Source organism: Stenotrophomonas sp. PE591 (assembly GCF_018320795.1).
GTDB classification, from domain to species: Bacteria; Pseudomonadota; Gammaproteobacteria; order Xanthomonadales; family Xanthomonadaceae; genus Stenotrophomonas; species Stenotrophomonas maltophilia.
This window is the reverse complement of sequence record NZ_JAAOKO010000006.1, coordinates 1-111,521: the sequence shown is the minus strand read 5'-3', so window position 1 is coordinate 111,521 and position 111,521 is coordinate 1. Positions and strand designations below refer to the sequence as shown.

At 66.2% G+C, this 111,521-nt stretch carries 106 protein-coding genes, 1 tRNA gene and 2 pseudogenes (1 of these 109 running past the window's edge); 68 read left to right on the top strand and 41 right to left on the bottom strand.

The genetic code is table 11. The features are described 5' to 3' along the window. On the top strand, window positions 1-28 hold the final stretch of the coding sequence (guaA, locus tag JLDANKMP_RS15340) for a glutamine-hydrolyzing GMP synthase (protein WP_212561571.1). It extends 1,538 nt beyond the left edge of the window; only the last 28 of its 1,566 coding nucleotides appear in the window; its start codon lies beyond the left edge, outside the window; the stop codon is at window positions 26-28. Between the two features lie 153 nt (window positions 29-181). Here guaA and JLDANKMP_RS15335 read toward each other — a convergent pair whose 3' ends face one another. From JLDANKMP_RS15335 to JLDANKMP_RS15320, 4 genes are all read right to left on the bottom strand, one after another. Then, window positions 182-1,021, bottom strand: coding sequence for a Dam family site-specific DNA-(adenine-N6)-methyltransferase (locus tag JLDANKMP_RS15335; RefSeq protein WP_212561570.1), 840 nt, complete (start codon window positions 1,019-1,021; stop codon window positions 182-184). After that, window positions 996-3,326 (bottom strand): DGQHR domain-containing protein, encoded by a 2,331-nt coding sequence (locus tag JLDANKMP_RS15330; protein WP_212561569.1) that lies wholly within the window; start codon window positions 3,324-3,326, stop codon window positions 996-998. The genes JLDANKMP_RS15335 and JLDANKMP_RS15330 overlap by 26 nt, the downstream gene beginning before the upstream one ends. A gap of 251 nt (window positions 3,327-3,577) precedes the next feature. Continuing rightward, window positions 3,578-3,961 carry a hypothetical protein gene (locus JLDANKMP_RS15325; protein WP_212561568.1) on the bottom strand — a complete coding sequence of 128 codons (384 nt, stop codon included), beginning with the start codon at window positions 3,959-3,961 and terminating at the stop codon, window positions 3,578-3,580. Between the two features lie 552 nt (window positions 3,962-4,513). Then, window positions 4,514-5,431 carry a LysR family transcriptional regulator gene (locus tag JLDANKMP_RS15320; protein WP_212561567.1) on the bottom strand — a complete coding sequence of 306 codons (918 nt, stop codon included), beginning with the start codon at window positions 5,429-5,431 and terminating at the stop codon, window positions 4,514-4,516. 96 nt (window positions 5,432-5,527) lie between these two features. On the opposite strand from JLDANKMP_RS15320, the gene JLDANKMP_RS15315 reads away from it, so the two are divergent. From JLDANKMP_RS15315 to JLDANKMP_RS15300, 4 genes are all read left to right on the top strand, one after another. Further along, window positions 5,528-6,367: a type 1 glutamine amidotransferase domain-containing protein gene (locus tag JLDANKMP_RS15315; protein ID WP_212561566.1), complete on the top strand. Its 840-nt coding sequence runs from the start codon at window positions 5,528-5,530 to the stop codon at window positions 6,365-6,367. Window positions 6,368-6,465: 98 nt separating this feature from the next. Continuing rightward, window positions 6,466-7,197: a hypothetical protein gene (locus JLDANKMP_RS15310; protein ID WP_197567578.1), complete on the top strand. Its 732-nt coding sequence runs from the start codon at window positions 6,466-6,468 to the stop codon at window positions 7,195-7,197. Between the two features lie 74 nt (window positions 7,198-7,271). Continuing rightward, window positions 7,272-7,751 (top strand): hypothetical protein, encoded by a 480-nt coding sequence (locus JLDANKMP_RS15305; RefSeq protein ID WP_343237744.1) that lies wholly within the window; start codon window positions 7,272-7,274, stop codon window positions 7,749-7,751. 83 nt (window positions 7,752-7,834) lie between these two features. After that, window positions 7,835-8,617: a 3-hydroxybutyrate dehydrogenase gene (locus tag JLDANKMP_RS15300; protein ID WP_212561565.1), complete on the top strand. Its 783-nt coding sequence runs from the start codon at window positions 7,835-7,837 to the stop codon at window positions 8,615-8,617. On the opposite strand, the gene JLDANKMP_RS15295 is transcribed toward JLDANKMP_RS15300, so the two are convergent. Further along, complete coding sequence (locus JLDANKMP_RS15295; protein WP_212561564.1) at window positions 8,614-9,378, bottom strand: hypothetical protein; 765 nt, start codon at window positions 9,376-9,378, stop codon at window positions 8,614-8,616. The two genes, JLDANKMP_RS15300 and JLDANKMP_RS15295, sit on opposite strands and share 4 nt — an antisense overlap. 97 nt (window positions 9,379-9,475) lie before the next feature. Beyond that, window positions 9,476-9,853 (bottom strand): DUF4180 domain-containing protein, encoded by a 378-nt coding sequence (locus tag JLDANKMP_RS15290; RefSeq protein WP_154267844.1) that lies wholly within the window; start codon window positions 9,851-9,853, stop codon window positions 9,476-9,478. 181 nt (window positions 9,854-10,034) lie between these two features. On the opposite strand from JLDANKMP_RS15290, the gene JLDANKMP_RS15285 reads away from it, so the two are divergent. Further along, window positions 10,035-11,285, top strand: coding sequence for an alpha/beta hydrolase (locus JLDANKMP_RS15285; RefSeq protein WP_343237746.1), 1,251 nt, complete (start codon window positions 10,035-10,037; stop codon window positions 11,283-11,285). 54 nt (window positions 11,286-11,339) lie between these two features. Here JLDANKMP_RS15285 and JLDANKMP_RS15280 read toward each other — a convergent pair whose 3' ends face one another. Genes JLDANKMP_RS15280 through JLDANKMP_RS15270 form a run of 3 tightly spaced genes read right to left on the bottom strand, consistent with a single transcriptional unit; the run spans window position 11,340 to window position 12,599 of the window. Next, complete coding sequence (locus JLDANKMP_RS15280; protein WP_005409329.1) at window positions 11,340-11,798, bottom strand: SRPBCC family protein; 459 nt, start codon at window positions 11,796-11,798, stop codon at window positions 11,340-11,342. Between the two features lie 2 nt (window positions 11,799-11,800). Then, window positions 11,801-12,133, bottom strand: a complete 333-nt coding sequence (locus JLDANKMP_RS15275; protein ID WP_099529753.1) for a metalloregulator ArsR/SmtB family transcription factor — start codon at window positions 12,131-12,133, stop codon at window positions 11,801-11,803. A 10-nt stretch (window positions 12,134-12,143) separates the two neighbouring features. Further along, window positions 12,144-12,599 (bottom strand): SRPBCC domain-containing protein, encoded by a 456-nt coding sequence (locus tag JLDANKMP_RS15270; protein ID WP_111189644.1) that lies wholly within the window; start codon window positions 12,597-12,599, stop codon window positions 12,144-12,146. A 234-nt stretch (window positions 12,600-12,833) separates the two neighbouring features. Between JLDANKMP_RS15270 and JLDANKMP_RS15265 the strand changes: the two genes are divergently transcribed. Both JLDANKMP_RS15265 and JLDANKMP_RS15260 read left to right on the top strand, forming a co-directional pair. Then, the gene (locus JLDANKMP_RS15265; RefSeq protein WP_212561562.1) at window positions 12,834-13,421 is read left to right on the top strand and encodes a TetR/AcrR family transcriptional regulator; all 588 of its coding nucleotides are present in this window, start codon (window positions 12,834-12,836) and stop codon (window positions 13,419-13,421) included. 92 nt (window positions 13,422-13,513) lie between these two features. After that, a complete protein-coding gene (locus JLDANKMP_RS15260; protein WP_212561561.1) occupies window positions 13,514-14,014 on the top strand; it encodes a hypothetical protein in 501 nt (166 codons plus the stop codon). An 11-nt stretch (window positions 14,015-14,025) separates the two neighbouring features. Here the strand turns inward: JLDANKMP_RS15260 and JLDANKMP_RS15255 are convergent, their stop codons facing one another. The 3 genes from JLDANKMP_RS15255 to ftrA all read right to left on the bottom strand — a co-directional run bounded on the left by JLDANKMP_RS15255 (window position 14,026) and on the right by ftrA (window position 16,131). Continuing rightward, window positions 14,026-14,493, bottom strand: a complete 468-nt coding sequence (locus tag JLDANKMP_RS15255; RefSeq protein ID WP_212561560.1) for a chemotaxis protein CheW — start codon at window positions 14,491-14,493, stop codon at window positions 14,026-14,028. A gap of 107 nt (window positions 14,494-14,600) precedes the next feature. Continuing rightward, a complete protein-coding gene (locus JLDANKMP_RS15250; protein ID WP_032966646.1) occupies window positions 14,601-15,035 on the bottom strand; it encodes a BLUF domain-containing protein in 435 nt (144 codons plus the stop codon). A gap of 94 nt (window positions 15,036-15,129) precedes the next feature. After that, a complete protein-coding gene (gene ftrA, locus JLDANKMP_RS15245) occupies window positions 15,130-16,131 on the bottom strand; it encodes a transcriptional regulator FtrA (RefSeq protein ID WP_043035134.1) in 1,002 nt (333 codons plus the stop codon). Window positions 16,132-16,526: 395 nt separating this feature from the next. On the opposite strand from ftrA, the gene JLDANKMP_RS15240 reads away from it, so the two are divergent. The 9 genes from JLDANKMP_RS15240 to JLDANKMP_RS15200 all read left to right on the top strand — a co-directional run bounded on the left by JLDANKMP_RS15240 (window position 16,527) and on the right by JLDANKMP_RS15200 (window position 27,119). Then, window positions 16,527-19,103: a TonB-dependent receptor gene (locus JLDANKMP_RS15240; RefSeq protein WP_212561559.1), complete on the top strand. Its 2,577-nt coding sequence runs from the start codon at window positions 16,527-16,529 to the stop codon at window positions 19,101-19,103. Between the two features lie 52 nt (window positions 19,104-19,155). Further along, window positions 19,156-19,737 (top strand): FMN reductase, encoded by a 582-nt coding sequence (msuE, locus tag JLDANKMP_RS15235; RefSeq protein WP_111189359.1) that lies wholly within the window; start codon window positions 19,156-19,158, stop codon window positions 19,735-19,737. A 157-nt stretch (window positions 19,738-19,894) separates the two neighbouring features. Then, a complete protein-coding gene (locus tag JLDANKMP_RS15230; protein WP_005409341.1) occupies window positions 19,895-20,257 on the top strand; it encodes a DUF3088 family protein in 363 nt (120 codons plus the stop codon). A gap of 14 nt (window positions 20,258-20,271) precedes the next feature. Further along, window positions 20,272-21,249 (top strand): MsnO8 family LLM class oxidoreductase, encoded by a 978-nt coding sequence (locus tag JLDANKMP_RS15225; RefSeq protein WP_212561558.1) that lies wholly within the window; start codon window positions 20,272-20,274, stop codon window positions 21,247-21,249. Between the two features lie 18 nt (window positions 21,250-21,267). Continuing rightward, window positions 21,268-22,611 carry an LLM class flavin-dependent oxidoreductase gene (locus tag JLDANKMP_RS15220; protein WP_212561557.1) on the top strand — a complete coding sequence of 448 codons (1,344 nt, stop codon included), beginning with the start codon at window positions 21,268-21,270 and terminating at the stop codon, window positions 22,609-22,611. 4 nt (window positions 22,612-22,615) lie between these two features. After that, window positions 22,616-23,836 (top strand): M20 aminoacylase family protein, encoded by a 1,221-nt coding sequence (locus JLDANKMP_RS15215; RefSeq protein ID WP_212561556.1) that lies wholly within the window; start codon window positions 22,616-22,618, stop codon window positions 23,834-23,836. Further along, window positions 23,833-24,384 carry a GNAT family N-acetyltransferase gene (locus tag JLDANKMP_RS15210; RefSeq protein ID WP_043035039.1) on the top strand — a complete coding sequence of 184 codons (552 nt, stop codon included), beginning with the start codon at window positions 23,833-23,835 and terminating at the stop codon, window positions 24,382-24,384. The genes JLDANKMP_RS15215 and JLDANKMP_RS15210 overlap by 4 nt, the downstream gene beginning before the upstream one ends. Next, window positions 24,381-26,126, top strand: a complete 1,746-nt coding sequence (locus tag JLDANKMP_RS22415; RefSeq protein ID WP_212561555.1) for an amino acid ABC transporter permease/ATP-binding protein — start codon at window positions 24,381-24,383, stop codon at window positions 26,124-26,126. The genes JLDANKMP_RS15210 and JLDANKMP_RS22415 overlap by 4 nt, the downstream gene beginning before the upstream one ends. 15 nt (window positions 26,127-26,141) lie before the next feature. After that, a complete protein-coding gene (locus tag JLDANKMP_RS15200; protein WP_024956912.1) occupies window positions 26,142-27,119 on the top strand; it encodes an ABC transporter substrate-binding protein in 978 nt (325 codons plus the stop codon). A gap of 56 nt (window positions 27,120-27,175) precedes the next feature. On the opposite strand, the gene JLDANKMP_RS15195 is transcribed toward JLDANKMP_RS15200, so the two are convergent. Further along, window positions 27,176-30,295, bottom strand: a complete 3,120-nt coding sequence (locus JLDANKMP_RS15195; protein ID WP_212561554.1) for a discoidin domain-containing protein — start codon at window positions 30,293-30,295, stop codon at window positions 27,176-27,178. Between the two features lie 168 nt (window positions 30,296-30,463). After that, window positions 30,464-31,540 (bottom strand): MBL fold metallo-hydrolase, encoded by a 1,077-nt coding sequence (locus JLDANKMP_RS15190; RefSeq protein WP_212561553.1) that lies wholly within the window; start codon window positions 31,538-31,540, stop codon window positions 30,464-30,466. Between the two features lie 104 nt (window positions 31,541-31,644). Here JLDANKMP_RS15190 and JLDANKMP_RS15185 point away from each other — a divergent pair, with 104 nt between their 5' ends. Further along, the gene (locus JLDANKMP_RS15185) at window positions 31,645-32,256 is read left to right on the top strand and encodes a TetR/AcrR family transcriptional regulator (protein WP_005409350.1); all 612 of its coding nucleotides are present in this window, start codon (window positions 31,645-31,647) and stop codon (window positions 32,254-32,256) included. On the opposite strand, the gene JLDANKMP_RS15180 is transcribed toward JLDANKMP_RS15185, so the two are convergent. From JLDANKMP_RS15180 to JLDANKMP_RS15165, 4 genes are all read right to left on the bottom strand, one after another. Then, the gene (locus JLDANKMP_RS15180) at window positions 32,253-34,199 is read right to left on the bottom strand and encodes an EAL domain-containing protein (RefSeq protein WP_212561552.1); all 1,947 of its coding nucleotides are present in this window, start codon (window positions 34,197-34,199) and stop codon (window positions 32,253-32,255) included. The genes JLDANKMP_RS15185 and JLDANKMP_RS15180 overlap by 4 nt on opposite strands. Before the next feature lie 94 nt (window positions 34,200-34,293). Next, window positions 34,294-35,010, bottom strand: a complete 717-nt coding sequence (locus tag JLDANKMP_RS15175) for an SDR family oxidoreductase (RefSeq protein ID WP_212561551.1) — start codon at window positions 35,008-35,010, stop codon at window positions 34,294-34,296. Window positions 35,011-35,038: 28 nt separating this feature from the next. Beyond that, window positions 35,039-35,767, bottom strand: coding sequence for a GNAT family N-acetyltransferase (locus JLDANKMP_RS15170; RefSeq protein WP_212561550.1), 729 nt, complete (start codon window positions 35,765-35,767; stop codon window positions 35,039-35,041). 14 nt (window positions 35,768-35,781) lie between these two features. After that, the gene (locus JLDANKMP_RS15165; protein WP_212561549.1) at window positions 35,782-36,447 is read right to left on the bottom strand and encodes a metalloregulator ArsR/SmtB family transcription factor; all 666 of its coding nucleotides are present in this window, start codon (window positions 36,445-36,447) and stop codon (window positions 35,782-35,784) included. Window positions 36,448-36,502: 55 nt separating this feature from the next. On the opposite strand from JLDANKMP_RS15165, the gene JLDANKMP_RS15160 reads away from it, so the two are divergent. Further along, a complete protein-coding gene (locus tag JLDANKMP_RS15160; protein WP_212561548.1) occupies window positions 36,503-37,006 on the top strand; it encodes a DUF2938 domain-containing protein in 504 nt (167 codons plus the stop codon). A 41-nt stretch (window positions 37,007-37,047) separates the two neighbouring features. Further along, window positions 37,048-37,857 carry an APH(3')-II family aminoglycoside O-phosphotransferase gene (locus JLDANKMP_RS15155; RefSeq protein WP_212561547.1) on the top strand — a complete coding sequence of 270 codons (810 nt, stop codon included), beginning with the start codon at window positions 37,048-37,050 and terminating at the stop codon, window positions 37,855-37,857. On the opposite strand, the gene JLDANKMP_RS15150 is transcribed toward JLDANKMP_RS15155, so the two are convergent. Then, window positions 37,830-38,255 carry a DoxX family protein gene (locus JLDANKMP_RS15150; RefSeq protein ID WP_099497622.1) on the bottom strand — a complete coding sequence of 142 codons (426 nt, stop codon included), beginning with the start codon at window positions 38,253-38,255 and terminating at the stop codon, window positions 37,830-37,832. The genes JLDANKMP_RS15155 and JLDANKMP_RS15150 overlap by 28 nt on opposite strands. Window positions 38,256-38,400: 145 nt before the next feature. Between JLDANKMP_RS15150 and JLDANKMP_RS15145 the strand changes: the two genes are divergently transcribed. The 3 genes from JLDANKMP_RS15145 (at window position 38,401) to JLDANKMP_RS15135 (ending at window position 41,162) form a co-directional block, all read left to right on the top strand. Next, on the top strand, window positions 38,401-38,991 hold the full coding sequence (locus tag JLDANKMP_RS15145) for a TetR/AcrR family transcriptional regulator (RefSeq protein ID WP_212561546.1): 591 nt from the start codon (window positions 38,401-38,403) through the stop codon (window positions 38,989-38,991). Continuing rightward, window positions 38,988-40,022, top strand: coding sequence for a DUF418 domain-containing protein (locus JLDANKMP_RS15140; RefSeq protein WP_212561545.1), 1,035 nt, complete (start codon window positions 38,988-38,990; stop codon window positions 40,020-40,022). Before JLDANKMP_RS15145 ends, JLDANKMP_RS15140 begins: the two co-directional genes overlap by 4 nt. A 99-nt stretch (window positions 40,023-40,121) precedes the next feature. Beyond that, window positions 40,122-41,162: an aminoglycoside phosphotransferase family protein gene (locus JLDANKMP_RS15135; protein WP_212561544.1), complete on the top strand. Its 1,041-nt coding sequence runs from the start codon at window positions 40,122-40,124 to the stop codon at window positions 41,160-41,162. A 142-nt stretch (window positions 41,163-41,304) separates the two neighbouring features. On the opposite strand, the gene JLDANKMP_RS15130 is transcribed toward JLDANKMP_RS15135, so the two are convergent. The 7 genes from JLDANKMP_RS15130 to JLDANKMP_RS15100 form a co-directional block, all read right to left on the bottom strand. Then, complete coding sequence (locus JLDANKMP_RS15130; protein WP_032966688.1) at window positions 41,305-42,192, bottom strand: DMT family transporter; 888 nt, start codon at window positions 42,190-42,192, stop codon at window positions 41,305-41,307. A gap of 32 nt (window positions 42,193-42,224) precedes the next feature. Continuing rightward, on the bottom strand, window positions 42,225-43,286 hold the full coding sequence (gene murB, locus JLDANKMP_RS15125) for a UDP-N-acetylmuramate dehydrogenase (RefSeq protein WP_005409364.1): 1,062 nt from the start codon (window positions 43,284-43,286) through the stop codon (window positions 42,225-42,227). 8 nt (window positions 43,287-43,294) lie between these two features. Beyond that, window positions 43,295-44,350, bottom strand: coding sequence for a quinone-dependent dihydroorotate dehydrogenase (locus tag JLDANKMP_RS15120; protein ID WP_212561543.1), 1,056 nt, complete (start codon window positions 44,348-44,350; stop codon window positions 43,295-43,297). 8 nt (window positions 44,351-44,358) lie between these two features. Continuing rightward, window positions 44,359-45,129 (bottom strand): class I SAM-dependent methyltransferase, encoded by a 771-nt coding sequence (locus tag JLDANKMP_RS15115; protein ID WP_005413143.1) that lies wholly within the window; start codon window positions 45,127-45,129, stop codon window positions 44,359-44,361. A 4-nt stretch (window positions 45,130-45,133) separates the two neighbouring features. Continuing rightward, window positions 45,134-45,418, bottom strand: a complete 285-nt coding sequence (locus JLDANKMP_RS15110) for a DUF4190 domain-containing protein (protein WP_005413144.1) — start codon at window positions 45,416-45,418, stop codon at window positions 45,134-45,136. Between the two features lie 179 nt (window positions 45,419-45,597). Continuing rightward, complete coding sequence (locus JLDANKMP_RS15105; RefSeq protein WP_212561542.1) at window positions 45,598-46,437, bottom strand: SDR family oxidoreductase; 840 nt, start codon at window positions 46,435-46,437, stop codon at window positions 45,598-45,600. Next, the gene (locus tag JLDANKMP_RS15100; protein ID WP_012480007.1) at window positions 46,437-47,969 is read right to left on the bottom strand and encodes an aldehyde dehydrogenase family protein; all 1,533 of its coding nucleotides are present in this window, start codon (window positions 47,967-47,969) and stop codon (window positions 46,437-46,439) included. Before JLDANKMP_RS15100 ends, JLDANKMP_RS15105 begins: the two co-directional genes overlap by 1 nt. Window positions 47,970-48,152: 183 nt before the next feature. On the opposite strand from JLDANKMP_RS15100, the gene JLDANKMP_RS15095 reads away from it, so the two are divergent. The 3 genes from JLDANKMP_RS15095 (at window position 48,153) to JLDANKMP_RS15085 (ending at window position 49,603) form a co-directional block, all read left to right on the top strand. Further along, window positions 48,153-48,229: transfer RNA gene (locus JLDANKMP_RS15095), tRNA-Arg, on the top strand. A gap of 253 nt (window positions 48,230-48,482) precedes the next feature. Beyond that, entirely contained in the window at window positions 48,483-48,965 is a 483-nt protein-coding gene (locus tag JLDANKMP_RS15090; protein ID WP_005409399.1) for a hypothetical protein, read from the top strand. 173 nt (window positions 48,966-49,138) lie between these two features. Next, a complete protein-coding gene (locus tag JLDANKMP_RS15085; RefSeq protein ID WP_212561541.1) occupies window positions 49,139-49,603 on the top strand; it encodes a GNAT family N-acetyltransferase in 465 nt (154 codons plus the stop codon). 7 nt (window positions 49,604-49,610) lie between these two features. Here JLDANKMP_RS15085 and JLDANKMP_RS15080 read toward each other — a convergent pair whose 3' ends face one another. Further along, window positions 49,611-50,171 carry a GNAT family N-acetyltransferase gene (locus tag JLDANKMP_RS15080; RefSeq protein ID WP_099485195.1) on the bottom strand — a complete coding sequence of 187 codons (561 nt, stop codon included), beginning with the start codon at window positions 50,169-50,171 and terminating at the stop codon, window positions 49,611-49,613. A 146-nt stretch (window positions 50,172-50,317) separates the two neighbouring features. Between JLDANKMP_RS15080 and JLDANKMP_RS15075 the strand changes: the two genes are divergently transcribed. Then, window positions 50,318-51,211 carry a helix-turn-helix domain-containing protein gene (locus JLDANKMP_RS15075; RefSeq protein ID WP_212561540.1) on the top strand — a complete coding sequence of 298 codons (894 nt, stop codon included), beginning with the start codon at window positions 50,318-50,320 and terminating at the stop codon, window positions 51,209-51,211. On the opposite strand, the gene JLDANKMP_RS15070 is transcribed toward JLDANKMP_RS15075, so the two are convergent. Continuing rightward, the gene (locus tag JLDANKMP_RS15070; RefSeq protein WP_172711732.1) at window positions 51,159-51,989 is read right to left on the bottom strand and encodes a universal stress protein; all 831 of its coding nucleotides are present in this window, start codon (window positions 51,987-51,989) and stop codon (window positions 51,159-51,161) included. The genes JLDANKMP_RS15075 and JLDANKMP_RS15070 overlap by 53 nt on opposite strands. 172 nt (window positions 51,990-52,161) lie before the next feature. On the opposite strand from JLDANKMP_RS15070, the gene JLDANKMP_RS15065 reads away from it, so the two are divergent. Next, window positions 52,162-52,728, top strand: coding sequence for a hypothetical protein (locus JLDANKMP_RS15065; protein ID WP_005409404.1), 567 nt, complete (start codon window positions 52,162-52,164; stop codon window positions 52,726-52,728). Between the two features lie 30 nt (window positions 52,729-52,758). Here JLDANKMP_RS15065 and JLDANKMP_RS15060 read toward each other — a convergent pair whose 3' ends face one another. Further along, complete coding sequence (locus tag JLDANKMP_RS15060; protein WP_005409405.1) at window positions 52,759-53,118, bottom strand: response regulator; 360 nt, start codon at window positions 53,116-53,118, stop codon at window positions 52,759-52,761. Beyond that, the gene (locus JLDANKMP_RS15055; protein WP_212561539.1) at window positions 53,108-54,244 is read right to left on the bottom strand and encodes a PAS domain-containing sensor histidine kinase; all 1,137 of its coding nucleotides are present in this window, start codon (window positions 54,242-54,244) and stop codon (window positions 53,108-53,110) included. The genes JLDANKMP_RS15060 and JLDANKMP_RS15055 overlap by 11 nt, the downstream gene beginning before the upstream one ends. Window positions 54,245-54,422: 178 nt before the next feature. Here JLDANKMP_RS15055 and JLDANKMP_RS15050 point away from each other — a divergent pair, with 178 nt between their 5' ends. The 5 genes and pseudogenes from JLDANKMP_RS15050 (at window position 54,423) to JLDANKMP_RS15030 (ending at window position 60,556) form a co-directional block, all read left to right on the top strand. After that, window positions 54,423-57,524: a response regulator gene (locus JLDANKMP_RS15050; protein ID WP_212561538.1), complete on the top strand. Its 3,102-nt coding sequence runs from the start codon at window positions 54,423-54,425 to the stop codon at window positions 57,522-57,524. Continuing rightward, the gene (locus JLDANKMP_RS15045) at window positions 57,521-58,345 is read left to right on the top strand and encodes a CheR family methyltransferase (protein ID WP_005409408.1); all 825 of its coding nucleotides are present in this window, start codon (window positions 57,521-57,523) and stop codon (window positions 58,343-58,345) included. The genes JLDANKMP_RS15050 and JLDANKMP_RS15045 overlap by 4 nt, the downstream gene beginning before the upstream one ends. After that, on the top strand, window positions 58,345-58,920 hold the full coding sequence (locus JLDANKMP_RS15040; protein WP_005409409.1) for a chemotaxis protein CheB: 576 nt from the start codon (window positions 58,345-58,347) through the stop codon (window positions 58,918-58,920). The genes JLDANKMP_RS15045 and JLDANKMP_RS15040 overlap by 1 nt, the downstream gene beginning before the upstream one ends. Further along, window positions 58,917-60,050 carry a hybrid sensor histidine kinase/response regulator gene (locus tag JLDANKMP_RS15035; RefSeq protein WP_212561537.1) on the top strand — a complete coding sequence of 378 codons (1,134 nt, stop codon included), beginning with the start codon at window positions 58,917-58,919 and terminating at the stop codon, window positions 60,048-60,050. Before JLDANKMP_RS15040 ends, JLDANKMP_RS15035 begins: the two co-directional genes overlap by 4 nt. Window positions 60,051-60,133: 83 nt before the next feature. After that, window positions 60,134-60,556 (top strand): annotated as a pseudogene (locus tag JLDANKMP_RS15030) (BLUF domain-containing protein). A gap of 15 nt (window positions 60,557-60,571) precedes the next feature. Here JLDANKMP_RS15030 and JLDANKMP_RS15025 read toward each other — a convergent pair. Continuing rightward, on the bottom strand, window positions 60,572-60,892 hold the full coding sequence (locus tag JLDANKMP_RS15025; protein ID WP_012480019.1) for a metalloregulator ArsR/SmtB family transcription factor: 321 nt from the start codon (window positions 60,890-60,892) through the stop codon (window positions 60,572-60,574). An 86-nt stretch (window positions 60,893-60,978) separates the two neighbouring features. Here JLDANKMP_RS15025 and JLDANKMP_RS15020 point away from each other — a divergent pair, with 86 nt between their 5' ends. The 3 genes from JLDANKMP_RS15020 to JLDANKMP_RS15010 all read left to right on the top strand — a co-directional run bounded on the left by JLDANKMP_RS15020 (window position 60,979) and on the right by JLDANKMP_RS15010 (window position 62,948). Beyond that, the gene (locus JLDANKMP_RS15020) at window positions 60,979-61,416 is read left to right on the top strand and encodes a YeeE/YedE family protein (RefSeq protein ID WP_212561536.1); all 438 of its coding nucleotides are present in this window, start codon (window positions 60,979-60,981) and stop codon (window positions 61,414-61,416) included. Beyond that, a complete protein-coding gene (locus JLDANKMP_RS15015) occupies window positions 61,413-61,826 on the top strand; it encodes a DUF6691 family protein (RefSeq protein ID WP_005409414.1) in 414 nt (137 codons plus the stop codon). Before JLDANKMP_RS15020 ends, JLDANKMP_RS15015 begins: the two co-directional genes overlap by 4 nt. Before the next feature lie 69 nt (window positions 61,827-61,895). Then, on the top strand, window positions 61,896-62,948 hold the full coding sequence (locus tag JLDANKMP_RS15010) for a linear amide C-N hydrolase (RefSeq protein WP_212561535.1): 1,053 nt from the start codon (window positions 61,896-61,898) through the stop codon (window positions 62,946-62,948). On the opposite strand, the gene JLDANKMP_RS15005 is transcribed toward JLDANKMP_RS15010, so the two are convergent. Further along, entirely contained in the window at window positions 62,945-63,724 is a 780-nt protein-coding gene (locus JLDANKMP_RS15005) for a DUF6491 family protein (protein WP_212561534.1), read from the bottom strand. The genes JLDANKMP_RS15010 and JLDANKMP_RS15005 overlap by 4 nt on opposite strands. Before the next feature lie 81 nt (window positions 63,725-63,805). Between JLDANKMP_RS15005 and JLDANKMP_RS15000 the strand changes: the two genes are divergently transcribed. Both JLDANKMP_RS15000 and JLDANKMP_RS14995 read left to right on the top strand, forming a co-directional pair. After that, the gene (locus tag JLDANKMP_RS15000; RefSeq protein WP_033833287.1) at window positions 63,806-64,504 is read left to right on the top strand and encodes an AraC family transcriptional regulator; all 699 of its coding nucleotides are present in this window, start codon (window positions 63,806-63,808) and stop codon (window positions 64,502-64,504) included. 119 nt (window positions 64,505-64,623) lie between these two features. Continuing rightward, on the top strand, window positions 64,624-65,574 hold the full coding sequence (locus JLDANKMP_RS14995) for a DMT family transporter (protein ID WP_065183930.1): 951 nt from the start codon (window positions 64,624-64,626) through the stop codon (window positions 65,572-65,574). Between the two features lie 9 nt (window positions 65,575-65,583). Here JLDANKMP_RS14995 and JLDANKMP_RS14990 read toward each other — a convergent pair whose 3' ends face one another. Then, window positions 65,584-65,904: a hypothetical protein gene (locus JLDANKMP_RS14990; RefSeq protein WP_212561533.1), complete on the bottom strand. Its 321-nt coding sequence runs from the start codon at window positions 65,902-65,904 to the stop codon at window positions 65,584-65,586. A 27-nt stretch (window positions 65,905-65,931) separates the two neighbouring features. On the opposite strand from JLDANKMP_RS14990, the gene thrA reads away from it, so the two are divergent. Genes thrA through thrC form a run of 3 tightly spaced genes read left to right on the top strand, consistent with a single transcriptional unit; the run spans window position 65,932 to window position 70,663 of the window. After that, entirely contained in the window at window positions 65,932-68,436 is a 2,505-nt protein-coding gene (gene thrA / locus JLDANKMP_RS14985; RefSeq protein WP_212561532.1) for a bifunctional aspartate kinase/homoserine dehydrogenase I, read from the top strand. Beyond that, on the top strand, window positions 68,433-69,347 hold the full coding sequence (locus JLDANKMP_RS14980) for a homoserine kinase (RefSeq protein WP_212561531.1): 915 nt from the start codon (window positions 68,433-68,435) through the stop codon (window positions 69,345-69,347). Before thrA ends, JLDANKMP_RS14980 begins: the two co-directional genes overlap by 4 nt. Window positions 69,348-69,376: 29 nt before the next feature. Further along, window positions 69,377-70,663 (top strand): threonine synthase, encoded by a 1,287-nt coding sequence (gene thrC / locus JLDANKMP_RS14975; protein ID WP_212561530.1) that lies wholly within the window; start codon window positions 69,377-69,379, stop codon window positions 70,661-70,663. Between the two features lie 102 nt (window positions 70,664-70,765). Here thrC and JLDANKMP_RS14970 read toward each other — a convergent pair whose 3' ends face one another. Then, window positions 70,766-71,518, bottom strand: a complete 753-nt coding sequence (locus JLDANKMP_RS14970; RefSeq protein WP_005409422.1) for a helix-turn-helix domain-containing protein — start codon at window positions 71,516-71,518, stop codon at window positions 70,766-70,768. Window positions 71,519-71,644: 126 nt separating this feature from the next. On the opposite strand from JLDANKMP_RS14970, the gene hisS reads away from it, so the two are divergent. The 19 genes from hisS to cueR all read left to right on the top strand — a co-directional run bounded on the left by hisS (window position 71,645) and on the right by cueR (window position 92,612). Further along, window positions 71,645-73,042 carry a histidine--tRNA ligase gene (gene hisS / locus JLDANKMP_RS14965; protein ID WP_212561529.1) on the top strand — a complete coding sequence of 466 codons (1,398 nt, stop codon included), beginning with the start codon at window positions 71,645-71,647 and terminating at the stop codon, window positions 73,040-73,042. A gap of 119 nt (window positions 73,043-73,161) precedes the next feature. Further along, complete coding sequence (locus tag JLDANKMP_RS22305) at window positions 73,162-73,335, top strand: hypothetical protein (RefSeq protein WP_249336952.1); 174 nt, start codon at window positions 73,162-73,164, stop codon at window positions 73,333-73,335. A 410-nt stretch (window positions 73,336-73,745) separates the two neighbouring features. Further along, window positions 73,746-74,054 (top strand): YerC/YecD family TrpR-related protein, encoded by a 309-nt coding sequence (locus JLDANKMP_RS14955; RefSeq protein ID WP_005416326.1) that lies wholly within the window; start codon window positions 73,746-73,748, stop codon window positions 74,052-74,054. 34 nt (window positions 74,055-74,088) lie between these two features. Then, entirely contained in the window at window positions 74,089-75,000 is a 912-nt protein-coding gene (gene hisG / locus JLDANKMP_RS14950; RefSeq protein ID WP_012480030.1) for an ATP phosphoribosyltransferase, read from the top strand. Then, entirely contained in the window at window positions 74,997-76,292 is a 1,296-nt protein-coding gene (hisD, locus tag JLDANKMP_RS14945) for a histidinol dehydrogenase (protein WP_212561528.1), read from the top strand. The genes hisG and hisD overlap by 4 nt, the downstream gene beginning before the upstream one ends. After that, a complete protein-coding gene (gene hisC / locus JLDANKMP_RS14940) occupies window positions 76,289-77,383 on the top strand; it encodes a histidinol-phosphate transaminase (RefSeq protein WP_099479038.1) in 1,095 nt (364 codons plus the stop codon). Before hisD ends, hisC begins: the two co-directional genes overlap by 4 nt. Continuing rightward, a complete protein-coding gene (gene hisB, locus JLDANKMP_RS14935; RefSeq protein WP_111687211.1) occupies window positions 77,380-78,453 on the top strand; it encodes a bifunctional histidinol-phosphatase/imidazoleglycerol-phosphate dehydratase HisB in 1,074 nt (357 codons plus the stop codon). Before hisC ends, hisB begins: the two co-directional genes overlap by 4 nt. Then, entirely contained in the window at window positions 78,450-79,052 is a 603-nt protein-coding gene (hisH, locus tag JLDANKMP_RS14930) for an imidazole glycerol phosphate synthase subunit HisH (RefSeq protein ID WP_005409429.1), read from the top strand. The genes hisB and hisH overlap by 4 nt, the downstream gene beginning before the upstream one ends. Further along, complete coding sequence (hisA, locus tag JLDANKMP_RS14925; protein WP_005409430.1) at window positions 79,049-79,783, top strand: 1-(5-phosphoribosyl)-5-[(5-phosphoribosylamino)methylideneamino]imidazole-4-carboxamide isomerase; 735 nt, start codon at window positions 79,049-79,051, stop codon at window positions 79,781-79,783. Before hisH ends, hisA begins: the two co-directional genes overlap by 4 nt. Continuing rightward, window positions 79,777-80,553, top strand: a complete 777-nt coding sequence (gene hisF, locus JLDANKMP_RS14920) for an imidazole glycerol phosphate synthase subunit HisF (RefSeq protein ID WP_212561527.1) — start codon at window positions 79,777-79,779, stop codon at window positions 80,551-80,553. The genes hisA and hisF overlap by 7 nt, the downstream gene beginning before the upstream one ends. Then, a complete protein-coding gene (gene hisIE, locus JLDANKMP_RS14915; protein ID WP_012480037.1) occupies window positions 80,543-81,163 on the top strand; it encodes a bifunctional phosphoribosyl-AMP cyclohydrolase/phosphoribosyl-ATP diphosphatase HisIE in 621 nt (206 codons plus the stop codon). The genes hisF and hisIE overlap by 11 nt, the downstream gene beginning before the upstream one ends. A gap of 154 nt (window positions 81,164-81,317) precedes the next feature. Beyond that, a complete protein-coding gene (locus JLDANKMP_RS14910; protein WP_212561526.1) occupies window positions 81,318-82,907 on the top strand; it encodes a calcineurin-like phosphoesterase family protein in 1,590 nt (529 codons plus the stop codon). A 36-nt stretch (window positions 82,908-82,943) separates the two neighbouring features. Continuing rightward, entirely contained in the window at window positions 82,944-83,228 is a 285-nt protein-coding gene (locus JLDANKMP_RS14905; protein WP_012480039.1) for a hypothetical protein, read from the top strand. An 84-nt stretch (window positions 83,229-83,312) separates the two neighbouring features. Continuing rightward, window positions 83,313-84,335, top strand: a complete 1,023-nt coding sequence (locus JLDANKMP_RS14900) for a glucokinase (protein WP_212561525.1) — start codon at window positions 83,313-83,315, stop codon at window positions 84,333-84,335. Window positions 84,336-84,386: 51 nt separating this feature from the next. Further along, complete coding sequence (locus JLDANKMP_RS14895) at window positions 84,387-85,385, top strand: N(4)-(beta-N-acetylglucosaminyl)-L-asparaginase (protein ID WP_212561524.1); 999 nt, start codon at window positions 84,387-84,389, stop codon at window positions 85,383-85,385. Further along, entirely contained in the window at window positions 85,382-86,113 is a 732-nt protein-coding gene (locus JLDANKMP_RS14890) for a copper homeostasis protein CutC (RefSeq protein WP_012480042.1), read from the top strand. The genes JLDANKMP_RS14895 and JLDANKMP_RS14890 overlap by 4 nt, the downstream gene beginning before the upstream one ends. Before the next feature lie 399 nt (window positions 86,114-86,512). Further along, complete coding sequence (locus JLDANKMP_RS14885) at window positions 86,513-89,470, top strand: TonB-dependent receptor (protein ID WP_212561523.1); 2,958 nt, start codon at window positions 86,513-86,515, stop codon at window positions 89,468-89,470. A 173-nt stretch (window positions 89,471-89,643) separates the two neighbouring features. Continuing rightward, on the top strand, window positions 89,644-92,145 hold the full coding sequence (locus tag JLDANKMP_RS14880) for a heavy metal translocating P-type ATPase (RefSeq protein ID WP_212561522.1): 2,502 nt from the start codon (window positions 89,644-89,646) through the stop codon (window positions 92,143-92,145). Between the two features lie 11 nt (window positions 92,146-92,156). Next, window positions 92,157-92,612, top strand: coding sequence for a Cu(I)-responsive transcriptional regulator (gene cueR / locus JLDANKMP_RS14875; RefSeq protein ID WP_005409440.1), 456 nt, complete (start codon window positions 92,157-92,159; stop codon window positions 92,610-92,612). A 79-nt stretch (window positions 92,613-92,691) separates the two neighbouring features. Here the strand turns inward: cueR and JLDANKMP_RS14870 are convergent, their stop codons facing one another. Beyond that, window positions 92,692-92,886, bottom strand: a complete 195-nt coding sequence (locus tag JLDANKMP_RS14870; protein WP_005409441.1) for a heavy-metal-associated domain-containing protein — start codon at window positions 92,884-92,886, stop codon at window positions 92,692-92,694. A 203-nt stretch (window positions 92,887-93,089) separates the two neighbouring features. Then, window positions 93,090-96,167, bottom strand: a complete 3,078-nt coding sequence (locus JLDANKMP_RS14865) for a TonB-dependent receptor (protein WP_212561521.1) — start codon at window positions 96,165-96,167, stop codon at window positions 93,090-93,092. Between the two features lie 1,025 nt (window positions 96,168-97,192). Between JLDANKMP_RS14865 and JLDANKMP_RS14860 the strand changes: the two genes are divergently transcribed. The 6 genes from JLDANKMP_RS14860 to JLDANKMP_RS14835 all read left to right on the top strand — a co-directional run bounded on the left by JLDANKMP_RS14860 (window position 97,193) and on the right by JLDANKMP_RS14835 (window position 107,114). Further along, window positions 97,193-99,658, top strand: a complete 2,466-nt coding sequence (locus JLDANKMP_RS14860) for a GH92 family glycosyl hydrolase (RefSeq protein WP_212561520.1) — start codon at window positions 97,193-97,195, stop codon at window positions 99,656-99,658. 96 nt (window positions 99,659-99,754) lie between these two features. Next, entirely contained in the window at window positions 99,755-100,804 is a 1,050-nt protein-coding gene (locus JLDANKMP_RS14855) for a LacI family DNA-binding transcriptional regulator (RefSeq protein WP_049447170.1), read from the top strand. Between the two features lie 60 nt (window positions 100,805-100,864). Then, window positions 100,865-102,178 carry an L-fucose:H+ symporter permease gene (gene fucP / locus JLDANKMP_RS14850; protein WP_212561519.1) on the top strand — a complete coding sequence of 438 codons (1,314 nt, stop codon included), beginning with the start codon at window positions 100,865-100,867 and terminating at the stop codon, window positions 102,176-102,178. A gap of 7 nt (window positions 102,179-102,185) precedes the next feature. Beyond that, window positions 102,186-103,181: a carbohydrate kinase gene (locus tag JLDANKMP_RS14845; RefSeq protein WP_212561518.1), complete on the top strand. Its 996-nt coding sequence runs from the start codon at window positions 102,186-102,188 to the stop codon at window positions 103,179-103,181. Then, window positions 103,178-104,404: an AGE family epimerase/isomerase gene (locus tag JLDANKMP_RS14840; protein WP_212561517.1), complete on the top strand. Its 1,227-nt coding sequence runs from the start codon at window positions 103,178-103,180 to the stop codon at window positions 104,402-104,404. Before JLDANKMP_RS14845 ends, JLDANKMP_RS14840 begins: the two co-directional genes overlap by 4 nt. A 91-nt stretch (window positions 104,405-104,495) precedes the next feature. Next, window positions 104,496-107,114 carry a glycoside hydrolase family 2 protein gene (locus JLDANKMP_RS14835; protein WP_212561516.1) on the top strand — a complete coding sequence of 873 codons (2,619 nt, stop codon included), beginning with the start codon at window positions 104,496-104,498 and terminating at the stop codon, window positions 107,112-107,114. A 99-nt stretch (window positions 107,115-107,213) separates the two neighbouring features. On the opposite strand, the gene mtnC is transcribed toward JLDANKMP_RS14835, so the two are convergent. The 3 genes from mtnC to JLDANKMP_RS14820 form a co-directional block, all read right to left on the bottom strand. Then, window positions 107,214-107,909, bottom strand: a complete 696-nt coding sequence (mtnC, locus tag JLDANKMP_RS14830; protein WP_012480050.1) for an acireductone synthase — start codon at window positions 107,907-107,909, stop codon at window positions 107,214-107,216. 3 nt (window positions 107,910-107,912) lie between these two features. Further along, entirely contained in the window at window positions 107,913-108,470 is a 558-nt protein-coding gene (locus JLDANKMP_RS14825; RefSeq protein WP_005409451.1) for an acireductone dioxygenase, read from the bottom strand. Window positions 108,471-108,563: 93 nt separating this feature from the next. Beyond that, window positions 108,564-109,205 carry a methylthioribulose 1-phosphate dehydratase gene (locus tag JLDANKMP_RS14820; protein ID WP_212561515.1) on the bottom strand — a complete coding sequence of 214 codons (642 nt, stop codon included), beginning with the start codon at window positions 109,203-109,205 and terminating at the stop codon, window positions 108,564-108,566. Window positions 109,206-109,457: 252 nt separating this feature from the next. Between JLDANKMP_RS14820 and JLDANKMP_RS14815 the strand changes: the two genes are divergently transcribed. Together JLDANKMP_RS14815 and JLDANKMP_RS14810 are read left to right on the top strand one after the other, a co-directional pair. Continuing rightward, window positions 109,458-109,832 carry a hypothetical protein gene (locus JLDANKMP_RS14815; protein ID WP_032957971.1) on the top strand — a complete coding sequence of 125 codons (375 nt, stop codon included), beginning with the start codon at window positions 109,458-109,460 and terminating at the stop codon, window positions 109,830-109,832. Window positions 109,833-110,058: 226 nt separating this feature from the next. Then, the gene (locus tag JLDANKMP_RS14810) at window positions 110,059-110,412 is read left to right on the top strand and encodes a hypothetical protein (RefSeq protein WP_249336950.1); all 354 of its coding nucleotides are present in this window, start codon (window positions 110,059-110,061) and stop codon (window positions 110,410-110,412) included. Window positions 110,413-110,564: 152 nt separating this feature from the next. On the opposite strand, the pseudogene JLDANKMP_RS14805 reads toward JLDANKMP_RS14810, so the two are convergent. After that, window positions 110,565-110,822: pseudogene (locus JLDANKMP_RS14805) on the bottom strand (integrase core domain-containing protein); the annotation flags it as partial. Between the two features lie 42 nt (window positions 110,823-110,864). Then, window positions 110,865-111,521: IS3 family transposase (locus JLDANKMP_RS14800; protein WP_212561514.1), on the bottom strand; the 657-nt coding region annotated here is incomplete at its 5' end.

Below are 111,521 nucleotides of genomic sequence, written 5' to 3'. Positions count from 1 at the left end.
GCCGCCGGCGACTATTGAGTGGGAATGAGTTGAAAGCACGAGGGCGCCGAGAGGCGCCCTTGTTGTTTCTGGTCAGTATAGAGGTGGCTTGCTGAAAAGTTCTATGTTCCCTCACTCAGCGTGGTGCGAAGGCCGAAGAACGCGAAGCCCGTAGCTTGTTCCACCGGTCTCTCCTACGCGGCTATAGATTCAATGAGATGACCACTTCGGTGGTCTTCTTTCGTCGAGTGGCGATAGACGACATCACACTTGATCGCTCAACTACTGAAATGTCAAAGTCTGAGTAGAGCTCGTGGATGGAAGGGTGGTCGGCATTGGTTGCCATCACAGATGCGCCCCGCGAAGCAGCTGCCGCGAGTTCATCTCTAAGCCTGACCTGATCCGCCCACGAGAATAACTGTTCGTTGTAAAGAATAAATCCGTTGTGATTGTGTTTGACGGTGTAGGGTGGGTCGCAAAATATAAAATCACCCTGTCCACATTCTTTTATTACTTTTCCGAAATCGCCGTGTGTTAGAGTGGCGCCTACTAACATCTTGCTGATCGATTCAAAGTCATCAGTGGGCATGACTACTGCATCTTTCGTGCCGCGGGGAACGTTGAACTGTCCTTTGCGATTTACGCGATACAGGCCGTTAAAGCAAGTTCTGTTTAGATATATAAAACGCGCGGCCCTAGCCGCCGATTCATTTGGCGTGGAGCTGCGCACTGAGTAATAGTAACTGTCGTCCTTCAGATGCTTTCGTTGGTGAGCTTGCAGCAGAGTGAAGACGCTTTCCCAGTCATCCTTGATGGCTTGATACGTGGCGATTAGGTCCGCATTGAAGTCATTAAGGAGCGCGCACGTCGGGCGCGAATGGAAGAACATCGCAGCGCTTCCAAGGAAAGGTTCAACGTACCGAGCGTTCAGCGGGATCATTTGCATGACCTTGGACTCTCGCGTCAACCAGCGCTTGCCGCCGGCCCACTTCAGAAAGGGCGGCACTATCGGTCCTTCAGTCTTCTGGCTGGATTTGATCATAGTCGTATGCGCTAATCCGAGACTGAAGGGTATTTGCCACAAGCTCTAAAAGGTCGAGGTCGTCCAAGCTGTAGCCGCGGCCTGGTGCTGCATGAGCGGGGATTCGCCGAATCTCGTTGAATCTATCCATCCACTTTACGTTCTTGGCGTTACCCTTTTGGCCGTCAAGTGGTATATCCATGACGTCCTTAAAAAGTGGCCATCGTGTTTTCTCTTCAATAATTTGCTTTAGATCGATAAAGTCGAGATAGGCTTCGAGAGGAAGTCGGGCGCCAACTTCAACATCCTGCGACTTGCTATACGCTGAGGTCTTTATCTTTCCTTGAACAATTCCCTTTTCCCAATAGTTGTTATTTTCCTCGCCAAACTTGGCTCGGAAAACTTTAAATATATGATCGATTGCTAGAATATTGATCTGCTGAACCTGTTGATCCGCAGTGTTCTTCAGCTCCTCCGATTGGGTCTTCTCCCAATCTTCCAAGCCGTCAGGACAGAAGGAATGATGCTTCTGGCGAAGGATTTGAGAAAAACGCAAGAACAATGTTCTGGGTGCGCCGCTCCCATATCCAGCGGAGAGTGTGGCGTCGACCTTGTCTGGAGCGCTATCCTTTATATAGTCTAGGAGGGGCGCGGCAAAGTCTGTCACCTTCTCCAAGAGATCTGTATCACTAGCTTTAACTTTTAATTGGCCGGATTTCTGCAAATGCCGTGTAATTTCACCGAGCAACAAACTTAGTGCCTGAATGGAGTCATTTGTGCACAATTTTCCAGTTCGGCCGATTTCCCATCGTGCCACGTCCGCCTCTTGGAACTGGCGCAAAAATCCGTTAAGGACCTTGGTGCCCCGTTGGAGAGTGGCGTTGTCAGTGCCGGTGCCTAGTGGTCCAGGCAAATAGTCTCCCTTCTGGGCAGTCCCAAATATTCCGGAACGCTTGAGGCCAATCTTTACTTGAGGAACGGTCAGGCAGGCACGATTGCTTCCTTTGATGCCTTCCGCAGAGAAGCGCGCATGAAGGGGGCTAGAAGGATCCTTATTCATGGTTTGAATCGCGCGTGCCGCCAGAGCCCCAATGCGCTCTCCCGGGTTATCCGATCCCCATTTTAGCTGGCCTTCCAAGTCATCAAGCAAGTTTTTGGGGACGGACTTCTGCTCATGATTGATGGTCACGAACATTTCAGCCTCTTCTTCCTTGGATATTCCCTCGAAGGCGACTACTACAAGTCGTTGGTCGAGGTAAGGGTCTGGTAAGGAAGCGTAGCCGTAAAGTCGATGCTGACCGTCAATAATCCATGCGGATTTGTAGGTGTTTGGCAGATAGAGTGTCCCGAAATGAACTTCGGTTCCGGTGTCCTTATTGGTGATATCAAAGCGCGGCGGTTTGCTAAAATTAATTAGCAAATTGTTGGGAAATATTCCGCCGTTCAGAATGTAAGATGCAATTGACTTTAGCCTGCTCTTCTGAACAAGGCGCTGGTAGGTTGGGTGGCCTTCCGGATCGTCGAGCGTTCGGTGATTGACGAAGGATATTTTTAGAAGCTGTCTCGGAGTTGATACGAAGGAGTAAAAGTATCTCCCGCCCAACTTTGATCGCGTGGCAGAGACTGTCACCCCGGTCATCTCTGGGATGGGCTGATCCTTCAGGAACTCCGCTAGGAACTGGAACCTAGCCGCCTTACCCAGAAGCTCTGCAATCTGGGTGAAGTAAGGGAGCTCTTGCTCTGTGACTCTCTTAATATTTTGCTTTGCGGCAAATTCAATGTCGGATTCAGACCAGACAATGTTCTCGGTTAGATAGAACCAAAGAATCTTAGGTTTGAATCCGCTATAAAAATTCTTTACCGCTGTGGCGACTTCTCCCTTGCAGGACGCAAAGTCTGCCAACTCCTTCGAGACGCTGGCTCTTTTGAGGCGCTCAGAGGTCTTGACGCGGGTTACAATAACGGTTTCATCATCCGCCGCGAACACGGAAAAGGGGCGCTCGACGACCTCTTCTTTCCGCTTCTTTGTCAGAATTCTGAAATTGCGCCCGGAGTTCAGCTCTCGATAGCCCATCTTATATAGAAGGGTCCACCAAATGTTCTCTACTCTCTCGTCAAGGCATTTGTCCTTGCGCAGAGATGCCTTGCCTTTTTCTTTCTTGTGGATGATCCATCCATTATCAAGGTTATGAGCGATCTCATCACTGATCACCCTCTTCTGATCAAATTTCTTCGACCTAAGTCTGAACTCTTTTCGAAGATCTACATCCTTGTCTAGCAACGGCCAGATTGCTGCGTCTGATGGTTGCTTGGCTCCCTTAGCCACATCTCTTCCCCTGATAGCAGACGTGGAACAGTAGCGCATTGTTAGGCAAACGTGAAGGGTGTGGTCGTGCTTGCGAGCATCGATTGTGGCTAGCAACTATTCGGCGGAGGCAGCGGTAGATGCAGGACGTACAGTCCAACCTCCTCTTCCGTCGCCTCTGGGCATTGCAAATGTGACCAGAACACTTTCCGGAACACACTGCACGAAGGTTTCGGGGCTGACCCTATTGGGGCAGTCGGAGTGCTCGACTCTTAACCTTTAGATGGGCTTTGGGCTAGTGATTCCGGCCTCACCTCATGACAGCCCCACTCAACCAACCCCCTACAAGCCAGAAACAACCCATCAACAACCCCCTCATCCAAATGCCGCTCCGGCTCCGCTGCCACCCGGCAGCGGTCTGCCGCGTGCAGTAACTCCAGCACCGTGAGCGCCCCAACCATCGCGCGCTCGCTCCTGGCCAGGCTCACGCGACGACCAGGTGACACATCGGTTTCTGGCCAGGGGTGCCCATCTGCTCCCTCGCAGCCGCGCATGCGCTTGAGAATGCCGAGCAGGGAGTTCAGGTCGGGCAGGGGAGTGTCGTCGTTGATGGGCTCAACAACGGTGTACGAAGAGAAGGTGTCGGATTCGTTCATGGCGTCGGCTTCCGTGGCTGTGCTTAACAGCGCCACCGAGAAGAGGGTGGCGGACGATGCGTGGCTGCAAACCGGGACGAAGTAGTGCCATGACCGGTGGGTCCGAGGACCCCCACGCACCGCCCGCCATACAGGCCGACGGATTGCCCGCCGGCACCGGTTAAGGACGGTGCCGACGGGCAAGCGTAAACAACAGGCACAACAATCGTCGCGGGTTTGCAGACCCGGAGCCACCCGTTGTCGGTGGCACGTCATGTTGGTTACGCAGTCGCTTCGAATGCCAATAGAAATTCGCGAAGGAATCGCGGAATCCGAGAGCGAAGAACTATTGTTGCATGCAGCATTCGTGCAGCACGCGACGCCAGCAGGCGCATTCGCGCATCTGCTCTGCTGATAGCGAATCAACGTGGCGCAATCGCCCACGCCAAAAGCGAATAGCGCGACAGCCTTCTTTGCAACAGTTCTTAGTCCGCCTCGCCAAGCAGCGGCACGCGATCAGCCGCACATCCCGAAAAGCGGTTCAAACCCGACACTGTTAACAAGCTCGCAGCTTCAAACAACGCCAGCCTCCGCCGCATTCCCCACCAACAACTCAATCATCGCCCGCGCCGCCGTCGACTGCCGCCGATGCGGCGCATAGATCACCGAGAATGGCCTTGACCGCCCACGCAACTGCGGCAGCACTTCCACCAGCTCCCCCCGCTGCAACCGCTCGCGCACGATGAACGCATAGCTCTGGCAGATGCCGATGCCCTGTTCGGCCAGCGACACCACGCCCAGCACATCGTCGGAGGTCTCGATGGACGAGCGCGGCAGCCAGTCCACGTCGCGCCCGCCGTCGCGGAAGATCCACGGCGCCAGCCGCCCGGTGCGCGGCATCACGAAGGGCAGGCACAGGTGCTGCTGCAGATCGTCCAGCGTCTGCGGTGTGCCGCGGCGCTGCAGGTAGTCCGGCGCGGCCACCAGCAGCAGCGGCGCGTCCTCCAGCTTCCGCCCCACCAGTCCGCTGTCCGGCAGCTGGCCCAGGCGGATGGCCAGGTCGAAGCCTTCGGCCACCAGGTCCACGTTGCGGTTGGTGATGTTCAGTTCCACCTGCACCTGCGGGTACTGCTGCGCAAAGCGCGCCAGCACGGGCGGCAGCCGGTAGTGGCCATAGGTGGTGGGCACGCTCAGGCGCACGCGGCCGGCCAGCGCGCCGTCCTGGGCCAGTAAGTCGCGCTCGGCGTCGTCCAGCAGGCCGAAGGCGGTGCGCACCTGTTCCAGGTAGAGCCGCCCGGCGTCGGTCAGGCCCACGCGGCGGGTGGTCCGTTGCAGCAGCTGCCGGCCCAGCCGCGCTTCCAGCCGGGTGACCGCGCGGCTCAGCACCGAGGGCGTGGTGGACAGCGCCACCGCGCCGGCCGTGAACGAGCCGTGCTCGACCACCGCCAGGAACACCTCCACATCGCCCAGGTAGTCGAACTTGCGGCTCATTTGGCTCTCCGGGGAACAGATGTTTTGCGATGGGGCCAATTTATCGCCGCTGGGGCGATGAATAAAGTGGCCGCCATTCCCCGATAGGAGTTCCCCATGAACCTGATGACCCGGCTGGCCGCAGCGCTGGCCCTGACCCTGGCCGCCACCGGCGCGCAAGCCGCCAACGTGCTGGTGGTGCTGTCCGACGAGAACCACCTGGACCTGAAGGACGGCAAGGTGCTGTCCACCGGCTTCTATCTCAACGAGCTGATGCAGCCGGTCAAGCTGCTGCTGGATGCGGGCCACGAGGTGACCTTCGCCACGCCGCAGGGGTGGGCGCCGACGGTGGATGCGTCCTCGGTGACGCCGGCGTACTTCGGCAACGATGCCGCGCAGCTGACGCTGCACAAGGAGCTGCTGGAGAAACTGGCGCTGACCTCGCCGACCGCCTCGTCGGTGGTCAGCCTGGCGCGCGTCGAACAGCAGGGCTACGCCCGCTTCGATGCGGTCTACATTCCCGGTGGCCACGCGCCGATGCAGGACCTGCTGAAGAGCCCGGCGCTGGGCCGGCTGCTGGCCGACTTCCACCAGCGCAACAAGACCACCGCGCTGGTCTGCCACGGGCCGATCGCGCTGCTGTCCACGCTGCCGAATGCAGCAGGTTTCGTCGCGAAGCTGGAAACGGGTGCGATGCCGGCCATGCCGAAGTGGATCTACAGCGGCTACCAGATGACGGTGATCAGCAACCAGGAAGAAGAACAAGCCAAGCCGCTGCTGGGCGGCGGTGAGATGAAGTTCTACCCGCAGACCGCGCTGCAGCGGGCGGGGGCGAAGTTCAGCAGCAACACCACGCCGTGGACCGGGCATGTGGTGGTGGACCGCGAGCTGATTACCGGGCAGAACCCGGCTTCTGCGCTGGAGGTGGGGCAGCGGTTGGTGGAGCGGTTGAAGTAAGGCGGGCTCTGCATCGCATGCGGTGCCGTGGCACCATGATGGGCTCGCCTCGTCCTTCCGGGCGGGGCCGTTTTCCCAGGGAAGCCCTCGAACACGACATGCGAACGTCTTTTTTCATTCTCTCCGCCCTGTGCCTTGGCTTGCTGTCCGGCTGTGCCAGTGGCCCGGAGGAACACGCCTCAAGCCGCGAGATCACCGGCGCATTCGTGGCCGACGACGGCCAGCTGTACCTGCTGCCGCGCTATGACGAGCCGATGCGCTTCAATGCCGCGCCGTTCCGCGAGTACCGCGCGCTGATGGACAGCCCGCTGCGCGAGGCGGTGGCCTGCGCGCAGATGTATTTCCATGAAGACTGGCGCGACCCGGCCAACAAGGCCAAGGTGCACGGCAGCTATGCGCTGCTGCTGCGGCCGGAGCAGGTGACGGCGGAACAGGCCGCGCAGTTCAAGCTGGAGCGGATTGAGGTGCTCCCGCGTGAGGCCAAGGCCGTGGAGGAGCGGGCGCGCTACTACCTGCCGATGGACCGGACCCGTTACGCGCTGGCGTTTGACCGCGCCTGCAATCTTTCAAGGAAGGGCGGCAGCTATTACAGCGCGCTGTTCGAGGGCGACGGCGAGCGGGTGCAGTTGCCGGATGCTGCGGCGCTGGCAGAGAAGGGGAAACTGGACCAGCCGATCAATGCGCGGGCGCAGCGAATCCTGCCGGAGCGGGAGGACAAGCCGGGTGTGGGTTCGGCGGCGGGCAAGGTGCTGGGGGCAGCGTTGATCCCTGTGGCGGTTCCGGTGTTTGTGCTGAGCCTGCCGTTCCTGGGGCCGGATCATTGGAAGTGAAAAGGCGTTGGGGGAGAATCATCCACGCATGGCGTGGATTGGGCATCGCCTGAAAGTTCATCCTGGAGATCTGTGTGCCAAGCACGCTGGAAACTGTTTTGAAGACTGCAGGCTTCATTGTCGTTGCGGCGCTTCCGTTGGTGATCCTTTGGTTCATCCTTCGGCGAATGTCAGCGACCGCGCGTTCTGCATTGGAATCCGGGCTGCGTTTGAATCCCCCTCGCCGGATTTCCGGTAAGTCCATGACCCTGGTGATGGTGGATGGAAAAGAGGATCGGGAGCACTACTTCTTTGATGCGGCGTCCTTTTACCTGCGGCGTGGGCCGGTGCCCACGGCGGTTCCGCTTTCGCAGATCACCTCAGTCCTACGAACGTCCGACAGGATCTACGGGCGCTATGTCTGGCAGGTGTGTTTCAGCAAAGCATCGGGCAGAAAGTGCGTGACGTTCACCAACAACCTGACGCTGTTCAACCGCGACTTCCTGCTGTTCCTGGAGGCGGTGCGGAAGGCCAACCCGTTGGCGACCGTTGATCGGGCAGGCATCCGCTTCTAGCTGTGGGCCGACTTGAGGGTGTCAGTTAAAGCGGCGAGCCGGTGACGCTACACTGGCCGCCTGTGCCCGATGGAAGCTCGCCCATGTTCTCTGGAAAGGTCGCGGTGGTCACCGGCTCCACCAGCGGTATCGGTCTTGGCATTGCCACAGCCTTGGCGCGGCAAGGTGCCGATATCGTGCTGAACGGCTTCGGCGATGCGGCGGAGATCGAACGCATCCGTTCCAAGCTGGAAACCGAGTTCGGCGTGCGCGTGGCGCATGACGGCGCCGATCTCTCCCGTGGCGAGGCAGTGCGCCGGATGATTGAGCATGCCGTCGCGACGATGGGCCGCATCGACATCCTGGTAAACAACGCGGGCATCCAGCACACCGCGCCGATCGAGGAATTCCCTGTCGAGAAGTGGAATGCGATCCTGGCGTTGAATCTCTCGGCCGTGTTCCATGCCACGGCAGCGGCCTTGCCGCACATGAAGCAGCAGGGCGCCGGCCGCATCATCAACATCGCATCCGTGCACGGGCTGGTCGGGTCAGTGAACAAGTCGGCCTATGTGGCGGCCAAGCATGGCGTGGTGGGCTTCACCAAGGTGACCGCACTGGAGAATGCGGGCACCGGCATCACCGCCAATGCGATCTGCCCGGGCTGGGTGCGGACGGCGCTGGTCGAGCAGCAGATCACTGCGCTGGCCGAGCGCCAGGGCACGGATCAGGAGTCCGCCGCGCGTGCGCTGCTGGCTGAGAAGCAGCCGTCGTTGCAGTTCGTGACGCCCGAGCAGCTGGGAGAAATGGTGGTGTTCCTGGCGTCGGACGCTGCGGCGCAGATCACCGGCACGGCGCTGCCGGTGGATGGGGGCTGGACGGCGCGCTAGTTGGCTGGCTGCGCCTTACGCTGCAGCATCGGCAGTGCCACCAGTGTGGCGAGAATGGTGAACAGCACCAGCGACGAACCGACCGTGCCGAAGCCCAGGCCGCCCTTTTCCAGTGGCTTGGTGAGCAGGTCGCCGAAGGTGGCGCCGAACGGGCGGGTGAGCACGAAGGCGATCCAGAACAGGATGACCTGGTTGATGCCCTTGATGCGGCTGGCCAATGCGGTGAGCGCGATGAGGCTGCCGATCAGCAGGGCGCCGCCGGTGAAGCCCAGCCCGGAATCGTCGGCGAGGAAATCACCCAGCGCGGTGCCGAGCGTGTTGGAGAACAGCACGGCGGTCCAGTAGAAGCCTTCGGCGCGGCGCGATGCGATGTTGCTGACCGAGATCGACTTTTCCGACATGCGCCAGGCCAGCAGCACCAGCGCCAGGCAGCCGGCCAGCAGGCTGGCGCCGGTGGCGTAGCCCAGCCCCAGGGTGCGGTCGATCAGGTCCGACAGGGTGGTGCCGGCGGTGCTGGTCGCCAGCACCACCGACCAGAACAGCACCGGGTGGAAGCGATGTGCCGACAGTTGCAGGGCCAACAGGCCGGCGAAGATCGCCAGCAGGATGGCCGAGCTGGCCACGTAGCCGAGGTTGAGCGTCATCGACAGCAGGTCGCCTGCGGTCTCGCCGAGGGTGGTGGCGGCGATCTTCATCACCCAGAAGCCGAGGGTGACCGCCGCCACTTTGCTGTGCAGGGAATCGGTGTCTGAAGCACGCATCGAACGTCGACCGGGGAGCCTGCCGGTGATGCTGTGTTGGGCGGCGTCGGAGTGCAGTCGGAACCGGGTTCGGCGAGAGTGAGCGTGGGGGCGGCGTTCAGCCGGTGCGGGCGGGGGCCGGCAGGCGTGCCAGCAGGGCGTCCCAGTCGGCCACGAAGCAGCCGTTGTGCCCACGGTTGCACTCGGTGATCCACGCGTCCAGCGATTCGCTCTGTGCGCGGTAGCCGCTGACATCGCCCAGGACGGCGAAGTGCAGGCGGTAGTTCACCAGCATCTGCAGCCATTGCCCGGCCATGCCGGAGCGCAGCTCGAAGAAGTCTGCCGATAGGCGCTGCACCGGCACGGCGATCCACTCGGCCTGGTGCCCAAGGGCATCGCCGACCAGGTCGCGCAGGGCGTTGCCATCCAGAAGCGGGCCTGTATCGGCGCTGCGCAGGACGCGGGTGCTGCCGATCTGTTCTACATGTGTGTGCATCGTGCGCTCTGAAGTTCGTATCGTCCGCCCAGTATGGTCATGGGAGAGGCCGACAGTAAGCAGATGCAGCATGAATATGGCAAGCGAACGCGCTAGGCTGCGCCGGGCGCCCGCACGAGGCGGGTTCACGATACCGGGGAAGGGCATGGCAGGGTGGAGGAGTCGTTCGTTGTTGAGCGCGGTGCTGGTGTGTTCGGGGCTGCCGGTTGCAGCCGCCGAGCTGTGCACGGCCAGTGCCTACGGTGACGAGCAGGGCAACATCGTGGTGCTCGGCGCACCCGCTGCGGCACCGGCCACGGGCCAGCGCTATCTGATGCTGGACGGGCGACGTGGCGCCACCGGCGATGCCTACGCACCGGTGAGCTGCAGCGGCGACGTGGTCAGCTTCAGGACGCCTGCGGGAGCCACGCAGCGTTGGCAGCGACTGCCGACCCGCGATACCAATGCAACGTTCATCAGTGCCGGAACCAAGCTGGTCGGGCAGTTGATCGAGCCGGCAGGGCCGGCCGACCCGACGCGGCCGCTGGTGGTGCTGGTGCACGGCTCGGAACGCACGATGGCGGTGGCGGCGATCTACCAGCGCATGCTGGTGGCCCAGGGCATTTCGGTGTTCGCCTACCAGAAGCGTGGCACCGGCGATTCGGAAGGCGAGTACACCCAGAACTTCGAGCTGCTGGCTGACGATGCAGCGGCGGCGCTTGCCAAGGCACGTGAGCTGGCGGCGGGGCGTTTCGGTCGGGCCGGCTACTTCGGTGGCAGCCAGGGCGGGTGGATCGCGCCGCTGGCGGCGACGCGCTCGCAGGCGGATTTCGTGGCGATCGGTTTCGGCCTGGTGGTGTCGCCGATCGAGGAGGACCGCGAGCAGCTGTTCGACGAGGCACGCCGCATGCAGCTGGATGCAACGGCGATGAAGCAGGTCGGCCAGCTTTCAGACGCGACCGCGCAGTTGATGCGCACGCATTTCAATGAAGGGTTCGAGGCGCTGGCGAAGGTGCGTACGCAGATCGGTGCCGCACCGTGGGCAAAGAACATCAGCGGCGAATACAGCGGCGACATGCTGCGCATGAGTGACGCCGACCTGCGCCGGATCGGCCGCGCGCGATTCGACAACCTGGAGCTGATCTGGGACTACGACGCCGAGGCCGCGCTGCGCCGCCTGAAGGTGCCGTTGCTGTGGGTGCTGGCCGAGCAGGACCGCGCCGCGCCGATTGCCGCCACGCGTTCGATCCTGTCGCGCCTGCGCGCGTCGGGGCAACCGATCGACACCTACCTGTTCCCGGATACCGACCACGGCATGGTCGAGTTCCGCACCGATGCCGAGGGCAACCGAGTGTCGACGCGGATCACCGACGGCTACCTGCGCCTGCTGGCCGATTGGATCAAGCAGGATGTGCATGGCAGTTATGGACGTTCGCGCAGATTGAGCGATTGACCGGATGGGGAGCGCCAGCGGCGGATGGCGCTCCGCCGCCGATTGCGGCACGACTCAGTTCGGCTTCGCAAATACGTCCAATCCCTTGCCGGTTTCCAGCAGCGACTTCAGGCTCGACAGCACGATCGGCCAGCCCTGGCGGATGCCGGTATCCATGCCGCTGCCCGGTTCCAGCTCCTCATGGGTAACCGTCAGCCGCACCATGTCCTGATAGGGCACGATGTCGAAGGTGACGCGGCTGTAAGCATCCGGGTTGTCGGCCTGCGAGGCGGCGGCCCAGGTGATGACCAGGCGCGAGGGCGGGGTGCTTTCCACCACTTCGCCCACCAGTTCGACCGATCGTGTTTCGTTGGCGCGCACGTGCTGCCAGCGCGAGCCGGGCTTCCAGTCCGAGACGTTCTCGTGGCCCCAATAGCGGCTGGCGATCTCGGGGCGGGTGATGGCCTCGAACACCTTCTGTGGCGTGGAGGCGATATAGATCACATGGATGAAGCGGGTGGACTCTGCGGACATCGTCATTCTCCTTCCAGTTCGCGTTTCAGGTCATGCAGCAGGCTCAGGCGCTGCTGCTCGAACTTGCGTACCCAGCGCTCGTAGACTTCATGCAGCGGCACCGGGTTGATGAAGTGCAGCTTCTCGCGGCCACGGCGCACCGTGCTGATCAGGTTGGCGTCTTCCAGCAGGCCCAGGTGCTGGGTGACCGATTGCCGGGCCATGTCCAGGTGCTCGCACAACTGGCCCAGCGTCTGCCCGTTGTCTTCGCAGAGCAGATCCAGCAGCGTGCGGCGCGTGGGATCGGCCAGCGCCTTGAATACCTTGTCTGCGTCGCGCACGTGGTCTACCGCCATGGGGATGTCTTCAATTCCAGTTGTCGATCCTGACGTCGTGGGGGTTGGGCTGGCCCTTGCCGGTCTCCAGCAGGGCCTTCAGGCTCATCAGGAACACCGCCCACTTGGTGCTGCAGTGGTAGGTGAACTCGACGCGCTCTTTCCAGCCTTCATGGGTGAACAGGACGATGCAGTAGTCGCCTTCCTGTTTCAGCGCGAAACGCGCATGCGTGCCGATCCATTCGGCAGGGCCGGCCAGGAACTTCCAGAGCACCAGCTCGCCGGGAATGAGCTGTTCCAGCTGCATTTCCATGGCACCGATTTCCTGGCCGTTATTGGTGAAACGGACCTTGACCGTGCCGCCGGTCTCGCGGTCGCCGTGGGTGTCTTCGGCCCACCAGGCGGCGACGCCTTCGGGGGTGGCCAGGGCTTGGTACACCTGGCTTGCGGGGGCCTTGATGCCGACCCTGTGCGCGATATCCACCATTGCAGGTTCCTCGCGATGGGCCGGCAGGCGCCGCCCTTGGGATGGACTATATGCAGGTAAATGCCTGCATGTCAAATCCCGCCACGAACGCCCGGGCGTGGTAGTGCCGGCCGCTGGCCGGCGTCCCGGTGGCGTTGGGTGCGTGCAGTTGCCGGCCAGCGGCCGGCACTACCAGATGCTGCTCACCCGGCAGCGGGTTGTTGACAGCCCGCCAACCTACTAGTAGGTGGCGGCATGAAAGAGTCGCTCTCTCCCAAGGCCCAGGAGATCCTGGCCCATGCCCGCTCGCTGCTGGAGGCCGGTGGCTACAACGGCTTCAGCTACGCCGACGTGTCCGCGCGGGTGAACATCAGCAAGGCCAGCATCCATCACCACTTCCGCAGCAAGGCGGACCTGGTGCGCACGGTGGTTGAACTGTACCGGGCCGAGGCGCGCGAAGGCCTGGCGCTGCTGGACCGGCAGCTGGACGACCCGCTGCAGGAGCTCAACGCCTATGTGGAGTACTGGTCCAGCTGCATTGCAGGGGGGACGTCGTCGTTCTGCATCTGCGCGATGCTGGCAGCGGAGGCGCCGATGATCCCTGCGGAGATTGCCGATGAAGTGCGCGGGCATTTCGAGGATCTGAGCGGGTGGCTGACGGTGACGCTGGAGAAGGGCGCGGCGCAGGGCCAGTTGCGCCTGCAGGGTTCCCCTGCGGACGAGGCCAGGGCGTTCATGTCGTCGGTGCACGGCGCGATGCTGGCCGCGCGCGGTTTTGGTGATGCGGCGACCTTCGCGGCACTGGCACGCTTGGCGATCGCGCGGGTGAGCGCGGCGTCCTGAGAGATGTGTGGTGGGCCTGCGGCGACGCGGGCCTTCTTTTTGAGTCCGATGCCTACCTACTAGTAGGTTCATTCTGTCCCTGGAGGTGTCCCATGTCCCACCCTCTGTCCGCACTTGGCGTAATCCATACCGCTGTCAGCCTGATCCCGGTGTTGAGTGGCCTGTATGCCTTCATTCGCCATCGCGCAATCGATCCCGCCACGCGCGCGGGCAAGCTGTACCTGGTGGGGCTGGTGCTGTCGGTGGCCACCTCGTTCACCGTGTCCAGCACGGGCGGGATCAACCCCGGCCACGCATTCGGGGTGATCGTGCTGCTGGTGGCATTCGGCGGCGTGCTGGCCGCGCGGCTGCGCTGGCTGGGGAGCGCAGCACCTTATGCATCGACGTTTGCGCTGTCTTTCAGCTTCCTGCTGTCGTTGGTGCCCGGCGTCAACGAAACGCTGACCCGCGTGCCGGCAGCGCATCCGATTGCTGCCGCGCCGATGGCCCCGGTGGTGCTGCACACGCTGCTGGGATTGGCGGCAGTGTTTGTGATCGGCGTTGCCGCCCAGTGCTGGAGGCTGCGAAACCGTGCCTTGGCAGGACGATCCTGAGACGCCGCCGGTCACCCCAGCGTGGCAAGTGCGCCCAGCAGTGCCGCCGGTTCGATCAGTGCAGCCGAGCGCGCCGGGTCAAGTTGAATATGCCGGCTGCAGAAGCCGAATGATCGGCCTGCGACACGCTCGGGGGCGTTTGCGGTCGCGTCCGGTGTCTCGATCTCCAGCACCTCATCCACGGCCAGCGCCAGGGTTGCGGTACCGGCATTGATCAACAGCATGGCCGGGCTGCCACCGTCGAATGCCGCTTGGCCGCTCATTCGGCGCAGGTCGACCACGGGTAATGGCTGCCCACGGACTTCCACGGTCGGCCTGCCGTTGCGGTCTGCAGGGCCGAATGCCTCCAGGCCGCGAATTTCGACGGCAGCCTGGATGTCGATCGCGAACAGGGCGGTGCCTGCACGCACGATGACGATCTCGAACAGGTCGGCGGGCGATGCGCGTGTTTCCGTTGCAGGTGGGGCGGGTACTGGCATGCGATGGGCGTGGCGAAGACAGCGGGAAGGAGGATCCTGATGATGACGCCCGAACGTAACGCACGGCCGCGTCGGCAGGCGCACGCAAGGCGACGGTTCAGTGTGTATCAGGCGGGGGCGCGTGGCGGCTCGACGGTGCCGATGCGTGGGAAATGCGGACGCAGCAGGCCAACGAGCTGATCCATGCCTGGAACGGAATGGCCAAATTCGTCCCATCGCGCATTGACCAGCCCGGACACGACGATCTGCCCGGTCTCGATGCGGGTCATCGCCCAGTAGGGTACGGCGCGTGCGCCGATTGCCATGTCCAGTACCGGGGCGACGGCGGCGTGCGAACGACTGTCCTGGATACGGCGCCTGACCGCCTCCAGGCCGTCGGGCGGGCCTTCGATGTACTGGAAAAACCGCTGCCCGTCGACGAGCAGCGCTCCGGTAACGTCCACCCGGCGATTGAACGCGGCAGAGCCCGAGACGATCTGGCGGAGGGTTTCATCGGAAAGCCCAGCCGACATGTGGCTGGAGTAAGCAAATGCGTGGAGCATGGAAGGGGCTTCGTGTGACGCACGTCACTATACGCACGCAAGCTCGCACCGTCGTGAGGCTTTGCTCACGCCACGCCTGGCACCGCGCACTGGGTCAACAGCCCACCAGGCGGTCGGCACCGAGACCGCTGCGGTGCTGGTTGCGGTACTCGGTAGGGCTCGCATCGACCTGGCCACGGAAGTGACGACGGAACGATTCCTGCGAACCAAAGCCAGCCTGTTCTGCGATCCACTGCAGCGGCCGGTCGGTGGTTTCCAGCAGCTCGCGGGCGTAGGCCACGCGCTCGCGGATCAGCCAATCGATGGGCGACAGGCCGGTGGCCTCCAGGAACTGCCGCTGCAGGGTGCGCTGGCTGAGTGCGGCCTGCTCGGCGAGGCTGCCCAGTGAATGTGGCTCGCGCAGGTTGCGGCGCATCCATTCCATCAGCTTTGCCAAGCGCGTGGGCTCGCCATGGGGAATGGCGCGGCTGACGCGCTGGCTGCGTTCGGCATCTCGCCATGGCGCCAGTACCAGTCGCTCGGCCACCAGGTTGGCCACGCGCGCGCCGTAATCCTTGCGCACCATGTGCAGCATCATGTCCATGCCGGTGGCCGAGCCGGCCGAGGTGATGATGCTGCCGGTATCCACATACAGTGCATCTTCGCGCACATCGATGCGCGGGAACTCGCGCGCCAGCGCTTCGGTGAGGCGCCAGTGGGTGGTGGCCTGGCGGCCATCGAGCAGCCCGGCCCACGCCAGCACGAAGGCACCGGAGCAGATCGAAGCGATGCGCGCGCCACGGCCGTGGGCACGGATGAGTGCATCAAGCAGCGCCTGTGGCGGGCGCTCGCTGGGCTCGCGCCAACCGGGAATGACGATGATGTCGGCGTCATCAACTGTGCTGAGGTCGTAGGGAAGCTGCACCTGCGTTCCGCCAAGCATGCGCAGCGCACCAGGTTCACCCGCGCACAGCTGGGTGCGATACCAGGCCACACCGAGTTCCGGCCGCACCGGCGCGAACAGGCCAACCGCGCAGCCGAACTCGAACAGCCCTTGGCCGTGGCAGGCAACGATGGCGACGAGCGGTGCGCTGGGATCGGCGGGTGGGCTGGGCATGGCTTGATGCTACGGGTGCAGATGCGGGGCGCTGCGTGGTGCGAGGGCATGAGGTGATGCCTGTGGAGCATGTGCACGGGGGCATTCGTCTGGCCTGGGGCACCCGACGGGGTAGAGTCGACTGTTAGTCGACTATCGCGCGCAGCGCGGGCTTCCAGGCGGTATCGCCAACAGCAGTCGACTAACAGTCGACTCTACCCCGTCGTTTGTCGCCCACCACCTGCCACCCGCCGCTCGCCGCCCCATGGGCGTGGTGCGCAGGGCTGCCTAACGTCATTACCAGCGGTCATGTGGGTGGCCGGATGTTACGGCTGGGTGACGCGATCGCGCCTGTCGCGGTGGGCGGACAGGCCCTTGAATGGAAGCGTGTTTCCGGCCCACCTCCACGAGCCCCCATGCCTGCCGCCCACACCCCTGTCCCGAGCACTCTCGCTGTTCTGATCACAGCCATCCTCGCCGCTTCGCCCAGCCATGCGGCTGAAGCCGATGCAGATCCTGCTGCCGCCGCCGCGACGGCCAACGTGGCAGCCTCCACGCTGGATGCGGTGGTGGTGACCGGCTCGCGCACCAGTACGCGTACGGTGAAGAACAGTTCCACGCCGATCGACGTGATCTCCGCCGAAGACCTCACCGCCACCGGCCAGGCCAACCTGCTGGAAGCACTGCAGCGCGCACTGCCGTCGCTCAGCCAGATTGGTGGCTACCAGAGCGACCAGGAGAGCCTGATCCGTGGCTACCAGCTGCGCAACCTGTCGCCCGGCTACACGCTTGTACTGGTGAACGGCAAGCGCCGCAATGCCAGTGCCTATGTGAGCGGTGCCAATGGGGGCGGCTTCCCAGGCCATGCGTGGGCGGACCTGGCGTTGATTCCGGTGTCGGCCATCGACCACGTGGAAGTGCTGCGTGATGGTGCGTCGGCCATCTATGGCTCCGATGCGATTACCGGTGTGGTCAACGTGATCCTGAAGTCGCAGGCGCACGGTGGCGAGTTTGCCGTGGAAAGCGGGCAGAGCATTGATGGCGATGGCTCGCGAACCAGCGTGCGTGCCAACGTGGGCCTGCCGTGGGGTGCCGATGGCTTCGTCAACCTCTCCGGCGAGACCACCCGCCAGCATCATGCGATCCGCACCCGCCGCTACATCGATGGCTATCTGAGCTACCCGGCGGTGGATGGTAGCGGCAATCTGGTGGCGCTGCGGCCGAACAACCGGTTGCCGGCCGGCGCATCACTGAACCCGGCCGAAGCCAGCCGCAATGCCGAGGCCAACACCATCCTCAGCTCCCCGTCGTATGCGCTGAAGGCGTTCGCGGTGAACGTGGGTCATGGCCTGGGCGAGAGCGCGCAGTTCTACGCCAATGCCACTGCCAGCGATCGCACCGCGCAGGCGATCCAGAACTTCCGCCTGCCGGCGACGATCTTCACCACTTACAAGGCTCCAGGCGTGCTGAACGTGTTTCCCGATGGCTTCCTGCCGGTGCTGGAAACAAAGGAGAAGCAGTACACCGGCACCGCGGGCGTGAAAGGCCAGATCGCAGGCTGGGACTACGACGCCAGCCTGACCGGCAACCGCAGCACGGTGCGTACCTATACGCGCAACTCGGTGAACTACTCGCTGCCGTACCCCGGTTCGCCCACTGACTTCTATGACGGCAAGCTGGACTACCAGCAGGGCATCGCCAACCTGGACCTGCGCCGTGGCTTCGAGGTGGCGGCGTTTGCGTCGCCGCTGGAGGTGAGCGCGGGCGCCGAGTACCAGCACGAACGATACGAGCGTGGGGCAGGGCAGTGGGAGTCATACACCGGCTTTGGTGCTGCGGCCTTCGTCGGCTATTCCACTGCGGACGCGGTGAAGGCGACCCGCAACAGCAAGGCGGTGTACGTGGGTGCGGCCACCAACATCACCTCGCGCTGGTATCTGGATGCGGCGGCGCGCTGGGAAGACCATTCTGACTTCGGAAGCGTGTCCACCGGCCGCCTGACCACGCGCTTCGACTTCACCGATGCGCTGGGCGTGCGTGCGACGGTCAGCAACGGTTTCCACGCGCCCAGCCTGGGCGCGCAGTTCTACCAGGCCACTGGCAGCTGCCCGTGCGGCACCACGCTGGTGGCGCAGGTGTCTTCGCCGGCGGCGATCGCGCTGGGTGCCACGCCGCTGAAGCCGGAAAAGGCCACCAACTACAGCCTGGGCGTGACCTGGGACCCGAGCCCAGCGTTCCACCTGGCCGTGGATGCCTACCAGATCGACATCCGTGGCCAGCTCGGCCAGTCCAGCCAGATCGGCTACAACGCGCAGGATCCTGCACGCGTCACCGACAACAGCGGCACGGTGCTGACTGCGGCGCAGAAGAACACCATCGATGCGCTGCTCGGGTCGGCCGGCATCAGCATCCTGCCGGGTGATGCGTTCTACGCCAGCTACTTCACCAACGTGGGCAATACCCGCACGCGCGGCGTCGAGCTGACCCTGGAGGCCAACCAGGAAACCGCGGGGGGCAAGCTGCGCTGGAGCTATGCGGCCAACGTGGGGCGCACCACCATCCAGAAGATCAGCGACATTCCGGCGGCGCTGCAGGGGCTGCCGAACATCAACCTGTTGACCAAGAGCAGCGAGTACGCGCTGCGCTTCCGTACGCCCAGCTACACGCAGGTGGCGGGGTTGGGCTGGCAGAACGGGCGCTGGCGCTCGAACCTCGACTTCACCTACTACGGCCCGATCAAGCGCCTGAACAACGGCGTGGAGTACAAGCAGCCGCCGGTGCTGGTGACCAATCTCTCCGGTGCCGTGGAACTGGGCGCAGGCTGGAGTGCGGCGCTGGGCATCAACAACGTGTTCGACAAGCGCACGCGCAAGGTGCCGGAGTACGCGCGCAGTGCCACCGATGTGGCGAGCATCGAGACGACCTGGGACAACGGCGACGTGTTGAGCAACGTCGGCGCGTACTGGTACGGGCGGGTCAGTTACCGGTTTTGAGGTTCACGCCAAAGGCGGCCGGACGTGGTCCGGCATCATCGAGGAGCATTTCATGTCTTCTGCATTGAAGGTGGTGGCAGTGGTGGGGTCACCGACCAGCTCGGCGACGTCGCGCACGTTGCTGCTGGTGCGGCACTTGTTGGCGTCGTTGCAGCAGCGGGTGCATGCCAGCGTGGAGCTGGTGGAGCTGGCGCCGATCGCGCGTTCGCTGGGGCAGTCGCTGTCGCGCGATGAAGCGGAGCCAGCCGTAGAGCAGGCACTGCAGGCAATCGAGGCGGCCGGTCTGCTGGTGGTGGCGGCGCCGGTGTATCGCGGTTCCTATCCCGGGCTGTTCAAGCACCTGGTCGATTTCATCGGGCTGGAAGCGCTGGTGGATACACCGGTGCTGCTGGCGGCGACCGGTGGCAGCGAGCGCCATGCGTTGGTGATCGACCACCAGTTGCGGCCGCTGTTCAGTTTCCTGCAGGCGCACACGCTGCCGATCGGGGTGTATGCCACGCCTGCCGACTTCGATGGCGAGCACATCAACAGTGCAGCCTTGCAGGCGCGCATCGCACTGGCGGCCGAGCGCGCGGCAGGGCATCTGGCTTCGCAGGCGCTGGCGGTACCGGCGCCGCTGCGAAGGATCGCCTGACGGCATAACCGGCGGCGCTTTGCTTATGGCCAAGGCGCATCTGCATGGCCGGATCTGACCGCCGATTGTCGCCTGGCATCGCCGTGCCGACCGCCGTCATCTCTAGCATCGATATCGAAGCGGCATCGCATTGCCGCCCCCCGATGAGGACGACCCCGTGAGTCTGGACGCAACCGACAAGCCCATCCTGTTCCTGCTCGACCGTGAGTTCGAGGACGGACAGATTCCCGGCCAGCGTTTCTTCTGCCGGCACAGCCTGTTGCTGGAAGGTGCGCTGTCGAGCATCGACGGCCTGGACGCGCAGCTGGACGTGCGCCGCATCGGCTTCGCACGGCCGCGCCGGGAGGTGATCGCCGAGATCGGCGAGCAGGACCAGTCGCTGCCGAAGCTGGTGCTGCCGCAGGGCGTGCGCAGTGACCTCGCGAGTGGCGTGCACCAGGACCGCCAGTACATCTCCGGTGCCGAGCCGATCCTGGCCGCGCTGAACGGGTTGCTCGGCATTCCCGTGGCCCATCCCTGAGCGAGGACGTGACCATGAGCTATCAGATCAGCGTGCTGGACAAGAGCCCGGTGGCCGAAGATGCCTCGCCAGAACAGGCGCTGCGCAACAGCCTGCAGCTGGCGCAGCGCGCCGAGCAGCTGGGCTACCACCGCTACTGGTTTGCCGAGCACCACGCTGCGCCGACGCTGGCGAGTCCCGCACCGGAAGTGCTGGCGGCCTGGGTACTGGCGCAGACCCGGCGCATCCGCATCGGCAGCGGCGGGGTGATGCTACGCCACTACGCGCCGTACAAGGTCGCGGAGAACTTCAACCTGCTGGCGGCGTTGGCGCCGGGGCGTGTCGATCTGGGCGTGGGCAAGGCCCCCGGTGGCCTGCCGGCATCTACCGCTGCATTGGCAGCGGGGCGGCCGGCGTTCGCCGACTTCGACCAGCAACTGCGCGATCTTGAGGGCTATCTGTCCGGCGCCGACGCCGATGTGCTGGCGCGGCCGATTCCGCAGCAGGCGCCGGAGCGCTTCCTGCTCGGTGCCAGCCCGCAGAGTGCACGGCAGGCGGCCGAGCTGGGCTGGCGTTTCGTCTACGCCGCGCACTTCGACGGCGACCCGAAGCACATCGAGGCCGCGTTCGACGCCTACCGCAGCGTCTCCTCGCAGCCACCGCTGCTGGCTACGGTGGCCTTCGCCGCGCCGACTGCCGAAGCCGCTGCGCGTCATATCGGAGCGCTGCGCGTCTACAAGCTGCACCTCGGCCCCGGCCAGACGGTAAACCTGCCCAGCCCCGAGGCGGCTGCCGAGTACGCGCGCCAGGTGGGCGTGGCTGACTTCCGTATCGAGGAAACGCGCCCCAGCGTGTTGTCCGGTGATGCGCAGCACGTGCGTGACGAACTGGACGCGCTGCACCGGCGCTTCGGCGTGGGCGAGTTCATCCTCGATGCGCCGGTGGCCGACCTCGACGCACGCCTGACATCCCTTGAACTGCTGTCGCCCGCGCCGCGCGCGGCGGTGGCCTGACCTGCAGGAGCGATTCCCATGAGCACCACCCCGCGCCACATTCCGTTCGGCATCATGCTGCAGGGCCCCGGCAGCCACATGCATGCCTGGAAGCATCCGTCCAACCCGGCCGATGCCAGCGTCAACCTGCAGTTCTACATCGACATCGCGCGCACCGCCGAGGACAACGGCATCGCCTTCGGCTTCGTTGCCGACGGCCTGTACATCAACGAGAAGTCGATTCCGCACTTCCTCAACCGCTTCGAGCCGATCTCGCTGCTGTCGGCACTGGCGACGGCGACGAAGAAGATCGGCCTGGCCGGTACGCTGTCCACCTCCTACAGCGACCCGTTCACGGTGGCCCGCCAGTTCGCCTCGCTGGATCTGCTCAGCGGCGGCCGTGCTGGCTGGAACGTGGTGACCTCACCGTTGGAAGGTTCGGGTCGCAACTACGGCCGGCCGCATCCGGAGCACGCGCTGCGCTACCAGATCGGCGACGAGTACCTGGAGGTGGTGCAGGGGCTGTGGGATTCGTGGGATGACGACGCCTTCGTGCGCGAGCGCGACAGCGGCACGTTCTTTGCGCCGGAGAAGTTCCGCCGGCTCGACCACAAAGGCCGCTTCTTCCAGGTGGAAGGCCCGCTCAACATCCAGCGTTCGCCGCAGGGACAGCCGGTGATCTTCCAGGCCGGTTCGTCTGATGATGGCATCGCGCTGGCCGGCAAGTACGCCGATGCGGTGTTCACCCATTCGCCATCGCTGGAAGAAACCCGCGCGTTCACCCAGAAGGTGAAGAACTCGGCGATCGCGCACGGCCGCAGCGGCAGCGACGTGAAGATCTTCCCGGGCATCGGCCCCATCGTCGGCCGCACCGCCGAGGAGACCGAAGCCAAGTACCAGGCGATTGCCGCGCTGGCCACGCTGGAAGATGCGTTGGCCTACCTCGGGCGCTTCTTCGATCACCACGATTTCAGCCAGTACGACCCGGATGCACCGTTCCCGGAGCTGGGCGACATCGGCAGCAATTCGTTCCGTTCCACCACCGACCGCATCAAGCAGGATGCGCGTGAGAAGGGCCTGAGCCTGCGCCAGGTGGCGTTGGAAGCGGTGAGCCCGCGACCAAACTTCATCGGCACGCCGGAGCACGTGGCCGATGAGCTGATCCGTTGGTTCGACGCCGGTGCCAGCGACGGCTTCATTCTGGGTTTCGCCGCACAGCGCGAGGGCCTCGAGGATTTCGTGACCCAGGTGCTGCCGATCCTGCAGGCCCGCGGCTACCACCAGCGTGAGCTGGAGGGGCAGACCCTGCGTGAGCATCTGGGGCTGCCGTACAAGGCCAGCCGGTATGCGGCCGATGCCGAACCTGCGCGGAAGGCGGGGTAGGGCGATGAGCGGAGAGAATTCGGTAGCGCCCGGCCATGCCCGGCGAGACCCCGCGTCCATCGGCATATTGCCCGAAATCGCGGCACGCGCCGAGGCGGCCATCGCGATCCGCCATGACCTGCACCGGCACCCGGAGCTGGCCTTCGAGGAGCACCGCACCAGCGCCCGTGTGGCCGAGCTGCTGCAACAGTGGGGCTATGAGGTCACCACCGGGCTCGGTGGCACAGGTGTTGTCGGCACGCTGCAACGCGGGCAGGGCGGCCGGCGTCTCGGCCTGCGCGCCGACATCGATGCACTGCCGATCCACGAAGACTCGGGGCTGGCCTACGCCAGCCAGCACGTAGGGCTGATGCATGCCTGTGGCCACGATGGGCATACCGCCATCCTGCTGTCCGCCGCGCATTACCTGGCCCATCACGGCAGTATCGACGGCACCCTGCAGCTGGTGTTCCAGCCGGCCGAGGAGACGGGTTCGGGCGCATCGAAGATGATTGCCGACGGCCTGTTCGAGCGCTTCCCGGTGGACGCGATCTATGGCCTGCACAACTGGCCGGGCGTGCCGGTGGGCCACTTCGGCTTTGTCGATGGCCCGGCGATGGCGTCGGTGGACTGGGCACGGCTGAAGGTGATCGGGAAGGGTGGCCACGGTGCCGAGCCGCAGGGCAGCGTGGATCCGATCCTGGTCGCCGCGCACATCATCACTGCGCTGCAGAGCGTGGTGTCGCGCAATGTCGATCCGCGGCAGATGGGCGTGGTCACCGTCGGCTCGATCCACGGCGGCCAGGCCGCCAATGTGATTCCGGACGTGGTCGAGCTGAAACTGACCGTGCGCGCTTACCTGCCGGAGGTACGCGACACCCTGCGGCGCCGGGTCACCGGGATTGCCGAGCAGACCGCTGCCGCGTTCGGTGCGCGCGCCGAGATCGAGTTCCCGCGCGGTTTCCCCAGCGTGATCAACCACCCGCAGCAGACTGCCTACATCCGCGAGGTGGCGCTGCAGGGCTTCGGCAGTGAACACGTAGTGCCCGAATTCGCGCCGCGCACCGCCAGCGAGGATTTCGCCTTCCTGCTGCAGGCGCGGCCGGGCAGTTTCGTGTTCGTCGGCAACGGCGACAGCGCGCCGCTGCACAGCCCGCGCTATGTGTTCAACGACGCCGCAATCGCACCCGCCGCCAGCCTGTGGGCACGGCTGGCCGAAGACTATCTGGTGAAGGACGTGGCATGAGCAGCAACGAACGCTTCTTCTACACCTCGGTGGATGATCCGCTGGCACGGCCTCTGTTCGATGGCCTGGAACAGGAGTACGACAGCCGCTACGCCGACGTGCGCCGACGCATCGGCGGCAGCGCCCGCGAGGAACTGCAGCGCTACCCGGCGCAGGCCTTTGCTGCCCCGGTAGGTGCCTTCGTGCTGCTGCTGCGCGATGGCGTGGCGATCTCCGGCGGCGCGTTCATGCCGCACCGCGATCCGGATACCGCCGAGTTCAAGCGGATCTGGACGCTGCCCGGGCTGCGCCGCCAGGGCATCGCGCGGCGCGTGCTGCAGGAGCTGGAAGACCAGGCGGCGCGGCAAGGGTACCGGCGGGTGTTCCTGACGACCGGCTTCCGCCAGCCTGAAGCGGTTGGCCTGTACCTCAGCCATGGTTACACCGCGCTGTTCGATCTGGATGCGGATCCCGAAACCATTGCGCACCTGCCGTTCGAAAAGCACCTGCGGGCAGCGACGCCCGTCATCGTGCCTGCGCAGACCCAGCTGCAAGGAGCCCACGCGTGAGCACGCCTTCGACCGCGCTGGATGGCATTGCAACCCGGCCCGCGCCAGCGCCCGCGTTGAAGATCGTGCCGGCCCGGCATCCGCTGCAGGTGTTCGGCACAGTACTGGCACTGGCGCTGATCCTGATCGGGCTGCAGTCCGTACTGGGTAATCCGCGCTGGGGCTGGGGCACCTTCGCTGAGTGGTTCTTCGCACGCCCGGTGCTCGAGGGCCTGGGCCGCACGCTGCTGCTGACCGCGCTCGGTACCGGTCTCGGTTTCGCACTGGGCACCTTGCTTGCGCTGGCCCGCGTCTCTGGTTCGCCGCTGCTGTCGGCGGTGTCGTGGGGCTACGTGTGGTTGTTCCGCTCGATCCCGCTGCTGGTGCTGTTGCTGCTGCTGAACAACCTGGGCTACCTGTACAGCACCATCGAGCTGGGCGTGCCGTTCACCGGCATCAGCCTGTTCTCGTACCCGACCACGCAGCTGATCGGTGTGTTCACCGCCGCGGTGCTGGGCCTGACCCTGAACCAGGCCGCGTTCTCGGCCGAGGTGATCCGCGGTGGCATCCTCTCGGTCGACCACGGCCAGTACGAGGCCGCGGCCGCACTCGGCCTGCCGCGCGGTCGCCAGGTGCGCCGCATCATCCTGCCGCAGGCGATGCGTTCGATCCTGCCGGCCGCGTTCAACGATGTGATTGGCCTGGCCAAGAGCACCTCGGTGGTCTACGTGCTGGCGCTGCCTGAGCTGTTCTACACCGTGCAGGTGATCTACCGCCGCAACCTGGAAGTGGTGCCGCTGCTGATGGTGGCCACGGTCTGGTACCTGGTGATCCTGACCGTGTTGTCGCTGCTGCAGCGGCGCGTGGAACAGCGCTTCGCGCGCGGCCAACTGCAGCGCGAGCGCTCGGTGTCGCGGGTGTCGTCACCGGTGCGGACATCCAGTGATGCCGCACCGCGCGTAGTCAACCGCCCGCGCATCGCCACCCAGGTTGAAGCGGGCGAGGGCGCATCGGTGTCGCTGCATGGCGTAGGCAAGGTGTTCGGCGAGCAGCCGGTGCTGGAAGACGTGAACCTGGAGCTGCGCGCTGGAAGCGTGACGGTTCTGATCGGCCCGTCCGGCGCCGGCAAATCCACGCTGCTGCGGCTGATCAACCACCTGGAACGCGCCGACGGCGGTTACGTGACTGTCGGCGGCCAGCTGATCGGCTACCGCCGCGAGGGCGACACCCTGTACGAACTGCCCGAGCGCGAGATCCGTCGCCGTCGTGCCGAAGTGGGCATGGTGTTCCAGGGCTTCAACCTGTTCCCGCACCTGACTGCATTGGAGAACATCATCGAGGCGCCAATCGCGGTGCGCGGTGTGCCGCGCGCGCAGGCCGAGCAGCAGGCGCGCACGCTGCTGGAGCGGGTCGGCCTGGCCGACAAGGCCGATGCCTTCCCGCGCCAGCTGTCCGGTGGCCAGCAGCAGCGCATCGCGATTGCCCGCGCGCTGGCGCTGCAGCCGAAGGTGCTGCTGTTCGACGAACCCACGTCGGCGCTGGATCCGGAACTTGTGGCCGAGGTGCTGAGCGTGATCGAAGAACTGGCCCGTTCGGGTACCACGCTGGTGATCGTCACCCATGAGCTGAGCTTCGCCCGCCGCGTGGCCGACCACGTGGTGATGATGGACCAGGGCCGGGTGATCGAGCAGGGCACGCCCGAGGCCCTGTTCGAGCGCCCGCGCCAGCAACGCACCGCCGATTTCCTGGCCAAGACCCTGTAACCCTCAAGGAATGCCATGAGCCCTGCAGCACCCCGTCGCCCCTCACGCAGCACCTTGTTGATCGCAGGCGTGCTGGTCATCGGCATCGCCGGCATCGTCTATTCGCGCGTGCGCCAGGCCCCGGATGCCGGCGCCGTGGCCGCGACCAGCCTGGCCGGCGCGAACACCGCCATCCTGAAGGGCACGCTCGACCCGAAGGCGCAGGCCTTGATTCCGGCTGGCTACCGCTTCGTCACGCCGGGGGCGTTCACCGTGGCGACCCATCCGGGGCAGCTGCCGCTGGCCGACTACGGCGCCGACAGCAAGGACGTGGTCGGCATCGAGCCGGACATCGCGCGCCTGATCGCCGATGCGCTGGGCCTGAAGCTGGTGATCGTGCCGGTGGCGTGGGCCGACTGGCCGCTGGGGCTGGAATCGGGCAAGTACGATGCGGTGCTGTCGAACGTGACGGTCACCGAGGAGCGCAAGAAGAAGTTCGATTTCTCCAGCTACCGTTACGACCTGCTGGGCATCTACACGCGGACTGATGGGCCGATCCAGAAGATCGAAAAGCCGGCCGACGTTGCCGGGCTGAAGGTGGTGGTCGGTGCCAGCACCAACCAGGACCAGATCCTGCGCCAGTGGGACCAGCAGAACATTGCTGCCGGCTTGAAGCCGGTGGAGTACCAGTACTTCGATGACGCGGTGGTCGGCCGGTTGGCGGTGATCACTGGCCGCGCCGATGTCTCGTTCGAGCCCAATGCCACCGGCGCGTACTCGGCACGCGACGGCAAGGTGCGGCGTGTGGGCCTGTTCCCTGGCGGCTGGCCGAACGCCGCGGCGATCTCGGTGACCACGCGCAAGGGGAGCGGCCTGGCCGACGCGGTGACGCAGGCGCTGAACACGCAGATTGCCAGTGGTACCTATGCGCAGGCGCTGAAGCGATGGAACGTGGCCGAGGAAGCTGTGCCGCAGTCGCAGACCAACCCGCCGGGATTGCCGACGCTGCAATGACACCGGGCGTGGCCCGGCGGGCCCCGCTTTGTAGAGCCAAGCCATGCTCGGCTGCTTTACCAGCGCGCCTCCAGCGTTTTGAACGGCTTTGCCAGCCGCACACCCTCGGCATCGAAGTCGGAAACGCTATGCCCATCCACACGCACCGTCTTCGGCATGGTGCGCGCCGGCCACCAGACTTTCACTGCCGTCCCGCCGCGCAACCCCTTGCCCAGCGTGACCGTCAGCGTGCCGTCGCGCTGCCGCGCCTGCATCTGCAACGTGCCATACGCGGTCGGCAGCCGCTCCACCGCCAACCCATCGCCCGCCACCCACGACGGCGGGGTGCCAGGAAGCAGCGACAGCGAATCATCGTCTTCGCGCATCAGCATGCCGAACAGCGTGCGGCCATACTCGGCACCAATCCAGGTATGCGGCATGTCGCCCAGGTAGCGGGGGAAACGCAGCCGCGAGTGCACGACCTCGGCCAGTACCTGCCACTCAAGCGGGCGCCGATCATGCAGCAGTCCCTGCAGCAGCTCATCGGCAACCTGCGGTTGGCCCAGGTGCACATAGCTCGGCACGTTGCGGATCTCATACGGCGTATAGGCGTACAGCGCATCGGGCTGGCTGCGCTTGCGCACATCCTCCAGATAACGCGCGAAGGTGGTCCGCAGTGCCTCGGCGGGCAGCACGCTCTGCGCACCGGTGGGGTCCAGTGCGATCGATACGCCGGTTGGATCGCCATCGCCCAGGTCGGCCGAGGAGGGGATGAAGTCGATGCCCTTCCACGCCATCGTCGCCCGGATCGAGGCGTGCAGCGCGTCGTAGAGCAGCTTGTATTGCTCGCGCGCCCAGGCAGCAGTCTCGTGGTCGCCCAGTGCCTCGGCCAGCCACGCGCCGTCGTGCCAGCCCTTCAGTCCCCAGTAGTCATCCCAGTAGCTGTGGGTGGGCGACGGATAGCCCTCATGGCTGATCGACGGCGCAAGGATGCCCGCGAATCGCTCCGGCGCCGGTTGGTCGGCCTTGTAGCCGGGTACCAGCGTGCGCTCGCGCAGTTCCTGCAGGAAGCGCAGCGCCGCTTTCACTCTCGGCAGATAGGCACGTACCGACTCGGGCCCGCCATCGAGGCGCGCGACATCGGCCACCAGCGTGACGTACTGGCCCTGGCTGTCGTACTCGATGTCCGATCCAAAGCCGGTGTTGACACTGCCATCGTCGTTGAGGATCGGCGAGACCAGGCCGTTGGCATGCACGCCGTGTTCGCTGTACCAGGCCAGGTAGTCGCGCGCGACGCGGGCTTCACCCATGCGCAGCAGCACCGCCGAGGTGGCCATGCCGTCGCGGATGAAAGAGCGGTTGTAGTTGCGGGGCCCGGGCTGCATGGCAGGACCGGTCTGGTTGATCAGCATGTAGGCGGCCTGCGCGCGCAGCATGTCGACCAGCGAAGGATCGGGCAGGCGCAGGCCAACCTGGCCCAGCCGTGCCTGCCAGTCCGCGGAGGCCTGCGTGGCCAGGGAATCGAACGCCGTATTGGCATCGCGCGGCAGCGTGGCCAGATCAAGCGCAGGCGCCTCGGGCAGTGCGCCCTTGCTATCGGCGGCGGCAGTACCCAGCGGGAACGCGACCACGATGGCATCGCTGGCGCCCGGTGCCAGTGATACACGGTAGTTCAACGCAGCCGAGGCAAGACCCTCGTCGTCGCGCGCCTGTTGCGTGGAGGGCAGCTGGCCGGCAGCCAGGGTCGCGGTGATTTCCGTTGCGCCATCCCTGCCAAATGGCGCTGCGCCGGATGCAGTCACCGGCGTGAGCGACTGCAGCAGCGTGCGTCCATTGATGCGCACGGCCTGTCCATCGATCGCCACATCGCGGATGGGTGACAGCCCGCCGTTCTGCCACGGTGGATTCATCTGCATCGGGCGCACGACCAGGCTGAGCGTGCCGTCGATCCTGGTGCCGCCGGTGTTGTACAGGCGATGACGCAGGAAGGTCACCGGCTGGCCGTTGCGCTCGATGGCGAACACTTCACTGCGCAGCTCCAGGCCGGGTTGCGGTGACCAGGTAGCGGAGGGCATCGGCTTCCAGCCGTCCAGTAATGCATGCTGCACTTTCTGCCCGGCCGCACCCGCAGTGTTCCCATCGGCGCTGCGCCAGATCGGCTGCACCAGCGGCGCCCCCTTGAATGCTTCCAGGTTGCCGTACTCGTCGAAGATCGATTTCTGTCGCCCGGCATGCACGCCGACGGCGGTCCAGTAAGTCTGCTGCATCTGCAGCGAGGCCGGGAACAACGCGCGCTGCGCACCACTGGCGGCAATCTGGTACTGCTTCATTGGCGTCATCACGGCTTTCGGGCCGAGCAGGCGCAGGCGCGCCACCTTTGGTGCAGATCCATCCACGCTCAGGCGGAATGCACGCACGGCCTGTGCGGCATTGGCGGCCAGCCAGCTCTGGCGGTGGCTGGCCGCCTGCGCATCGTGCGCGAGGTCCTGCCACCGGCCCTGTGCATCCTGAACCTGCAATCGGGCAGGGCCGCGGCTGCCATCAGCCCAGTCGACCACCAGACCAGCCGTCGATTGAGCCTGCGGCAGCGTGATCTCTAACGCATGGGATCCATTTGTCCCGGCCGGAATCGGGACGGTGCCGCCGCCGTGCCAGAGCGCTGCTGCCTGCGTTGCATCGATACCGCTGATGCGTGCGCTGAGCGTGCTGTCCAGCGGCTCCATCTCGAAGATCGACACGCCCCAGTCGGAAGTGCGCTGCGGACTGGCCAGCCGCAGGTAGCGCGCCTGCCGCGGCGCGAAGTAGAGCGTTTCCACATCGCCCAGTGAATCGGCCATCGTGTACGCGGTCTGCCACTGCGTGCCATCCAGTGAGGTCTGCAGCGAATAGCCTTCCGGATTGGAGACATCCCAGGTGAGGCGCGCGCCGGCCAGCAGGGTGGGCGCGCCCAGGTCGATCTGGAACCAGTGGCCGGGGCTGAAGGCGCCGCCGGTCACGGTCTTCGGGTCGCCGTCGATCAGGTGGCCGATTGCCATCGCCGGCACCTGCTGCGAGGAACTGCTGGCCTGCCATTGGCTGCGCGGGAGGAGGGTCTGTGCCTGTGCGCTGGAGGCGAGGGCGGCAAACAGCAGGGCGATGGCAGATCGCCATGGGATAGCTGAGCGGGAGACCTTGGAGCGTTCGGCGCGCAACGTCATTACGGACAGCCTCGCAGGTTCGACCGGAATCGGGCGAGCGCTACGCTAGCAAGGGATGTAATCGGTTACATGACGCACTGCAGCGCCGCAGGCCGATTCTGTTGTAGACGCAGCCGAGCATGGCACGGCTCTACCGGGCCTTGGAGCACATGACACCCCGTCATGCCGTTACAGCTCCACCGTCTCCCACCATCGCGTACCCGCCCGCGGCGCCTGCATGTCCAGTGCTTCGCCCATCATCGGCGTGGCCACCGGCACATTCTTCGCGGCCGCCAATGCCGTGATGCGCTCGAACGGCTGCTGCCATGCGTGCAGGGCCAGATCGAAGGTGCCATTGTGGATCGGCAGCAGCCACTTGCCGCGCAGGTCCAGGTGCGCCTGCAGCGTCTGTTCCGGCTGCATGTGCACGAACGCCCAACGCGGATCGTAGGCACCGGTCTCGATCATGGTCAGGTCGAACGGACCGTATTTTTCGCCGATGGCCTTGAAGCCATCGAAGTAGCCGGTGTCACCGCTGAAGAAAATGCGGAAATCATCGTCCTGGATCACCCATGACGCCCACAGGCTGCGATCACTGTCGCCCAGTCCGCGGCCGGAGAAATGCTGGCCGGGGGTGGCGGTCAGGCGCAGGCCATTGGCCTCGGTCGATTGCCACCAGTCCAGCTGTTCGACCTTGCTGGCGTCCACGCCCCAGGCGATCAGCTGGTCGCCGACGCCGAGCGGTGCAATGAAGCGCGCGGTCTTGCCGGCCAGCTGCATTACCGCGGCATGGTCCAGGTGGTCGTAGTGGTTGTGCGAGAGGATCACGCCGGCGATCGGCGGCAGATCGTCGATGCTGATCGGCGGCGCATGGAAGCGGGCCGGGCCCATCCACTGCACCGGCGAGGCGCGCTCGGAGAACACCGGGTCGGTCAGCCAGTACTGGCCGCGCAGCTTCAGCAGGATCGTGGAGTGCCCCAGCCGGAACAGGCTGCGGTCCGGTGCAGCATCCAGTGTGGCGCGGTCCAGCGGCTGCACTGGAATCGGGTGCGCGGGCACGGTGCCCTTGGGTTTGTTGAAGAGGAACGTCCACCAGATCTCCAGGCCGTCGCGCAGGCCCATCGCTGGACGGGGCAGGGCATTGCGGAACTTGCCATCACGGTACTGCGGCGACTCGGGGAAGTCGGGGAGGGACCAGGACTTGCAGAAGGTGTAGGCGGTCACGGCGAGGATTCCAAGCAGGAGGACAAGGAGCAGGCGCTTCATGGGTGACGTCCGCTGAGTACACTGCACAGTGTAGTTTTGCATTTTCTAAAAGTATACTGACGAGTGTAAAATGGAGGCATCCGTTCAGTTATCCGGTTCCCGCCATGCCCCGTGCCCCGCAACGCCTGACCGACCGCAAACGCGAAGCCATCGTGCGCGCGGCGGTGGAGGAGTTCCGTGCCGCGGGCTACGAGGCGACCAGCATGGACCGCATTGCCGAGGCGGCCGGGGTCTCCAAGCGCACCGTCTACAACCACTTCCCGAGCAAGGAAGCGCTGTTCTCGATGATCCTCGAGGAGCTGTGGGAGCGCAGCGTGGCCAGCGACACATTGCCGTACCGCGCCGACCAGCCGCTGCAGGCGCAGTTGCTGCAGTTGCTGGGGCAGAAGCTGGAATTGCTCAGCGATGCCAACTTCATCGACCTGGCGCGGGTGGCGATGGCCGAGATCATCCATTCACCGGAGCGTGCGCAAGCCATCGTCTGCCGCATGGGTGAAAAGGAAAGCGGCGAGAGTGCGTGGATCCGCGCGGCCATCGCCGATGGCCGCTTGCGCGAGGTCGATCCGGAATTTGCTGGCCACCAGCTGCACGGGCTGGTGAAGAGCTTTGCGTTCTGGCCCCAAGTGACGATGGGGCAGGCGCCGTTGAACGCAGAGGAGCGTGCACGCGTGGCCGAATCGGCGGTGGCGATGTTCCTGGGTTTCTACGCGGTCTAGCTGGCGGCGAAGCGGAGGAACTCGTCGGCCGGCAGCGCCGCCGAGTACAGATAGCCTTGGCCGACATCCACGCCCAGGGCCCGCAGCTTCTGCTCCTGCGCCAGGGTTTCGGTACCTTCGGCCACCACGATCGCGCCGCAGCGGTGCGCAACCTCGACGATGAAGCGCACGATCGACTGCGACTTGGCGTCGGACAGTGTGGCGATCAGCGCCTGTTCGATCTTGACCTCGGCGATGGCCAGCTGCGAGAGCAGGATCAGAGTTGAATAGCCAGCGCCGAAATCATCCAGCGACAGGGTGACCTCCGCCGCCAGCAGCTGTGCGATGTTGGCATCTACCACGTCGCGCTCGACGATCTCGGTCCATTCGAGGATCTCCAGGCGCAACATCACGCCAGGCACATCGTGCAGCTGCAGCAGTTCCTGCAGGCGCAGGCCGAAGTCGGGCAGGCGCAGTGACTCGGCCGAAACGTTCACTGCAATCTTCAGCTGCCAGCCATCGCGTCGGCACTGCTGCAGGAAGTGGATGGCCGACTGCAGCGTGGCCCATTCCAGTTCAGCCAATCGCCCTTGCCGGCGCAGCAGGGAGATCACCCGCATCGGCGCGATCAGCCGGCCCTCGCCGTCGCGCATGCGCAGCAGTGCTTCGGCGCCGACCAGTTGGCGATCCTGCAGGCGATGCTTGGGCTGATAGCACAGCGGTGCGTCGCCCTGCTGCAGCCAACGTTCGAGAGCGACTTCGATCAGGGCGTCGATCTCGCTGTCGCGCTGGATCGGGTCGTCGAAGAACACGACGCCGGATTCGATCGCACTCAGTGTAACGGTGATCGCACGGAACGGAAGATGTCCTTCGTCGGCATCTACGGGGGGCTTCAATTCGACTACTGCACAGCGGAACAGCGGCCGGAAACCGGGCCAATCGCGGCCGACCTGCTCGGCCAGGTTGCTGGCCAGCTCGGTGATCCGCGGTTGCGTGCGCAGTTCGGACAAGGACAGGTCGCGCACCAGGATCGCCAGCGCGGCATCGCCGAACTGGTAGATCTCCAGTTGCGTGGCCGGCAGCGAGGGCAGCAGCCGATGTACTTCTTCGGTGCTGTCGCGCTGCCAGATACCGTTGTCCTGCAGCGGACCATAGCGCAGGCGCAGATCGCGAAGGTTGCCCATCTCGGCCACGATCAGGCAGGCCTTGCCGATGCCGTCGTTGTCGCGCCAGTAATGCTGCAGGCGCTCGCCGAGCGCACGCATGTTGGGCAGGCCACTGATCGGATCGATGCGCAGCCAGGCCTGTTCGCGCTGGCGTTGTGCATCGATCTGCGCATCGTTGTAGACCAGTGCGAACACCGCGCCGAGCATCAGCAGTGAGAGTGGCAGTGCCAGCAGGCGCTGGATTGCCAACTCCTCCACGGGTAGCTGATGGGCGCCGATGATTGCTACCCCCAGTGCCAGGCCCAACGCAGTGACGACGATACGAACGCCCCAGGCCTGCAGGATCAGGCACAGCGAGAGTTCATTGAGCATGCGCGGGTGCAGGCGCCTGCGCAGCCAGACGCCGGCCAGCATCTGCAGCGTGGCCTCGAGGCCGGCAGGCAGGAAATACTGGGTGCCGGCGAACTGGTAGCGGGCCAGCAGGCTGGCGCCCAGGCAGGCCAGGCCACCGCGCCAGCCGCCGAGCAGGCCGCTGACCAGCAGGATGTCGAAACCCAGGTGGAGCTTGACCACGCCCTGGCTGTAGCGGGCCACGAACCAGGAGTTGAACAGGTAGATCAGGCCCAGCGCCACGCCCACATACAGGCGGCGGCCTTCAATGGCGTGCCCGGCGCGACGGGTAGCGATCAGCAGCACGCCGATCATGCCGATCACCGCCGTGGCCTGCAGCAGGTACAGCGGCAGGCTGGGCAGAGCGCTGTCCAGGACCTGGGCCGAAACCCGTGAAAGCGCATCCATAGCAGGTTCCCGCCTGTGACCGACGGCCAGTGACGAGCAGGGTAAACCACAGGCGCCTACGCGGCCACCAAGGGCCCGACCAAGGTCTCTGCGGTCAGTGGCGCGGGTCGGCGATGGCCGGCAGCACCAGTTCGCGCACGAAGCCGGACGGTGACAACTGCAGCAGCGCGCGCACCATCGCAACGACGTCGTGCACCGGCACCAGCTCGCCGTCGCCGCGCGCTGCGGCCTCTGCCACCGGAACCGACAGCGCATCGTCGGTGTTGAGGTAGCCCAGCTGCAGGCTGGTCACCGCCAGGCGGCGATCGCGGAAACCCTCACGCAGTGCATCGGCGATGCCGTTGAGTGCGAACTTGGATGCACCGAACGCCACTTCCGGGCGGCCGCTGCGCGGCAGTGCCGAGGTCGACCCGGTCAGCACCAGCTGCGGGCGTGGCGCGCCCAGCACCCGCGGCAGCAGGCGCTGCAGCAACACCAGGGTCGCGGTGATGTTGACGTCGACCAGCTGGGTGAGCGCGGCATCGCTCTCGTCGAGGAAGGCGTACTCGTCGCTGAAGGCGGTCTCTTCCCAGATGCCCAGGTTGTGGATCAGCACATCCAGGTCGGCCGGTGCCTGCGCTGCGATGTGATTGGCAGCCAGGGTGGGTTGGGACAGATCGGCCTCGATCCACTGCAGGGTGACACCCTCGGGGCATTCAAGGTCGCGCGGACGGTTGCGCGAAACGCCGATGACGGTGTCGCCCGCACTGCACAGGCCTTCCATGAACGCCCGACCCAGGCCCCTGCTGGCGCCGATGACCATCAATTTCATGTTGCTTCCTTGTTGTACTGCGGCGGCCTCAGTCGGCAGCCAGAATGGTGTCCCAGTCGGCGAACGCGCGCAGGCCGCTGCGCTCGGCGGTAATGATCGAGGCGGTGTTGTCGAGCTGGCAACGGTACTGAGGCTGCAGCCCGGCCGCCTGCGCGGACACGGCCATGGCGTGTACCAGCTGGCGCGCGTGCCCGCGACCGCGGGCCTCGGGCAGGGTCAGCACGCCCATGTCGGCCAGGGCTGGATCCAGGCTCCACGGGTACATGCTTCCCGCGGCAACCAGCCGCTCGCCATCGAAGGCGCCGAACACCTGCCAGTGGTCCAGCTCGACCCAGGCGGCACCGAGATCCTCTTCGCTGGCGTTGGCCTGGAACACCTCGAACGCGGCTGCGTCGGCCGGGTCGAGACGGCGGATATGTGGTGGTGCAGGGCGCGCGGCCAGGGCCGCAAGTTCTGCGGCAGGGAAGTAGAAGACACGATCCGCACCATGCGTGCGCTGGCCGAGCTGCTGCAGGCGCTGTTGCAGCTGTGCCAGCGTCCAGTGCGGTTGCGCATGCAGGTGCAGGCGAGCCGCCAGGACAGGGCGCGACAGTGCGCGAGCGGGGCCCACGACCGGCTGCAGCAGCATGCCGTCCTCGCCCTCATCGAAATCATCGCTGCACGCCAACTGCAGCTGTGGATCATCCCGCAGCGTGCGCTGCCCGGAGAACACGCCGCGCCAGGTCGCATCGATCAACGGGGCAAACACATCATCCATGACCGGTGTCTCGCTCAGTGCCGGGGCAGGTCCACCTGCAGGCCGGCGGCCTTCCATTCGGGGTAACCGGCGGCGAGCCGCTGCGCGGTCAGTCCGGCCTCGCGCAGCATCGCCACCGCATCGTTGGACAGCACGCAGTAGGGACCGCGGCAGTACGCGACAATGTGGACGGCACGCGGCAGTTCCTCCATCCGTGCACGCAGTTCTGTAACGGGAATGTTCAGTGCGCCGGGCAGGTGGCCCAGATCGAATTCCTCGCGCGGCCGCACATCCAGCAGCACCACGCTGCTGCGTTGTTCCAGCAGCTGCTCCACGGTCAGTCCTTCCAGCGCATCGCGGCGCTGCAGGCTGTCGTGGATCACGCCGTGCATTTCGCTGCGCTGGTGGTCGGCATAGTCGCGCAGTGCGGCCAGCAGATTGCCCAGCGGGCCATCACCGCTGCGATAGAGGATGCGCTTGCCGTCGCGGCGGGTCTGTACCAGGCCGGCACGGCGCAGCTGCTGCAGGTGCTGGGACGTATTGGCCACCGAAAGCCCGGTCAGTTCAGCCAGGCGTTCCACGGCGCGCTCGCCCTGGGCGATGTGCTCCAGCAGGGCCAGGCGATGGGCATGGCCGAGCGTGCGGGCGATCTCGGCCAAGGCCTCAAGCGGTGAGGGTGGTGGCTCTGTTGCAGCGTTCATGCGGGGCACGCTAGCATCGCTCTATCATTAAAGCAAATAATTGAAGGTGTGCGATATGTCTGGCCAGGCGACATTCGTGATGGATGCGGTGGTAGTCGGCGTGGGAGCGACCGCAGTAATGGACCTGTGGGCGGTGGTGCAGCGGCAGCTGTTCGGCATTCCCTCGTTGGATTTTGCGATGGTCGGGCGTTGGCTGGGGCACCTGCCACGCGGGCGCTTCCGCCACGATGGCATCGGCCGCTCGGCAGCGGTCGGTGGCGAGCGCGCGCTGGGCTGGACCGCGCATTACGTGATCGGGGTGGTCTTCGCCGCGTTGTTGCTGGCCGTGGCAGGGAGCGATTGGGTGCAGGCACCCACCCTGTGGCCGGCACTGGCCTTCGGCATCCTCAGCGTTGCCGCGCCGTTCTTCATCCTGCAGCCGGGCATGGGTGCAGGCATTGCAGCTTCGAAGGCCCCGGCGCCGGGCAAGGCACGCCTGCGCAGCCTGGTGGCGCACAGCGTGTTCGGCGTGGGCATGTACCTTTCCGCGCTGCTGTTGGCCGCAGTTCGTGCAGGATGAGCGAGAATCGGCGGGGTCACCGGCAACAGGAACACCCCGGCATGGAAGCACCCGATCCCTTCACTGATGGCCTGCCGCTGCCGCTACCGTGGGCATGGCAGGAAGCGTTGGCCGATGCGCGCGTCGAGCGGCAGTCGATCGGCGTGTCGCGCGCGGATGTAGCCCGTGTGCAGCGACCAGGCCAGCCCGATGCCTTCGTGAAGTCGGAAGTGGTCGACGCCTTCAGTGAGCTCGGTGATGAGATCGCGCGCCTGCGCTGGCTGCAGGAACAGGGACAACCGGCGCCAACGGTAATTGCCACCGCCGAAGAAGCGGGCCGGCGCTGGTTGCTGATGAGCGCGCTGCCCGGCCGCGACCTGGCTTCGTCGCCGGAACTCGCGCCGCAGCAGCTGGTGGAACTGCTGGCCGACGCGCTGCGCGGGCTGCATGCGTTGCCGCTGGCAGCCTGTCCGTTTGACCAGCGACTGGCCTCGCGCCTGCAGGCCGCGCAGGCCCGCGTCGAAGCGGGCCTGGTGGATGCCGATGATTTCGATGATGAGCGCCTGGGCCAGAGTCCGCAGCAGGTCTTCGCTGAACTGTGCAGCACCCGGCCCGATCATGAAGACCTGGTGGTCAGCCATGGCGATGCCTGCCTGCCGAACCTTATGGTGGTCGAGGGGCGTTTCAGCGGTTTCATCGACTGTGGGCGACTGGGTGTTGCCGACCGCTACCAGGACCTGGCGCTGGCCGCGCGCAGCGTGGTCCACAACTTCGGCGACACGCGTTGGGTGGCGCCGTTGTTCCAGCGCTACGGCGCGGTGGCCGACGAGCGCCGGCTTGCGTTCTACCGCTTGCTCGACGAGTTCTTCTGAGCCCGCGCGTGGCTGGCGATGGCCGCGCAGATCAAGCCACCCACCACGCTCAGATGTTCCAGCGCGAAGAACAGGGCCAGCTGCTGTTCCGCGCCGTGCTTGGTCCAGAAGGTATGCACGACGACGATGGTCAGCAGCATGAACACTGCCAGCGCGCCGCTGCCCAGCCAGAGCAGGCGATCAAGCAGCAGGCACAGTGAGCCACCCAGCAGCACCACCGCGCTGGCGAGGTTGAACAGCACAGGCGGTTGCAGCCCGGCGGCCTGCATTTCGGCCACGCTGTTGTCCCACGCCAGCAGCTTGGCCAGGCCCGAGGACAGGAACACCACGGCCAGCAGCAGCCGGGCGAGGAACCACAGCACGCGGCTGTCGAGCAGGGTGGCGATCATCCGTGGCATGCAGGAACTCCGGGTTGGGCGTTGGGGCGGGCCAGGCAGCATCGGGCCTCAACAGCGGTTGAGGTCAAGGCTGGCTGAACGAAGCCCGATGGTGGTTCGGGTCGTCGCCTTTTAATTGGACGAACGTTCGTTCACTATTCGCGCCATGAGCCGAGCCGACCGCAACGAGCTACGCATCGCGCAGATCCTGCAGGCCGCCCTGCAGTGCTTCCTCGCGAAGGGTTTCCACCAGACCAGCATGCGTGACATCGCACAGGCGGCCGGTGTCAGCCTGGGCAATCTCTACAACCACTTCCCGGGCAAGGAGGCGATCATCCTTGCCGTGGCGGTGGCTGAGAGCGAAGAGCTGGCACCGTTGCTGCAGCGACTGGCCGCGTCCGAAGGTCAGCGCGCACAGGTGCTGGCTTTCCTTCGGGACTTCCACGCACTGTGCCGGCAGCCGGAATGGGCGACGCTCGCCGTCGAAGTGCTGGCCGAGAGCGCACGCAATCCGGCCGTAGCCGAGGCATTTGCGGCCAATCGCAGGCAGTTGCAGGCGGCCCTGGCCGAAGCCCTGCAGCAGGTGGCACAGCGCGAACGTCGGCGTCCCGTGTTGGCCCCGGCATTGCAGGCGCAGGTGCTGCTGGATGCCATTGAAAGCGATGCACTGCGTCGGGGGCTGGGCGAAGCCGGTGAAGGCGATGAGGCATCGCTGGATCCTGGCCTGCTCGCGCTGCTGCTCGGGGCGCGCGCATGAGTGCCGTTGACCGGCGATTGCACGGCCTTGATCTGGCGCGCTACCTGGCCTTGGCCGGCATGGTGCTGGTCAACTTCCGCCTGGCGATGGCCGTGCCGGCAGAGGGCGCCGGATGGTTGGCAGGCTTCTTCCACTTTCTGGAGGGCAAGGCTTCGGCGACGTTCGTTACGTTGGCTGGCTTGGGCTTGGTGTTGGCCACGCAGCGGCAAGGGTGGTGGCCGGCCAGCGTGCAGACCTGGAGGCGCGCGCTGTTTCTGATGGTGCTGGGCCTGCTCAACCTGACCCTGTTCCCGGCCGATATCCTGCACTACTACGCGGTGTATTTCGCGCTGGCCGTGGTGTGGCTGCGTGCCTCGCCGCGCGTGCTGCTGGCCAGCATCGTGGGCTTGGCGGCCTGTTCGTTCTGGGCGTTGCTGCATTGGGATTACAGCCAGGGATGGAACTGGCAGACGCTGGAATATGCCGGCCTGTGGCAATGGCCGGGCGCAGCCCGCAACCTGCTGTTCAATGGCTTCCACCCGTTGATGCCGTGGCTGTGCTTCTTCCAGCTGGGGATGCTGCTGGCACGGCTTCAGTTGTCGCAGCCGCGGGTACAGCATGCATTGCTGGTGCTGGGGCTGCTGCTGATCGGGGCTGGACATGGCGTGCAGCAGCTTGCGCAGGGAACGCCCTGGCAGGTGTGGCTGGGAACGCAGCCGATGCCGCCGGGACCGGCTTATGTGCTTACGGGTGCGGGTGCGGCCTGCAGTGTCATCGCCGCCTGCCTGTGGCTGGCGCGTGTGCGACCGGGTGACTGGTTGGAGCCGTTCACCGCGGCCGGACGCATGACCCTGACCCTGTATGTGGGCCACATCCTGCTGGGCATGGGCACGCTGGAAAGCCTGGGCCTGCTCGATGGCAGCGCGTCGCTCGCATCGGTGCTGCTGTGGGCGCTGCTGTTCCTGATGCTGGCGACGGGCGCGGCCTGGCTATGGTCGTGGCAGTTCGCACGCGGCCCGCTGGAGACGGTGATGCGGCGCATCGCAGGCTAGTTCCCTGGTCGTGCTGAAGCGATGTTGTGACGGACATGTCTGTGCCGCGGCGAACGCATCTGCGATAGTGGTGGCAGGTAACACTTTCCGCTTGCATCCATGTCATTCGCTTCGGCGCAGCATCTCGGCGAAGTCCTGCAACAATCCTATGGCATCACCCCCACCGCCGTGGTGCCACGCCCGGTGGGCGCCGACGCCAATGCCAGCGTGTATCGCGTCGATGCGCGGCACGGGCAGTGGTGGTTGAAATGCCGTACCTACCAGGTCGCCCCGGCGGTGTGGGACAGCCTGCATTGGATGCGCGGCACGCTGGGTATCGATGAGATCGTCGCGCCGTGGCCGGCGTTGACCGGTGGTGCGTCTGTGCAGCGCTGGGGATTGCAGTTCACCCTGTTCCCGTATGTGGAAGGCCAGTCCGGGTTCGAGGCGGCGTTGAGCCGAACGCAGTGGAAACGGCTGGGGGAGGTGCTGCGGCGCCTGCATGGCGCGCAGTTGCCAGCGGAACTGCAGCAGGCGCTGCCGATCGTACGGCTGGAAACCGCGGCGCTGGAGACCGTCGGGCAATGGTTGGCCGGCGAGGGCCTGGCGGCCGCGAAGGACGGGCTGGGTCGCGCATTCGTTTCGGTATGGGACCAGCAGCATGCGCGCATCGCGGCGCTGCATGCGCAGGCACGGGAGCTGCTCGCGGTGTTGCAGGACGCGCCGGTAGACCTGCATCTGTGCCACACCGATCTGCATGCTGGCAACCTGCTGATGGGCAATGACGGGGGCCTGCACCTGATCGATTGGGATGGTCTGTCGCTGGCCCCGCGCGAGCGTGACCTGATGTTCATCGGTGCCGCTGTTGGCGGGCGCTGGGGTCGCGAGAATCCACTGGGGTTCGAGGAGGGCTACGGCAGCGACCGCGGTGATCCGCGCTGGATCGCCTGGTACCGGCACTGGCGCATTCTGCAGGACCTGATCGAGTTCCAGCAGGTGCTGCTGGGCAGTGACGGAGAGGACCGATCGCCGCAGTTGCGCCGGCAGTCACTGCACTACCTGGGGGAGCAGTTCGCACCGGGCAATGTGTTCGATGCGGCGGAGCGGGTATATCGCGCGCTGGATCAGGTTCCAGGCCGTTGCCAGGATCTCCCCAGATAGAGTCGACTATCGCGCGCAGCGCGGTTTCTGCCCGCTCCGAACGAAAAGCAGTCGACTAACAGTCGACTCTACCCATGGCCTGTCCATGCACGACCCGTGGCTTGCCCGTGCAGGCCCCATGGCTTGTCCATGCAGATGGTTTTCATTCGGCGGGCTTGGCTGCTGCCGAGGCCGCCGCGCTTGCGGCGCGGCGCGACAACACGGCTTCGCGGTGGGCGATGTAGGCGTTGGCGGCGAGGATGATGCCGGCACCGATGAGCGTCCAGCGATCCACGCTTTCGTTGAACAGCAGCCAGCCGAGCAGCGTTACCAGCGGTAGCTGCAGGAAGCTGATCGGGGTCAGCGCCGAGACTTCACCGAGGCGCAACGCCCGCGTCCACAGCAGCTGGCCGACGGTGCCCAGCACGCCGGTGGCCAGCAGCCACAGCCACGCCATGCCGGAGGGCCAGACCCAGACGAACAGTGCCGGGACCAGCGACAGCGGCACCCAGAACACGTAGGTGTAGAGCACCACGGTGTCAGCGCTGTCGACACGGGTCAGCTGCTTGATCTGGATCGCCACCAATGAGCTGAGCACGGCGGCTGCCACCGCTACCAGGCTGCCGGCGGTGAAGCCGGCGGTACCGGGGCGCACGATCACCAGCACACCGATGAATCCAACCACCACCGCAGCCCAGCGGCGTATACGCACGGTCTCGCCCAGCCACAGCACGGCGGCGATGGTGACGAACAACGGCGTGGAGTACGAGAGGGAAACCGCCTGCGCCAGTGGCAGATGGCCCAGTGCCCAGAACGCGCACAGCATCGAACCCAAGCCAATCGCACTGCGCACGAAATAACGCGGCAGCTGCTGCGTTTTCAGTGGTGCATGGCCGGGGCGCAGCAGCATCGGCAGCAACGCGAGCAGGCCAAAGGCATTGCGAAAGAACGCCACTTCCTGGGTTGGTACGTACCGGGTGGCGTAGCGGATGGCGACGGCCATCAGGCCGAATGCCATCGTGCTGCCGAGCATCAGCAGCGCCGCCCGCATCGGGGTGGCGCTGGGGGAGAGGGCGGGAGTGTTCACCACTGTGCGCCGAGCAGGCGGGGCTCCGGTTCGATCGGCACGCCGAACTTCTCCAGCACTGAAGCGGAGATGCGTCGCGCCAGCGCCAGCAGTTCAGCACCGCTGGCATTGCCATGGTTGACCAGTACCAGCGCGTGGCTGGGGGCCACGCCGGCATCGCCTTCGCGGAAGCCCTTCCAGCCGCAGGACTCGATCATCCATGCCGCCGAGACCTTGCGCTTGTCGTCCTGCTCGGCCGGGAACACGGGCAGGTCGGGGAAGTGCTGCAGCAGCACGTCGACCTGTTCCAGCGGCAGCACCGGGTTCTTGAAGAAACTGCCGGCGTTGCCCAGCACATCCGGGTCGGGCAGCTTGCGGCGGCGGATCGCGATCACCGCGTTGGCCACGTCCACTGCGCTCGGCAGCTCCACGCCCTGTGCCTGCAGTTCCTCGCGGATGCCGGCATAGTCCATGCGCAGGTCATGCAGCAGCGGCAACTTCAGTTCGATGGCGGTGATCAGGTAGCGGTCCATCTGCTGCTTGAACACGCTGTCGCGGTAGGTGAAGCGACACTGCTCGTTGTCCAGCCGTACCCAGGTTTGTTCCTGGCAGTCCCAGGCCTCGACCGCCTGGATGAACTCGCCGACCTGCGCACCGTAGGCGCCGATGTTCTGGATCGGCGCGGCACCGGCGGTGCCGGGAATCAGGGCCAGGTTCTCCAGCCCGGACAAGCCTTCCTGCAGCGACCACATCACCAGGCCATGCCAGGGCACGCCGGCCCCGGCGCGGATCACTGCGTGGTCAGCGCGGTGTTCCAGGAAACTGATGTCACGGTTGCCGAACACCAGCACGGTGCCCGGCAGGTCTTCGGCGATCAGTACGTTGCTGCCGGCACCCAGTACCAACAGGGGACCGCTGGCCACTTCGGGCAATGCCAGCACTTCCGGCAGCAGTGCGGCATCGTGCAGTTCCAGCAGCTGCGCGGCGCTGGCCTGCACGTGGAAGGTGTTCAGCGCCTGCAGTGGCGCATTGCGGGTGAGCGTCCAGCGCAGCGGGGCGTTGCCGTCGACGGTATCCATGGGCGCGCTCACAGTGGGGCCACCGCGCCGCGGCTCGGCGCTTCGCGGCGTCGACGGATCGCCTCCACGCATTCAGAGACCAACGCCGGGCCACGGAAGATCAAGCCGCTGTAGCACTGCACCAGCGCCGCGCCTGCGGCCATCTTGGCCACCGCATCGGCACCGGACAGGATGCCTCCGACACCCACCAGTGGTACCGATTCGGGCAGGCGCGAGCGCAGGCGGCGCAGCACCAGGGTGGACTGCTCCAGCACCGGCGCACCGGACAGGCCGCCGGCCTCGTTGGCCAGCGGGTCGCCGGCCACCTTGCTGTGGTCGATGGTGGTGTTGGTGGCGATCACGCCGTCCACCTGCAGTTCGCCCAGCACGCGCGCGGCGGCATCGATGTCGCGGTCACTCAGGTCCGGTGCAACCTTGACCAGCATCGGCACGCGGCGACCGTGGCGCGCTGCGAGATCTTCCTGGCGGTCGCGCAACTGGCTGACCAGCTGGCGCAGCGCGGTCTCTTCCTGCAATTCACGCAGGCCGGCGGTGTTGGGCGAGGAGATGTTGACGGTGATGTAGTCCGCCAGCGGATACACCTTGTCCAGGCAGGCGATGTAATCGTCCACCGCCTGTTCGTTGGGGGTGTCCTTGTTCTTGCCGATGTTGATGCCGAGCAGCCCGCGGCGGTTGCGCGCGCGCTCGACATTGCGCACCAGCGCGTCCACGCCCGCATTGTTGAAGCCCATGCGGTTGATGATCGCGTTGTGTTCCGGCAGGCGGAACAGGCGTGGCTGCGGGTTGCCGTCCTGCGGGCGCGGTGTGATGGTGCCGATCTCGACGAAGCCGAAGCCGAGCGCGAACAGCGCATCGATGTGCTCGCCATTCTTGTCCAGGCCGGCGGCCAGGCCGACCGGATTGGGGAAGGTCAGCCCGAACACCGTGCTGGGCATCGGCGCGATGCGTGCGGCCAGCAGCGGCGTGGTGCCGGTGCGGTAGGCCAGGTCCAGTGCGGACAGGCCGAGGCCGTGGGCGCGCTCGGCGTCGAGCGAGAACAGGAAGGGGCGGGCAAGCGAATACATGCGTCGGTTCAGTCCAGCGTGCCGAGGAAGGCTCGGGTTCGATATTCAAAAGCGACCTGGCCGTCGACCGCGTGGGCGGCGAACAGGTCCTGCAGAGCGTCGATCATCGGCGCGTGGCGAGGATGACCGGATTGGGGTGCATAGGAGGAGGACAGCAGGCGCCCGCGCAGGGCGTCGAAGTCCAGATGCTGTACGTTCGGCAACTCCACCATGCCGCGCAGGCCGCGGCCGAACCAGGCCTGCATGGTGGCATCGTCCTGGTAGCGCTCGGCCACCGCGGTGTAGTCGGTGCCGTAGTCCAGCAGCAGCTGTTCGTAGCCGACCAGGAATGGACTGGCATCGAGCAGGCGCGAATTCCAGTAGATCAGTGCCAGGCCACCGGGGCAGAGGATGCGCTGCCACTCGGCGCGCACCGCCACGGTGTCGAACCAGTGGAACGCCTGCGCGACGCTGACCAGATCAATGCTGGCATCGTCCAGGCCGGTGGCCTCGGCGCGGCCATCGACGGCGGAAAAGCCCGGATACTGCGGCGCCAGCCACTCTTCGGCGGCGGCGCGCATGGCGGCGTTCGGCTCGACCGCCACCAGCGGATGACCGCTGGCCAGAAACTGACGGCTGGAAATGCCGGTGCCAGCACCGATGTCGGCGACACGGGCCTGGTGACTGACATCCATCGGGCCATGCAGCCATTCCAGCAGCGCGGGCGGGTAATCGGGCCGGTAGCGGACGTAGTCGGCGACGCGGCTGCTGAAGCGTTCAGTGCTGTCGGAAGTGGTCATGGCGTCAGTTCGACACCGCGGCCAGCCACGCCAGGCCACCGAAGAACAGGATGAAGACCAGGATGGCGGCAAGCACGGCGCCGACCATCACCCAGCCCAGCACAAGGCCGGTGACGGCCAGGCCATCGCCTTCCAGTTCATGCGGGCGGCGGCGGATCTCGGCGCGGGCCATGTGGCCGGTGATGATGGCCACGATGCTGGCCACGAAGGGCAGGACGGTCCAGCTGGCGATGCCCATGACCAGGCTGACCACGGCCAGGGCGCTTGTCTGTCGGGGTGCCACGCTCATCGGGGTCCTCCTTGGCAGTGTGCACATGATAGTGCCTCTGCCCAGGCAATCCCATGCCCGGCGGATGCGATGGCAGGCGTGGACCCTGGTGGGCGAACGAGGTGCAAGCCCTGGTAGGCGTCGACCTCGGTCGACGAAAGGCATGCCAACCAAGGTTGGCAGCTACCGGAGTGCCGGTATCAGCCCATCAACACCTGGCCGCCATCCACGTTGAGCACGCTGCCGGTGACCCAGCGCGCCAGCGGCGAGCACAGGAACAGGGCGGCGTCGGCAATCTCGCGCGGATGGCCGAAGCGGCCGAACGGGATCTTCGCCAGGGTGCCGTGGTACAGCGCTGGATCTTCGGTGCGACGGCGATCCCACAGGCCGTCATCGAACTCGATCGAGCCCGGCGCGATCGCATTGACCCGGATCCGGTCCCTGGCCAGCGCCAATGCCTGCGACGTGGTGTAGTGCGACAGCGCGGCCTTGGCGGCGGCGTAGGGCGCGCCACCGGGGCGTGGCTGCTGTGCGGCGATCGAGGACAGGTTGAGGATGCAGGCATCGCTGGATGCGCGCAGCCATGGCAGTGCCAGGCGCGAGGCCCGTACCGCCGCCATCAGGTCGATCTGCAGGCTGGCGGCCCAGCCATCCTCGTCGTCGGCCATGCCGTAGCCGGTAGCGTTGTTGATCAGTACATCGATGCCGCCGAGTGCATCGGCAGCGGCCTGCAGCCAGGCCTGGATCTGGCCGGCGTCGGCCAGATCGGCGGAGACGGTATGCAGTGGGGTGCCCTGTGCCTGCGCATCGGCACGCAGGGCATCCAGGCCGGCCTGGCCACGTGCGCAGACCGAGACCTGCGCACCGGCGCCGGCAAATGCCAACGCCATTTCACGACCGATGCCCTTGCTGCCGCCGGCGATCAGCACGCGGCGACCGGTGAAGTCGAGGGTCGGAGCCCCATTGGGGATCCGGCCCCGGGCAGGGGTCAGATCCCCGGAGGGGCTCTGACCCGCAGCCATGGCAGAAACGTCTGCCATCACAGATCGAACTTGATGCCCTGGGCCAGCGGCAGCGAGTCCGAATAGTTGATGGTGTTGGTCTGGCGGCGCATGTAGACCTTCCACGCATCCGAACCGGACTCGCGGCCACCGCCGGTGTCCTTCTCGCCACCGAAGGCGCCACCGATCTCCGCACCGGACGTGCCGATGTTGATGTTGGCAATGCCGCAGTCGCTGCCAGCGGCCGACAGGAACTTCTCGGCAGTCTTCAGGTTCTGGGTGAAGATCGAGGACGACAGGCCCTGCGGCACGCCATTCTGCATGTCGATGGCTTCATCGAGGGTGTCGTACGGCATCACGTACAGGATCGGCGCGAAGGTCTCGTGCTGGACCACGGCATCGCTGTTCTTCAGGCCGGAGACAATCGCCGGCAGCACGAAGTTGCCGGCGCGGTCGATGCGGGTGCCGCCGGTTTCGATGGTGCCGCCGGCAGCCTTGGCCTGGGCGATGGCATCGAGGAACTGCTGCACGGCGCCGTCGCTGTTCAGTGGGCCCATCAGGTTGGCCGCATCGGTCGGGTCGCCGATCTTGCCTTCGACCTGCTTGTAGGCCTTGACCAGGGTGGCCAGCACGTCGGCGTAGATCGAGCGGTGCACGATCAGGCGGCGGGTGGTGGTGCAGCGCTGGCCGGCGGTGCCGACGGCGCCGAACACGATGCCCGGCACGGCCAGCTTCAGGTCGGCGGTTTCGTCCAGGATGATGGCGTTGTTGCCACCCAGTTCCAGCAGGCAGCGGCCGAGGCGACGCGCGACCTTCTCGTTGACGGTGCGGCCGACCTGGGTCGAGCCGGTGAAGCTGATCAGCGGCACGCGACGGTCATCGACCATCTTTTCCGACAGCGCGGTGCCGGCATCGTTGATCAGGAAGAAGATGTCCGGGAAGCCGGCTTCGCGCAGGGCGTCGTTGCAGATCTTCAGCGAGGCGATGGCGGTCAGCGGCGTCTTGTTGGACGGCTTCCAGATGCACACATCGCCACAGATGGCGGCCAGGAACGAGTTCCAGCTCCACACCGCGACCGGGAAGTTGAAGGCGGAGATGATGCCGACCAGGCCCAGCGGGTGGTACTGCTCGTACATGCGGTGGCCGGGGCGCTCGGAATGCATGGTGTAGCCGTACAGCATGCGGCTCTGGCCCACGGCGAAATCGGCGATGTCGATCATCTCCTGCACTTCGCCGTCGCCTTCCGGCTTGCTCTTGCCCATTTCCAAGGCGACCAGCGAGCCCAGCGCATCCTTGTGCTTGCGCAGCGCTTCACCGCACAGGCGCACGGCTTCACCGCGGCGCGGGGCCGGCGTGGTACGCCAGATCTTGAAGGCTTCCTGGGCGCGGGCGACGACGGTCTCGTACTCGGCCTCGGTGGTCGCGCGGACCTGCGCGATCGGCTCGCCGGTGGTCGGGTTGACCGGGGTGATCAGCTCACCGCTGGTCGCGCTCGACCACTCCCCGTTGCCCAGGTACGTGCCAGCGTTGATCGCGTCCAGGCCAAGGGACTTGAGCAGCTCGGAAGACATGCAGACTCCTGTGTTTCGTTACGTTGTTTGGTGCCATCGCGGGCAGGTGGGGGGCGCGATGAGCTGAATCGCCGATGGTAGCAGAGCGGCCTGTCCGGCCATGGTGCAACGCGCCAGCGAAATCGGGTGGAACATGAATGCTTGGAGGGTAGGGTGTGTTGCCTGTAAACTTCCCGGCTGCATGGCCCCGTAGCTCAGCTGGATAGAGCGTCCCCCTCCTAAGGGGAAGGTCGCCCGTTCGAATCGGGCCGGGGTCACCAGAATCAGTCACTTGCGACAATTGGTGATCGTGTGGCGCTCCTTGTTCCACGGCACCTTCCAGTGCTTTGGTCGCAGTGGTCACAATGGCCAGTCAACAGGCGGCCCTCGCCACGAAGCCGTCCTGCCCTTCAGGCATCGGGTGCGCAGAAGGGCCCAGACTGTCGAGCCTGTCATATTTGCCCGTATACCTGCGGGGTAGACTCGGTTGGCACGCATGAGGCGTGCACTACGCCAATACCGAGGACGATAGTCATGTTGAAGGGATTGAAACCTCTCACCGCTGCCGCCGTGTGCCTGCTCGGCCTGTCCGCCTTTGCCCAGAGCGCTGCTGCGGCACAATGGGTAGACAGCGGCCGCACCGCGTACGTAAAGACCAGTTTCTTCGGCAGTTTCGCCTACCACACCTGCGACTCCAGCGGTGCGCAGATCCAGGGGTACCCGGGTAGCTGCGGCAGCGATGCCGGCAGTGGCTGGACGTCCAACTACACGGCCTCCAGTGACCTTGCCAACAGTCAGCTCATGGCCTGCAACCACAATCCTTTCCAGCTCGGCTCGGCCTGCTACGGCCTGGCGTATGCGATCAATGGCCAAGCGTACGCTGGCGGGCTGCCTGCCGCCTGCAATCTTGGCGCGCGCGCGGTGGTCACCGCGTCCAGCATGGAAACCGTCGAGATCCAATACGAAGAGCTCGACGTGGACACCATCGAATCGGCACGCGAGTACGTCTGCCGGTAAAGCGCCGACAGGTCGCCGCCGTCGAGTGCGGCGGCTTCCTGCAGGGGACATCCGTCCCACGCACTGTTACCGCAGCCCAATTCGCGCAAGCACGTCCGCTGCAAGCGCCTGATCATCAGCCTCCGACCCAGGCAGCGGCCGCGGCAGGTTGACGGGACCACACAGGCATCCATATGCCCGCACAGTTGCAACCGGTTCAACCTTGGCATTACCCGCGTATCGTTGGCTGGCTCGATTCGGTTGCAGCGACGCAACGCTGGGCTGGCCCGGGCGTTGCGTTTCCTCTGCTGCCTGAGGCATTCGCACAGGCTCTTGAACTGGCCGAGCGCCCGGGTTGGGTGCTGTTGGACGGGGAGGGTGCGTGCATGGGGTTCGGCCAGTACTGGTTGACCGCGCCCGGCACTGCCCACCTGGGCCGCATCATTGTCTCGCCGCAGGCGCGTGGGCGCGGCCTGGGACGGGTGCTGATGCAGTTGTTGTGTGCCGAGGCCCTGCTGTCGCCGGATGTGCAGCGCCTGAGCCTGCGTGTCTATCGTGACAACGTCGCGGCGGTCGCGCTCTACCTCGATTTCGGCTTCCAGCCGGTGGAAGATGCCTCGACGCCGGAACTGTTCTTCATGCAGCGCAGCGACGGCTGAGCCGTGATCATGTGGGTAGTGGTACGGTCTGCTGCGCCTGCCATTCCCTGGCGGTGATGCGGCTGATGTGTTCGGTGCGGTAGTCGGCGAGAAAGCGGTTGAACTGGTTGACCTCGGTGTGGTGATGGCGGAAACCGCATTTGGCCTGCGCGCTCATCGATTGCAGGTTGTCGGCGAAGTAGCCGCACCACAACGCATCCAGCTGCAGATCCAGGAAGGCATGCCGCATCACCTCACGTACAGCTTCGGGTACCAGGCCACGACCCCAGTAGGGTACGCCGATCCAGTAGGCGATCTCTCCCTCGCGCTCGCCCAAGCTGAAGTTGCTGTCTGCACCGATCAGGATGCCGACGCAACCGATGGCACGCCCGTTCTCGCGGCTCTGCAGGGCGTAGACCTCCGGTCGGTTGAACACGGTGCGGATGATGTCGGCACTCTCCTCTACGCTGGCATGCGGTGGCCAACCGGCGATGGGCCCCACGCGCGGGTCGCGCGCGTACTCGTACAGATCGGCGGCGTCACTGTCGCGCCAGGGGCGCAGGATCAAGCGTTGGGTGGCCAGTTGCATGGCGGGTCCGTCGGTGGAAAGAGAGTGCACAGGCTAGGTTTCGACGGGCGGGGAGCACAGGGCGGGACCTTGATGGTTTCGGTACTTTTCACAACTTCTTCGTTCGGGCGGATATGCTCTGCCGCGATATCCCAGTGGAACGGCCCATGGATCGCATTCCCCAGCTTCTGGAACAGGACGAATCCATGCGCCTGGAAGTCAGTACGCTGGCTGAAGGCCTGGGTGTTCCGCTGTCGTTCGGGCACGCCTATCTGACGGTGCTGGTGTGCGTGTCCGGGCGTGCGCGGTTCGCACTGAACTTCCGCGAAGTGGCGGTGCAGCGGCACGACGTACTGGTGCTGGCGGAGGATACGCTGGCGCTGCTGCGGCAGCGTTCGCGCGGCTTCCTTGCGGTGGCCTGCCTGGTGCCGAAAGCGCTGGCATCGGAGGTGGCCTATGTGCTGCCCAATGCACTGTTCAAGTTCCTGCACGAGCACCCCCATTGTGTGCCGTCACCGCTGGAGGTTCCGCTGCTGCAGGGTTGGCTGCAGCAGTTGATGGATGCCCAGCACAACGGTGGCCTCCATCGGCACGTGATGCTGCGCAACCTGCTGCAGACCTTTTTCCTGAAGTTCGCCACACTGCTCCCGGCATACTACGAGGCGGCGCCGCAGGTCGGCCGGCGCGAGCGCCTGGCCTGGAGCTTCTGGGAGCTGGTCGGCCAGCGCAGCACGCGCCAACGCGACGTGCAGTCCTACGCCGAGGCGCTGTGCATTACCCCGTTCTATCTCTCGCAGGTGACCCGGGAATGCTTCGGCGAAACGCCGAAGGCGTTGATCGACCGCCAGGTGGTGCTGGAGATCAAGGCGCTGCTGAGCTACAGCGAACTGCCGATCGGACGCATCGCCGAACGCCTGTGCTTCGAGGACGCGTCCTACCTGTGCCGCTATTTCCGGCGGCACACCGGCCAATCGCTGACCGGCTACCGCCGGGCGGGGCAGGGCGGTATCAGTGCGATACGAACAAGGGCGCCGGTACTTCGGCAAGCAGATCCTCGGTGACCCCGCCGAGCACGCGCTCGACCACGCGACTGCGGCTGTAGGGCCCCAGCACCAGCAGATCGGCTTCGGCATCAAGTACATGCTGGCGAATGGTGGCAGCTACGCCCCCTTGGCTGGAGCTGATCGCCTGGATCTCCACTTCAACGCCGTGCCGCGCCAGATGCTGGGCCATTTCAGCGCCGGGTGCCGCTTCAGCCTTGGGCGTGTCGACCATCAGCAGGTGCACGGCCTGCGCGCGGGCCAGCAGAGGCAGGGCATCTGCCACCGCACGACGGGCCTGCTTGCTGGCATTCCAGGCCACCACGATACGCCGGCCGACCTGCTCGCCCTTCCAGTGCGGCGGCACCAGCAGCATCGGTACCCCGGTCTGGCGAAGCGTGCCCAGTGGATGCCAGCCGGAGGGCGCGCCTGGTGTGTGCGGATAGCCGGCGATGATCAGGTCGCAGTACAGCGACTGCAGCGCCAGGTCAGCGCCACCCAGGTAGTCCGAGACGATGCGCAGTTCGGTGCTGATCTGCAGCGGTTCGGACACGGCACGCAGGTTCTGCATCAGCTGTGCGGTGCAGGCGGCATCCGCGCGGGCCTCGTGGTCCAGCGCGGCGGCGATGCCGGCACCGCGCGCGAAGCCGTTGGCGATGTCGGTGGGATGCAGGGCCGTGGAGACTGCGACCAGATGCGCCTGCTGGGCCTGCGCTAGGTCGGCGGCGATGTTGAGAACGCGGCGCCCGGTGTCGCTGACGTCGAACAGCACGGCGATATCGCGTAGTGGGTGCAGCATGGCGTTGTCTCCCTCGATGCCTGTGACGCGTTCCCTGCCGTGCACCGACCCGGGTGCACCGGACGCACCCCCGTTGTAGCGCATTCGTGATTCGTGTGAATCATATTTGATTCAGTTTATTAATTGATGATTCATGCTAGCGTGAGGGCCAGCCCACACCCCCTCGCTTTTCATGCGACCTGCCGCAGCACGTACACGACGCGACCTGCCCCATGCGCTGGCGGCCACCCTGGTCAGCCATCCACGCTGCACCCTCAGCGAACTCGCGCGCGGGGCGGGCATCAGCCGCGCGACCCTGTACCGGTTTGCGCCTACCCGGGAGGCGATCGACGAGGCCCTGTTCGCAGCCGGTTTCGAGCGCGTGGAAGCGGCGGCGGCCTGGTTCGACCAGGGCGGTGATGCACGCCACGTGCTGGAGCAGGTCACCGCCACGCTGCTGGCGGACTGGGAGCTGGTGACGCTGCTTTTCGCACGGATGATGGAAGAACAGCAGCGCCTGGGCGACCTGCACCTCCTGCCGGAGCGCTGGGCGCCGATCGGCGAACGTTTCGAGGCCTTCTTCCTGCGGGGTCAGGCGGCCGGAGAGTTCAACGTCGGTTTCACCGCGGTATGGCTCGCGGACTTCTACTGGAGCTGTTTCTACGGCATCACCTGGTCACTGGCACGCGGTCGGCTGGCGCCGGCAGCGGCAGCCTCTACGCTGCTGGCATCGTTCCAGCGCGGGGCGATGATGGGTTGACCGCAGGAGTTTCCTGCGGGGCGCCGTGGCTTACGCCTGCCTGAGCAGCTGCACCAGCTGGCGCAGGCGATAGGGCTTGGGCAGGAACTCCACCTGCTCGGGCAGCGGCGGCAGCTGCGAACGGGCATAGCCGGACGAGAGGATCATCCTTGCCTGCGGCTGTTCGCGTGCCACATGCTCGCTCAGCTCGATGCCGGACATGCCGTTGGGCATGCTGACGTCGCTGAACACCACGTCGAAACGTGCTTCGCCCTTGAGCAGTTCCGCCGCCTCGTGGCCATCGGCGGTCGTGGCCACATCGATGCCGAGGTCGCGCAGGGCCAAGCCGATCATTTCACGCAGATCGGTCTGGTCTTCCACCATCAGTACGCGGATCGGGTCATCGGTCATCGGCAGGGTCCTCCATTGCGGGTAGCAGCAGGCTGACCGTGGTGCCGACACCGGGCGTGGTGGACACGTCGACGAAGCCGCCGCTCTGGGTAGTGAATCCGAACACCTGGCTCAGGCCCAGGCCGCTGCCTTTGCCGATGTCCTTGGTGGTGAAGAAGGGCTCGGTGGCCCGTTCGGCGATGTCGGCCGCCATCCCGTGGCCTTCATCGCAGACGCTGAGGGTGACATAGCCACGTTGCAGCGTGGAGTCCGCGTCCGGGTCGAGGCGATGCTCCAGCGCGGTGCCGATCAGGATGCGGCCGCCTTCAAGGGTAGCATCGGCGGCATTGGCGACCAGATTGGCCAGCGCCGTCTGCAGCTGCAGCGCATCGGTGTTGACCGCAGGCAGGCCGGGTGCCAGCTGGGCATCCAGCATCACCGTGGGCGGGCAGGCGCGTTGCAGGTCCGGCAGCCACTGCTGTATCAACACGTTGATATCCAGTGGTTCGCGGATCAGGGTCTGGCCAGTGCTGAACGCCAGCAGCTGGCGGGTCAGCAGCGCACCACGATCGGTCGCGCTCTGCGCGGCATCGAGCAGCTCGGCGGCGCGCGCATCGTCACCGCCAACGCGCAGGGACAGCAGGTCCAGTGCGTTGCCGATGGTGGTCAGCAGGTTGTTGAACTCATGCGACAGGCCGCGGCTGAGTCGGCCGACGGTCTCGAACTGTTGGGTATTGCGCAGCGCTCGTTGGGCATCACGCAGCAGGCGCTGTGCCTGCCACTGCTCGGTGATGTCGCGGGTGATCTTGACGAAGCCGAGCAGCTCACCCGCTTCAACCACCGGCTCGATGACAACACTGGCACGGAACGACGAGCCATCGCGGCGTACCCGCCAGCCCTCATTGGCAACGTGGCCATGCTGCGCTGCATGACGGAGCAGGCGTTGCGGTTCTCCTGCCTCGCGGTCGGCGGCCAGGTAGAAGCGACCAAAGTGGGTGCCCACCACTTCATCGGCTGAATAGCCCTTGATGCGCTCCGCACCCGGGTTCCAGCTGCAGACGATGCCATCCGGATCAAGCAGGTACAGCGCATGGTCGCGCACGCTGTCGATCAGCAGTCGCAGTTGGCGGGAAGGGTCCGTCAGCACGGACGTCGTAGAGGCGGCAGCGTCCACGTAAAAATAAGTGTTACCCCTGTGAGGGACGTGAAGCTAGGCATTCAAGTGTGAAGGAGGCGTGGAGGCGGGACACGTGCCATTTGTCCTGTGCGGCTGAATACGACACGGAGTACCATCACCCACCCTTTTTGTTCTGGAACCGACCTGCATGCGTCCTGGTGCGACTACGCGTGACCGCTGGATCTGGATGACGTCCGCCGTGCTGCTGGCTGCGACCATCGCATTGGAGCTGGTGGTACCGCTCGGTTATGCGGTATGGCTGGCGTATTTCCTGGCCGTGGGCGTCACGGTGTTCCAGCGCAGTGCGCGCGCGCCGTTCATCGTGGCTGTGCTCGCCTGCGTCCTGCTGGTCATCGGTTTCAACATCGCCCCGGCCAGCTCGAACTCGGCGTTCTCGCTGGTCAACCGAAGCATCGGTGGTTGTGCGTTCCTGATGATCGCGCTGATCGTTTCCCGCGCAATCCAGGCACGCCGGGACGCAATGCGGGCGTTGTGGCTGCAGGAGGCCGAGAACGCGGTGGCGATGAGCCTGCGCGGCGACCTCGGCCCGGAGCAGATTGCCGAGGCGGCAGCCACCAGCCTGGGCGCGCAACTGGAGGCCGACGTCGGCGCCGTGTATCGGCTGGAAGGCGGACGACTGCAGCTGACAGGCGGCCTGGCGTTGCCGTCCGGCATGCCGGCGTCGCTGGCATTGCAGGAGGGCGTGGCCGGGCAGGTGGCGCGGGATGAGTGCATCCGTCACCTGGAGGGCAGCGACGACGCCGTACTTGAACTGCAGACCAGCCTGGGGCGGTTGCCGGTGCGCGAGCGCATCCTGGCGCCGATCAGCAGTGACGGCACCGTGGTAGGCATCGTCGAGCTGGGACGCGCCCGGGCGGGTGCGCAGCGCGACCTGGATCGCGAGCTGCTGGAGCGCTGCACCGAGACCATCGGCATGGCGCTGCGTGCATCGCTGCTGCGCGCACAACTGGTGGTGCTGCTGGAGGAATCGCAGCGCCAGGGCGAGGAGCTGCAGGCCCAGCAGGAAGAGCTGCGCGTGGCCAATGAGGAACTGGAAGAGCAGAGCCGCAGCCTGCTGCAGTCGCAGAGCCATCTGGAAGAACAGCAGGCCGAGCTGGAACAGAGCAACGTCCAGCTGGAAGAGCGGACCCACGAGCTGGAGGCGCAGAAGCAGGCACTGCTGGTCGCGCAGAGCCAGCTGGTGCGCAACAGCAACGAACTGGCCGCGACATCGCGCTACAAGTCCGAGTTCCTGGCCAACATGTCGCACGAACTGCGCACGCCGCTGAACAGCTCGCTGATCCTGGCCAAGCTGCTGGCCGACAACAAGGACGGCACGCTCACCGAAGAACAGGTGAAGTATGCGCGTGCGATCCTGTCGTCCAACAACGATCTGCTGGCGCTGATCAACGACATCCTGGACCTGTCGCGCATCGAGGCCGGCCACGTTGAGCTGGCCGATGAAGTGGTGGTGACCGACAGCGTGCTGCAGCGCCTGCGCGAGACTTTCGAGCCGATGGCGCGGCAGAAGGGCCTGGCCCTGCAGATCGAGGCCGATGCGCTGGCGCCGAGCCAGCTGGTGGTCGACAGCCAGCGCCTGCAGCAGATCCTGAAGAACCTGCTGGCCAATGCGGTGAAGTTCACCGAGCATGGAAAGGTCAGCCTGCACGTGCGCGCGGCCGGTCAGGGGCGCATCCGTTTCGAGGTCTGCGACAGCGGTATCGGCATTGCCCGCGAGCAGCTGCAGGTCATCTTCGAAGCCTTCCGCCAGGCCGATGGCAGCACCCGTCGCCGCTACGGTGGCACCGGCCTGGGGCTGTCGATCTCGCGCGATCTGGCCGAGCGCATGGGCGGCAGCATCCAGGTCGACAGCGAACCGGGCCGTGGCAGCTGCTTCATTCTGGAACTGCCGTTGCAGGGCGCACCCGCGTCGAACGCCGCTGACATCGCCGCAGCCCCCGTGGCTTCGCCGGTCGCAGCCGCTGTGCCGGCGATGCAGGTGCCAGCAAGGGCTCCGGTGGCGCCGACGACGACGGTGCCCAGCGTGGCCGACGACCGCGGTCGTCGCCAGCACCCGGGCCGCCTGATCCTGGCCGTCGAGGACGACGCCACGTTCGCCGAAGCGCTGGTGGCCCTTGCCCATGAACTGGATTTCGACTGCGTGGTGGCCGGGACGGCCGAAGAGGCGCTGGCCCTGGCCGGCGAACTGCGACCGAACGGCATCCTGCTCGATATCGGCCTGCCGGACGTGTCCGGCCTGAGCGTGCTGGAGCGCCTGAAGCGCAACCCCGATACCCGCCATATTCCTGTGCATGTGGTCTCGGCAACGGACCGCAGCCAGGTGGCGCGCGAGCTTGGCGCGATCGGGTTTGCGATCAAGCCGACCACGCGCGAGCGCCTGGTAAGCGCCATCGAGCAGCTGGAACAGACCAGCCAGCGCGACGTGCGGCGCCTGCTGATCGTCGAGGACGACAGCGAGCTGCGCCACAACCTGGAACTGCTGCTGGGCCGTGATCAGCTGCAGATCGTCGCCGTGGGAACGCTTGCTGGCGCGCTGGAGCAGCTCAGCACGGTCACCTTTGATTGCATGGTGATGGACCTGTCACTGCCTGACGGCAGCGGCTACGACCTGCTCGAACACATGGCCGGCAACGATGACGTCGGCTTCCCGCCGGTGATCGTCTATACCGGTCGCGCGCTCGGTCGCGAGGAAGAACAGCGCCTGCGCCGCTATTCCAAGAGCATCATCATCAAGGGCGCGCGTTCGCCCGAACGCCTGCTGGATGAAGTCACCCTGTTCCTGCACAGTGTGGAAGCCAGCCTGCCCACCGACCAGCAGCGCCTGCTGCGCGAGGCGCGCCGTCGCGACACCGTGCTCGATGGACGCACCGTACTGCTGGCCGAGGACGACGTGCGCAACATCTTTGCGCTGTCCAGCGTGCTCGAGCCGCTGGGCGTGACGCTGGAGATCGCGCGCAATGGGCAGGAGGCAGTGGACCGCCTGGCCGAGCGCGAAGTCGACCTGGTGCTGATGGACATCATGATGCCGGAGAAGGATGGCCTGGCCGCGATGCGCGAGATCCGCGCGCAGCGTCACCTGCAGGACCTGCCGATCATCGCGCTGACTGCCAAGGCCATGCCGGACGACCGTGAGCGTTGCCTGCAGGCGGGCGCCAACGATTACATCGCCAAGCCCATCGACGTCGACAAGCTGGTCTCGCTGTGCCGGGTCTGGTGCTCGCGGCAATGAACGAACAGGCGCTGTTCGACCTCGAACTGAAGGTCCTGCTGGAGGCGCTGTACCAGCGCTACCACTACGATTTCCGCAGCTATGCGGTGTCGTCGCTGCGCCGACGCATGCGCCAGGCGATGCAGCGCTATGAGTGCGAGCGGCTGGTCGACCTGCAGTACCGGCTGCTGCACGAGCCGGACCTGTTCGCCCAGGCCATGCAGTTCTTCACCGTGCAGGTCTCGGAGATGTTCCGTGACCCTGCGTATTTCCGTGAGCTGCGCGAGCAGGTGGTGCCAGTGCTGCGTACCTATCCCTCGGTGAAGCTGTGGGTGGCCGGCTGCAGCACGGGCGAGGAAGTGTGGTCGCTGGCGATCCTGCTGCATGAGGAAGGCCTGCTCGAGCGCAGCATCGTCTATGCCACCGACATCAATCCGGCCGCGCTGGCCACCGCCGAGGCGGGCGCCTATGGCATCGACCGGATGGCCCAGTTCAGCCGCAACTACCTGGCCGCCGGTGGCACCGCGTCGCTGTCGGACTACTACGCTACCGCCTACGATGGTGCGGTGTTCGACCGCCAACTGCGCCGCAACGTGGTGTTCGCCGACCACAGCCTGGCCACCGATACCGTGTTCTCCGAAGTGCACCTGGTGTCGTGCCGCAACGTGCTGATCTATTTCAACCGCGACCTGCAGGATCGTGCCGTCGGCCTGTTCCGCGAAGCGCTGGTGCACCGGGGCTTCCTTGGCCTGGGCAGCAAGGAGTCGCTGCAGTTCGGGTGCCACCACGATGCCTTCGAGGTCTGTTCGCGAGAGCACCGCCTGTACCGGAAGGTGGCCTGATGACGCTGCCGGTGCGTCCGGCCGTGCTGGTGATCGGCGCGTCCGCCGGTGGCGTGGCGGCCCTGCAGGCGGTGCTCGGTGCACTGCCGGCGAAGCTGCCGGTACCGGTACTGGCCGTGCTGCACCTGCCGCGAGACCGCACCAGCCGCATCGCCGAGGTGCTGGCGCCGTACTGCGCGTTGCCGGTGCGCGAAGCCGAAGACAAGCAGCCGTTGCAGCCGGGCACGGTGACGTTCGCGCCGCCGGATTACCACCTGCTGGTGGAGGACGAGGGGGCGGTGGCGCTGTCGGTGGATGCACCGGTGCTGTTTTCCCGTCCGGCCATCGATCCGCTGTTCGACTCCGCTGCTGCGGTGTTCGGCGCGCAGGTATTGGCCCTGCTGCTGACCGGTGCCAGCAGTGATGGCAGCGAGGGCGTTGCCGCCGTGCGCCGTGCCGGTGGCCATGCCTGGCTGCAATGTCCCGAGGAAGCCGAGGCGTCGATGATGCCCGCTTCCGCCCTGCAGTACGCCGGCGCAGATGCCGTGCTGCCCCTTGAACTGATGTGTCGCCGCCTGAAGGAGTTGTTTGCATGAACCTGTTGCCACCGGAACCTGCGCAGTCGCAGACCCCGGTCAACCTGCTGATCGTCGATGACGTGCCGCAGAACCTGGTAGCCATGCAGGCCCTGCTGCAGCGCGAAGGGGTCAGCCTGCTGCTGGCCGGCTCGGGCGCGCAGGCGTTGGAGCTGCTGCTCGAGCACGAGGTGGCATTGGCCCTGCTTGACGTGCACATGCCGGAGATCGATGGCTTCACCCTGGCCGAACTGATGCGGGGTTCGCATCGCAGCCGCGACGTGCCGATCATCTTCCTGACCGCCTCTCCGGATGATCCCCTGCGCGTGTTCAAGGGCTACGAAAGCGGTGCGGTCGATTTCCTGCACAAGCCGGTGGCGCCGCAGGTGATCCTGAGCAAGGTCAACGTCTTCATCGAGCTGTACCAGCAGCGGCAGCTGCTGAAGGCGCGCAACGAGGCACTGGAGCGCGCGCTGAAGCTCAACGAGACGATGGCTGCCGTTTTGACCCACGACCTGCGCACGCCGTTGTCGGCGATCCTGCTGTGTGCCGACAAGCTGGCGCTGGAGCTTCCGGAAGACAACGCGAGCGCGCAGCAGACCCTGCAGTACCTGGAAGCCAGCACCCTGCGGATGGCGCGGATGGTCGAGCAGCTGCTGGATTTCTCGCGGATCCGCAGCGGTGGCCTGAGGCTGGAGGCAAGTGCCTGCGATCTGGCCGACGTGACGCGCGCGGTAGTCGCCGAGGCGGGCAGCGCGCATGGGGCGGACCGGATCCACCTGGACCTGCAGGGAGACACGCGGCTGCAGGGCGATCTGGATCGCCTTGGCCAGGTCGCCGCCAACCTGGTCGGCAATGCGCTGACCCATGGCAGCGAGGCGAGGGTGGAGGTGGATGGGCGCGACCCGCGCGGCGTACTGCTGCGTGTCAGCAACGCCGGCCGGATCGATGACGCGCTGTTGCCGCGACTGTTCGAACCGTTCAAGGCCAGCTTTCACCAGAGCAAGGGCCTGGGCCTGGGCCTGTACATCGTCGATCAGTTCGTCCGCGCGCACGGCGGGCGCATTGCGGCCCGCAACGAAGCGGGCCAGGTGGTGTTCGAGGCAATGCTGCCACGGCGCTGCGACGGCACGGTCTTGGCGGCAACCTAAGCGCTTCAGCCAGCATCCCGGCGGACTGAGACGGACTAGTCCGCAACTGCCAGCGTGGGCGCCTATTCTGTCAGGGAAGTGCCATGCCATTGCGCGCCATCGCCTACGTCAGCCGGGCGCTGCCGGACCTGTCCGCCGAGGGCCTGCATCGGCTGGTGGGGGACGCGGCACGATTCAACAAGCTGGCAGGGTGACCGGCGTGCTGCTGCGTGATGGCGAGCGTTTCCTGCAGTACATCGAGGGGCCACCGGATGGCATCGATCTAAGAGCGCATCCTGCAGGCAGCAAGCCACATCGACATCACCGGACTGGGACGCGGCCGCCTGGGCCAGCGCCAGTTTCCCTATTGGCCGATGCTTTCGCTGCCGGTCGACGCGTCGATGCTGCGACAGCTTTCCTGCAGTGACCGGTCCGGATTCTCCCGGAGCCTGCAGGGCGATCGTTCGGCACCGACGCCAGTGGACCTGCTCGATCAGGTGGTGCAGCCGGCGCTGCACGCAGGCTGATGGTCTGCGCCGGATTCAGCGCGAAGCAGCACCGCAGTACGCCGCATGCAGCGCCTGCAGCACGCCCAGTGCGGGCCCTTCAAGAACCCGGTAGTGGATCGCCTGCGCTTCGCGCCGGGTCGCCACGATATCCAGTCCGCGCAGCACCGCCAGATGCTGTGACAACGCCGATGCGCTCAGGCCGGTCAGTGCCTGCAGTTCCGGTACCGGCGCTTCACCTTCCACCAGGCGGCACAGCACCCGCAGCCGGGCCGGGTGGGCCAGGCTTTTGAGCAGCGTGGCTGCCTGCGACGCGTGTTCGGCCATCGCGGCGCTGTCGAGCTGGGTCCGGGCCATGGTTGACCATTTTGTTTAGAATGATCTAATTTAGAATAATCTAAACAAATGGGCAATCCCATGTACGGCAGCGAAGAGGGCAGGGCATGAACCTGCCATGGAGTGCGGCGGCAGGTGGTGCGTTGATCGGCGCCGCCGCGGTGCTGTTGCTCGCCACCATCGGACGCGTGGCGGGCATCAGCGGCATCACCGCAGGCAGCCTGCGCGCAGACAAGGGCGAGCGTGCCTGGCGCTGGGCCTTCCTGGCCGGCCTGACCGCATCGGCGGGGCTGGTGCTGTGGTGGCAATCGGTGCCCGAGGCATCGCCGCGTGCGCTGCTGCGTGATGCGCTGCCGGCATGGCAGTTGATGGGAGCCGGCCTGCTGGTCGGCTTCGGTACGCGGCTGGGCAACGGCTGCACCAGCGGTCACGGTGTGTGCGGCATGGCCCGCGCTTCGAAGCGATCGCTGGCGGCCGTGCTGGTGTTCATGGCCTGCGCGATGCTGACCACCTTCCTGGTCCGTCATGGCGGAGGCCCAACATGAGCCGCGCAGTCTGGGCCGCCGGCGCGGCGGGCGCGTTGTTTGGCATGGGGTTGGCACTTTCGGGAATGACCGACGCGCGTCGTGTCCTCGGCTTCCTCGACATCACCGGTGACTTCGATCCCACGCTGCTGTGGGTGCTGGGCTCGGCGCTGCTGGTCAGCGCGATCGGGCAGCGGTGGGTGTTGCGGCGACAGCAGCCGCTGTACGCAGACCGCTTCCGGCTGCCTGTTACCCGGCGTGTGGATGCTCGCCTGCTGCTGGGTGCCGCGCTGTTCGGGATCGGCTGGGGCTGGGCGGGCTATTGCCCAGGCCCGGCCATCGCCGGGGTGGCCGTGGCGTCGCGCGAAGCCCTGTGGTTCGTGCCTTCGATGCTTGCAGGATTCTGGCTGCACGACCGCTTCGTCCGTTGAGGCTTTCACCCCTGTCTCACCCTGCCTGGGGTCCTATCTTCGGATCACGGGGAAAAGGAGTGCAACGACATGGCACGGATGACGTGGATGGGAAGGGGAATGCTGGCGGTCGCGCTGGCCGCAGCCGTGGCACCGGCACTGGCCTGCACGCGCGCGGTGTACCTGGGTGACAACGGCGATGTGATCACCGCGCGCTCGATGGACTGGAAGGTCGATGTGGCGACCAACCTCTACATACTGCCGCGCGGCATTGCGCGCACCGGCCAGGCCGGCCCGAAGTCGCTGGCGTGGACCGCGCGCTACGGCTCGGTGGTGGCCACCGGCTACGACGTGTCGACCACCGATGGCATGAACGAAAAGGGCCTGGTGGCCAACCTGCTGTGGCTGGTCGAATCGGAGTATCCGCAGCAGCGTGGCAACAAGCCGGGTCTGGCGATTTCGCTGTGGGCGCAGTATGTGCTGGACAACTTCGCTACCGTGGAAGAGGCGGTCGCCGCGTTGAAACGCGAGCCGTACTCGATCGTCACCGACAAGGTGCCCGGTGAAGATCGGCAGGCGACGCTGCACCTGTCGCTGTCCGATGCCAGCGGCGACAGTGCCATCGTCGAGTACATCGGCGGCCGCCAGGTGATCCACCATGACCGGCGCTACCAGGTGATGACCAATTCGCCGATCTTCGAGCAGCAGCTGGCGCTCAACAGCTACTGGCAGCAGATCGGCGGCACGGTGATGCTGCCGGGCACCAACCGCTCTGCTGACCGTTTCGCGCGCGCCTCGTTCTACATCAATGCCATTCCCAAGGCCGAGGATCCGGTGGAGGCCCTGGCCAGTGTGTTCAGCGTGATCCGCAACGCGTCGGTGCCGTATGGCATCACCACGCCGGGTGAGCCGAACATCTCATCCACGCGCTGGCGCACCGTGGCCGACCACAAGCGGCGGCTGTACTTCTTCGAATCGGCATTGACCCCGAACACCTTCTGGGTCGATCTGAACAAGGTCGATTTCTCCGGCAAGGTGCTCAAGCTCGACCTCGGCAAGGACCAGCGCAATACCTTCGCCGGTGATGCACTGGGCCAGTTCGTGCCCAGCGCACCGTTCGCCTTCCTCGGCGTCGACGGTTAGTTCGACGCCTGGCTGGAGGCCGGGTAGACCGCCTGGATCGTGCAGCTGCCGCGCGTATACTGCGGCAGCGGGGCGATGCTTTCACCGCGCAGATCGTCTGTCTCGAATTCGGCAGTCATGATCCGATCGCCGGGATTGCCACAGATCAGGCCGTTCTGCAGGCCCGAGTGGAAGCTCAGCTGCGACGCGCGGTCGAGCTGGCGGCAGTGGCTGCCGAGTTCGACCCGGTAGTAGCGATGGCCGCCATTGCGGCGCGGATTGGTCTCCACCAGCATGCCCTGCGGGTCGGATGACCAGGCACGCACGTTGCGCGTGGCAAAGCAGTAGGACGGTGAGCCGCCGAAGCTGCGACGCACCTCCTTGCGTTCGCGGATGGTCACGGCAGGCAGGGTAGCGGTGCGCAGGCGGTCGCCGTCGCGGGCGACGCTGGCATAGTCGCGATTCTGCAGCGGGGTGACCGCGCTGATGGTGCATCGGCGGCCGTCGACCACGACGCGTTCGCTGGGGCGGCCGCAGGCCCAGCCGGCGGGGGCTTCCAGTTTCAGCGAGGTGGCACCGCGGACGCCGGGACAATCTTCGTTGAAGTCGATCCGAAAGGGCTGGCCGGAGGCGGCGCGCAGTGCGATCGAGCGCGGTGATGCCTGCTCCACTTCCTGTACGCCGACAGCGTCCATGCAGTGCGGAGCCGGTGGCGTACGCGCCTGTGCGGAGACCGAAGCGGCGAGCGCCAGGCCGAGGCCGGTGGCGAGCGCCAGGGACACCGGCTGATGGGTCATGTCCTGCACTCCCTGCGTTGGATGACGGATCGACTATAGCAACGGTTTGCACGGCCGTTGTTACACGCGCACACTGCCCGGATGGGCGCCATCTTCCATCTGCGGCACTACGGCCAGGCCACCGGCCTGGACCGCCATGACTACGCGCAGTGGGTGCTGCCAGTGCAGGGTGAACTGCAGTTCGAAATGGAAGGCCGCGGAGGTCGGCTGGACGTGCTGCAGGGGGCATTCGTGGCCGCCGGTGAGGCGCATGACCAGATGGCTGATGGTCCCAATGGTTTCGTGATCGTTGACTGTCCTCCGGGCGTACTTGATGACGGCACGCAGGAACATCTGTGCCGGCAGCGCTGGCTGCATCTGCCGCTGGCATTGCGCCGACGCCTGGCTGAGGTGCAGGCAGGGCAGTCGATGCCGGCGCTGCTGCCGCAGTTGCTGCAGGTATTTGCACCTGCCGGCAGTGGCGCGCGCATGCAGGGTCTGTGTGCGGCGGTGCAGGCCGACCCCGGGCAGGCGTGGCCAGTAGCGCGCATGGCGGCGTTCGTGGGGGTCAGCGAGAGCCGTTTGCATGCGCTGTTCCGGCAGGAGTTCGGGCTCAGCCCGCAGGCCTGGCTCAGTGCAAGCCGGTTGCGTTGGGCAAAGCACCAGCTGCGCACCAGCGTGGCGCCGATCAGCGATATCGCGCTGGCCGCGGGCTATTCCGAGCAGAGCGCACTGACCCGTGCGCTGCGCCGCGAGTGCGGCCAGACTCCCGCAGCGTGGCGCCGGGGCGCCGGACTGTAGGGTCGAGCCACGCTCGGCTTTGCGCACGCGCGGCCGGTCAGGGCAATAGCCTCGGTCAAGAGCGCCCGCTGGCCAGCGCTTACACTGCGCGGCCTGTTCTCTCCCCCCGAAGAACCCGAATGCGCAACAACCCGATGGCCCTGGGCATCGCCAATGGCGTTGCCGCTGGCGCGCTGTGGGGCGTGGTCTTCCTCGCGCCCGCCGTGCTGCAGTCGTTCAACGCCCTGCAATTGTCGGCCGGCCGCTATCTGGTCTACGGCCTGATCGCCGTAGTACTGCTGCTCCCGCGCTGGAAGCGGCTGGCACCGCAGCTGGGTCGCGCCGAATGGATCGGGCTGCTGTGGCTGAGCCTGGCCGGGAACCTGGTGTACTTCCTGCTGCTGGCCACGGCGGTGCAGTGGGCTGGCGGTGCGGCGGCGTCGCTGATTGTCGGCCTGATTCCGGTGGTGGTCACCCTGGTCGGCGTGCGCGAACAGGGTGCAGTGCCTTTGAAGCAGCTGCTGCCGGCACTGGGCCTGTGCGTGCTGGGCGTGGCCCTGGTTGGTTGGGAAGCACTGATGTCCGAGCACCTGGCAACCCCGTGGCGGCAGCGCCTGATCGGCCTGCTGTGCGCGTTCGGCGCGCTGTTCTCGTGGGCGTTGTACTCGATCGGCAACAGCCGCTGGCTGGCGCGTCGACCGGACTTGTCCAGCCACGACTGGTCGCTGCTGACCGGCGTCACCACCGGCGGCCTGGCCCTGCTGCTGGTGCCGATGGCCTTCATCGGGCACACCAGCGGGCACACGGCGGCGCAGTGGAGTGGCTTCTGGGCAATCAGCGCCGGTGTGGCGGTGGTGGCCTCGATCCTCGGCAATGCGTTCTGGAACCGCGCCAGCCGCCTGCTGCCGCTGACCCTGACCGGCCAGATGATCGTGTTCGAGACGCTGTTCGCGCTGGCGTATGCCTTCGCCTGGCAGCAGCGCTGGCCTTCGCTGCTGGAAGCGCTGGCGATCGTGTTCCTGGTGGCCGGCGTGATGCTGTGCGCGCATGCCCATCGGAGCCCACGGGCGATCGCCGAACATGCTGGCTGAATGCATGCGTCAAGCGTGCTGATGCCGCCTTGGTCTCAGATGCAACCAAATGCCGGCACGTTGAGCGATGATCGCGGCATTGGTTTTTTGCATCGCAGCACTTGACAGCAGGCAGGCGCACAGTGTTTTCTGTGCGTCATGGTTCTTGATGCCGCCCACGCCAGCTTGATCGCTCCCGCCACTGCGGGCCGTTCGACTGCGCCGGTCGCCACCACCACCATTACCACCACCACCGTCACCACTGCCCTGGTGCGGCCCGTCGTCTTCGTGTAACTCCCGAAAACCACGGCCCCGCACCATACAGGTGGCGGGGAAACTCGACACCTGCATGCGACGGGGCCTCCTGCCGAGGTCTGCATGTCTTCCCACGCCCCCGCTCATCCCGTTGCCCCGGCCGATCTGGCTGCACCGTCCATCGTCGTGCACAAGTTCGGCGGCACCTCGGTGGCCGATGCCGAACGCTACCGCCATGTCGCGGGCCTGCTGCTGGCCCGTCCCGAATCGCTGCAGGTCACTGTCGTTTCGGCAATGAAGGGCGTCACTGACGCGCTGATCGAGCTGGCCCAGCTGGCGGCCAAGGGCGACGAAGCCTGGCGCGAGGCCTGGCATGCGCTGCGCGCGCGTCACCGTGGCGCCGCCGTGGCCCTGCTGGGCGAGCAGGTGGGCGAGACCGTCGAATGGATCGACGCCCGCTTCGATCAACTGGCCGAAGTGCTGGCGGCGCTGGCGGTGATCGGCGAGCTGCCGCGCGAAGTGCTCGACCGCGTGCAGGGCCTGGGCGAAGTATTCTCCGCGCAACTGCTTGGCACCCAACTGCGTGCCTTGGGCGAAGACTGTGCGGTACTCGATGCACGCGACGTGTTGGTGGTCGGGCATGGCGAACTGGGCGTGGATGTCGACTGGGAGTCCAGCGCGGACCGCCTGGCCAAGTGGCGCCTGCGGCATCCGCAGATGCGCCTGGTCGCCACCGGTTTCGTTGCCCGTGACCGCCATGGCCGCATCACCACGCTCGGCCGCAACGGCAGCGACTATTCCGGCGCGATCTTCGCCGCGTTGTTCAATGCCGATGAACTGCACATCTGGACCGACGTCGACGGCGTGCTGTCGGCCGACCCGCGGCTGGTGCCCGAGGCGGTGCAACTGGAGTCACTGAGCTACGACGAGGCCTGCGAACTGGCTTATTTCGGCGCCAAGGTGGTGCACCCGCAGACGATGTCGCCGGCGATCCGCCTCGGCCTGCCGATCTTCATCCGCAATACGTTCCAGCCGGCGCATCCGGGGACGCGCATCAGCGCCGAGCGCTCGCCGCGCGGGCCGGTGAAGGGCCTGACCCTGAGCCCCGGGCTGTCCCTGTTGAACCTGGAAGGCACCGGCCTGATCGGCGTGCCCGGTACCGCCGAGCGCGTGTTCGCGGCGCTGCGCCAGGCGCAGGTGTCGGTGGTGATGATCTCGCAGGGTTCGTCAGAGCATTCGATCTGCTGCGTGGTGCGCGCTGCCGAAGCGGCGCGTGGCCGTGAGGCACTGCTGCACGCGTTCGCGCATGAACTGTCGGTAGGGCAGGTGCAGCGCGTGCAGGTCAGTGAGGGCGTCAGCGTGCTGGCGGCAGTGGGTGACGGCATGGCCGGCCAGCCCGGTGTGGCGGCGCGCCTGTTCGAGGCGCTGGGACGCGCGCAGGTGAACATCCTGGCGATCGCGCAGGGCTCGTCGGAGCGCAATATTTCTGTGGCGGTGGACAGTGCCGATGCCACCCGCGCATTGCGGGCCGCACATGCGGGCTTCTGGCTGTCGCCGCAGACGTTCGCGGTCGGCGTGATCGGGCCGGGCAACGTCGGCGCGGCACTGCTGGACCAGCTGCTGGCGGCCCGCCTGCAGCTGCTGGCCAAGGCCAATGTGGATCTTCGCCTGCGCGCGCTGGCCTCGCGTTCGCGCATGCGGCTGGAAGTGGATGGCCTGCACGCCGATTGGCGGGAGGCATTGCAGGACGCGGGCGAGCCCAGCGACCTGGATCGCTTCACCGAACACCTGCTGGCCGCGCACCTGCCGCATGCGGTGGTGATCGACTGCAGTGGCAGCGCCGACGTGGCCGAGCGCTATGAGGGCTGGCTGGCCGCCGGCATCCACGTGGTGACCCCGAACAAGCAGGCCGGTGCTGGCCCGCTGCCGCGCTACCAGCGCATCCGTGCTGCTGCGGCGGCCAGTGGTGCGCGCTTCCGCTACGAAGCCACGGTGGGCGCGGGCCTGCCGGTGATCACCACGCTGCGTGATCTGGTCGATACGGGCGACGAGGTGCTGGCGATCGAAGGCATCTTCTCCGGCACGCTGGCGTGGCTGTTCAACCGCTTCGACGGCAGTCAGCCGTTCTCGCAGCTGGTCGCGCAGGCGCGGTCGATGGGCTACACCGAGCCGGACCCGCGCGATGATCTTTCGGGCGTGGACGTGGCGCGCAAGCTGGTGATCCTCGCCCGCGAGGCCGGCCACGCGCTCAGCCTGGAACAGGTACAGGTGGAAAGCCTGGTGCCGGCGCTGCTGCGCGACGGCAGCGTGGATGACTTCATGGCGCGGCTGGGCGAGTCCGATGCCAGCCTGTTGCAGCGGTTGCAGGACGCGCGGGCGCGTGGCGCGGTGCTGCGCTACGTGGCACAGCTGGGCGCTGACGGTGCCTCGGTGGGCCTGCAGGAACTGCCCGCCGACCACGCCTTCGCCAACCTTCGGTTGACCGACAACGTGGTGCAGTTCCGTACCCGTCGCTACTGCGACAACCCGTTGGTGGTGCAGGGTCCGGGCGCCGGCCCGGAAGTCACCGCCGCCGGTGTGTTTGCCGATCTGCTGCGGGTCGCGGCCGGTGAAGGAGCGCGCCTGTGATCGCACGTGCGTTCGCGCCGGCCTCGGTGGCCAACGTGGCGGTGGGCTTCGATATTCTCGGTCATGCCATCGCCGGTGTTGGCGATACCGTGAGCGTGCGCCGCATCGAGGAACCGGTGGTCTGCATCGAAGCGATCCGTGGCAATGCGGTCGAGCTGCCGCTGGAGGCCGCCGGGAACACCGCGGGCGCTGCGCTGATGTCACTGCGCGAAGGCCTGGGCCTGGATTTCGGATTCGCGGTGGAGATCGACAAGGGCATTCCGTTCGGTTCCGGCATGGGCGGTTCGGCAGCGTCATGCGTTGCTGCGCTGGTTGCCGCCAACGCGCTGCTGGATGTACCGCTGTCGCGCGAGGCGCTGTATCCGTTTGCGCTGGATGGCGAGGCAGTGGCCAGCGGTGGCCGTCACGGTGACAACGTCGGCCCGCTGCTGCTGGGTGGCCTGGCGTTGTGTACGGCCGACCGCCTGTTGCCGATCCCGGTGCCGGCCAGCTGGCACAGCCTGCTGGTGCATCCGCACGCGGTGCTGGAAACACGCCGCGCACGCCAGGCGCTGCAAGGCAGCTATGCGCTGGGTGAATTCGTGGCACAGAGTGCGAACCTCGCGCTGGTACTCAGTGGTTGCCATCGTAGTGATGCGGCGCTGGTGCGGGCTGGATTGCGCGATGTGCTGGTGGAACCACGGCGGGCCGGCCTGATTGCAGGTTTCGAAGCAGCCCGCGATGCGGCGCTGTCGGCCCATGCAATGGGTGCGGGCATCTCCGGTGCCGGACCCAGCGTGTTCGCCTGGTTCGAGGACGCCGACCAGGCCCGCGCCGCTGCCGCACCGGTGCAGGCGGCATTTGCCGCCGCCGGTTTCGACAGCGATGCCTGGGTGTCGCCGCTGGATGCACCGGGAGCCCGCTTGTGCTGAATCCTTCCCCTTTCCTGGATACCGAACCCATGCAATTTGTTTCGACCCGGGGTCAGTCCCCGGCCGTTGGCCTCAGTGCGGCGATCGCTGCAGGATTGGCGCCCGATGGAGGGCTGTATGTTCCGCAGGTGCTGCCGGCGGCACGTGAGCTGCGGGCCGGCGCAACGCTGGGCGATACCGCCGCCGATCTGCTGGCACCGTTCTTTTCCGGCGACGCGCTGGAGTCTGCGTTGCCGTCGATCTGCCGGGAAGCGTTCGACTTTCAGGTTCCGCTGCGTGCACTGGGCGGCGGTGACCATGTGCTGGAGCTGTTCCATGGGCCGACGGCGGCGTTCAAGGATATCGGTGCGCGCTTCCTGGCCGGAACACTGTCGCGGCTGCAGGCCGGCAAGGACCGCGATCTGACGATTGTTGTCGCCACGTCTGGCGATACCGGCGCCGCCGTTGCTGCGGCCTTCCATCGCCAGCCCGGCGTGCGCGTGGTGGTGCTGTATCCGGATGGCCGCGTGTCACCGCGCCAGGCGCATCAGCTCGGTTGTTTCGGCGACAACATCCAGGCGCTGCGCGTGGCCGGTGCCTTCGACGATTGCCAGGCGATGGTCAAGCAGGCACTGGCTGACCGCGAACTGCAGGCGCAGGTGCCGCTGAGTTCGGCCAACAGCATCAGCCTCGGCCGCCTGCTGCCGCAGATGAGTTATTACGCGCATGCGGCGTTGTCCCATTACGCGACGCATCGTCGTCGGCTCAACCTGGTGGTGCCGACCGGCAACCTTGGCAATGCGATGGCGGCCGTGCTGGCGCGCGCGCTGGGCGTGCCGATCGGGCAGATCGTGCTGGCCACCAATGCCAATGCGGTACTGCCGGCGTACTTCAATGGCGGCGACTACCAGCCGCAGGCCAGCGTGGCTACGGTGGCCAACGCAATGGACGTGGGGGCGCCGAGCAACTTCGAGCGACTGCGCTGGCTCTACCACGGCGACGACGCGGAACTGCGTGCTGCGTTCCGCGCGTTCGCGGTGGATGACGTGACCATCCGCGCGACGATTGCGGCGGCGCACGCCAGCAACGGCGAACTGTTCTGCCCGCATACGGCCACAGCGGTGAAGGTGCTGCAGGACCTGCGCGCGCGCGGCGCCAAGGGCGACTGGGCGGTGGTGGCTACCGCACATCCGGCCAAGTTCGAGGCAGTGGTGGAGCCGTTGATTGGCGAATCAGTGGCCGTGCCGCCGGCGCTGGATGCGTTGCTGCAGCGGCCCGCGCACGCGGAACCGTTGGCCGCGGAGTATGCGGCGTTGCGCGAGGTGTTGCTGCGTTGATCGAAGGCATCTGGGGTTGCCGGCCAGCGGCCGGCACTACCCGTGCTGCGTCCACCTGGTAGTGCCGGCCGCTGGCCGGCAACCCAGCCAACCGCGATGCGGTCAGATCAACCCTTCACCGGCCAGCGTGCGCAACCCGTCCTCGTCGAGGATCTCCACCACGTTCAGGTGGGGCAGGGCGATCAACCCCTGCTGGCGCAGCTTGGTGAAGGTACGGCTGACCGTTTCCATGGTCAGGCCCAGATGGTCGGCGATGTCGCCACGCCCCATCGGCAGCGAGACGCGCAGGCCATCGCCACCCAGCTTGGCCTCGCGCGCGGCCAGGCGCAGCAGGAAGTCGGCCACTTTCTCGGCCGGCTGCAGCCGCGCCAGTGCCAGCGCGGCATCCTGCGCGGCGTCCAGCTCCTGGCAGGCACGCTGCAGCAGCTTGCGTTCCAGGTGCGGGAAACGGCTGCGAAGCGCCTTCATCTGCGGCAGCGCGACACGGCATACGCGGCTGTCTGCGATGGCCTCGATATCGTAGCGGTGGTGGTCACTGCCGCTCAGGCCCAGGTAGTCGCCGGGAAGCACGAAGCCATTGATCTGGCGGCGGCCATCGGCCAGGGTGCGCACCAGGCGCAGGGCGCCGCCGGTCAATGTATAGACATGGTCGCGCTCTTCGCCGGTGCGGGCCAGGGTACTGCCCATGCTGACCTGCTGGGAAACGGTGACCTGTTCCAGTGCCTGCACTTCATCGGGCGACAGCGCCGAGCACACCGCAAGGTGGCGAACCGAGCAGTGCAGGCAGTCCAGCGTGTTGCAGGACGGCGAGGCGGGATCGTTGGTGGCGGGCGGAGCGCCGGAAGGCCGTGACATGTTGCGGGGGCGTATCGCGGGCGGGGAGGGCCTTATGATACTTCAAGCGGCCGTTCGACCCTGCCCGAGGCGGGGGCGCTAGAATGTCGCCCCCTCCCACGTCCCGTTCCAGCAGGAGTTCCGCCCGTGATCAAGCCCCGTACCCCGCCCGGCACCCTTGAACTGTTGCCGCGCGAGCAGATTGCGTTCCAGCGCATGCTGGACGTGATCCGTCGCAACTACGAGCGCTTCGGGTTCCTGCCGGTGGAGACGCCGGTGTTCGAGCTGTCCGACGTGCTGCTGACCAAGTCCGGTGGCGAGACCGAGCGCCAGGTGTATTTCGTGCAGTCCACCGGTGCGCTGGCCAACGCCGCCGAATCGGGTGACCGTTCGCTGCCGGAAATGGCGCTGCGCTTCGACCTGACCGTGCCGCTGGCGCGCTACGTGGCCGAGCACGAGCATGAACTGACCTTCCCGTTCCGTCGCTACCAGATGCAGCGGGTGTACCGCGGCGAGCGCGCCCAACGCGGCCGCTTCCGTGAGTTCTACCAGTGCGACATCGACGTGATCGGCAAGGACAGCCTGAGCGTGCGATACGACGCCGAAGTGCTGGCGGTCATCCACGCGGTGTTCTCGGAACTGCGCATCGGTGACTTCAGCATCCAGCTGAACAATCGCAAGTTGATGCGTGGCTTCTTCGAGAGCCTGGGCGTGGCCGAGGGCGAGCGCCAGCTGGCAGTGCTGCGCGAAGTGGACAAGCTGGACAAGCGCGGCGCCGACTACGTGCGCGAGACGCTGGTGGGCGAGGGCTTCGAGATTCCGGCCGAGCAGGTCGAGAAGATCCTGGCGTTCGTGGCCGTGCGTTCGCAGGGCCATGCCGATGCACTGGCGCAGCTGGCCACGCTGGAAGCCGACGCCGGTTCTTCGGAGATCCTGCGTACCGGCGTCGCCGAACTGCGCGAAGTGCTGCAGCTGGTGCAGGCGCTGGGCGTGCCGGAAACCGCGTACTGCCTGAACTTCTCCATTGCGCGCGGCCTGGACTACTACACCGGCACCGTCTACGAGACCACGCTGACCGACCACCCGCAGATCGGTTCGATCTGCTCGGGCGGCCGCTACGAAGACCTGGCCAGCCACTACAGCAAGTCGAAGCTGCCGGGCGTGGGCATCTCCATCGGCCTGTCGCGCCTGTTCTGGCAGCTGCGCGAAGCCGGCCTGATCGATGGCATCGAGGGCAGCAGCGTGCAGGCGCTGGTGGCGCTGATGGACGAACAGGGCATGCCGCAGTCGCTGGACATCGCGCGCCGCCTGCGCGCCGGTGGCATCAACACCGAAGTGCAGATGGAGCCGAAGAAGATCGGCAAGCAGTTCCAGTACGCCGCCAAGGCCGGCATCCGCTTCGTGGTGCTGGCCGGTGAAGACGAGCTGGCGCGCGGCGTGGTGGCGGTGAAGGATCTGCTGCGCGAGCAGCAGTTCGAAGTGTCGCGCGACGAGCTGGCCAGCACCCTGCTGGTGGAGCTGGAGCAGTCCAAGGCGATGGTGTGAAGCCGGCCGCCGCAGGGGTGCTTGGCGTGCTCCTGCTGGCGGGCTGCTAGAGTGACCCGGCGCTGCGCAGTGCCCGGATGGGCCCGGCACGGTACCGGCTGCAGGTTGACCGCTGCCACGTGATCGACCGTGCGCAGCTTGAGGCTGACCTGCAGGCCTTGGCTTTGCGGAAGTGCCCGGCGGGCGGAGGGGTGTTGCAGAACATCCAGTCCCTGCCGAGCCGGCAGGGCAGCCTGTTCGGCGAATGCCTGCGGCGCGGGGCGCTGCAGGCCGAGGTGCACTGCCTGCCCTGAGTCGGGCCAGGTTGTTGATTTGAAAGCAGAACGCCCACCTTCTGGTGGGCGTTCTGCGTTTCTGAACGAAGCGCAGTCGAGCATGGCTCGACTCTACAAAAGCCGTTCTCGATCACTTTCCCAGCGAGATCCAGCAGATCGCGGCCAACTGTCGAAGGCGGGGAGGGTTCGGTGGCAGGGGTGTGAGCGGCATGGATGCCGCGACCAAGCCCCCACGGATGGGTTTACGGCGTCCCCTGCCACCGGACCCTCCCCGCCAACGCTCAGGAAATCAGCATTTGCTTTTGCTCTGGCTCTTGGCGGGTGCAGGGCAGCAGCCCTGCCGCCCCCTCAATCCTCGATTTGACGCACTGCGCAAGAATGCGCTAATGTACTAGCGCGCTATTACATTGATGCATGGAAACGACCCCGTGAAAGCCCGCCCCGAAATTGCCGCCAAAGACCCGAAGGCCGACCTTGAAGCCCTGGCCCGGGCCTTTGCCGCCCTGCGCGAGCCGGAACAGGTCGAGGCCTTCCTGCGCGATCTGTGCACACCGGCCGAGCTGGAAGCCATGGCCGACCGCTGGAAGGTGGTGCCGCTGCTGCAGCAGGGCGTGCCGTATCGCGAGATCCACGAGCGCACCGGGGTCAGCGTGACCACCACCGGACGGGTGGCGCGAACGCTCGAGCATGGCCATCGAGGCTATGCCGCCGCCATCGACCGCCTTGCTTCGCGCTGATCCGCGCCCCGTTCCGAACTTCGAGACCTCCCCCATGAGTGCAACCCAGGCAGCGCCGGCACGAGACCGGCTGCGTATCGCCATCCAGAAGAGTGGCCGGCTGGCCGAGCCCGCCCGCAACCTGCTCAGTGCCTGTGGCCTGAGCTGGCGCGAGAGCCGCGACAAGCTGTTCTGCTACGGCGAATCGCTGCCGGTGGACCTGCTGCTGGTGCGCGACGACGACATCCCCGGCCTGATCGCCGACGGCGTCTGCGACCTCGGCATCGTCGGCCGCAACGAGCTGGACGAGCAGGCTGCGGCACGTCGCCAGATCGGCCTGCCGGATGCCTACCAGGCACTGCGCGGACTGGGCTTTGGCCAGTGCCGGCTGATGCTGGCGGTACCCGAGGAGTGGCAGTGGCAGGGACCGGCGCAGCTGGCCGGTGCCCGCATTGCCACCAGTTACCCGGCCATCCTCAAGCAATGGCTGGCCGAACAGGGCGTGGACGCACAGGTGGTCGAGCTGTCCGGGTCGGTGGAAATCGCCCCGCGCCTGGGTACCGCCGACCTGATCTGCGATCTGGTCTCCAGCGGCGCCACGCTGCGCGCCAACCAGCTGACCCCGGTGCACAACCTGCTCGACAGCGAGGCGGTGCTGGCCGGTGCGGTGCGCGTGCCGGATGATGCGCGTGCGTCGCTGCGCGCGATGCTGCTGCGCCGCCTCGACGGCGTGGTGCAGCGCCAGGACCGCAAGCTGTTGATGTTCCGCGCCAGCGAGGATCGCGTCGACGCGCTGGCGCAGCTGCTGGCCGATGCCGAGCCGCTGGTGCGGCTGCCGGCCGACGGCGGCGCACTGCGCCTGCAGACCATGTGCCCGGGCCCGCTGAGCTGGCAGCGCATGGAGGAACTCGAGCGCGCCGGCGCGCAGGGCTTGATGGTACTGAGCGTGGAGCGGTCGCTGGCATGAACCGTCTGATCTGGTCCCGACTTGATGAGGCCGCGCGCAGTGGGGCACTGACCCGCCCGGTGCAGACCGTGGCGCAGCAGACCCGCGACGCGGTGGCGACGCTGATTGCACAGGTGCGCGCGCAGGGCGACGATGCGCTACGTGCGATCACCGCACGTTTCGACGGTGTCGAGCTGCGATCGTTCGAAGTGAGCGAAGCCGAGTTCGCAGCGGCTGATGCCGCCGTCCCCGCCGAACTGCGCCAGGCGATGGTCGAAGCTGCCGAACGCATCGCCCGCTTCCACGCCGCCGGCATGGGTACGGGGTATGCGGTGGAAACCGCGCCGGGCGTGGTCTGCGAACGCATGCTGCGGCCGATCGGCCGCGTCGGCCTGTACGTGCCGGCCGGCAGCGCACCGCTGCCGTCCACCGCGTTGATGCTGGGCGTGCCCGCGCAGCTGGCCGGCTGCCCGCAGGTGGTGCTGTGCACGCCGCCACGCGCCGACGGCACGGCCGATCCTGCGGTGCTGGTGGCCGCACGCCTGACCGGCGTGCAGCGCGTGTTCAAGCTGGGCGGCGCCCAGGCCATCGCTGCGATGGCTTACGGCACGGCCAGCATTCCGGCCTGTGACAAGCTGTTCGGGCCGGGCAACAGCTTCGTGACCGAAGCCAAGCAGCAGGTCGCACAGGACGGCGCCGCCGCCATCGACATGCCGGCCGGTCCCTCCGAAGTGCTGGTGATTGCCGATGCAGGTGCAAACCCGGCGTTCGTCGCCGCCGACCTGCTGTCGCAGGCCGAGCACGGCCCGGATTCGCAGGTGCTGCTGCTGACCGACGATACCGCGATGCTGGCGGGGGTCGAGGCCGAAGTCGAGCGCCAGGTGGCCTTGCTGCCGCGCCAGCAGATCGCACGCCAGGCGCTGTCGGCCTCGCGGCTGATCCAGGTCGACTCGTTGGACGAAGCCTTCGCGATCAGCAACCGCTATGCACCGGAGCACCTGATCCTGGCATTGCGTGATCCGCGTGCGTGGCTGGACAAGGTGCAGGCGGCCGGCTCGGTGTTCCTGGGTGATTACACCCCCGAGGCACTGGGCGACTACTGCAGCGGCACCAACCACGTGCTGCCCACCGCGGGTGCCGCACGTGCCTACAGTGGTGTCAGTGTGGCCAGCTTCCAGAACCTGATCAGCGTGCAGAGCGCCAGCGCCGCCGGCCTGGCAGCGATTGGCGGCTGCGCGCGCATCATCGCCAGTGCCGAAGGCCTGGATGCACATGAACGTGCGGTCGCAGTGCGCATGGAGGTGGCAGCATGAACGCGGCTATCGATGATGTGCTGGCACTGGTTCGCCCGGATCTGCAGGCCTTCGCCGGCTACAGCTCGGCGCGCAGTGCGGCGGTGCAGGGCGAGGTCTGGTTGAACGCCAATGAATCGGCCTGGGCCAATCCCGCTGATGCCGCGGGCAGCAGCCGGCGCTATCCCGAACCGCAGCCGTTGGCATTGCGCGAGGGACTGGCGGCGCTGTACGGCGTGACGCCACAGCAGCTGCTGATCGGTCGCGGCAGCGACGAAGCCATTGATCTGCTGGTGCGTGCCCTGTGCGTGCCGGGCCGCGATGGCGTACTGGTCACGCCGCCGGTGTTCGGCATGTACGCCGTCTGCGCACGCCTGCAGGGCGCCGCATTGATTGAAGTGCCGCTGGTGGACAGCGAGGATGGCCTGCGCGCCGATCTGGATGCGGTGATCGACACCGCCAGGGCGCGCAATGCCAAGCTGGTGTTCCTGTGCGCACCGTCGAACCCGGCCGGCAGTGATATCGCCCTGGACGAGCTCGAACGGGTGGCGGTTGCGTTGCGCGGGCAGGCACTGGTGGTGGTGGACGAGGCCTATGTCGAGTACGCGCAGCGTCCGTCGGCGACCACGTTGCTGGCCGCGCACGCCAACCTGGCGGTGCTGCGCACGCTGTCGAAAGCACACGCACTCGCGGCCGCGCGCATTGGAACGCTGATCGCGGTCCCAGAGCTGATTGCCGTGCTGCGCCGCTGCCAGGCGCCGTATCCGGTGCCGACCCCGTGCGCGGAACTGGCCGTGCAGGCCCTGCAGCCGGCCGCGCTGGCACGCACCGCCGAGCGCGTGGCCACGGTCATCGCCGAGCGCGAACGCCTGCGAACGGCACTGGCCAGCCTGCCCGGTGTACGCCGGGTGTACGCCTCGTCCGGCAACTACCTGCTGGTCCGCTTCGCCGATGCGCAGGCGGCGTTCGATACGCTGCTTGCTGCAGGGGTGGTGGTGCGCGACCAGCGCGCCGCGCCGCAGCTGGGCGATGCGCTTCGCATCAGTATCGGCAGCCCGGAAGAGAATGACCGCGTGCTCGCGGCCCTGTCGGCGCGGAGGGCCGCAGCATGACCCCGATCCTGTTCATCGACCGCGACGGCACCCTCATCGAGGAGCCGGCCGACTTCCAGATCGATGCCTACGAGAAGCTGCGCTTCGTGCCGCAGGTGATCCCGGCGCTGCTGAAACTGCGGGATGCCGGCTACCAGTTCGTGATCGTCACCAACCAGGATGGCCTCGGCACCGACAGCTACCCGCGTGCCAGCTTCGATGGCCCGAACGACCTGATGCTGCAGATCTTCGAGAGCCAGGGCATCACCTTCCGTGACGTGCTGATCGACTGCAGCTGGCCGCACGACAATGCGCCGACCCGCAAGCCGGCCATCGGACTGATGACGGCTTATCTGCAGGACCGCAGCATCGACTGGGCGCGTTCGGGCATGGTCGGCGATCGCATCACCGACCTGCAGTTTGCCGACAACCTCAACATCCGCGGTTTCCAGTTGCGCACCGAGCAGTTCGGTGGTCAGTGGGACTGGCCGGGCATTGCCCATGCGCTGGCCGACGCGCCGCGCACCGCCGTGGTCCAGCGCAACACGAAAGAAACGAAGATCCGCGTCGAACTGGACCTGGATCGCGCGGGTGATGCACGCATCTCCACCGGCCTGCCGTTCTTCGACCACATGCTGGAACAGATCGGCAAGCACGGTGGCTTCGCGCTGGACATCCAGGCCGAGGGTGACCTGCACATCGACGAACACCACACCATCGAGGATACCGGGCTGGCCCTGGGCCAGGCCCTGCGCGAGGCGCTGGGCGACAAGCGCGGCATTGGCCGCTACGGCTTCACCCTGCCGATGGACGAGACGCTGGCCAGCGCCGCACTGGATTTCAGCGGCCGCCCCTACTTCGTGTTCGAGGGCGAGTTCAAGCGCGAGCGCGTGGGCGATATGCCGACCGAGCTGGTGCCGCATTTCTTCCGCTCGCTGTGCGATGCCAGCGGCCTGAACCTCAACCTGCAGGTACGCGGCGACAACGATCACCACAAGGTGGAGGCCTGCTTCAAGGCGCTGGCGCGCGCATTGCGCCCGGCATTGGCCCGCCAGGGCACCGCGCTGCCTTCCACCAAGGGGGCGCTGTGAGCGACGTTGCGCTGATCGACGCCGGCGGCGCCAACCTCGGCTCGGTGCGCTACGCATTGGAGCGCCTGGGTGCGACGGTGCGGCTGGTGCGCGATGCGGACGGTCTGGTCGGTGCGCAGCGGGTGATCCTGCCCGGCGTCGGCGCCGCCGGTCCCGGCATGCAGCGCCTGCATGCGCAGGGCCTGGTGGAACCGCTGCAGCAACTGGAGGTGCCGTTGATGGGCATCTGCCTGGGCATGCAGCTGCTGTTCGAGCGCTCCGAGGAAGCGGGTGTGGAGACACTGGGCCTGATTCCCGGCGTGGTGCGCAAGCTGGTGCCGGCCTGCGGCATCCGGGTGCCGCACATGGGCTGGAACCGCCTGCTGCCACTGCGCGAATCGCTGCTGCTGCGCGGCGTGCCGGAGCGTGCCAGCGCCTACTTCGTGCACAGCTACGCGGCCCCCCTCAATACCCACACCGTCGCTGCCTGCGACCACGGCGGCCTGTTCACCGCCGTGGTGGAGCAGGGGCGTTACTACGGCGCACAGTTCCACCCCGAGCGCTCCGGCGAGACCGGCTCGCTGATGCTGCGCAATTTTCTCGAGGGCACTGCTGCATGAGTTTCATCGTCTACCCCGCGCTGGATATCCGCGATGGCCGCGTGGTGCGGCTGCGCCAGGGCGACTACGCGCAGGAAACCTCCTATGGGGATGATCCGTTGCCGCGCGCGCAGGCCTTCGCCGCGCAGGGTGCGCAGTGGATGCATCTGGTCGATCTGGACGCTGCGCGCGCCGGTGGCTACACCCTGGCGCCGCTGCTGTCGTCGATCCGCGCGCAGACATCGCTGCAGGTGCAGACCGGCGGTGGCGTGCGCGGCCGCGACGATGTGGCGCGCATCCTCGATGCCGGCGCCGGTCGCGTGGTGGTCGGCTCGCTGGCGGTGCGTCGCCCCGATGAAGTGGTCGGCTGGCTGGAGGAATTCGGCGCCGAGCGCATCACGATTGCGCTGGACGCGCGCCAGGACGCGCAGGGGCAGTGGCAGCTGCCGGTGCACGGCTGGACCGAGAACGCCGGGGTGACCCTGGATGAGCTGGCTCAGCGCTACGCGCGCGCCGGCATGCGCCACCTGCTGTGCACCGATATCGCTCGGGACGGCATGCTGGCCGGGCCCAACATCAGCCTCTACCAGCACCTGTCGGCGCTGCTGCCGGGCGTGGCCGTGCAGGCCTCCGGTGGCATCCGTGACGTGACCGATGTGGCCGAGGCGCGTGCCGCCGGCTGCGGCGGTGCGATTCTCGGCAAGGCACTGCTGGAGCAGCGCATGGACCTGGCGGAGGCACTGGCATGTTGAGCCGCCGCATCATTCCCTGCCTGGACGTGCGCGATGGCCGCGTGGTCAAGGGCGTGCGCTTCCGCGACCACGTCGACATGGGCGACATCGCCGAGTTGGCGCAGCGCTATCGCGACCAGGGGGCGGACGAGCTGGTGTTCTATGACATCGGCGCCAGCCCCGAGGCGCGTTCGGTCGACGTGGCGTGGATCGAGCGCATCGCACGCTTGATCGACATTCCGTTCTGCGTGGCCGGTGGCATCGACAGTGTGGAAACCGCGCGCCGCGTGCTGTTTGCCGGTGCCGACAAGGTGTCGATCAACTCGCCGGCGCTGGGGCGCCCGGAGCTGATCACCGAGCTGGCGGACGAGTTCGGCGTGCAGTGCGTGGTGGTGGGCGTCGATTCGGTGCGCGAGGCCGACGGGCAATGGCGGGTGCGTCGTTTCAGCGGCGATCCGGACAAGACCCAGGCGGTGCCGCTGCGCACCCTGGACTGGATCGTCGAAGCACAACGGCGTGGCGCGGGCGAGATCGTACTGAACTGCATGGACAGCGATGGCGTGCGCCGTGGCTACGATGTCGTGCAGCTGCAACAGGCGCGGGCACTGTGCCAGGTACCGTTGATCGCCTCGGGCGGTGCCGGTGAGATGGAGCACTTCGCCGAAGCCTTCGACCAGGCCGACGTCGACGGCGCGCTGGCCGCCAGCGTGTTCCACAGCGGCGCCATCGCCATTCCGGAATTGAAGCGCTACCTGCGCGGACAGCAGATCGAGGTGCGGGATGTCTATTGAAGTCAGGCCGTCGTTGGACGCATTGCAGGCGCTGGACTGGAGCAAGGGCGACGGCCTGCTGCCGGCGGTGGTGCAGGATGCCGATACCCTGCAGGTACTGATGCTGGGCTATGTGAGTGCCGAATCGCTGGCGGCCACGTTGGCCATCGGCCACATGACCTTCTTCAGCCGCAGCAAGCAGCGGTTGTGGACCAAGGGCGAGCAGTCCGGCAACGTACTGGTGGTGCAGTCGATCAGCGTCGACTGCGATGCCGATACTTTGCTGGTGATGGCACGGCCGGCGGGGCCAACCTGCCACACCGGTGCAGAGAGCTGCTTCGACCAGGCGCCGAAGGATTTCCTGGGCGGGCTGGGCCAGCTGGTGGCGATGCGTGAGGCGCAACGCCCGCCGGGCAGCTACACCACCAGCCTGTTCGAGGGCGGCATCCGCCGTATCGCACAGAAGGTGGGCGAGGAGGGCGTGGAGACCGCCCTGGCGGCGGTGGCGCAGGATGATGAGGCGTTGCTGGGCGAGGCCTCGGACCTGCTGTACCACCTGCTGGTGCTGCTGCGCGCGCGCGGGCTGTCGCTGGATGATGCGCGCGCGGTGCTGGAAAAACGCCATCGTTGACGTGTGGTAGTGCCAGCCGCTGGCCGGCAAGCCCCGGATGCCCGACGTTCATGAGGCTGCCGGCCAGCGGCCGGCACTACCGGCATGCGTCATCGCGTGCGCGATGTCATCAACGGAATCTACAATAGGCGGTCTTTCTTTACCCGGACCGCCCATGAAACTGCCTGCCGCCTGGCTGTGCTGCCTGTTGCTGACCTCGCCGGCCTGGGCCGCGGACACCGTGGTCACCGGCAAGGTCTATCTGGAGCGCGACGGCAAACCCGGCCGCGGTGCGACCGATCCGGGCCTGGCCGGCGTGCAGGTCTCCAACGGCGAGGCCATCGTCAAGACGGCTGCAGACGGCAGCTACAGCCTGCCGGTGCGTGATGGCCAGACCGTGTTCGTGATCAAGCCCGATGCGTATTCCTTCCCGAAAGCGGCCGACGGCCTGCCTTCGTTCTGGCGGCACTATCGCCCGAACGGTTCGCCGGCGTTGAAGTACGGCGGCATCGCCGCGACCAGCGACGTCACCCGCAACTGGGATTTCGCCCTGCAGTCGGATCGCCATGACAGTCGGCGCGGCTTCCAGATGCTGGTGTTCACCGATTCGCAGACCGCCAGCCTGAAGGATATCGGCTACTACCAGCAGGCGATCGTCGCGCCATTGGTGGGACAGACCAAGGCGCGCATGGGCACCACCCTGGGTGACATCGTCAACGATGACCTGACCCTGTATCCGGCGATCAACAAGGTCACCACCGGACTTGGCGTACCGTGGTTCCACGTGCCGGGCAACCACGATCTCGACTTCGATGCGGCCAGCGACGAACACTCGCTGGACAGCTGGCGCAACTTCTACGGTCCGGACACCTACGCGGTGGAAGAGGGCGGCGCCAGTTTCGTGTTCCTGGACGACGTGGTGTACGACCCCAAGGCCAAGCCGAAGTACATCGGCGGCCTGCGCGAAGACCAGTTCGCCTTCCTCGCCAGCTACCTGAAGGGCCTGCACAAGGATCGCCTGCTGGTGCTGGGCATGCACATCCCGCTGTTCGACGCGGCGCCGGGGCGCGAGACCTTCCGCCATGCCGACCGCCAGCGCCTGTTCGACCTGCTGAAGGACTTCCGCAACGTGCTGGTGCTCAGCGGCCACAGCCACACCCAGCAGCACGTCTACCATGGCAAGGCCGAGGGCTGGAACGGCGAAAAGCCGCTGCACGAGTACAACGTGGGTGCCAACTGCGGTGCGTTCTGGTCAGGCGTGAAGAATGCCGCCGGCGTGCCGGACAGCACCATGAGTGATGGCACGCCGAAGGGCTATGCGTTGCTCGACGTGGCCGGCAATGGCAGCTACAGACTGCAGTACCGCGTGGCCGGAAAACCGGCCAGCGAGCAGATCGGCCTGCATGCGCCGAAGGTGCTGCGCCAGGGCGCCTACCCGGCCTGGGGCATCTATGCCAACGTCTACATGGGTGAGGATGCCAGCGTGGTCGAGTACCGCGTCGATGGTGGCGCCTGGCAGCCGATGAAGCAGGTCAGCCAACCCGATCCGCGCCTGATGGTGGAGAACGTGGCCGACGATCTTGCAATCAGCCTGCGTGGCTACGACCGCTCGCCGGAGGCCACCGCATCGCCGCACCTGTGGCGTGGCGCGCTGCCGACCGATCTGGCCGTGGGCAGCCACAAGGTCGAGGTGCGCTCGACCCAGCCCGACGGCGCGGTGTTCACCGCCAGCACCAGCTACAGCCTGCAGACTGCCCAGCCCTGATCCACGGCGCCGCTGCCCAACGCGAAAGGACCCCGCATGGATATCCGCTTCATGGCCGGCACCACGCCGGTGACCCTCAGCCGCCACTGGTTCACCGGCGCGATGCAGTTGCAGAGCGCCACCGAGACGGTCTGGGTGCAGCACCCGCTGCATCCGGGCACCCACTTTTCGTTCTCGCTGGTACAGTCGTGGCTGCGCCACATCGCCGGCCATGAAGTGCTGGTCGAGCGCACCCGGCCGCTGCTGTTCGCCGGCTTCCGCCCGCAGCGGCTGCGCGTGCTGGTGGATGGTGTGCAGGTGGCCGAACAGGAAGGCATGTAGGCCAACCTGAACCATCGGCGCGCTAGGCAAAGCCGCCCCGATGCCTGAGAATCGGGGCGATTCAATCGATCCAAGCAGGCCAGCGTGACCATCGCAGCAGCGTCCCCGGTTTCCTCCGACTCCGCCCGCGGCGGTCTTCCACGCCGTCTGGTCGTTGCCGATGTCGGCGGCACCTTCGCCCGCCTTGCGCTGGCTGAAACCCAACCCGGCCAGGCGCCGCTGCTGGGCAGCCATCGCACCTATGCCTGCGCCGAGCATCCCAGCCTGGCGGCGATCCTGGCCGATTTCACCGCCGGCCTTGGCCAGACGGTGCAGACCGCGGTGGTGGCCATTGCCGGCCTGCTCGATGGCGATGTGCTGATCAATTCCAACCTGCCATGGACGGTTTCGCTGTCGGCCACCCGCGCGCAGTCCGGGTTGGGCGAACTGCAGCTGATCAACGATTTCGAGGCGGTGGCGCTGGCCATCCCCTATCTGCGGCCGGACACGCTGGTGCCGCTGAACGGCGATGCTGATCCGGCGCAGGCATTCCCGGCGCTGGTGCTGGGTGCCGGTACCGGCCTGGGCGCCGCACTGCGCTTTGCCGACGGCGAGCGCCCGGTGCTGGCCAGCGAGATCGGCCATGCCGCGCTCGGCGCCGGCAACACGCTGGAATTGCAGGTGCTGGGCAAGCTGCTGCAGCGCTGGCCGCACGTGGACAACGAACGCGTGCTGTCCGGTAGTGGCCTGATGAACCTGTACCCGTGCCTGTGCGAGCTGCGCGGCGTCACCCCGGTGTGGACCAGTACCGAGGCGCTGATCGGTGCCGCCCGCAGCGGCGAGGATGCACTGGCGGTGGAAACGCTGCAGGTGTTCTGTGCCTGGCTGGGCAGCCTGGCCGGCGACGCGGCGATCGCCGTCGGTGCGCGCTCGGTGTACCTCGCCGGAGGTATTTCCGCGCATGTGCAGGATTTCCTGGCCGATGGCCGCTTCCGTGAGCGCTTCCTCAACAAGGGCGTGCTGACCGAGGTGCTGCGCCAGGTGCCGGTATGGCGAGTGGAGCACGGCCAGTTGGGCGTGCTCGGCGCAGCGGTCTGGCACGCCGCACGGCAGCCCACGCACGACTGATCGGCAGGGTCGGCATCGGGCCGGCCGTGCATTGCAGACTGGGAGGGGAAGATGGTGGATCGCAGGCAGTTCCTGCAGGCCGGTGCACTGGCCGCAGGCATGGCGGCTTTGCCGGGCGTGCAGGCGCACACGCAGGGTGGGGCCAAGGTGGTGTCGACCTGGGACTTCGGCGTACCGGCCAACCAGGCCGCGTGGAAGGTGCTGGCGCAGGGCGGCAGCGCGCTGGATGCGGTGGAAGCGGGTGCACGCTGGGCCGAGAGCGAGCTGTGCAACCCTACCGTCGGCCATTGCGGTAATCCGGATCGCGACGGCGTGCTGAGCCTGGATGCGAGCATCATGGATGGCGATGGCCGTTGTGGCGCAGTGGCCGCGCTGGTCGACATCCTGCATCCGGTGTCGGTGGCCCGCAAAGTGATGGAGAACAGCCCACACGTGCTGCTGGTGGGCGAGGGCGCGCAGCAGTTCGCGATGCAGCAGGGTTTCGAGCGCAAGCACCTGCTGACGCCGCAGGCCGAAGCGGCCTGGCGCGAGTGGCTGAAGACGGAGAAGTATCAGCCGCAGATCAACGCCGAGCGCCGTGGTATTCCCGGCAACAGCGACAACCACGACACCATTGGCATGCTGGCGCTGGATGCCAAGGGCCACCTTGCAGGTGCCTGCACCACCAGCGGCATGGCCTGGAAGCTGCACGGCCGGGTCGGCGACAGCCCGATCATCGGTGCCGGCCTGTATGTCGACAACGACGTGGGCGCGGCCACTGCTTCGGGCGTGGGTGAAGAGATGATCCGCAACGCCGCTTCGTTCCTGGTGGTCGAACTGATGCGCCAGGGGCGCTCGCCGGCACAGGCCTGCCGTGAAGCCATCGACCGCGTGGTGCGCAAGCGCCCCGAAGCGAGCAAGACATTGCAGGTCTGCTTCCTGGCCATGAACAAGCAGGGCGAGGTGGGCGCCTACGCGTTGCATCGCGGCTTCGTCTACGCCGTGTGCGATGCGCAGCGCCGGGATGACCTGCGCGACTCGCCGTCGATCTACACGAGCACCCAGGCGTGAGCACGCGGCTGACCCTGGAGGTTGCCAGTAACTCGCTGGCTTCGGCGCTGGCCGCCCAGGCCGGCGGCGCCGACCGCATCGAGCTGTTCGACAACCTGGCCGAGGGAGGCACCACGCCGTCGTTCGCCACCATCGCGCTTGCGCGCGAACGCCTGTCGATTCCGCTGTTCGTGCTGGTGCGACCCCGCCCGGGCGACTTCCACTACGACGCGCTGGAAACCGAACTGATGCTGCGTGACATCGCGCAGTGCCGCGCGCTCGGCTGCGATGGCGTGGTGATCGGTGCGCTGGATGTGCAGGGCGGCATCGACGTGGCGCTGTGCCGTGAACTGGTGCAGGCTGCAGGGCCGCTGCAGGTGACCTTCCATCGCGCCTTCGATGCCGCCCGCGATCTGCCGGCGGCACTGGAACAGGTGATCGAACTGGGTTGCCAGCGCGTGCTGACCTCGGGCGGCCAGGTCAGTGCCGAGGCCGGTGCCGATGTGCTGGCGGGCCTGGTCACCCAGGCGGCGGGACGTATCACGGTGATGGCCGGCGCCGGGCTGGGCCCGGCCAATGTCGCCGCCGTCGCACGACGCAGCGGCTGCACCGAACTGCACGCCTCAGCCAAAGGCCTGCGGCGCTCGGCGATGCAGTTCCAGAACCCGGACCTGCGCGGACTGGACCCGGACTGGAGCCAGACCGCCACCGCGACCGTGGCCGCGCTGCGACAGGCGCTGGACGGCTGAGAGCTGGCCGGGGTCGGATCCCTTCGCAGAAGGGCTCTGACCCCACTCGACGCAATCGGGTCAGAGCCCCTCTGCGAGGGGATCCGACCCCGGCGCTGTCCTACGCCGGACAAATCCGTTCCGCGCGCGATTGTCGCGATCGTGTCATTGACGTGTGCTCTGTTCTCTCAGCGATGTTTCGCAACCCTTTGATTGTTCTGGATGCCGGCGGCCGATAGCGGCATTCCCTCGGGCATTGCTGCATCGCCGCATGCCCGGCGTGGTTCAGCTGTGCTTTAGTTTGGATCGATCCACAGGGGAGGGCGTCGGACGGTCTTGAACCGATCCAGGTGCCCGGATCAGCTGTAGTGCCGCGCCACCACCCGTCCGTGCGTCCACACTTTCGAAGAGCAACCACCCATGGCTCAGATCGTCCGCAAGCGTCGTCACCTGCTGTCCCAGGCCCTGGTCCTGGCCCTGTTGCCCCTGGCTGCCAGCGCGCAGGAGGCCGCCAGTTCATCCACCAAGGATCTCGACGCGGTCACCGTCACCGGCTCGCGCATCAAGCGCGCCAGCGTCGAAGGCCCGGCACCGGTCAACGTGATCACCGCGGCGCAGATCCAGAAGGAAGGCTTCGTCAGCGTGTACGACGCGCTGAAGACCCTCACCGAAGCGACCGGCACCGTCGAAGCCGCTTCGCAATGGGGATCGCACACGCCCAATGCCAGCGGCCTGAACCTGCGCGGGATGGGCCCGAACCGCTCGCTGCTGCTGGTCAACGGCCGTCGCGTGGCCGACTACCCGCTGCCCTATGGCGGTGAAACCAACTTCTCCAACTACGGCAACATTCCGGCCGCGGCGGTGGAGCGCATCGAAGTGCTGACCGGTGGCGCCTCGGCCATCTATGGCTCGGATGCGATCGCCGGCGTGGTCAACGTCATCCTGAAGACCAACTACGACGGCGACGAAGTGCGCGTGCGTGGCGGCACCTCCACCGAGGGTGGGCGCGACACCTGGGACCTGTCCTGGGCCGGCGGCAAGACCGGTGACAACTGGAGCGTGACCTACGCGCTGCAGTACACCAAGCGCGATCCGTTGTTCGGCCGTGACCGCCCGCAGATGGACGACGCCGATGATGCGCCGTACCCGTCCTGGAACATGGAACAACGCAAGGTCGGCTTCCGTCCTACCGCCGGACTGGCGTTGATCGATCCGACCACGGGCCAGCGCCTGGCGCCGCCCACCGGCACCTGCGAGAAGTTCGGCAGTGAGTACTACACCGCCGATCGACTGGTCTACAACTACGCCGCCAACACCATCACCAACACCGGCCGCCTGTGCGGCATGAGCGCCGACTACGCCAACTGGCTGCTCACCGGCGGTGCCGAGAACGTGTCCGGCAACCTGTATGCCACCTTCGATTTCAGCAATGACCTGCAGGCCTGGACCAACCTGGCGGTGTACCGCTCCGAAGCGATCTGGGGCACCAATCCGCCCGGCGTGTCGCTGGTCGACGATGACAACGGCTACTACTGGGACGCCAACCGCAACCGTCCGATTCTTGGCGTGCGCCAGTTCACCCCGAATGAGGTTGGCGGGCTGGATACGTTGCGCAACACCAACCGCGAACTGTCCTGGGACTGGAGCGCCGGCCTGCGTGGCCGCCTCGCTGACCGCTTCGACTGGAGCGCCACGGTGGGGCGCTCGTACTACCGCGTGGAAGAGCGGCAGAACGTGGTCGACAAGCAGAAGTCGTACGACTACTTCCTCGGCCCGAAGCTGGGCACCACGGCCGATGGCGAGGCGATCTACGCCTTGAACGAATCGCGCTGGTGGAATCCGCTGACGCCGGACCAGTACTGGCAGATGGGTACGGTGGCGAAGAACCGTGCGGCGTCCTGGGTCAACCAGGCCTCGGCCGATATCACCGGCGAACTGTTCCAGGGCTGGGCCGGCCCGATCTCGTTCGCCGCAGTGGCTGAAGTCGCGCAGCAGGGTTATCACCTCAGCCCTGACCCACGTGCCGGCATCGACTTCGACCTGCAGAACGTCGATCGCGGTGGCGGCGAGCGCACCCGCTATTCGGCCGGCGTCGAGTTCAAGATTCCGCTGCTGGACAGTGTGACCGCCACTGCGGCCGCGCGCTATGACCGCTATGGCAACTACAAGGCCGACGACAGCAGCGAAGCACTGAACATCGGCAGCCAGAAGGAAACCACCTGGAACGTCGGCCTGGAATGGCGCCCGGTTGAATCGCTGCTGGTGCGTGGCTCCTATGCCACCAGCTTCCATGCGCCGGACATGCATTACCTGCTGGGCCAGCCGAGCAGCTCCGAAGTGCAGACCTATGACCGCCTGCGCTGCATCCAGAGCGGTGCCTACCTGGTCAACAACTGCGGCGTGGGCAACACCGATGTCTGGTACACCTTCGACGTGAACCGCCGTGGCACGCCGCTGCTGCGCTCGGAAACCGGTGATTCGTGGACGGTCGGTTTGGTCTGGGACGTGATGCCGAACCTGTCGGTCAGTGCCGACTACTGGGCGATCAAGCTGGAAGACATGATCGTCGACGTCGGCGCCGATGAGGTGCTGGCCAGCGAGGCCGGCTGCCTGACCGGCAAGAACATCGATGGCACGCCATGGGCCAATCCGGCCGGTGGCGAATACTGCGCCGGCATCCTGGCCCGCGTGAACCGTGACGGCAGCGGCCGCCTGGTGTCGATCGAGCGCGGCCCGTTCAACCTGGCCAGCCGCGAAGTACGTGGTGTCGACCTGACCGCACGCTATCGCCTGGAAACCGCGCAGTGGGGCAGCTTCCAGCTGGGCCTGAACTACACCAACCAGATCTCGACCAAGGAACAGCGCTACGCCAACGACCCGAACCCGGAACGCCGCGACCGCGACCTGCGCAGCAAGCTGCGCGCGAGCCTGGCCTGGCAGCGCGGCAACTGGAATGCCAATGTCTATGCCGACCGCGTGGGCTCGGTGCCGGGCGTGCGCTACCACTGGGGCACCGACCGCCTGGACAACCCCGGCGGCTGCCTTCCGTTCGCCGACGGCTACGTGCCCAGCGACAGCCCGTCGCTGAACTGCCTGGAGCCGGCGACACGTCCCGACGGCTCGCCGAACCCGAACCCCAATGCCGGGCAGCAGACGGCGCGCTACTACGGTCGAGTGGGGCCGTTCATCACCTGGAACTTCAACGTGGGCTACCAAGTGACCGAACACGCGAAGGTAAACGTGTACGTCAACAACGCCTTCAACGCCGCCAGCTGGAACCACAAGGACCCGTACAAGCTGGATTACGACTTCGCCCCGACCCGCCTGCTGGGCGCGGTCGGCCGCGAGTTCGCGTTGGAGTACGTGTTCACCTTCTGAGCAGACCCGCAGGGGGCGCCGGGCCTGATCCGCCTGGCGCCTCCGTCCGCTCAGCAGTTCCACGCCATGCGTGGATGAACCCCATCATGAACCCCGGGGTGGCTGGATTTGACCTTCCCACGATGGCAAGGTTTAGCCTGTCCGCATCCAAAAGGAACCCCGGGAATCCGATCATGAGCACGCCCCGCGCCACTGCAGCCCCCGCAAGCCCTGCCACCATCAGCCTGCCCATCGAGGGCATGACCTGCGCCAGCTGTGTCGGCCGGGTCGAGGCGGCGCTGTCCAGGGTCGAAGGCGTGGGCAGTGTTTCGGTCAATCTGGCCACCGAGCGCGCGGATATCCGCCCGTCCGGTCCGGTCGATCGGGCCGCGTTGATCCAGGCGGTGGAGCGGGTGGGCTACGACGTGCCCCCCGCCACCGTTGAACTGGCCGTGGACGGCATGACCTGCGCCTCCTGCGTGGGCCGCGTGGAGCGCGCGTTGCTGGCGGTGCCAGGCGTGAGCCAGGCCAGCGTGAACCTGGCGACGGAGCGTGCGACCGTGCGCGGCGTGGCTGATACGGCCGCCTTGGTTGCGGCCATCGACAAGGTCGGCTACGCCGCCCGCCCGATCGAGGCCGGTGTGCAGTCCGATGATGAAGCCGCTGAAAAGAAGGATGCCGAGCGCGCCGAACTGAAGCGCGACCTGATCGTGGCGACCGCGCTGGCGCTGCCGGTGTTCGTGCTGGAGATGGGCTCGCACCTGATTCCCGGCATGCACGAATGGGTGATGGCCACCATCGGCATGCAGGCCAGCTGGTACCTGCAGTTCGTACTGACCCTGCTGGTGCTGGCCATTCCCGGCCGCCGTTTCTACCAGAAGGGGTTCCCGGCACTGCTGCGGCTGGTGCCGGACATGAATTCACTGGTGGCGGTGGGCACCGCCGCGGCGTTTGGCTACTCGGTGGTGGCGACCTTTGCACCGCGGCTGCTGCCGCCGGGCACGGTGAACGTCTACTACGAAGCGGCCGCAGTGATCGTTGCGCTGATCCTGCTCGGCCGCTTCCTCGAGGCCCGCGCCAAGGGCCGTACCTCCGAAGCGATCAAGCGTCTGGTCAATCTGCAGGCCAAGGTCGCCCATGTGATCCGTGACGGCCGCACCGTCGACATCCCGGTCAATGAAGTGCAGAGCGGCGACATGGTGGAAGTGCGGCCGGGCGAGCGCGTGCCGGTCGATGGCGAGGTGGTTGAAGGGCGCAGCTACATCGACGAATCGATGATCAGCGGCGAGCCGATCCCGGTCGAGAAGCAGCCGGGCAGCAGCGTGGTGGGCGGTACGGTCAACCAGAAGGGCGCACTGACGGTACGTGCCACGGCGGTGGGCGCGCAGACCATGCTGGCGCAGATCATCCGCATGGTCGAACAGGCGCAGGGCTCGAAGCTGCCGATCCAGGCGGTGGTCGACAAGGTCACGCTGTGGTTCGTGCCGGCAGTGATGCTGGCCGCGCTGGCGACCTTCCTGGTCTGGTTGATCTTCGGGCCGTCACCGGCGCTGAGCTTCGCGCTGGTCAATGCGGTGGCGGTGCTGATCATTGCCTGCCCGTGCGCGATGGGGTTGGCGACGCCGACCTCGATCATGGTCGGGACCGGCCGTGGCGCTGAAATGGGTGTGCTGTTCCGCAAGGGCGAGGCGCTGCAGCTGCTGAAGGACGCGCAGGTGGTGGCGGTGGACAAGACCGGTACGCTGACCGAGGGCCGCCCGCGCTTGACCGATCTGGAGATCGCCAGCGGTTTTGATCACGGCACGGTGCTGGCGGCGGTGGCGGCGGTGGAGTCGCGCTCGGAGCATCCGATTGCCCGCGCCATCGTCGATGCAGCCACCGAGCAGGGCATCGCGCTGCCGTCGATGGTCGATTTCGAATCGGTCACCGGCATGGGCGTGCGTGCCAACGTTGATGGTGCGCGGGTGGAGGTCGGTGCCGATCGCTTCATGCGCGACCTGGGCGTGGACATCACTTTGTTTGCGACGCTGGCGGCAGAGCTGGGCACCCAGGGCAAGTCGCCGCTGTATGCCGCCATCGACGGCCGCCTGGCCGCAATCATCGCGGTATCCGATCCGATCAAGCCGAGCACGCCGGCCGCAATCGCGGTACTGCATCAGCTTGGCCTGAAGGTGGCGATGATCACCGGTGACAACGCTGGTACCGCGCAGGCAATCGCGCGCCAGCTCGGCATCGACGAAGTGGTGGCCGAGGTGCTGCCGGAAGGCAAGGTCGAGGCGGTGCGCCGCTTGAAGGCCACGCATGGCCATGTCGCCTTCGTCGGCGACGGCATCAACGATGCGCCGGCACTGGCTGAAGCCGATGTCGGCCTGGCCATCGGGACCGGCACGGATATCGCAGTGGAATCGGCCGATGTGGTGCTGATGTCGGGCAACCTGCAGGGCGTGCCGAATGCCATCGCGCTGTCGAAGGCGACGCTGGGCAACATCCGGCAGAACCTGTTCTGGGCCTTCGCCTACAACACCGGGTTGATTCCGGTAGCGGCCGGCGTGCTGTACCCGGTCTGGGGCGTGCTGCTGTCGCCGGTGTTCGCGGCCGGTGCGATGGCCCTGTCCAGCGTGTTCGTGCTGGGCAACGCGCTGCGCCTGCGCCGCTTCCAGCCGCTGATGGCGGATGCCGCCGCTGCCACCCACTGAAGGAGATCCGCATGAACATCGGTGAAGCTGCCAAGGCCTCCAGCGTGTCGGCGAAGATGATCCGCTACTACGAACAGATCGGTCTGATTCCCGCTGCTGATAGAACCGAGTCGGGCTACCGGGCGTATTCGCAGGCGGACATCCACCGTCTGCGCTTCATTCGCCGCGCGCGCGATCTCGGCTTCCAGGTGGCCGAGATCACTGATCTTCTGGGCCTCTGGAATGACACCTCGCGGCACAGTGCCGACGTGAAGCACCTGGCCGAACAGCACATTGCCGATCTTGAACAGCGCATCGAGCACATGCGGCAGATGGCCGACACGCTGAAATCGCTGATCAGTTGTTGTGCCGGCGACGAGCGCCCGGAGTGCCCGATCCTGCAGCGGCTGGGTGAGGACGATCAGACGCCGGTGCCGGTCGATACCGCGAAGACCGGTGCGGTGCGGCGGCGTACGCACAAGCATTGACTCGATATCGCGCGCATGAAAAAGCCCGCCGGGTGCAGCGGCACCGGGCGGGCTTTCCTGTGTGAGACGAGGTAGGGGATCAGGCAGTACGCGGCGGGAAGCCTGCGTCGTTCACTGCGGCGAAGACGTCTTCCTGCGATGCGGTGGTCTGCACCTTGACCAGGCCGGTCGGCGGGTCGGCGACCACGCTGGCGTTGGGATCGATCTGCTGGATCGCACGGGTCACGCTGCGCGCGCAGCCGCCGCAGGTCATGCCATCGACATGGAATTCCATCTGTAGCTCCTTCGGTGCTCTTGGGGTAGAGTCAGTGTGCACCTTCCAACGATGTCAGGGTCAAGCGCCGGGCTGAACGAAAGGCAAGGCGCCGACAAAAAAAACGGCAGCCACCTGTACCAGCGCGGCTGCCGTGGAGGAACGTCCCCGCCAAGGCGGGGCGTGGGTTGCACCGGGGCACGCCCGGGCAACCCGGTGTTGCCTTAGAACTTCCAGGTAGCGCCGAAGTACAGCTGGCGGCCTGCATAGGTATTGGAGATCAGGCGTGCCTTGGTGTCGCTTCCCAGGTGCACGCGCTGCTCGGACTTGGTGGCATTGATCACCGAGGCGGTCAGTGTCCAGTCCGGGGTCAGGTTGTAGGCCACGTTCAGGTCCAGCTGGTCATACGGCTCGGTGTAGACGGTGAGGCCATTGTTGAGCCCACCGACCACCTGGCCGCGACGGTTGAACGAGGCGCGCGCGAGGAACTTGTCGTTCTCGTAGAAGACCGTCACGTTGGCCTGGTTCTTGGCGCTGCCGACCAGCGGCGAGGAGCCGATTTCCTGCCCGTCCAGAACAATGGAAGCCAGGTTGGTGTCGTTGTAGGTGTAGTTGGCCTGCACGCCGAAGCCGAAATCGAAGGTGTACTGGCCATACAGCTCGACGCCCTGCGACACACCATCGCGGCCATTGGCCTGGGTCTCGTAGCGCTGCACGTTCACCGCTTCACCGTTGATGACCATCGGCGTGTCGCGCACCACCGGCAGGGTGAAGTTGTCCACGTTCTTGCGGAACAGGCTGACGCCGGCGACCGCGCCCGGCTGGAAGTACCACTCCAGGCCCAGGTCGAACTGGGTGGCCTTGAACGGCTCCAGCTGCTTGTTGCTGCCCTGGCCGACCCAGCCTGCGGTCGATGCGCCACCGGCAACGCGGCGATCATTGACGTACTCCTCGCTGTAGTAGCTCAGTGCGCCCGGTGCTGCGATGTCGGTGTAGCCAGGGCGGGCGATCACCTTCGATGCGGCACCACGCAGCACCAGCGTGTCGGTGATGTCCCATGCAATGTTGAAACTCGGCAGCACGTCGGTGTAGGTGCGGTCCACGCCGATCAGGCTGTAGGTCTTGCTCTGTGCCAGGTCATGCGGCAGGCGCACGAAGCCGCTCTCGCAGCTGTAGGTCGGGTAGGCCGCAGCGGCGGGATCGGTGCACGCCATCGGCGCGCCGGACGCGTTGTCCAGGAAGTAGTCGTTGAACTTCTCGATCGAGTCGGAAGACTGCGCGAACTGCTTGGTGCGCACCACACGCACGCCGACATTGCCGCGCAGGCGCTCGGTGCGGAAGTTGGCCTGGAAGTAGCCGGAGTAGATCTTCTCGTTGACGTTGTAGACGAAGTCTTCCTCGGTACGGTTGTGCGAACCACCGTAGGTCTTGTTCAGATAGTCGATGTACGCCGGGTAGTTGATGCCCGGGAACACGTTGGCATTGAAGCCACCGGCAATGTTGCTGATCGGGTTCGACAGGAAGAAGCCGGGCTGCGCATCGCCGGCAGTCGGATCGCAGCCACTCTGGTAGCGGCTGTTGTCATAGTCGGCCGGGTCACGGCCCGGGCATACCCAGTAGGTGTTGCCGGTGTTGCGGTGGACCTTGCCATCACGGTACTTGGCACCGAACTGGATCGAATCCAGCCAGCCGGACTCGAACAGCTTGGTCACGTCGGCCTGGAAGTAGTTCTGCTTGACCTCGGTCCGCTTCCACGACGAATCGGTCGAGCCGGTGTCGACTTCGGCGATGCCGTTCATCAACTGCTGCTGCAGGTCGGGCGAGAAGGTGGCAGACGGCGTGCCGGTCAGGTCCCATGCGCTGTACTGGTTACCGGACAGGTAGTCGTTGCCGACCTTGCGGCGCGGCTTGGCCGACATGCGGAAGTTCATCGACGGACCACCTTCAGACCAGGTGCGGCCACCGGTGAACGAGGCCTTCCACAGCGGGCTGATGTCCCAGTCGATGGTCAGGTCGGCGGTCTGCGACAGCGCCTTTTCCTTGCTGTAGCCACCGGTCAGCTGCGGTGTCGGAATCGTGCAGTCGTCCGGACCCCAGCCGCCGGGCTTGAGGCCGGCGGCCTTGGCCTGGTCTTCGCTGCAGTAGTAGGTCTTTCCGGCCAGCTTTTCGAACTGGGCACCGGTGACGGTGTTGCCGCTGGGGTCGAAATCCAGGCCGTTGAGCAGGCGGCCGCCGGCCCAGTTTCCGTCGCCGTTGAAGCGGGCCATGCTCCATTCCGGAATCTTCAGCATGTTCTGGGTGTAGTCACCCTGCAGCTCGAAGCGGAAGTAGTTGGCGGTCATCGTGACGTTGTCGACCGGCTTGAACTGGAAGGTCAGCTGGCCGCCCTTGCGCTCGCGTTTTTCTTCCTTCACGGCGAAGTTGACCGAGGTCGGCATGAAGAAATCGCTGTAGTTGCCGCCGGTCTGGTTGTTGAAACCGGACTTGCCCCACCAGTAGTGGATGCCATCCTGCTGCTGCACGTTGCCATAGGCGTCGCGTGCCTTGCCGGCGCCGTACCACTGGTAGTCCTCGGTGCTGGCTTCCATGGTACGGGTCGTGCGCTTCTGCTGCGTCACGCCGACCAGCACGCCGAAACGCTCATCCTTGCTGTGCCACGAATACAGGGCCGAGGCCTGCGGGTCGATATCGTGGTGGGTATCGGAGGAGGTGCCCTCGAGCGTGACGAAGCCCGAGTTGGACTCCATGTCCAGCGGACGGCGGGTGTGCAGGATGACCGTGCCGCCGATGCCGCCTTCGTCGATGCGTGCTTCCGGCGACTTGAACAGCTCGGCGCTGGACAGCATGTTCGACGGCAGCAGGGTGTAGTTGAACGAACGGGTGGCTTCGTCGTTGGTTTCCGACGTGGCCACGTAGTTGCCATTCAACTGGGTCAGGGTCAGGTCCGGCGCAAGGCCGCGCACGCTGACACTCTTGCCTTCACCACCGCTGCGGGTGATGACCACGCCGGGCACGCGCTGCAGTGCGTCGGCCACGTTCTTGTCGGGGAACTTGCCGACGTCCTCGGCGGTGATCACTTCGACAACGGCGTTGGCGTCGCGCTTCTGCTCAAGGCTCTTTTCGATGGCGTAGCGGTAGCCGGTGACCTGGACGCTGTCCAGGTTGTTGGCTTCCTGCGAGCCGCTGGTGGTTGCCTGCTGCGCGGCGGCGCCGGCCGGAGCGACGGCGGCGGCCAGGGCCAGCGCGACGGCCAGCGACAATGCGTCTTGGCCATGCGTACGTGTTGAATGCTTCATTCCCATCTCTCCCTCTCTCCTGGATTGATCCGGTGACGTGGCACGGACAACTTGAATCGATCTAATTTGAAGTGACATTGTCGCTATCGCCATGCAGTGGCAGTTTGCACCGTGCGCGTGGCCTGGTACGTCCTGTTGCCGCTCCCCCAACTCCCGGCCATCGCAATGTCGTCTTGGATCGATCTAAGCGATGGGCGGGCGTTTTTTAGCATGGGTCGCCCGTGGGCGCATGCTGCTCCGCAATATGGTACTGGCGTGGCGAAGGAATGACGGTTTGCTGAAAACAGTGAAATCGTTTTCGTGCGCAGGGGAGGGTGGGTTGGCAGGGCTGCGCCCTGCACCTGCTCGACGCCAAGGCCAAAGCCAAAGCCAGAACGGCTCTGGTTTTCTGCGGGTTGGGCGGGGCGGTGTCGGATTGCGGGGACGCCGTAAACCCGTCCATGGGGGCTTGGCCGCGGCATCCATGCCGCGGACACCCCGCAATCCGACACCGCCCCCCCTTCGACAGTTTCCCGGTGACGGTTGGATTGGTCCTGGAACGACATGGGGTCCTGGGGTCAGATCCGTCTTCCTTTGGAAAACGGATCTGACCCCAATCGATTTCGTTATCTGACAGAGATTCATCCACGCATGGCGTGGATCCACAGATCGCGGGAATCTGTCGAAGGCGGGGTGGGTCCGGTTGCGGGGGCGTGAGCCGCATGGATGCGGCGATCGAGCTTACATGGACGTACTTGCAGCGTCCCCCGAAACCGGACCCACCCCGCCATCCCACGGATAGTCGGCTTTTGCTGTTGCTTCGGCTTCGGCAGGTGCAGGGCGCAGCCCTGCCGAACACCCCCTCTCATGCTGCGCCGCAGAATGCATTCGGCTGAATCCGCATGCTCTACTTGAATCGATCTAAATCCACGGTCTGGTGGGTCGGGCGTCATTCCAGGGGGAGCTCTCTGCAGGTCAGGGCAGGGCTCAGCGGAACGGTGCCGGACGGCCCCGGCCGTCTGCCTCCGCGTCATCGACTACAGGAACCCGACATGCGCCCAGTGCCGTCCGCTCCCGCTGTCCCATCGACCTCGCGCCCGCTGGCGCGCTTGGTCTGTCTGCTCGCCCTGTCGGCGTCGCCGATGCTGCTGCAGGCCGCACCGGCTGCGCTGGAGCGCGAGGTCAACACCTTCATCGGCAGCAAGGACGACGGCAATACCTTCCCCGGCGCATCGGCACCGTTCGGCCTGATCCAGGTCAGCCCGATCGGCAGCCACTATTCGGGCTGGCGCTACGACGACGAGAAGATCCGCGGTTTCGGTCACTCCTTCATCTCCGGCGCCGGTTGCTGGGAGCAGGGCGGGCAGGTGTCGATCCTGCCGGTCACCGGCAGCATCGGTCCGGGCGGCGATTTCGATACTGCTGACGCCAAGAACTTCAACCACAAGACCTATGCCGCTTCGTACACGCACGACGGCGAGATCGGCCAGGCCGGCTATTACAAGGTGCGCCTGACCAGCTACGGCGGCATCGACGCCGAGGCCACCGCGCGTACGCGTGCCGCGGCCGAGCGCTACACCTTCAGCCAGCGCCAGGGCGAGGGCCACGTGCTGGTCAACGTCGGCCAGGCCAACGAACGCCACTCGGTGATCGGCAGCGTGGTCGACGTGGTCGGCGACCGCGTGGTCGAGGGCAAGCTGGTCACCAAGAGTTTCTGCGGCGGCCATCAGTACACCACCTGGTTCCGCATCGAGTTCGACCGCCCGTTCAAGGCGCATGGCACCTGGGGCGAGGGCGGCGGCCTGCCGGGCGCGCGTCACAGCATGGAAGGCGAACAGAAGCCGAACGGTGCCTGGCTCAGCTTCGACCTGGCCAAGGGCCAGTCGGTAACGGCGGTCAGCGCGATCTCGCATGTGGATGCCGAAGGCGCGCGCATCAACCTGCGCGCGGAGGGCATGCAGGGCGGGGCGCTGCTCGGTTTCGATCGGATGCGGGCGCTGTCCCAGCAGTCGTGGCGCGAGCAGCTGGGCCGGGTGCGCGTGCAGGGCGGCACCGCCGACGACCGCGCTGTGTTCTACAGCGCGGTCTACCACGCGCTGCTGCAGCCGATGACCGGCAACGACGCTGACGGCCGCTACCGCGGCTATGACGATGGCATCCACCGTGCCGATGGCTGGACCTACTACGAGTACTTCTCGCTGTGGGATACCTACCGCGCGCAGAACCAGTGGCTGGCACTGACCCGCCCGGACGTGGCGCGCGACATCGGCCGTACCCTGCTGGCGATCGACGAGCAGGGCGGCTGGCTGCCGCGCTGGGGCTATGCCAACTTCGAGACCAACATCATGACCGGCGATCCGGTCACCCCGTTCATGGTCGACCTGTGGCGCTTCGGTGCGCTCAAGGGCCGTGAATCGCAGGCCTGGGATGCGCTGCGCCGCAATGCCTTCGGCACGCCGCCGCTGAACTCACGCATGGCCGGCCGTTCCGGCAACCCGACCTACCTGGACAAGGGCTATGTGGTCTACGACCGCGCGTTCCCGTCCAAGGGCATGGACGTCGATCCGCACCACGGCGGTTCGGCGACCTTGGAATACGCACTGGCCGACTGTGCGCTTTCGCAGATGGCCGATGGCCTCGGCCATGCGCAGGACGCGGCGACGCTGCGTGAGCGCGGCCGCAACTGGCGCAAGGTGTGGGACCCGCAGGTGCGCGACGCCGAGACCGGCTTTAACGGTTTCCCGCGCCCGCGCACCGAGGATGGCCAGTGGTACACCCCGGCCGATGGCCACTACAGTCCGCGTTCGCACCACGGTTTCCATGAAGGCACGGCGTGGCAGTACCAGTGGCTGGCGCAGCAGGACGTGCCGGGGCTGGTCGAAGCGATGCAGGGCCGCGAACAGGCCGGCCGCCGCCTCGACGCGTTCTTCGCGATGGACGCGCTGCAGGCCGATCCGCTCAATGCCGCCCGCAAGGAGTGGGTGGTCGGGCCGTACAGCTACTACAACCAGTTCCGCTACAACCCGAACAACGAGCCGGACCTGCACTCGCCGTGGCTGTACACGCTGATCGGCCAGCCGTGGAAGACCGCGGCCGTGGTGCGTGCCGCGCAGCAGTTGTTCACCAATGCGCCCAATGGCGTGACCGGCAACGACGACCTCGGCACGATGTCGGCCTGGTATCTCTTCAGCGCCATCGGCGTTTATCCGGCGGTGCCGGGCAGCGGCCAGTTCCTGCTGCACACCCCGCGCTTCAGCAAGGTGGAACTGGACATGGGCAATGGCCGGACGCTGCGCATCCACGCGCCGGGTGCCGATGGCCGCCGCTTGCAGTACGTTCAGGGCGTGCAGGTCGATGGACAGGCGCATGCGCCGGTCTGGCTGGACTGGAACCAGCTGCAGCAGGGCCCGCGCCTGCAGTTCGCGCTTGACGCGAAGGCGCCGGAGCAGGGCTGGGGTACGGCGGTGAAGGACCTGCCGGTGTCCTGGTGCGCGGCACCGGGCAGCCAGCTGCGCTGAGCCGGACTGTGCCGTTCGCGGTGACCCAGCGAACGGCACGGCACGACACGGCCCTGATCCATTAGGCTTGAGCCTCCAGCGGAGTCCGGGAAGACGATGAACGACAACGGCAGCAGTCCCAGCAAGCGCGCCGGCAAGGCAGTGACGGTGACCGACATCGCGCGTGCCATCGGCGTGTCACGGGCGACCGTGTCGCTGGTGTTGCGCGGCAGCCCGCTGGTCAACGTCGATACCCGCGCCAAGGTCGAGGCCGAACTGCGCCGCCAGCGTTATGTCTACAACCGCGCGGCGGCCAACCTGCGCCGGCGCACGTCATCAAGCATCGCGCTGGTGATCAACGATCTGTCCAACCCGTTCTTCGCCGAGTTCGCCTCCGGTGTGGACGAGGCGCTGGGTGGACGCGGTTACGTGACCCTGCTGGGCAGTACCGGTGAATCGCCGGAGCGCCAGCAGGCGGTGCTGTCCACGCTGATGGAGCACACCCCGGCCGGCCTGATCCTGTCACCGGCCGAGGGCAGCGATACCGCGCAGTTGCGGCAGGCGTTGGGCGCCAATGCCAACGTGCTGCTGTTCAACCGCGAGCTTGAAGGGGCTGACTGGGATTTCCTCACCCTCGACAACCAGCACGGCGCCTACCTGGCCACGCGTCACCTGATCGAGCGCGGCCATCGCCAGATCGCCTTCTTCGGCGGCCACGCTGCATCGAGCTCGTGCCACCAGCGCCGTGCCGGTTTCCAGCAGGCGCTGGCCGAGGCCGGTCTGTCGCTGCCGCCGGGCTGGATGATCGAGTCGGCGCCGAACCGTCTGGAAGCCGCTGCGCGCACCGATGAGCTGTTTGCCGATGGCCATCGCCCGAGTGCGGCGGTCTGCTACAACGACACCGTCGCGCTGGGCCTGATGCTGGGCTTGAATTCACGGGGCATCCGTCCGGGCGGTGACTTTGCCGTTACCGGCTTCGACGATATTTCCGAGGCTGCGGTGGCGGTGCCGCCGTTGACCACGCTCACCGCCGATCCGCGCGAGCGGGGCCGGCAAGCTGCGGCGCTGCTGCTGCAACGACTGGACGAACCGGACGCGCCGCCACGGCGCACGGTCGCGCCGGTGCAGTTGCGCATCCGCGAAAGCAGTGCCGCACGACCGAACTGATTTCTTCCATACACCCCTTCCACGCAACAACGACCTTCCGCGCATCGAGGCGCGTACCGCATGCCGATCTCCGCAACGCCCCGTCCATCGGGTTCTTCGGGCAACGCACCCGCCGTCACCAACGGCAAGGCGCTGGCCGTGGTCACCACGATCTTCTTCATGTGGGGCTTCCTGACCTGCCTCAATGACATCCTGATCCCGCACCTGAAGGCGGTGTTCGAGCTGAACTACGCCAAGGCGATGCTGGTGCAGTTCACGTTCTTCGGCACCTATTTCCTGATGTCGCTGCCGGCAGGTCGCCTGGTGGCGGCGCTGGGCTACAAGAAGGGCATCGTGGCCGGCCTGGTGATTGCCGGTATCGGTGCGCTGGGCTTCTGGCCGGCGGCCGAGCTGCGCGTGTATGGCGCCTTCCTGGGCGCACTGTTCGTTCTGGCCACGGGCATTACCGTGCTGCAGGTCGCTGCCAATCCCTACGTCGCGCTGCTGGGCCCGGAGCAGACCAGCTCCAGCCGCCTGACCCTGGCGCAGGCGCTGAACTCGCTGGGCACGGCCATCGCCCCGATCTTCGGCGGCATGCTGATCCTGTCCAACACGGTGAAGAGTGCCGATGACATCGCGGCACTGCCGGCCGCCGAACAGCTGGCCTACCGTGCCGCCGAGGCGCAGGCCGTGCAGGGCCCGTACGTGGGGCTGGCCGTTGCGCTGGTGCTGCTGGCGCTGTTCGTATACCTGTTCCGCCTGCCGGCACTGAGCGACGCCACCGAGCAGGCCGACCAGGGCCACCACCACAGCTACCTGGATGCGCTGCGCAAGCGCCACCTGCTGCTGGGTGTGCTGGGCATCTTCTTCTACGTCGGTGCCGAAGTTTCGATCGGCAGCTTCCTGGTCAACTACCTGTCGATGCCCAACATCGGCGGCTTCAGCGAGCAGGAAGCCACGCATTACGTGTCGGCCTACTGGACGATGGCGATGATCGGCCGCTTCGCCGGCTCGGCGCTGCTGGCGCGCTTCTCGCCCAGCCGCCTGCTGGCGATCTTCGCGCTGGTCAACGTGGGGCTGCTGGTCACGACCATGCTGACCTCCGGCAACATCGCGCTGTACTCGGTGGTGGCGATCGGCCTGTTCAATTCGATCATGTTCCCGACCATCTTCGCGCTGAGCATCGAGCGCCTGGGCCCGCTGACCAACAAGGGCTCCAGCCTGCTGATCATGGCCATCGTCGGCGGTGCGGTGGTGCCGTACCTGCAGGGCGTGCTGGCCGACCACATCGGTGTGCAGGCCAGCTTCATCCTGCCGCTGCTGTGCTACGGCTACATCATTTTCTACGGACTGGTCGGCGCACGTACGCCGGCTTCCGCAACGCAGGGAGGCTGAGTCCGGAATGGGTTCCATCGTTTGCTTCGGCGAAATTTTGATCGATCTACTAGCGCAGCCGCCGGCCTCGGCCGATACGCCGCGGGCGTTCCTGCAGTACGCCGGCGGGGCGCCGGCCAACGTTGCCGTGGCCGCTGCGCGGCTGGGCGCGAAGACCCAGTTCGTCGGCATGCTCGGCCGTGACATGTTCGGTGACTTCCTGGCCGACAGCCTGGTCGAGCACGGCGTGGGCACGGATTACATCGTGCGTACCGATGCGGCGAAGACCGCGCTGGCCTTCGTCGCCCTCGACGCCAGTGGCGAGCGCAGCTTCAGCTTCTACCGCCCGCCGGCCGCCGACCTGCTGTTCCGTGACAGCGATTTCCAGGCCGCCTGCCTCGACAGCGCGCAGTGCTTCCACGTCTGCTCCAACAGCCTGACCGAGCCGGGCATCGCCGAGGCGACCTTTGCCGGCATGGACCGTGCACGTGCGGCCGACGCGGTGGTCAGCCTCGATCTGAACCTGCGTCCCGCGCTGTGGCCGGCGAACGAGGATCCGACGCCGCGCCTGTGGCAGGCGCTGGAACGCGCCGATCTGGTGAAGCTGTCGCGCGAGGAGCTGGACTACCTGGCCGCGCCGATGGGCAATGACGGCGAGGCGACGGTGCTGCGGCGCCTGCTGGCCGCGCAGGCGCGCTGGGTGATCGTCACCGATGGTGCGGCCACGCTGCACTGGTACACCCGCGACAACCACGGCACGGTCACCAGTTTCCGCGTGGCCACGGTCGACACCACGGCGGCGGGCGATGCCTTCGTCGGTGGCGTGCTGGTCGGCCTGCTGGAGCGCGGTGGGGCGGGCGCTGGTTTCGCTGCGTTCTGCCAGGACCCGGAGGCGATCACCGCCACGCTGCGTTTCGGCGCCGCCGTGGGGGCGCTGGCTGTTACCCGCAAGGGCGCGTTCGCCGCAATGCCCTCGCTCGATGAAGTGCAGCAGCTGCTGCAGGCCCAGGACATTACCGCATGAGCACCTCGCCCGATTTCCGTTCGCCCGCGTTCCTGCGCGCGCACATCGCCGATACCATGGCGTTCTACCATCCGCGCTGCATCGATCCGGACGGCGGCTTCTTCCACTACTTCCGGGATGACGGCAGCGTCTACGATGCCAGCCACCGCCACCTGGTGAGCAGCACGCGCTTCGTCTTCAACTACGCGATGGCCTACCGCGAATTCGGCAATGCTGAATACCGCGAGGCGGTCGAGCACGGCGTGCGCTACCTGCGCGAGGTGCACCGCAACCCGGCCACCGGTGGCTACGCCTGGACCCTGCGTGATGGCAAGGTCGAGGACGACATGAACCACTGCTACGGCGTGGCGTTCGTGCTGCTGGCCTACAGTTGCGCGCTGAAGGCCGGTATCGAACAGGCGCGTGTGTGGATGGACGAAACCTGGAAGCTGCTGGAAGCGCGCTTCTGGGAGCCACAGCACGGCCTGTACAAGGACGAGGCCGATGGCCAGTGGAACTTCACCGGCTATCGCGGCCAGAACGCCAACATGCACATGTGCGAGGCGATGCTGGCGGCGTTCGAGGCCAGTGGCGAGCAGCGCTATGTCCAGCGTGCGCTGCAGCTGGCCGACAACATGACCCGCCGCCAGGCGGCCAAGGCCGGCGGGCTGGTCTGGGAGCACTACGATGAGAACTGGGAGATCGACTGGGACTACAACCTGGACGACCCCAAGCACCTGTTCCGCCCATGGGGCTTCCAGCCCGGCCACCAGACCGAATGGGCCAAGCTGTTGCTGATCCTCGATCGCCACGTGCAGGCCGACTGGCTGGTGCCGACCGCGCAGCACCTGTTCGATGTGGCTGTGGCGCGCAGCTGGGACGAAGCGCGCGGTGGCTTGTACTACGGTTTCGCACCGGAAACGCGCCGACAGCCGGGCATGAACGGTGCGCCGATCGGTGGCGACAGCTTCGTCTGCGACGACGACAAGTATTTCTGGGTGCAGGCCGAAACGCTGGCCACCGCCGCACTGATGGCCAAGCGCACCGGCGATGACCGCTACTGGCAGTGGTACGAGCGCATCTGGGCGTACTCGTGGGAGCACTTCGTCGACCACCAGTACGGTGCCTGGTTCCGCATCCTCGATGCTGACAACCGCAAGTACAGCGACGAGAAGAGCCCGGCCGGCAAGGTGGATTACCACACCATGGGCGCGTGCTACGAAGTGTTGAACGTGGTGCGCTGAAGATCGTTTGAATGCAGTAATGCCAGGCCATGCCTGGCAATCCGGAATCGGTAGCGCCGGGCGACGCCCGGCGGAAAAACAGGAGCTCCGCGTGCATCGTCTTTCCCTCGTTGTCCGTCTGCTCCTGCTGCTGATCGCAGCCTCCGCCTTCCCGGCAGCTGCAGCCCCGCTGCAGGCGCGATGGGAATTCCGCATGCTGCCCGGCGATGCGCAGGGCGCCGCCCACCCGGGCCTGCAGCAGTGGCGTGCGGCGAAGGTGCCGGGCAGCGTGCACACCGACCTGCTGGCCCACGGGCTGATCCGCGATCCGTACGTCGGTGCGTCTGAGGCCGAGCTGCAATGGATCGGCCTGGCTGCCTGGGAGTACCGCGCCCGCTTCGACGTGCATGCGGCGACATTGGCCAAGCCCAATGCCGAGCTGCGCTTCGACGGGCTGGATACCTATGCCGAAGTCAGCCTCAACGGCAGGCCGCTGCTGCGCGCGGACAATGCGCACCGCACCTGGCGTGCGCGCGTGGAAGGGCGCCTGCGCGCGAGCGGCAATGAACTGCAGATCGTGTTTCGCTCACCGATCCGCACGCTTTTGCCGGGTGTGCAGGCGATGCGGCACAAGATCGCCGGCAACTATCCTTCGCCCCATGGCGATGAGCCCAAGGACGCGATGGTCGGCAACTTCGCGCGCAAGCCGGCCTATCACTTCGGCTGGGACTGGGGCCCGCGCTATGTCACCGCCGGCGTGTGGCGCGGGGTCGACCTGCAGGCCTGGGATGCGCACCGCCTGACCGATCTTGCCGTGCGTACCGATGCATTGAGCGCGGAGCAGGCGAAGCTGGCGGTATTGCTGCAGGTGGAGCAGGGTAACGCTGCCGGTTCTGCGGTGGTCCATGTCGATGTGCGCGATCCGCAGGGTCGCAGCGTGGCCCAGGTGCAGCGCACGGTGCTGCTGAAGCCCGGCCAGAACGCTGTCGAAGTACCGGTCGAACTGGCCAAGCCGCAGCGCTGGTGGCCGGTCGGCCACGGTGCACAGGACCGCTACACCGTGCAGGCGCGCCTGGATGATGGCGCCGATGCAGCGCTGGTGCGCGAGCAGCGCATCGGCCTGCGCACGGTTGAACTGCGCCGCGAGGAAGACGGCAAGGGCGGGCAGGGCATTGCCTTCGTCATCAACGGCGTGGAGATCTTCGCAAAGGGCGCCAACGTCATTCCGTTCGATGCCTTCCCCGCACGGGTCGACGCCGCGCGCCTGCGCCAGGTGCTGACCGCCGCACGCGACGCCAACATGAACATGCTGCGCAATTGGGGTGGCGGCTACTACGAGGACGATGCGTTCTTCGACATCGCCGACGAACTGGGCCTGCTGGTCTGGCAGGACTTCATGTTCGGTGGTGGCATGCAGCCGGGCTACGATCCGGCCTTCCGTGCCAGCGTGGTGGCCGAGGCGCGCGACAACGTGCGCCGGCTGCGCCATCACCCCAGCATCGTGCTGTGGTGTGGCAACAATGAGGAAGAAACCGCCTGGAAGGACTGGGGCCACGGCCGTGACCTGAAGGCGGCCGACCCGGCGTTTGCGGCAAAGGTCTGGCAGGGTTACGTCGATCTGTTCGGCAACGACCTGCGCCAGGTAGTGGGTGAGGAGGGCTTGGGCGTGCCGTACTGGTCCAGCTCGCCCAGTAACGACCTGGGCGAAAAGGCGAACGACTCGACCCGTGGCGACAAGCACTACTGGCAGGTCTGGGGCAATCCGGCGCTGCCGGTGCAGGCTTACCTGCGCGAGACGCCGCGCTTCATGTCCGAGTACGGCCTGCAGGCATGGCCGTCGGTGGCCACCGTGGACCAGATCGCCACCCGCGCCGAGCAGCGCATCGACAGCCCGGTGATCCGCGCGCACCAGAAATTCATGGCCGGCGATGGCAACAGCCGCCTGCTGCACTACATCGAACTGGGCTACGGCACGCCGAAGGACTTCGAGGACTTCGTCTACCTCAGCCAGGTGATGCAGGCCGATGGCATCGCGCTGGCCGCGTTGCACCATCGCGCCTCGCGGCCGTACACGATGGGCTCGCTGTACTGGCAGCTCAACGACGTCTGGCCGGGTGCTTCATGGTCCAGCGTGGACTACTTCGGTCGCTGGAAGGCGCTGCACTACGCCGCGCGGCGCTTCTTCGCGCCGGTCACGCTGGCGGCATTGCGTGATGAGGGCAGTACGCGGGTGCGCCTGATCAATGATGGCGCTGCCGCAGATGCACGTTGGCGGCTGCGGGTGATGGATGTGGATGGCAAGGTGCTGCGTCGTCGCGAGGACGCGGTGGCGTTGACGGCGGCGGGCGTCACCTCGATCGGTGATTTCCGCGATGCCGAGCTGCTGGCCGGTGCCGATCCGAAGCGCACGGTGGCCGTGTTCGAGCTGCTGCAGAACGGGGCGGTCAGTGCCCGCCAGATCGTCGGATTCGTCGAAGCCAAAGACCAGGTGTTGCCGCGGCAGAAGCTGAAGGCCACCCTGTCCATCGAAGGCGATCACTATCGACTGCGGCTGGACAGCGCGGCTTACGTGCGCGCGACGTGGATCGATTTCGGCGCGCTGGATGTGCAGGTCGAAGACAACCTGCTGGACCTGCTGCCCGGCGAAACCCGCGATATCGCGGTGCGTGGCCCGGTGGACCTGACGACCCTGCGCGAAGCAATGAAGCTGAAGACCCTCAACGATCGTTGAGGGCGGCGCATCCTGCTTTGGTAGGTGCCAACCTCGGTTGGCATCCACCAGAAGCGGAGCCGGGTAGGTGCGGACCGTTGGTCCGCACACCTCTCTTCTTTACAGCTGGATCTGCTGGAAGTTCTCGACCCGTTCATGGCCGTTGGCGGCCTGGCCGATGCGCGGCATCGGGTAATCATCCAGGCGATCGATCAGGCGGGTCTGCAGGCCGGCTTCGCGGGCGGCGTCCAATTCCTCCACCACATCGGACAGGAACACGATCTCGCCGGCCGGCACGCCGATCGCCTGCACGATGCGGCGGTAGCTGTCGGCCTCGCGCTTGCCACCGATCTCGGTATCGAACCAGCCCGACACCAGCGGGCTGAGGTCACCGGCATCGCTGAAACCGAAGAACAGCTTCTGCGCCGGCACCGAGCCGGAGGAGTACACGTACAGCGGCAGGCCGGCGGCATGCCAGCCTTTCAGCACCGGCGCCACTTCCGGGTAGAAGTGCGCGGTGTAGTCGCCGCGGCGGTAGCCTTCATCCCAGATCAGGCCCTGCAGCGCCTTCAGTGCGGTGTGCTTGCGGTCCTGGTCGATCCAGCCCTGCAGGGTCTCGGCCACCAGGCTGTCCTGGCAGGCGCCGCCGATCTCGGTAGCCACCGCGTCCAGCCAGCGGCGGACCTCCGGCTGCTGGCCATGTTCGGCGACGAACGCCGGCAAGGCCTTGCGGGCATAGGGGAACAGCACGTTCTTGACGAACGAGATGCTGCTGGTGGTGCCTTCGATGTCGGTCAGGATGACGCGGGGCTGCATGGATCAGGACGCCTGGGTAGGTACGTAACGGGGGAACTTCTGCGCGATGTCGGTGCCGGTGAAATGACCCACCCAGCCGTCCGGCTCGGTGAAGAAGCGGATCGCCACGAAGCTCGGTTCATCGCCCATGTCGAACCAGTGGGTGGTGCCATCGGGCACGGCGATCAGGTCGTCCTTCACGCACTCGATCTCATAGACCTTGTCACCCACGTGCAGGGTGAACAGGCCGGAGCCTGCGACGAAGAAGCGCACCTCGTCTTCCTTGTGGAAGTGCTCGTCGAGGAACTTCTTCCGCAGCTCGGCGCGGTTCGGGTTGTCCGGGGCGATCGAGGCGACGTCCACGCTCTTGAAGCCGCGCTCGGCGACCAGGCGGTCGATGTCCGCACGGTAGGCAGCGAACACTTCCTCCTGGCTGGCGCCCGGCGCGACTGGCGCGGTGGCCTGCCAGCGCTCGAAGGTGACGCCGATCTTCTGCAGTTCGGCAGCAATGACCGCGCCGTCCTGGGTGTCCAACAGCGGCGATTCGGGGCGGGTGTCGTCGTAGATGCGCAGTCGGCTCATGGCGGCAGCTTGAACGTCTCGGGGGGGAAGACAGGGTAGCAGGGCGGGGGCGGGGTGCAGATTCCGGATCGGCATCTGCACCTGCGCGCGGGTTCAGCCGCGCAGCTTGCGCAGTTCCAGTTCGCAGTGGAACAGGAATTCGAAGGCTTCCAGATGACGGCGCGCTTCGGCCATGTCGCGGCCCCAGGCGTACAGGCCGTGGCCGTCGATCAGGTAGCCCCACAGGTTCTGGCGGTCGAGCAGATCATCGACCTGCTTCGAAAGCACGTTCATGTCCTGGGTGTTGGCGAATACCGGCACGTCGATGGCCATCTCGTGGGTGCTGTTGCCGGCGAAGGCCTTCAGCAGTTCGTAGCCTTCCAGGTGCACATGACCCTGCGGCGCGTACAGGCGCGAGGCAATGGTCTGCACCGGCGAATGGGTGTGCAGTACGCAGCCGATTTCCGGGAAGCGGCGGTACAGCTGGGTGTGCAGCAGGGTTTCGGCGGAGGGGCGCAGCGGGCGGCCGACGGCCTTGCCATCGAAGTCCACCACCATGATGTCGTCCTCGATCAGGCGGCCCTTGTCCTTGCCCGAGACGGTGATCGCGGCGTGGCGGTCATCCAGGCGGTGGGAGAAGTTGCTGCTGGTGGCCGGGGTCCAGCCGGCCTGGGCCAGTTCGCGGACGTTGTCGATCAGCAGCTGGGCCAGTTCGCCCAGGCGGGCGGTGTCGTAGGGGAAGGTGGGGGTGTCCATGGACGGCATTTTACGTGATCCGGCCCGATGCTGGGCCCGCGCGGGTACCGCCTGCCTGCTGCGTGGGCAACGCGAAGCGGTGTGCTGGCAGGCGGCGCGCAGGGGTTGGATCGAGGCAAGCACAGCGCTGGCTGAATGGGGGCGGCAGCGCTCCCGCTGGAAGCGATTCCGGTCGTGGACAGCCCTCTTGCCGCGAAACATCATCGGATTGCCGCAGAAGTTCCGGCGAGCGCCAAGGAAAGGAGTACTTCGATGATCGCGCGCGCGATGGGGATGATGGGGGCGATTGGCATCATGCTTGCCAGCAGTGGCTGCACGATGGAATGGGTGAAGATGGATGCGGGTGCGCGGTCATTCGGCCCCGCCCATTCGAGTTGCAGGGCGCAGGCCGACGATCACTGGCCGGTCAGGAATGAAGTGGCCACGCGCACCGTCTACGAAGACCGCAAGGTGCCCTGCAGGCTTGATGAAGTCTGCGCCATTGACGGCAAGTACAACATGGTACCCATGCCGAAAGAGGAGAGTTACATCGTGGACGTCAATGCGTCCGACCGCAGCAGCGAGTTCAATGCCTGCATGGCCGGTGCCGGCTGGCAGCAGCAGCTCATCTGGTTCAATCGCCGCTAGGCGGGGCCGGCGCAGCGGACGACAGGGGCTCGACCGGTTGCTGCTCAACGGAGTCGAGGCAACAGGGGCCAGCGGAGAATGATCTGGCTCTGCGAACCGTTCAGGCGTTGAGGCTGGAGACGAGCAGGGGGCAGGACAAGAACACGTACGACGTGGATGGAAAGTACGAGCGCGTGCTGCGACCGGAAATCGAGAAGTGATGATGGAGGTGGCTACGTGTATGCGAATGGCCGTTGCTGCGGGGCTTGCGCTGTTGACCGGCGGTTGTGCGACCGAATGGGCCCGCTTCAGTGATCATGCTGATCCGCTGGATGAGTCGCGGTGGCGCTGCAGGGCAGAGGCCAACGAGAAGTGGCCGGAGAAGATGGACGTTGTCGAGCGCACCGAGGAGATCGGGGTGCTGACCGTCTGCAAGGAAGGCGAGACATGCGACGTGGATGGCAAATACAAGAAGATGCTGATGCCAAAGACCGAGCGCCACACCGTGGACGTCAACGCCAAGGAGAATCACGAGCACTTCATGGGCTGCATGGGCGGCGCAGGCTGGATACAGAAGACCATCTGGTTTGGCCGCAGATGATCATCGTCGGGCGCCCTGGTCGCTGGGAATGACCATCATCCACGCATGGCGTGGATCCACCGGATGCGCCGGGAGAGTGTCGAAGGTGGGGAGGGGTGAGGTTGCGGGGGCGTGTGATCTGGCCCCCTGAAAACGGACGCCATGAAGCCGTTTCAGGCGGCAGCCCGGAGCTGCCGGGCGTAGTTGTTAGGCGAGTGGTAGCCCAGCGCCGAGTGTAGCCGGGCTGGATTGTAGAATCCGTGGATGTAAGCAGCGATGGACTGGCTGGCTTGTTCCCTACTGGCGTAAGGCTCGGCAGCCTCTTCTGTCTTGAGCGTCGCAAAGAAGCTCTCGGCCACCGCGTTGTCCCAGCAATTGCCAGGCCGGCTCATGCTTTGGACCACGCCATGGGACTGCAGCAGCTGGCGAAACTCNTGATCTGGCCCCCTGAAAACGGACGCCATGAAGCCGTTTCAGGCGGCAGCCCGGAGCTGCCGGGCGTAGTTGTTAGGCGAGTGGTAGCCCAGCGCCGAGTGTAGCCGGGCTGGATTGTAGAATCCGTGGATGTAAGCAGCGATGGACTGGCTGGCTTGTTCCCTACTGGCGTAAGGCTCGGCAGCCTCTTCTGTCTTGAGCGTCGCAAAGAAGCTCTCGGCCACCGCGTTGTCCCAGCAATTGCCAGGCCGGCTCATGCTTTGGACCACGCCATGGGACTGCAGCAGCTGGCGAAACTCGTTTCCCCAGTACTGCCCACCACGATCTGAATGGAAGATCAGGCCGGGTCGTTGTGGATGCAGAGCCCAAGCATTGGCAAATGCTTTCACCACCAGTTCTTCAGTCAGACGCTTGGAAACGCTGTAGCCCAGCACCTGCCGGGTCTGGACGCTGATGACCACGGCCAGATGCAGCCATCCCTGGCGGGTGGGGACATACGTGATATCCCCGACCCACGCCGTCGGTCCGGTTCCGGGGGCAAATTGCCGATCCAGCAGGTTGGGGNCGAGCTGAGATGAGCCGCCAGAGGACTTGGGTCGGAATCGGCCTTTGGTCTTGCCCTGGATTCGCTCCTCGGCCATTAACCGTGCCACGCGCTTGTGGCCGACTGGATGATTCCTGGCTCGTAAGGCCCT

Bases quoted from the DNA above. Each gene is read 5' to 3' on its own strand.
- JLDANKMP_RS15335 (WP_212561570.1), bottom strand. From the start codon at position 1,021: ATGATCAAATCCAGCCAGAAGACTGAAGGACCGATAGTGCCGCCCTTT.
- JLDANKMP_RS15325 (WP_212561568.1), bottom strand. From the start codon at position 3,961: ATGAACGAATCCGACACCTTCTCTTCGTACACCGTTGTTGAGCCCATC.
- JLDANKMP_RS15320 (WP_212561567.1), bottom strand. From the start codon at position 5,431: ATGAGCCGCAAGTTCGACTACCTGGGCGATGTGGAGGTGTTCCTGGCG.
- JLDANKMP_RS15315 (WP_212561566.1), top strand. From the start codon at position 5,528: ATGAACCTGATGACCCGGCTGGCCGCAGCGCTGGCCCTGACCCTGGCC.
- JLDANKMP_RS15310 (WP_197567578.1), top strand. From the start codon at position 6,466: ATGCGAACGTCTTTTTTCATTCTCTCCGCCCTGTGCCTTGGCTTGCTG.
- JLDANKMP_RS15300 (WP_212561565.1), top strand. From the start codon at position 7,835: ATGTTCTCTGGAAAGGTCGCGGTGGTCACCGGCTCCACCAGCGGTATC.
- JLDANKMP_RS15295 (WP_212561564.1), bottom strand. From the start codon at position 9,378: ATGCGTGCTTCAGACACCGATTCCCTGCACAGCAAAGTGGCGGCGGTC.
- JLDANKMP_RS15290 (WP_154267844.1), bottom strand. From the start codon at position 9,853: ATGCACACACATGTAGAACAGATCGGCAGCACCCGCGTCCTGCGCAGC.
- JLDANKMP_RS15280 (WP_005409329.1), bottom strand. From the start codon at position 11,798: ATGTCCGCAGAGTCCACCCGCTTCATCCATGTGATCTATATCGCCTCC.
- JLDANKMP_RS15275 (WP_099529753.1), bottom strand. From the start codon at position 12,133: ATGGCGGTAGACCACGTGCGCGACGCAGACAAGGTATTCAAGGCGCTG.
- JLDANKMP_RS15270 (WP_111189644.1), bottom strand. From the start codon at position 12,599: ATGGTGGATATCGCGCACAGGGTCGGCATCAAGGCCCCCGCAAGCCAG.
- JLDANKMP_RS15265 (WP_212561562.1), top strand. From the start codon at position 12,834: ATGAAAGAGTCGCTCTCTCCCAAGGCCCAGGAGATCCTGGCCCATGCC.
- JLDANKMP_RS15260 (WP_212561561.1), top strand. From the start codon at position 13,514: ATGTCCCACCCTCTGTCCGCACTTGGCGTAATCCATACCGCTGTCAGC.
- JLDANKMP_RS15255 (WP_212561560.1), bottom strand. From the start codon at position 14,493: ATGCCAGTACCCGCCCCACCTGCAACGGAAACACGCGCATCGCCCGCC.
- JLDANKMP_RS15250 (WP_032966646.1), bottom strand. From the start codon at position 15,035: ATGCTCCACGCATTTGCTTACTCCAGCCACATGTCGGCTGGGCTTTCC.
- ftrA (WP_043035134.1), bottom strand. From the start codon at position 16,131: ATGCCCAGCCCACCCGCCGATCCCAGCGCACCGCTCGTCGCCATCGTT.
- JLDANKMP_RS15240 (WP_212561559.1), top strand. From the start codon at position 16,527: ATGCCTGCCGCCCACACCCCTGTCCCGAGCACTCTCGCTGTTCTGATC.
- msuE (WP_111189359.1), top strand. From the start codon at position 19,156: ATGTCTTCTGCATTGAAGGTGGTGGCAGTGGTGGGGTCACCGACCAGC.
- JLDANKMP_RS15225 (WP_212561558.1), top strand. From the start codon at position 20,272: ATGAGCTATCAGATCAGCGTGCTGGACAAGAGCCCGGTGGCCGAAGAT.
- JLDANKMP_RS15220 (WP_212561557.1), top strand. From the start codon at position 21,268: ATGAGCACCACCCCGCGCCACATTCCGTTCGGCATCATGCTGCAGGGC.
- JLDANKMP_RS15215 (WP_212561556.1), top strand. From the start codon at position 22,616: ATGAGCGGAGAGAATTCGGTAGCGCCCGGCCATGCCCGGCGAGACCCC.
- JLDANKMP_RS15210 (WP_043035039.1), top strand. From the start codon at position 23,833: ATGAGCAGCAACGAACGCTTCTTCTACACCTCGGTGGATGATCCGCTG.
- JLDANKMP_RS15200 (WP_024956912.1), top strand. From the start codon at position 26,142: ATGAGCCCTGCAGCACCCCGTCGCCCCTCACGCAGCACCTTGTTGATC.
- JLDANKMP_RS15195 (WP_212561554.1), bottom strand. From the start codon at position 30,295: ATGACGTTGCGCGCCGAACGCTCCAAGGTCTCCCGCTCAGCTATCCCA.
- JLDANKMP_RS15190 (WP_212561553.1), bottom strand. From the start codon at position 31,540: ATGAAGCGCCTGCTCCTTGTCCTCCTGCTTGGAATCCTCGCCGTGACC.
- JLDANKMP_RS15185 (WP_005409350.1), top strand. From the start codon at position 31,645: ATGCCCCGTGCCCCGCAACGCCTGACCGACCGCAAACGCGAAGCCATC.
- JLDANKMP_RS15180 (WP_212561552.1), bottom strand. From the start codon at position 34,199: ATGGATGCGCTTTCACGGGTTTCGGCCCAGGTCCTGGACAGCGCTCTG.
- JLDANKMP_RS15175 (WP_212561551.1), bottom strand. From the start codon at position 35,010: ATGAAATTGATGGTCATCGGCGCCAGCAGGGGCCTGGGTCGGGCGTTC.
- JLDANKMP_RS15170 (WP_212561550.1), bottom strand. From the start codon at position 35,767: ATGGATGATGTGTTTGCCCCGTTGATCGATGCGACCTGGCGCGGCGTG.
- JLDANKMP_RS15165 (WP_212561549.1), bottom strand. From the start codon at position 36,447: ATGAACGCTGCAACAGAGCCACCACCCTCACCGCTTGAGGCCTTGGCC.
- JLDANKMP_RS15160 (WP_212561548.1), top strand. From the start codon at position 36,503: ATGTCTGGCCAGGCGACATTCGTGATGGATGCGGTGGTAGTCGGCGTG.
- JLDANKMP_RS15155 (WP_212561547.1), top strand. From the start codon at position 37,048: ATGGAAGCACCCGATCCCTTCACTGATGGCCTGCCGCTGCCGCTACCG.
- JLDANKMP_RS15150 (WP_099497622.1), bottom strand. From the start codon at position 38,255: ATGCCACGGATGATCGCCACCCTGCTCGACAGCCGCGTGCTGTGGTTC.
- JLDANKMP_RS15145 (WP_212561546.1), top strand. From the start codon at position 38,401: ATGAGCCGAGCCGACCGCAACGAGCTACGCATCGCGCAGATCCTGCAG.
- JLDANKMP_RS15140 (WP_212561545.1), top strand. From the start codon at position 38,988: ATGAGTGCCGTTGACCGGCGATTGCACGGCCTTGATCTGGCGCGCTAC.
- JLDANKMP_RS15135 (WP_212561544.1), top strand. From the start codon at position 40,122: ATGTCATTCGCTTCGGCGCAGCATCTCGGCGAAGTCCTGCAACAATCC.
- JLDANKMP_RS15130 (WP_032966688.1), bottom strand. From the start codon at position 42,192: ATGCGGGCGGCGCTGCTGATGCTCGGCAGCACGATGGCATTCGGCCTG.
- murB (WP_005409364.1), bottom strand. From the start codon at position 43,286: ATGGATACCGTCGACGGCAACGCCCCGCTGCGCTGGACGCTCACCCGC.
- JLDANKMP_RS15120 (WP_212561543.1), bottom strand. From the start codon at position 44,350: ATGTATTCGCTTGCCCGCCCCTTCCTGTTCTCGCTCGACGCCGAGCGC.
- JLDANKMP_RS15115 (WP_005413143.1), bottom strand. From the start codon at position 45,129: ATGACCACTTCCGACAGCACTGAACGCTTCAGCAGCCGCGTCGCCGAC.
- JLDANKMP_RS15110 (WP_005413144.1), bottom strand. From the start codon at position 45,418: ATGAGCGTGGCACCCCGACAGACAAGCGCCCTGGCCGTGGTCAGCCTG.
- JLDANKMP_RS15105 (WP_212561542.1), bottom strand. From the start codon at position 46,437: ATGGCAGACGTTTCTGCCATGGCTGCGGGTCAGAGCCCCTCCGGGGAT.
- JLDANKMP_RS15100 (WP_012480007.1), bottom strand. From the start codon at position 47,969: ATGTCTTCCGAGCTGCTCAAGTCCCTTGGCCTGGACGCGATCAACGCT.
- JLDANKMP_RS15090 (WP_005409399.1), top strand. From the start codon at position 48,483: ATGTTGAAGGGATTGAAACCTCTCACCGCTGCCGCCGTGTGCCTGCTC.
- JLDANKMP_RS15085 (WP_212561541.1), top strand. From the start codon at position 49,139: ATGCCCGCACAGTTGCAACCGGTTCAACCTTGGCATTACCCGCGTATC.
- JLDANKMP_RS15080 (WP_099485195.1), bottom strand. From the start codon at position 50,171: ATGCAACTGGCCACCCAACGCTTGATCCTGCGCCCCTGGCGCGACAGT.
- JLDANKMP_RS15075 (WP_212561540.1), top strand. From the start codon at position 50,318: ATGGATCGCATTCCCCAGCTTCTGGAACAGGACGAATCCATGCGCCTG.
- JLDANKMP_RS15070 (WP_172711732.1), bottom strand. From the start codon at position 51,989: ATGCTGCACCCACTACGCGATATCGCCGTGCTGTTCGACGTCAGCGAC.
- JLDANKMP_RS15065 (WP_005409404.1), top strand. From the start codon at position 52,162: ATGCGACCTGCCGCAGCACGTACACGACGCGACCTGCCCCATGCGCTG.
- JLDANKMP_RS15060 (WP_005409405.1), bottom strand. From the start codon at position 53,118: ATGACCGATGACCCGATCCGCGTACTGATGGTGGAAGACCAGACCGAT.
- JLDANKMP_RS15050 (WP_212561538.1), top strand. From the start codon at position 54,423: ATGCGTCCTGGTGCGACTACGCGTGACCGCTGGATCTGGATGACGTCC.
- JLDANKMP_RS15045 (WP_005409408.1), top strand. From the start codon at position 57,521: ATGAACGAACAGGCGCTGTTCGACCTCGAACTGAAGGTCCTGCTGGAG.
- JLDANKMP_RS15040 (WP_005409409.1), top strand. From the start codon at position 58,345: ATGACGCTGCCGGTGCGTCCGGCCGTGCTGGTGATCGGCGCGTCCGCC.
- JLDANKMP_RS15035 (WP_212561537.1), top strand. From the start codon at position 58,917: ATGAACCTGTTGCCACCGGAACCTGCGCAGTCGCAGACCCCGGTCAAC.
- JLDANKMP_RS15025 (WP_012480019.1), bottom strand. From the start codon at position 60,892: ATGGCCCGGACCCAGCTCGACAGCGCCGCGATGGCCGAACACGCGTCG.
- JLDANKMP_RS15020 (WP_212561536.1), top strand. From the start codon at position 60,979: ATGAACCTGCCATGGAGTGCGGCGGCAGGTGGTGCGTTGATCGGCGCC.
- JLDANKMP_RS15015 (WP_005409414.1), top strand. From the start codon at position 61,413: ATGAGCCGCGCAGTCTGGGCCGCCGGCGCGGCGGGCGCGTTGTTTGGC.
- JLDANKMP_RS15010 (WP_212561535.1), top strand. From the start codon at position 61,896: ATGGCACGGATGACGTGGATGGGAAGGGGAATGCTGGCGGTCGCGCTG.
- JLDANKMP_RS15005 (WP_212561534.1), bottom strand. From the start codon at position 63,724: ATGACCCATCAGCCGGTGTCCCTGGCGCTCGCCACCGGCCTCGGCCTG.
- JLDANKMP_RS15000 (WP_033833287.1), top strand. From the start codon at position 63,806: ATGGGCGCCATCTTCCATCTGCGGCACTACGGCCAGGCCACCGGCCTG.
- JLDANKMP_RS14995 (WP_065183930.1), top strand. From the start codon at position 64,624: ATGCGCAACAACCCGATGGCCCTGGGCATCGCCAATGGCGTTGCCGCT.
- JLDANKMP_RS14990 (WP_212561533.1), bottom strand. From the start codon at position 65,904: ATGCAGGTGTCGAGTTTCCCCGCCACCTGTATGGTGCGGGGCCGTGGT.
- thrA (WP_212561532.1), top strand. From the start codon at position 65,932: ATGTCTTCCCACGCCCCCGCTCATCCCGTTGCCCCGGCCGATCTGGCT.
- thrC (WP_212561530.1), top strand. From the start codon at position 69,377: ATGCAATTTGTTTCGACCCGGGGTCAGTCCCCGGCCGTTGGCCTCAGT.
- JLDANKMP_RS14970 (WP_005409422.1), bottom strand. From the start codon at position 71,518: ATGTCACGGCCTTCCGGCGCTCCGCCCGCCACCAACGATCCCGCCTCG.
- hisG (WP_012480030.1), top strand. From the start codon at position 74,089: ATGAGTGCAACCCAGGCAGCGCCGGCACGAGACCGGCTGCGTATCGCC.
- hisD (WP_212561528.1), top strand. From the start codon at position 74,997: ATGAACCGTCTGATCTGGTCCCGACTTGATGAGGCCGCGCGCAGTGGG.
- hisC (WP_099479038.1), top strand. From the start codon at position 76,289: ATGAACGCGGCTATCGATGATGTGCTGGCACTGGTTCGCCCGGATCTG.
- hisB (WP_111687211.1), top strand. From the start codon at position 77,380: ATGACCCCGATCCTGTTCATCGACCGCGACGGCACCCTCATCGAGGAG.
- hisA (WP_005409430.1), top strand. From the start codon at position 79,049: ATGAGTTTCATCGTCTACCCCGCGCTGGATATCCGCGATGGCCGCGTG.
- hisF (WP_212561527.1), top strand. From the start codon at position 79,777: ATGTTGAGCCGCCGCATCATTCCCTGCCTGGACGTGCGCGATGGCCGC.
- hisIE (WP_012480037.1), top strand. From the start codon at position 80,543: ATGTCTATTGAAGTCAGGCCGTCGTTGGACGCATTGCAGGCGCTGGAC.
- JLDANKMP_RS14910 (WP_212561526.1), top strand. From the start codon at position 81,318: ATGAAACTGCCTGCCGCCTGGCTGTGCTGCCTGTTGCTGACCTCGCCG.
- JLDANKMP_RS14905 (WP_012480039.1), top strand. From the start codon at position 82,944: ATGGATATCCGCTTCATGGCCGGCACCACGCCGGTGACCCTCAGCCGC.
- JLDANKMP_RS14895 (WP_212561524.1), top strand. From the start codon at position 84,387: ATGGTGGATCGCAGGCAGTTCCTGCAGGCCGGTGCACTGGCCGCAGGC.
- JLDANKMP_RS14885 (WP_212561523.1), top strand. From the start codon at position 86,513: ATGGCTCAGATCGTCCGCAAGCGTCGTCACCTGCTGTCCCAGGCCCTG.
- JLDANKMP_RS14880 (WP_212561522.1), top strand. From the start codon at position 89,644: ATGAGCACGCCCCGCGCCACTGCAGCCCCCGCAAGCCCTGCCACCATC.
- cueR (WP_005409440.1), top strand. From the start codon at position 92,157: ATGAACATCGGTGAAGCTGCCAAGGCCTCCAGCGTGTCGGCGAAGATG.
- JLDANKMP_RS14870 (WP_005409441.1), bottom strand. From the start codon at position 92,886: ATGGAATTCCATGTCGATGGCATGACCTGCGGCGGCTGCGCGCGCAGC.
- JLDANKMP_RS14865 (WP_212561521.1), bottom strand. From the start codon at position 96,167: ATGGGAATGAAGCATTCAACACGTACGCATGGCCAAGACGCATTGTCG.
- JLDANKMP_RS14860 (WP_212561520.1), top strand. From the start codon at position 97,193: ATGCGCCCAGTGCCGTCCGCTCCCGCTGTCCCATCGACCTCGCGCCCG.
- JLDANKMP_RS14855 (WP_049447170.1), top strand. From the start codon at position 99,755: ATGAACGACAACGGCAGCAGTCCCAGCAAGCGCGCCGGCAAGGCAGTG.
- fucP (WP_212561519.1), top strand. From the start codon at position 100,865: ATGCCGATCTCCGCAACGCCCCGTCCATCGGGTTCTTCGGGCAACGCA.
- JLDANKMP_RS14845 (WP_212561518.1), top strand. From the start codon at position 102,186: ATGGGTTCCATCGTTTGCTTCGGCGAAATTTTGATCGATCTACTAGCG.
- JLDANKMP_RS14840 (WP_212561517.1), top strand. From the start codon at position 103,178: ATGAGCACCTCGCCCGATTTCCGTTCGCCCGCGTTCCTGCGCGCGCAC.
- mtnC (WP_012480050.1), bottom strand. From the start codon at position 107,909: ATGCAGCCCCGCGTCATCCTGACCGACATCGAAGGCACCACCAGCAGC.
- JLDANKMP_RS14825 (WP_005409451.1), bottom strand. From the start codon at position 108,470: ATGAGCCGACTGCGCATCTACGACGACACCCGCCCCGAATCGCCGCTG.
- JLDANKMP_RS14820 (WP_212561515.1), bottom strand. From the start codon at position 109,205: ATGGACACCCCCACCTTCCCCTACGACACCGCCCGCCTGGGCGAACTG.
- JLDANKMP_RS14815 (WP_032957971.1), top strand. From the start codon at position 109,458: ATGATCGCGCGCGCGATGGGGATGATGGGGGCGATTGGCATCATGCTT.
- JLDANKMP_RS14810 (WP_249336950.1), top strand. From the start codon at position 110,059: ATGGCCGTTGCTGCGGGGCTTGCGCTGTTGACCGGCGGTTGTGCGACC.